The organism is Eikenella corrodens, from assembly GCF_003990355.1.
GTDB lineage: Bacteria > Pseudomonadota > Gammaproteobacteria > Burkholderiales > Neisseriaceae > Eikenella > Eikenella corrodens_B.
Genome location: NZ_CP034670.1, coordinates 804,150 through 915,814, shown reverse-complemented (window position 1 = coordinate 915,814; position 111,665 = coordinate 804,150). Strand labels below are relative to the sequence as shown.

At 57.2% G+C, this 111,665-nt stretch carries 115 protein-coding genes, 2 tRNA genes and 4 pseudogenes (2 of these 121 cut by a window edge); 49 read left to right on the top strand and 72 right to left on the bottom strand.

What is annotated here, in order from left to right; genetic code table 11:
• From ELB75_RS04680 to ELB75_RS04670, 3 genes are all read left to right on the top strand, one after another.
• On the top strand, positions 1–536 hold the 3' portion of the coding sequence (locus tag ELB75_RS04680; RefSeq protein ID WP_126982929.1) for a MetQ/NlpA family ABC transporter substrate-binding protein. It extends 385 nt beyond the left edge of the window; only the last 536 of its 921 coding nucleotides appear in the window; its start codon lies off the left edge, out of view; it ends in the stop codon at positions 534–536.
• A 412-nt stretch (positions 537–948) separates the two neighbouring features.
• Positions 949–1,728, top strand: coding sequence for an acetoin reductase (locus tag ELB75_RS04675; protein ID WP_064086170.1), 780 nt, complete (start codon positions 949–951; stop codon positions 1,726–1,728).
• A 141-nt stretch (positions 1,729–1,869) separates the two neighbouring features.
• Positions 1,870–2,286, top strand: coding sequence for a YidB family protein (locus ELB75_RS04670; protein ID WP_126982928.1), 417 nt, complete (start codon positions 1,870–1,872; stop codon positions 2,284–2,286).
• A 256-nt stretch (positions 2,287–2,542) separates the two neighbouring features.
• On the opposite strand, the gene ELB75_RS04665 is transcribed toward ELB75_RS04670, so the two are convergent.
• Positions 2,543–2,908, bottom strand: coding sequence for a dihydroneopterin aldolase (locus tag ELB75_RS04665; RefSeq protein ID WP_126982927.1), 366 nt, complete (start codon positions 2,906–2,908; stop codon positions 2,543–2,545).
• A 57-nt stretch (positions 2,909–2,965) separates the two neighbouring features.
• Here ELB75_RS04665 and plsY point away from each other — a divergent pair, with 57 nt between their 5' ends.
• Complete coding sequence (gene plsY, locus ELB75_RS04660) at positions 2,966–3,586, top strand: glycerol-3-phosphate 1-O-acyltransferase PlsY (protein WP_431306051.1); 621 nt, start codon at positions 2,966–2,968, stop codon at positions 3,584–3,586.
• Positions 3,587–3,655: 69 nt separating this feature from the next.
• Here plsY and hpnE read toward each other — a convergent pair whose 3' ends face one another.
• From hpnE to ELB75_RS04640, 4 genes are all read right to left on the bottom strand, one after another.
• Positions 3,656–4,960, bottom strand: coding sequence for a hydroxysqualene dehydroxylase HpnE (hpnE, locus tag ELB75_RS04655; RefSeq protein ID WP_126982926.1), 1,305 nt, complete (start codon positions 4,958–4,960; stop codon positions 3,656–3,658).
• On the bottom strand, positions 4,957–5,808 hold the full coding sequence (gene hpnD, locus ELB75_RS04650) for a presqualene diphosphate synthase HpnD (RefSeq protein WP_126982925.1): 852 nt from the start codon (positions 5,806–5,808) through the stop codon (positions 4,957–4,959). Before hpnD ends, hpnE begins: the two co-directional genes overlap by 4 nt.
• Positions 5,809–5,844: 36 nt before the next feature.
• Entirely contained in the window at positions 5,845–6,294 is a 450-nt protein-coding gene (locus ELB75_RS04645) for a hypothetical protein (protein WP_126982924.1), read from the bottom strand.
• Between the two features lie 203 nt (positions 6,295–6,497).
• On the bottom strand, positions 6,498–6,863 hold the full coding sequence (locus tag ELB75_RS04640) for a hypothetical protein (protein WP_126982923.1): 366 nt from the start codon (positions 6,861–6,863) through the stop codon (positions 6,498–6,500).
• Positions 6,864–6,921: 58 nt separating this feature from the next.
• Between ELB75_RS04640 and ELB75_RS12635 the strand changes: the two are divergent.
• Positions 6,922–7,046, top strand: a pseudogene (locus ELB75_RS12635) (IS5/IS1182 family transposase); the annotation flags it as partial.
• Here the strand turns inward: ELB75_RS12635 and ELB75_RS04635 are convergent.
• The 5 genes from ELB75_RS04635 to folC all read right to left on the bottom strand — a co-directional run bounded on the left by ELB75_RS04635 (position 7,040) and on the right by folC (position 12,458).
• Entirely contained in the window at positions 7,040–7,792 is a 753-nt protein-coding gene (locus ELB75_RS04635) for an alpha/beta fold hydrolase (protein ID WP_126982922.1), read from the bottom strand. The pseudogene ELB75_RS12635 and the gene ELB75_RS04635 overlap by 7 nt on opposite strands.
• 226 nt (positions 7,793–8,018) lie before the next feature.
• Positions 8,019–9,542 carry an amidophosphoribosyltransferase gene (gene purF, locus ELB75_RS04630; RefSeq protein ID WP_126982921.1) on the bottom strand — a complete coding sequence of 508 codons (1,524 nt, stop codon included), beginning with the start codon at positions 9,540–9,542 and terminating at the stop codon, positions 8,019–8,021.
• A gap of 4 nt (positions 9,543–9,546) precedes the next feature.
• The gene (locus tag ELB75_RS04625) at positions 9,547–10,053 is read right to left on the bottom strand and encodes a CvpA family protein (RefSeq protein WP_126982920.1); all 507 of its coding nucleotides are present in this window, start codon (positions 10,051–10,053) and stop codon (positions 9,547–9,549) included.
• Positions 10,053–11,144, bottom strand: coding sequence for an SPOR domain-containing protein (locus ELB75_RS04620; RefSeq protein ID WP_126982919.1), 1,092 nt, complete (start codon positions 11,142–11,144; stop codon positions 10,053–10,055). Before ELB75_RS04620 ends, ELB75_RS04625 begins: the two co-directional genes overlap by 1 nt.
• Positions 11,145–11,150: 6 nt before the next feature.
• The gene (gene folC, locus ELB75_RS04615; RefSeq protein ID WP_126982918.1) at positions 11,151–12,458 is read right to left on the bottom strand and encodes a bifunctional tetrahydrofolate synthase/dihydrofolate synthase; all 1,308 of its coding nucleotides are present in this window, start codon (positions 12,456–12,458) and stop codon (positions 11,151–11,153) included.
• A 60-nt stretch (positions 12,459–12,518) separates the two neighbouring features.
• On the opposite strand from folC, the gene ELB75_RS13020 reads away from it, so the two are divergent.
• Positions 12,519–12,644 (top strand): hypothetical protein, encoded by a 126-nt coding sequence (locus tag ELB75_RS13020; RefSeq protein WP_277600830.1) that lies wholly within the window; start codon positions 12,519–12,521, stop codon positions 12,642–12,644.
• 166 nt (positions 12,645–12,810) lie between these two features.
• Here ELB75_RS13020 and ELB75_RS12465 read toward each other — a convergent pair whose 3' ends face one another.
• The 11 genes from ELB75_RS12465 to ELB75_RS04565 all read right to left on the bottom strand — a co-directional run bounded on the left by ELB75_RS12465 (position 12,811) and on the right by ELB75_RS04565 (position 20,485).
• On the bottom strand, positions 12,811–13,215 hold the full coding sequence (locus tag ELB75_RS12465) for a DUF302 domain-containing protein (RefSeq protein WP_164726809.1): 405 nt from the start codon (positions 13,213–13,215) through the stop codon (positions 12,811–12,813).
• Positions 13,216–13,276: 61 nt separating this feature from the next.
• Positions 13,277–13,720 carry a YgfX family protein gene (locus ELB75_RS12460; protein ID WP_164726808.1) on the bottom strand — a complete coding sequence of 148 codons (444 nt, stop codon included), beginning with the start codon at positions 13,718–13,720 and terminating at the stop codon, positions 13,277–13,279.
• Between the two features lie 5 nt (positions 13,721–13,725).
• Positions 13,726–14,082 (bottom strand): hypothetical protein, encoded by a 357-nt coding sequence (locus tag ELB75_RS04605; protein ID WP_067440574.1) that lies wholly within the window; start codon positions 14,080–14,082, stop codon positions 13,726–13,728.
• Positions 14,083–14,287: 205 nt separating this feature from the next.
• Positions 14,288–15,061, bottom strand: coding sequence for an exodeoxyribonuclease III (locus tag ELB75_RS04600; protein ID WP_126982916.1), 774 nt, complete (start codon positions 15,059–15,061; stop codon positions 14,288–14,290).
• Positions 15,062–15,120: 59 nt separating this feature from the next.
• Positions 15,121–15,441, bottom strand: coding sequence for a hypothetical protein (locus ELB75_RS04595; protein WP_126982915.1), 321 nt, complete (start codon positions 15,439–15,441; stop codon positions 15,121–15,123).
• A gap of 28 nt (positions 15,442–15,469) precedes the next feature.
• The gene (locus tag ELB75_RS04590; RefSeq protein ID WP_126982914.1) at positions 15,470–15,940 is read right to left on the bottom strand and encodes a type IV pilin protein; all 471 of its coding nucleotides are present in this window, start codon (positions 15,938–15,940) and stop codon (positions 15,470–15,472) included.
• A gap of 75 nt (positions 15,941–16,015) precedes the next feature.
• Entirely contained in the window at positions 16,016–16,417 is a 402-nt protein-coding gene (locus tag ELB75_RS13015; protein WP_126982913.1) for a type IV pilin protein, read from the bottom strand.
• Positions 16,418–16,599: 182 nt separating this feature from the next.
• Positions 16,600–17,331, bottom strand: a complete 732-nt coding sequence (pdxJ, locus tag ELB75_RS04580; protein WP_126982912.1) for a pyridoxine 5'-phosphate synthase — start codon at positions 17,329–17,331, stop codon at positions 16,600–16,602.
• Between the two features lie 97 nt (positions 17,332–17,428).
• Positions 17,429–18,658: a DUF711 family protein gene (locus ELB75_RS04575; RefSeq protein WP_126982911.1), complete on the bottom strand. Its 1,230-nt coding sequence runs from the start codon at positions 18,656–18,658 to the stop codon at positions 17,429–17,431.
• Positions 18,659–18,699: 41 nt separating this feature from the next.
• Positions 18,700–19,440, bottom strand: a complete 741-nt coding sequence (gene recO / locus ELB75_RS04570) for a DNA repair protein RecO (protein ID WP_126982910.1) — start codon at positions 19,438–19,440, stop codon at positions 18,700–18,702.
• A gap of 67 nt (positions 19,441–19,507) precedes the next feature.
• Positions 19,508–20,485, bottom strand: a complete 978-nt coding sequence (locus ELB75_RS04565; protein WP_126982909.1) for a pseudouridine synthase — start codon at positions 20,483–20,485, stop codon at positions 19,508–19,510.
• Between the two features lie 23 nt (positions 20,486–20,508).
• Here ELB75_RS04565 and ELB75_RS13205 point away from each other — a divergent pair.
• Positions 20,509–20,618 (top strand): annotated as a pseudogene (locus ELB75_RS13205) (IS5/IS1182 family transposase); the annotation flags it as partial.
• On the opposite strand, the gene ELB75_RS12455 reads toward ELB75_RS13205, so the two are convergent.
• Entirely contained in the window at positions 20,619–20,777 is a 159-nt protein-coding gene (locus ELB75_RS12455; RefSeq protein WP_164726806.1) for a hypothetical protein, read from the bottom strand.
• 406 nt (positions 20,778–21,183) lie between these two features.
• On the bottom strand, positions 21,184–22,479 hold the full coding sequence (locus ELB75_RS04555; RefSeq protein WP_126982907.1) for a DEAD/DEAH box helicase: 1,296 nt from the start codon (positions 22,477–22,479) through the stop codon (positions 21,184–21,186).
• On the opposite strand from ELB75_RS04555, the gene ELB75_RS04550 reads away from it, so the two are divergent.
• The 3 genes from ELB75_RS04550 (at position 22,450) to ELB75_RS04540 (ending at position 24,652) form a co-directional block, all read left to right on the top strand.
• A complete protein-coding gene (locus ELB75_RS04550) occupies positions 22,450–22,941 on the top strand; it encodes a hypothetical protein (RefSeq protein ID WP_126982906.1) in 492 nt (163 codons plus the stop codon). The two genes, ELB75_RS04555 and ELB75_RS04550, sit on opposite strands and share 30 nt — an antisense overlap.
• 34 nt (positions 22,942–22,975) lie before the next feature.
• Positions 22,976–23,920: a class I SAM-dependent methyltransferase gene (locus tag ELB75_RS04545; protein WP_126982905.1), complete on the top strand. Its 945-nt coding sequence runs from the start codon at positions 22,976–22,978 to the stop codon at positions 23,918–23,920.
• 165 nt (positions 23,921–24,085) lie between these two features.
• Positions 24,086–24,652, top strand: coding sequence for a hypothetical protein (locus ELB75_RS04540; RefSeq protein WP_126982904.1), 567 nt, complete (start codon positions 24,086–24,088; stop codon positions 24,650–24,652).
• Between the two features lie 65 nt (positions 24,653–24,717).
• On the opposite strand, the gene cyaY is transcribed toward ELB75_RS04540, so the two are convergent.
• Positions 24,718–25,041, bottom strand: coding sequence for an iron donor protein CyaY (cyaY, locus tag ELB75_RS04535; protein ID WP_206501502.1), 324 nt, complete (start codon positions 25,039–25,041; stop codon positions 24,718–24,720).
• 84 nt (positions 25,042–25,125) lie between these two features.
• Here cyaY and lptM point away from each other — a divergent pair, with 84 nt between their 5' ends.
• Positions 25,126–25,311, top strand: coding sequence for an LPS translocon maturation chaperone LptM (gene lptM / locus ELB75_RS04530; RefSeq protein ID WP_164726913.1), 186 nt, complete (start codon positions 25,126–25,128; stop codon positions 25,309–25,311).
• 2 nt (positions 25,312–25,313) lie between these two features.
• Complete coding sequence (lysA, locus tag ELB75_RS04525) at positions 25,314–26,534, top strand: diaminopimelate decarboxylase (RefSeq protein WP_126982902.1); 1,221 nt, start codon at positions 25,314–25,316, stop codon at positions 26,532–26,534.
• Between the two features lie 260 nt (positions 26,535–26,794).
• Here the strand turns inward: lysA and ELB75_RS04520 are convergent, their stop codons facing one another.
• The 3 genes from ELB75_RS04520 to ELB75_RS04510 form a co-directional block, all read right to left on the bottom strand.
• Entirely contained in the window at positions 26,795–27,436 is a 642-nt protein-coding gene (locus tag ELB75_RS04520; protein ID WP_126982901.1) for a hypothetical protein, read from the bottom strand.
• 170 nt (positions 27,437–27,606) lie between these two features.
• Complete coding sequence (locus ELB75_RS04515) at positions 27,607–28,848, bottom strand: multifunctional CCA addition/repair protein (protein ID WP_126982900.1); 1,242 nt, start codon at positions 28,846–28,848, stop codon at positions 27,607–27,609.
• A gap of 175 nt (positions 28,849–29,023) precedes the next feature.
• The gene (locus tag ELB75_RS04510) at positions 29,024–29,620 is read right to left on the bottom strand and encodes a phosphatase PAP2 family protein (RefSeq protein WP_126984201.1); all 597 of its coding nucleotides are present in this window, start codon (positions 29,618–29,620) and stop codon (positions 29,024–29,026) included.
• Between the two features lie 79 nt (positions 29,621–29,699).
• Between ELB75_RS04510 and gloB the strand changes: the two genes are divergently transcribed.
• Positions 29,700–30,452, top strand: coding sequence for a hydroxyacylglutathione hydrolase (gene gloB, locus ELB75_RS04505; RefSeq protein WP_126982899.1), 753 nt, complete (start codon positions 29,700–29,702; stop codon positions 30,450–30,452).
• A gap of 291 nt (positions 30,453–30,743) precedes the next feature.
• Here the strand turns inward: gloB and ELB75_RS04500 are convergent, their stop codons facing one another.
• Together ELB75_RS04500 and ELB75_RS04495 are read right to left on the bottom strand one after the other, a co-directional pair.
• Positions 30,744–34,895, bottom strand: a complete 4,152-nt coding sequence (locus tag ELB75_RS04500; RefSeq protein WP_164726804.1) for a hypothetical protein — start codon at positions 34,893–34,895, stop codon at positions 30,744–30,746.
• A gap of 113 nt (positions 34,896–35,008) precedes the next feature.
• Positions 35,009–35,804 (bottom strand): IS5 family transposase gene (locus ELB75_RS04495; RefSeq protein ID WP_126982866.1). Its coding sequence is split into 2 segments (ribosomal slippage): positions 35,009–35,437 and positions 35,439–35,804, totalling 795 coding nucleotides; the frame shifts between segments, so codons are not numbered across the junction.
• A gap of 275 nt (positions 35,805–36,079) precedes the next feature.
• Here ELB75_RS04495 and ELB75_RS04490 point away from each other — a divergent pair.
• From ELB75_RS04490 to ELB75_RS04480, 3 genes are read left to right on the top strand one after another with little or no spacing between them, the layout of a single operon-like run.
• The gene (locus ELB75_RS04490; RefSeq protein ID WP_003824304.1) at positions 36,080–36,370 is read left to right on the top strand and encodes a YciI family protein; all 291 of its coding nucleotides are present in this window, start codon (positions 36,080–36,082) and stop codon (positions 36,368–36,370) included.
• Positions 36,367–36,645: a BolA family protein gene (locus ELB75_RS04485; RefSeq protein ID WP_126982897.1), complete on the top strand. Its 279-nt coding sequence runs from the start codon at positions 36,367–36,369 to the stop codon at positions 36,643–36,645. The genes ELB75_RS04490 and ELB75_RS04485 overlap by 4 nt, the downstream gene beginning before the upstream one ends.
• A gap of 36 nt (positions 36,646–36,681) precedes the next feature.
• Positions 36,682–37,548: a peptidyl-prolyl cis-trans isomerase gene (locus ELB75_RS04480; RefSeq protein WP_126982896.1), complete on the top strand. Its 867-nt coding sequence runs from the start codon at positions 36,682–36,684 to the stop codon at positions 37,546–37,548.
• Between the two features lie 176 nt (positions 37,549–37,724).
• Here ELB75_RS04480 and ELB75_RS04475 read toward each other — a convergent pair.
• From ELB75_RS04475 to aceE, 4 genes and pseudogenes are all read right to left on the bottom strand, one after another.
• Positions 37,725–37,880: pseudogene (locus ELB75_RS04475) on the bottom strand (2-oxo acid dehydrogenase subunit E2); the annotation flags it as partial.
• A gap of 155 nt (positions 37,881–38,035) precedes the next feature.
• Positions 38,036–39,658: a dihydrolipoyllysine-residue acetyltransferase gene (aceF, locus tag ELB75_RS04470; RefSeq protein WP_126982894.1), complete on the bottom strand. Its 1,623-nt coding sequence runs from the start codon at positions 39,656–39,658 to the stop codon at positions 38,036–38,038.
• 35 nt (positions 39,659–39,693) lie between these two features.
• Positions 39,694–40,311, bottom strand: a complete 618-nt coding sequence (locus ELB75_RS04465; RefSeq protein WP_126982893.1) for a hypothetical protein — start codon at positions 40,309–40,311, stop codon at positions 39,694–39,696.
• A 71-nt stretch (positions 40,312–40,382) separates the two neighbouring features.
• A complete protein-coding gene (aceE, locus tag ELB75_RS04460) occupies positions 40,383–43,067 on the bottom strand; it encodes a pyruvate dehydrogenase (acetyl-transferring), homodimeric type (protein WP_126982892.1) in 2,685 nt (894 codons plus the stop codon).
• Positions 43,068–43,151: 84 nt separating this feature from the next.
• Between aceE and ELB75_RS12630 the strand changes: the two genes are divergently transcribed.
• On the top strand, positions 43,152–43,427 hold the full coding sequence (locus ELB75_RS12630) for a hypothetical protein (RefSeq protein ID WP_206501492.1): 276 nt from the start codon (positions 43,152–43,154) through the stop codon (positions 43,425–43,427).
• Here ELB75_RS12630 and ELB75_RS04455 read toward each other — a convergent pair.
• Positions 43,396–43,995: a Smr/MutS family protein gene (locus ELB75_RS04455; RefSeq protein ID WP_126982891.1), complete on the bottom strand. Its 600-nt coding sequence runs from the start codon at positions 43,993–43,995 to the stop codon at positions 43,396–43,398. The genes ELB75_RS12630 and ELB75_RS04455 overlap by 32 nt on opposite strands.
• 100 nt (positions 43,996–44,095) lie before the next feature.
• On the opposite strand from ELB75_RS04455, the gene ELB75_RS04450 reads away from it, so the two are divergent.
• From ELB75_RS04450 to ELB75_RS04425, 6 genes are all read left to right on the top strand, one after another.
• Complete coding sequence (locus ELB75_RS04450; RefSeq protein WP_126982890.1) at positions 44,096–44,284, top strand: hypothetical protein; 189 nt, start codon at positions 44,096–44,098, stop codon at positions 44,282–44,284.
• Positions 44,285–44,403: 119 nt separating this feature from the next.
• Positions 44,404–45,576 carry a 5-demethoxyubiquinol-8 5-hydroxylase UbiM gene (gene ubiM, locus ELB75_RS04445; protein WP_126982889.1) on the top strand — a complete coding sequence of 391 codons (1,173 nt, stop codon included), beginning with the start codon at positions 44,404–44,406 and terminating at the stop codon, positions 45,574–45,576.
• Positions 45,577–45,947: 371 nt separating this feature from the next.
• Entirely contained in the window at positions 45,948–46,586 is a 639-nt protein-coding gene (locus tag ELB75_RS04440; protein WP_126982888.1) for a DedA family protein, read from the top strand.
• Positions 46,587–46,728: 142 nt separating this feature from the next.
• Positions 46,729–47,712 (top strand): DNA polymerase III subunit delta', encoded by a 984-nt coding sequence (gene holB / locus ELB75_RS04435; protein WP_126982887.1) that lies wholly within the window; start codon positions 46,729–46,731, stop codon positions 47,710–47,712.
• A 59-nt stretch (positions 47,713–47,771) separates the two neighbouring features.
• A complete protein-coding gene (locus ELB75_RS04430) occupies positions 47,772–48,131 on the top strand; it encodes a PilZ domain-containing protein (protein ID WP_126982886.1) in 360 nt (119 codons plus the stop codon).
• Between the two features lie 2 nt (positions 48,132–48,133).
• Entirely contained in the window at positions 48,134–48,895 is a 762-nt protein-coding gene (locus ELB75_RS04425) for a TatD family hydrolase (protein WP_126982885.1), read from the top strand.
• Between the two features lie 397 nt (positions 48,896–49,292).
• Here ELB75_RS04425 and ELB75_RS04420 read toward each other — a convergent pair whose 3' ends face one another.
• On the bottom strand, positions 49,293–49,973 hold the full coding sequence (locus tag ELB75_RS04420) for an ACP-like domain-containing protein (protein ID WP_126982884.1): 681 nt from the start codon (positions 49,971–49,973) through the stop codon (positions 49,293–49,295).
• 399 nt (positions 49,974–50,372) lie between these two features.
• Positions 50,373–50,702 carry a cupin domain-containing protein gene (locus ELB75_RS04415; protein ID WP_241236105.1) on the bottom strand — a complete coding sequence of 110 codons (330 nt, stop codon included), beginning with the start codon at positions 50,700–50,702 and terminating at the stop codon, positions 50,373–50,375.
• A 268-nt stretch (positions 50,703–50,970) separates the two neighbouring features.
• Here ELB75_RS04415 and ELB75_RS04410 point away from each other — a divergent pair, with 268 nt between their 5' ends.
• From ELB75_RS04410 to ELB75_RS04390, 5 genes are all read left to right on the top strand, one after another.
• Positions 50,971–51,300 (top strand): LapA family protein, encoded by a 330-nt coding sequence (locus ELB75_RS04410; RefSeq protein WP_126982882.1) that lies wholly within the window; start codon positions 50,971–50,973, stop codon positions 51,298–51,300.
• Between the two features lie 4 nt (positions 51,301–51,304).
• A complete protein-coding gene (lapB, locus tag ELB75_RS04405; RefSeq protein ID WP_126982881.1) occupies positions 51,305–52,483 on the top strand; it encodes a lipopolysaccharide assembly protein LapB in 1,179 nt (392 codons plus the stop codon).
• A gap of 18 nt (positions 52,484–52,501) precedes the next feature.
• Complete coding sequence (locus tag ELB75_RS04400) at positions 52,502–53,011, top strand: DMP19 family protein (RefSeq protein ID WP_126982880.1); 510 nt, start codon at positions 52,502–52,504, stop codon at positions 53,009–53,011.
• 84 nt (positions 53,012–53,095) lie between these two features.
• Positions 53,096–53,833 carry an orotidine-5'-phosphate decarboxylase gene (gene pyrF, locus ELB75_RS04395; RefSeq protein ID WP_126982879.1) on the top strand — a complete coding sequence of 246 codons (738 nt, stop codon included), beginning with the start codon at positions 53,096–53,098 and terminating at the stop codon, positions 53,831–53,833.
• Between the two features lie 228 nt (positions 53,834–54,061).
• The gene (locus ELB75_RS04390; protein ID WP_126982878.1) at positions 54,062–54,841 is read left to right on the top strand and encodes an amino acid ABC transporter permease; all 780 of its coding nucleotides are present in this window, start codon (positions 54,062–54,064) and stop codon (positions 54,839–54,841) included.
• 75 nt (positions 54,842–54,916) lie between these two features.
• On the opposite strand, the gene ELB75_RS04385 is transcribed toward ELB75_RS04390, so the two are convergent.
• The 4 genes from ELB75_RS04385 to ELB75_RS04370 all read right to left on the bottom strand — a co-directional run bounded on the left by ELB75_RS04385 (position 54,917) and on the right by ELB75_RS04370 (position 58,507).
• Positions 54,917–56,494, bottom strand: coding sequence for a glycosyltransferase family 2 protein (locus tag ELB75_RS04385; protein WP_126982877.1), 1,578 nt, complete (start codon positions 56,492–56,494; stop codon positions 54,917–54,919).
• Between the two features lie 166 nt (positions 56,495–56,660).
• Positions 56,661–57,404, bottom strand: coding sequence for an SAM-dependent methyltransferase (locus ELB75_RS04380; protein ID WP_126982876.1), 744 nt, complete (start codon positions 57,402–57,404; stop codon positions 56,661–56,663).
• Positions 57,405–57,556: 152 nt separating this feature from the next.
• Complete coding sequence (locus tag ELB75_RS04375) at positions 57,557–57,850, bottom strand: YciI family protein (RefSeq protein WP_126982875.1); 294 nt, start codon at positions 57,848–57,850, stop codon at positions 57,557–57,559.
• A gap of 66 nt (positions 57,851–57,916) precedes the next feature.
• A complete protein-coding gene (locus ELB75_RS04370; protein WP_126982874.1) occupies positions 57,917–58,507 on the bottom strand; it encodes a Maf family protein in 591 nt (196 codons plus the stop codon).
• A gap of 54 nt (positions 58,508–58,561) precedes the next feature.
• On the opposite strand from ELB75_RS04370, the gene ELB75_RS04365 reads away from it, so the two are divergent.
• The 10 genes and pseudogenes from ELB75_RS04365 (at position 58,562) to ELB75_RS04325 (ending at position 63,975) form a co-directional block, all read left to right on the top strand.
• Positions 58,562–59,065, top strand: a complete 504-nt coding sequence (locus ELB75_RS04365) for a YceD family protein (protein WP_126982873.1) — start codon at positions 58,562–58,564, stop codon at positions 59,063–59,065.
• 36 nt (positions 59,066–59,101) lie between these two features.
• Positions 59,102–59,281 carry a 50S ribosomal protein L32 gene (gene rpmF, locus ELB75_RS04360; protein ID WP_003824258.1) on the top strand — a complete coding sequence of 60 codons (180 nt, stop codon included), beginning with the start codon at positions 59,102–59,104 and terminating at the stop codon, positions 59,279–59,281.
• Between the two features lie 226 nt (positions 59,282–59,507).
• The gene (locus ELB75_RS04355) at positions 59,508–60,041 is read left to right on the top strand and encodes a phosphoribosyltransferase (RefSeq protein ID WP_126982872.1); all 534 of its coding nucleotides are present in this window, start codon (positions 59,508–59,510) and stop codon (positions 60,039–60,041) included.
• A 95-nt stretch (positions 60,042–60,136) separates the two neighbouring features.
• Positions 60,137–61,192 (top strand): phosphate acyltransferase PlsX, encoded by a 1,056-nt coding sequence (gene plsX / locus ELB75_RS04350; RefSeq protein ID WP_126982871.1) that lies wholly within the window; start codon positions 60,137–60,139, stop codon positions 61,190–61,192.
• 36 nt (positions 61,193–61,228) lie between these two features.
• A complete protein-coding gene (tpiA, locus tag ELB75_RS04345) occupies positions 61,229–61,972 on the top strand; it encodes a triose-phosphate isomerase (protein ID WP_126982870.1) in 744 nt (247 codons plus the stop codon).
• Positions 61,973–61,986: 14 nt separating this feature from the next.
• Positions 61,987–62,325, top strand: a complete 339-nt coding sequence (secG, locus tag ELB75_RS04340) for a preprotein translocase subunit SecG (protein ID WP_126982869.1) — start codon at positions 61,987–61,989, stop codon at positions 62,323–62,325.
• 19 nt (positions 62,326–62,344) lie between these two features.
• Positions 62,345–62,430 (top strand) — tRNA-Leu (locus ELB75_RS04335).
• Between the two features lie 223 nt (positions 62,431–62,653).
• Positions 62,654–63,124: a tyrosine-type recombinase/integrase gene (locus ELB75_RS04330; protein WP_126982868.1), complete on the top strand. Its 471-nt coding sequence runs from the start codon at positions 62,654–62,656 to the stop codon at positions 63,122–63,124.
• A pseudogene (locus tag ELB75_RS12625) lies at positions 63,106–63,218 on the top strand (IS5/IS1182 family transposase); the annotation flags it as partial. The gene ELB75_RS04330 and the pseudogene ELB75_RS12625, both read left to right, overlap by 19 nt.
• 82 nt (positions 63,219–63,300) lie before the next feature.
• The gene (locus ELB75_RS04325) at positions 63,301–63,975 is read left to right on the top strand and encodes a tyrosine-type recombinase/integrase (protein WP_126982867.1); all 675 of its coding nucleotides are present in this window, start codon (positions 63,301–63,303) and stop codon (positions 63,973–63,975) included.
• A gap of 121 nt (positions 63,976–64,096) precedes the next feature.
• On the opposite strand, the gene ELB75_RS04320 is transcribed toward ELB75_RS04325, so the two are convergent.
• From ELB75_RS04320 to rpe, 7 genes are all read right to left on the bottom strand, one after another.
• Positions 64,097–64,892, bottom strand: a protein-coding gene (locus ELB75_RS04320) for an IS5 family transposase (RefSeq protein ID WP_126982866.1) whose coding sequence is annotated in 2 segments (ribosomal slippage) — positions 64,097–64,525 and positions 64,527–64,892 — 795 coding nt in all. Because the reading frame shifts where the segments join, the coding sequence is not laid out codon by codon here.
• Positions 64,893–64,931: 39 nt separating this feature from the next.
• Positions 64,932–65,942, bottom strand: coding sequence for a hypothetical protein (locus ELB75_RS04315; protein ID WP_126982865.1), 1,011 nt, complete (start codon positions 65,940–65,942; stop codon positions 64,932–64,934).
• A gap of 111 nt (positions 65,943–66,053) precedes the next feature.
• Entirely contained in the window at positions 66,054–67,043 is a 990-nt protein-coding gene (locus ELB75_RS04310; protein ID WP_206501491.1) for a hypothetical protein, read from the bottom strand.
• Positions 67,044–67,156: 113 nt separating this feature from the next.
• Complete coding sequence (locus tag ELB75_RS04305; protein WP_126982863.1) at positions 67,157–68,092, bottom strand: dihydroorotate oxidase; 936 nt, start codon at positions 68,090–68,092, stop codon at positions 67,157–67,159.
• Positions 68,093–68,446: 354 nt separating this feature from the next.
• Positions 68,447–68,995 (bottom strand): carboxymuconolactone decarboxylase family protein, encoded by a 549-nt coding sequence (locus ELB75_RS04300; protein WP_126982862.1) that lies wholly within the window; start codon positions 68,993–68,995, stop codon positions 68,447–68,449.
• Between the two features lie 327 nt (positions 68,996–69,322).
• Complete coding sequence (locus ELB75_RS04295; protein ID WP_126982861.1) at positions 69,323–71,035, bottom strand: proline--tRNA ligase; 1,713 nt, start codon at positions 71,033–71,035, stop codon at positions 69,323–69,325.
• Positions 71,036–71,292: 257 nt separating this feature from the next.
• A complete protein-coding gene (gene rpe / locus ELB75_RS04290; RefSeq protein WP_126982860.1) occupies positions 71,293–71,976 on the bottom strand; it encodes a ribulose-phosphate 3-epimerase in 684 nt (227 codons plus the stop codon).
• Positions 71,977–72,159: 183 nt separating this feature from the next.
• On the opposite strand from rpe, the gene ELB75_RS04285 reads away from it, so the two are divergent.
• Both ELB75_RS04285 and ELB75_RS04280 read left to right on the top strand, forming a co-directional pair.
• Entirely contained in the window at positions 72,160–72,567 is a 408-nt protein-coding gene (locus ELB75_RS04285; RefSeq protein WP_126982859.1) for a Spy/CpxP family protein refolding chaperone, read from the top strand.
• A 322-nt stretch (positions 72,568–72,889) separates the two neighbouring features.
• On the top strand, positions 72,890–73,252 hold the full coding sequence (locus ELB75_RS04280) for a hypothetical protein (RefSeq protein WP_126984200.1): 363 nt from the start codon (positions 72,890–72,892) through the stop codon (positions 73,250–73,252).
• A gap of 142 nt (positions 73,253–73,394) precedes the next feature.
• Here the strand turns inward: ELB75_RS04280 and ELB75_RS04275 are convergent, their stop codons facing one another.
• A complete protein-coding gene (locus ELB75_RS04275; protein WP_126982858.1) occupies positions 73,395–74,735 on the bottom strand; it encodes a deoxyguanosinetriphosphate triphosphohydrolase in 1,341 nt (446 codons plus the stop codon).
• 79 nt (positions 74,736–74,814) lie between these two features.
• Entirely contained in the window at positions 74,815–76,488 is a 1,674-nt protein-coding gene (gene ettA / locus ELB75_RS04270) for an energy-dependent translational throttle protein EttA (RefSeq protein WP_126982857.1), read from the bottom strand.
• A 498-nt stretch (positions 76,489–76,986) separates the two neighbouring features.
• Here ettA and ELB75_RS04265 point away from each other — a divergent pair.
• A tRNA-Thr gene (locus ELB75_RS04265) sits at positions 76,987–77,062 on the top strand.
• Positions 77,063–77,463: 401 nt separating this feature from the next.
• On the opposite strand, the gene ftsZ is transcribed toward ELB75_RS04265, so the two are convergent.
• From ftsZ to mraY, 12 genes are all read right to left on the bottom strand, one after another.
• The gene (gene ftsZ, locus ELB75_RS04260) at positions 77,464–78,636 is read right to left on the bottom strand and encodes a cell division protein FtsZ (protein WP_126982856.1); all 1,173 of its coding nucleotides are present in this window, start codon (positions 78,634–78,636) and stop codon (positions 77,464–77,466) included.
• Positions 78,637–78,735: 99 nt separating this feature from the next.
• A complete protein-coding gene (ftsA, locus tag ELB75_RS04255; protein WP_126982855.1) occupies positions 78,736–79,977 on the bottom strand; it encodes a cell division protein FtsA in 1,242 nt (413 codons plus the stop codon).
• Between the two features lie 128 nt (positions 79,978–80,105).
• Positions 80,106–80,864 carry a cell division protein FtsQ/DivIB gene (locus ELB75_RS04250; protein WP_126982854.1) on the bottom strand — a complete coding sequence of 253 codons (759 nt, stop codon included), beginning with the start codon at positions 80,862–80,864 and terminating at the stop codon, positions 80,106–80,108.
• On the bottom strand, positions 80,848–81,768 hold the full coding sequence (locus ELB75_RS04245) for a D-alanine--D-alanine ligase (RefSeq protein WP_164726800.1): 921 nt from the start codon (positions 81,766–81,768) through the stop codon (positions 80,848–80,850). Before ELB75_RS04245 ends, ELB75_RS04250 begins: the two co-directional genes overlap by 17 nt.
• A 73-nt stretch (positions 81,769–81,841) precedes the next feature.
• The gene (locus tag ELB75_RS04240) at positions 81,842–82,888 is read right to left on the bottom strand and encodes a hypothetical protein (protein ID WP_126982852.1); all 1,047 of its coding nucleotides are present in this window, start codon (positions 82,886–82,888) and stop codon (positions 81,842–81,844) included.
• Positions 82,889–82,891: 3 nt separating this feature from the next.
• On the bottom strand, positions 82,892–83,938 hold the full coding sequence (locus ELB75_RS04235) for a hypothetical protein (protein ID WP_126982851.1): 1,047 nt from the start codon (positions 83,936–83,938) through the stop codon (positions 82,892–82,894).
• Entirely contained in the window at positions 83,931–85,328 is a 1,398-nt protein-coding gene (murC, locus tag ELB75_RS04230; RefSeq protein WP_241236104.1) for a UDP-N-acetylmuramate--L-alanine ligase, read from the bottom strand. The genes ELB75_RS04235 and murC overlap by 8 nt, the downstream gene beginning before the upstream one ends.
• 304 nt (positions 85,329–85,632) lie before the next feature.
• Positions 85,633–86,703 (bottom strand): undecaprenyldiphospho-muramoylpentapeptide beta-N-acetylglucosaminyltransferase, encoded by a 1,071-nt coding sequence (murG, locus tag ELB75_RS04225; RefSeq protein ID WP_126982849.1) that lies wholly within the window; start codon positions 86,701–86,703, stop codon positions 85,633–85,635.
• 10 nt (positions 86,704–86,713) lie between these two features.
• A complete protein-coding gene (gene ftsW, locus ELB75_RS04220; RefSeq protein WP_126982848.1) occupies positions 86,714–87,868 on the bottom strand; it encodes a putative lipid II flippase FtsW in 1,155 nt (384 codons plus the stop codon).
• 83 nt (positions 87,869–87,951) lie between these two features.
• Positions 87,952–89,295, bottom strand: coding sequence for a UDP-N-acetylmuramoyl-L-alanine--D-glutamate ligase (gene murD / locus ELB75_RS04215; RefSeq protein WP_126982847.1), 1,344 nt, complete (start codon positions 89,293–89,295; stop codon positions 87,952–87,954).
• Positions 89,296–89,396: 101 nt separating this feature from the next.
• Positions 89,397–89,699: a hypothetical protein gene (locus ELB75_RS04210; RefSeq protein ID WP_126982846.1), complete on the bottom strand. Its 303-nt coding sequence runs from the start codon at positions 89,697–89,699 to the stop codon at positions 89,397–89,399.
• Between the two features lie 98 nt (positions 89,700–89,797).
• Positions 89,798–90,880 carry a phospho-N-acetylmuramoyl-pentapeptide-transferase gene (gene mraY, locus ELB75_RS04205; RefSeq protein WP_126982845.1) on the bottom strand — a complete coding sequence of 361 codons (1,083 nt, stop codon included), beginning with the start codon at positions 90,878–90,880 and terminating at the stop codon, positions 89,798–89,800.
• 282 nt (positions 90,881–91,162) lie between these two features.
• Here mraY and ELB75_RS04200 point away from each other — a divergent pair, with 282 nt between their 5' ends.
• Complete coding sequence (locus tag ELB75_RS04200; protein WP_164726798.1) at positions 91,163–91,930, top strand: alpha/beta fold hydrolase; 768 nt, start codon at positions 91,163–91,165, stop codon at positions 91,928–91,930.
• A 93-nt stretch (positions 91,931–92,023) separates the two neighbouring features.
• Here the strand turns inward: ELB75_RS04200 and ELB75_RS04195 are convergent, their stop codons facing one another.
• The 7 genes from ELB75_RS04195 to mraZ form a co-directional block, all read right to left on the bottom strand.
• Positions 92,024–93,106, bottom strand: coding sequence for an MBL fold metallo-hydrolase (locus ELB75_RS04195; protein ID WP_126982844.1), 1,083 nt, complete (start codon positions 93,104–93,106; stop codon positions 92,024–92,026).
• The gene (locus ELB75_RS04190; RefSeq protein ID WP_126982843.1) at positions 93,096–94,478 is read right to left on the bottom strand and encodes a UDP-N-acetylmuramoyl-tripeptide--D-alanyl-D-alanine ligase; all 1,383 of its coding nucleotides are present in this window, start codon (positions 94,476–94,478) and stop codon (positions 93,096–93,098) included. The genes ELB75_RS04195 and ELB75_RS04190 overlap by 11 nt, the downstream gene beginning before the upstream one ends.
• Positions 94,479–94,601: 123 nt before the next feature.
• Entirely contained in the window at positions 94,602–96,083 is a 1,482-nt protein-coding gene (locus ELB75_RS04185) for a UDP-N-acetylmuramoyl-L-alanyl-D-glutamate--2,6-diaminopimelate ligase (protein WP_126982842.1), read from the bottom strand.
• 20 nt (positions 96,084–96,103) lie between these two features.
• Complete coding sequence (locus ELB75_RS04180; protein ID WP_126982841.1) at positions 96,104–97,840, bottom strand: peptidoglycan D,D-transpeptidase FtsI family protein; 1,737 nt, start codon at positions 97,838–97,840, stop codon at positions 96,104–96,106.
• Between the two features lie 39 nt (positions 97,841–97,879).
• Positions 97,880–98,143 (bottom strand): cell division protein FtsL, encoded by a 264-nt coding sequence (gene ftsL / locus ELB75_RS04175; protein ID WP_126982840.1) that lies wholly within the window; start codon positions 98,141–98,143, stop codon positions 97,880–97,882.
• Positions 98,136–99,092 carry a 16S rRNA (cytosine(1402)-N(4))-methyltransferase RsmH gene (rsmH, locus tag ELB75_RS04170; protein ID WP_126982839.1) on the bottom strand — a complete coding sequence of 319 codons (957 nt, stop codon included), beginning with the start codon at positions 99,090–99,092 and terminating at the stop codon, positions 98,136–98,138. The genes ftsL and rsmH overlap by 8 nt, the downstream gene beginning before the upstream one ends.
• Positions 99,089–99,544: a division/cell wall cluster transcriptional repressor MraZ gene (gene mraZ / locus ELB75_RS04165; protein WP_126982838.1), complete on the bottom strand. Its 456-nt coding sequence runs from the start codon at positions 99,542–99,544 to the stop codon at positions 99,089–99,091. Before mraZ ends, rsmH begins: the two co-directional genes overlap by 4 nt.
• Positions 99,545–99,803: 259 nt before the next feature.
• Here mraZ and ELB75_RS04160 point away from each other — a divergent pair, with 259 nt between their 5' ends.
• Positions 99,804–100,955, top strand: a complete 1,152-nt coding sequence (locus tag ELB75_RS04160; RefSeq protein WP_126982837.1) for a class I SAM-dependent methyltransferase — start codon at positions 99,804–99,806, stop codon at positions 100,953–100,955.
• A 364-nt stretch (positions 100,956–101,319) separates the two neighbouring features.
• Here ELB75_RS04160 and ELB75_RS04155 read toward each other — a convergent pair whose 3' ends face one another.
• From ELB75_RS04155 to mnmM, 3 genes are all read right to left on the bottom strand, one after another.
• The gene (locus ELB75_RS04155) at positions 101,320–101,691 is read right to left on the bottom strand and encodes a SirB2 family protein (RefSeq protein ID WP_126982836.1); all 372 of its coding nucleotides are present in this window, start codon (positions 101,689–101,691) and stop codon (positions 101,320–101,322) included.
• 161 nt (positions 101,692–101,852) lie between these two features.
• Complete coding sequence (locus tag ELB75_RS04150) at positions 101,853–102,290, bottom strand: hypothetical protein (protein ID WP_126982835.1); 438 nt, start codon at positions 102,288–102,290, stop codon at positions 101,853–101,855.
• Between the two features lie 5 nt (positions 102,291–102,295).
• Positions 102,296–102,880 (bottom strand): tRNA 5-(aminomethyl)-2-thiouridylate-methyltransferase MnmM, encoded by a 585-nt coding sequence (mnmM, locus tag ELB75_RS04145; protein WP_126984198.1) that lies wholly within the window; start codon positions 102,878–102,880, stop codon positions 102,296–102,298.
• Positions 102,881–102,987: 107 nt separating this feature from the next.
• Here mnmM and gshA point away from each other — a divergent pair, with 107 nt between their 5' ends.
• The 3 genes from gshA to trpS all read left to right on the top strand — a co-directional run bounded on the left by gshA (position 102,988) and on the right by trpS (position 106,159).
• Complete coding sequence (gshA, locus tag ELB75_RS04140) at positions 102,988–104,331, top strand: glutamate--cysteine ligase (protein WP_126982834.1); 1,344 nt, start codon at positions 102,988–102,990, stop codon at positions 104,329–104,331.
• Between the two features lie 381 nt (positions 104,332–104,712).
• Positions 104,713–104,961 carry a type II toxin-antitoxin system RelE/ParE family toxin gene (locus tag ELB75_RS04130; protein WP_126982833.1) on the top strand — a complete coding sequence of 83 codons (249 nt, stop codon included), beginning with the start codon at positions 104,713–104,715 and terminating at the stop codon, positions 104,959–104,961.
• A 190-nt stretch (positions 104,962–105,151) separates the two neighbouring features.
• Positions 105,152–106,159, top strand: a complete 1,008-nt coding sequence (trpS, locus tag ELB75_RS04125) for a tryptophan--tRNA ligase (RefSeq protein ID WP_126982832.1) — start codon at positions 105,152–105,154, stop codon at positions 106,157–106,159.
• A 717-nt stretch (positions 106,160–106,876) separates the two neighbouring features.
• Here trpS and ELB75_RS04120 read toward each other — a convergent pair.
• Positions 106,877–107,452, bottom strand: coding sequence for a TetR/AcrR family transcriptional regulator (locus ELB75_RS04120; protein ID WP_126982831.1), 576 nt, complete (start codon positions 107,450–107,452; stop codon positions 106,877–106,879).
• Between the two features lie 173 nt (positions 107,453–107,625).
• On the opposite strand from ELB75_RS04120, the gene ELB75_RS04115 reads away from it, so the two are divergent.
• The 3 genes in view from ELB75_RS04115 to ELB75_RS04105 are tightly spaced (at most 9 nt apart) and all read left to right on the top strand, a layout consistent with a single transcriptional unit that may run on beyond the window.
• Positions 107,626–108,609 (top strand): HlyD family secretion protein, encoded by a 984-nt coding sequence (locus ELB75_RS04115; protein ID WP_206501490.1) that lies wholly within the window; start codon positions 107,626–107,628, stop codon positions 108,607–108,609.
• Between the two features lie 9 nt (positions 108,610–108,618).
• Positions 108,619–111,369 carry a ribosome-associated ATPase/putative transporter RbbA gene (gene rbbA / locus ELB75_RS04110; RefSeq protein WP_126982830.1) on the top strand — a complete coding sequence of 917 codons (2,751 nt, stop codon included), beginning with the start codon at positions 108,619–108,621 and terminating at the stop codon, positions 111,367–111,369.
• A 1-nt stretch (position 111,370) separates the two neighbouring features.
• Positions 111,371–111,665, top strand: partial view of an ABC transporter permease gene (locus ELB75_RS04105; RefSeq protein ID WP_126982829.1) — the 5' end (the start) only. 827 nt of this gene lie beyond the right edge of the window; only the first 295 of its 1,122 coding nucleotides appear in the window; its start codon is at positions 111,371–111,373; its stop codon lies beyond the right edge, outside the window.

The window sequence follows — 111,665 nt, the reverse complement described above, 5'->3', positions numbered from 1 at the left end:
TGGGCATCTACCCCGGCAAGCTCACCGCGCTGGATCAGGTGAAAAACGGCAGCACCGTTTCCATCCCCAACGATCCGTCTAACCTCGCCCGCGCCTTGGTAATGCTCGACAACCTAGGCTGGATCAAACTGAAAGAGGGCATCGACCCGCTCAAAGCCGCCCGCACCGATATTGCCGAAAACACCAAAAATATCGAATTCGTGGAAATGGAAGCCGCCAACCTGCCGCGTAGCCGCCAAGACGTGGACTTCGCCATCGTAAACGGCAACTACGCCATGTCTTCCGGTATGAAACTGGCCGAAGCCCTGTTCCAAGAGCCCAGCTTCGCCTACATCAACTGGTCTGCCGTGCGCACTGCCGATAAAGACGCGCAATGGGTGAAAGACGTAACCGCCGCCTACAATTCCAAAGAATTCAAAGACTACGCGCACAAACGCTTCGTCGGCTACAAATATCCCGCCGCATGGGGCGAAGGCGCAGCCGCCGCTTCGGCCGCTTCCACAGCAGCCGCCTCCGGCGCATCTGCCGCCAAATAAACAGCGCGGATCAAACCACAGCCGTTTCAGGTAGCCTGAAGCGGCTGTTTTTAATTGAGGAAAAGGCTACCTGAAAAATACCCTTATATCTGGAAACACGCAATAAACTGATTTTATGTATCTTACTCCTTCCTAACGCGTTGCTCCTCCTTACTGCCCGAGCCCCGCCCACAGCCTCACCCGATTTTGCCATCTTCATAAAATTTTCCAAGCAAACCAATCTGTTGTCCTTTTGTTTACATCTGTTATGATTTTTGGTACTTTACTGCCATTGTTCATGCAGATACACACCACACATTTAGATTTCAAATTCCCCCTTTCCGCCATCCGCCCGCTTGTTCGGGCGGCTGGCATCCGCCAGCCGTGCCGCAAAGGCATACGGCTGCATTTCCACCCGAAAAGGAGATCTACCATGACTGATGTGAAAAAAGTAGCCGTAGTTACCGGTTCCGCCGCAGGTTTGGGCAAAGCAATCGCCACCCGTTTGGCCAAAGACGGCTTCCGCGTGGTGCTGCACGACATCAACGCCGACAACCTGAACAAGGTTAAAGCCGAATTCGATGCAGCCGGGTTTGAAAATATCGCCGTAAAGGGTAATTCTGCCAGCCGGGAAGACCAGTTCCGCCTGGTGGCCGAAGCAGTCAAGGCCTTCGGGCGGGTGGACGTGTTTGTCAACAACGCGGGCGTAGAATCGGTCGGCACATTCTTGAGCCTGAACGAAAATGAAATCGACCGGGTGTTGGGCATCAACATCAAGGGCGTGATTTTCGGCACGCAGGCCGCCGCCGAACAAATGAAAAAACAGCAGGGCGTGGGCAAAATCATCAACGCATGCAGCATCGCCGGACACGAATCCTACGAAATGCTGAGCCTGTATTGCGCCACCAAGCACGCGGTACGCTCATTCACCCATTCCACCGCAAAAGAGCTCGCCCCCTACAACATCCGCGTAAATGCCTATTGCCCGGGCGTGGCCGACACCCCCATGTGGGAGCGCATCGACGCCGCATTCGTAGAACACAAGGGCTACCAGCCGAAACAGGCGTGGAATGAATTTACCAAAGGCATCCTCGCCGGCCGGCCGCAACAGCCGGAAGACGTGGCCAACCTGGTATCTTTCCTGGCTTCGGAAGACGCCGACTACATCACCGGCCAAACCATCCTCACCGACGGCGGCATGGTATTCCGTTAAACAACAGGCAAACGGCCGGCGGCAGCCGGCTGTTTTTATGGCCGCCCGCATTTTGCATCCGCTAAATTCGGTTAAACCCGCACCCTGCCACCCGAACTTTGCTACACTGCGCCCCCTTTCACACGAACACAAGGAAAAATCATGGCTTTAATGGATAATCTGATGAACGCGGCCAGCCAGATGCTGGGCGGCAAAGACGGCGGACAAGGCTCGCTCGCCGATATGGCAATGGATTTGGTGAAACAGCACGGCGGCGTGGGCAACCTGATCAGCCAGCTGCAACAAGGCGGCTTGGGTGATGCCATCAGCAGCTGGGTTTCCAACCAGGCAGGCAACCTGCCCGTGTCCGGCAGCCAACTGCAACAAGCGCTGGGCAGCGACACCGTAAACCAGCTGGCGCAGAAATTCGGCGTGGATGCCAACCAGGCAAGCGAGATGCTGGCCAAAATCCTGCCCAATCTGGTAGACCACGCCACCCCCAACGGCAGCGCGCAAGACGCAGACGGCTTCGGCCTGGACGATGTAGCTTCCATGCTGCTGAAAAACTTTATGAAATAAACCAAAAGCCGTCTGAATGTTCAGACGGCTTTTTTATTTGTGAGGCTACCTAAAAACGCAGCTTAGGCAAAGTTTAAACGGCGAGATAGCTGAAACCTGCGCTCCATGCCGCGTTAGCCCGCTTAGCAGAGGGGAAATACTTTGGCTATAGCGGATTAAAATCAGAAGGGGCAAAGTAGCAAGCCGCAGACAGTGCAAGCAGTACGGCAAGGCAAGTCAACGCCGTAACATTCTGATTTTAATCCACTATATCTCTTCAGGTAGCCTCTGTCCTACCCCGCTCCATCACCACGCCCACCGATGCCACGCCGGGCAGGATGCCGGGTTTCACCGCCTTAATCCGCACGCTCTCGCAGGAAGGGAAATGTTTGAGCAGCAGCTGCGCTGTATAGCCTGCCAGCGCTTCCAGCAGGAAAAACTGCTGCCCTGCCAAAGCGGCCGTTACCAGCTCCGCCGCCTCGGCATAGCTGATCGTATCGGCCACATTGTCGCTCTTTTCCGCCGTGCTCAAATCAGCGCGGATGTCGATATCCAGCAGCACGGTTTGCGGCTGGCGGCGTTCCCAGTCGAAAACGCCGATTAGGGTTTGGGCTTTTAGGCCATGCAGAAAAACGGTATCCATGCTGTGCTTGTCCTCGTGATAGAATCCGGCTCGTTTGTTTGAATGTGAAAAAATCTTATGGCTGACATCTTGTCTGTGTGGGGCTTGGCCGCCGTGGTCGCCGCCTACTTAATCGGCTCGCTCTCGTTTGCCGTTATCGTATCCAAATTCTACGGGCTGGACGACCCGCGCAGCTACGGCTCGGGCAACCCGGGCGCCACCAATGTTTTGCGCAGCGGCCGCAAAAAAGCCGCCGCGCTCACGCTCTTGGGCGACGCACTCAAAGGCTTGGTGGCCGTGCTGATCGCCCGATGGCTGCAATCGCATTTCGGCCTGGCCTACGAAGTAGTGGCCGCTGTGGCCATAGCAGTGTTGGCGGGGCATATGTGGCCGCTGTTTTTCGGCTTCAAGGGCGGCAAGGGCGTGGCCACCGCGCTGGGCGTGCTGCTGGCTTTGTCGTGGCCGGTAGCGCTGATTTGCGCGGCGGTGTGGCTGGTGATGGCCTTCGGGCTGAAAATTTCTTCACTGGCCGCACTCACCGCCACCGTAATCAGCCCGCTGGCCGCCATGTTTCTGGTGCAACAGCCTTCCTGGCAAGCCGCCATTGCCGTGATTGCCGCGCTGGTGCTGCTGCGCCACCGCAGCAATATCCAAAACCTGCTCAGCGGCAAGGAAAGTAAAATCGGTTCGGGCAAATAGCAGCATTGGCTGCCCGATAGAGGCTACCTGAAAAGTTTCAGGTAGCCTTTTGTTTAAATAGCATGGTTTTTAGTCAGCTTGCTCCCCCCGCGCATCTTTCAACAACAAAGCTGCAGCCTGCCGACCGCTTTGTACGGCGGCTTCCAGCGTGGCGGGATAGCGCGGGTGCAGATAATCGCCGGCGAGGTAGATATGCTGATGGCGCAGCCAGGCGGCGGGGATGGCGGGGTTGTCGGTGCGGCTGGCGGCGGTGGCGCGTTTTTCGGTGATGACTTGGGCGTCAGCGGGGCGCGGCAGGTGCGGGCAGATGCGCCGCAAATCCTGGTACACGCGCGTTATCCACTCTTCGCGGCCGAGTTTGCCGTATTGGTCGGACAGGGAAATCACGGCGGATACTTCGCCGCGCCCGAAGCCGAGCGCATCGCGGTCGACAAACCATTGCGCCGTGCCTTCGGCCAGGCCGGTAATCGGCGCGGGCAGCTCGGGCGCAACGGGATAACGCAGATACACGGTGGTGATGGCGTGGTAGGCCAAGGCATCCAGCGCGGCGGCAATCTCGGGCGGAGCGGCCTCGGGCAGCAGGGGCGGCACATGATAGGGCGCAACGGCCAACACGGCGGCATCAAAGGCTTCGCCGTCCACCAACAGGCTACCTGAAAGCGTTTGTTCAATCTGCGGCACGCGCGTTTCCAGCCGGATTTGTGCGCCGTATTTTTGCAGGCGGCGGCACACCGGCTCGGCAAACAGCCGCCCCAAATCCTGCTTAGGCAGCAAGAAATCGCTGGCTGCGCGCTCCGCCCACACGCCGTCGCGCAGCACGTTTTGCAGGCGTTGCAGCGAAGCCTGCTCCAAAGCGGTGTTCATCGCGCCCCACACCAAGGGCTGCCAAAACTGCTGCTGCAAACGGTGCGACACCTGCTGCCGCCGCAGCCAAGCAGCCACGGGAATGTCTTCCGTCAAGCGCAGGCTCTGCAAGGCGCGCATCTGGCGCAGCAGCGCCGTTTTCTCGCCCCAACCGATGCCGCGTGCGCCCAGCACGCCGAAAAGCAAATGCAGCGGCGCACTCAGACGGCGGGCGGCAAATTGCAGGCCGTCGGCCAAATGCCATTGCAGCGGCAGACGCAAAAATGCTTCTTCTTCGCGCACGCCGCAGCGCGCCAGCACATCCAGCACCTGCCGATACGCGCCCACCAAAATATGCTGGCCGTTGTCGGCATGGGCAAAACCGCTGCCGCCGCCCAACGCGCGGGCGCGGCCGCCGCACTGCCGCCCGGCCTCAAACAGGGTAATTTGCGCCCGGCCACACAGCGCTTCCGCCGCCGAAAGCCCCGCCCAGCCGCCGCCGATAACCGCCACACGCGGCGCGGTGCTCATGGCTTAAACCCCAAGAGCCAGGTTTTCAGGGCAATCCGTGCCTTGCGCGGCTTCGGAATCGCCAGCTTGTAGCGCAGCACATTGGCCGCGCCGTCGCGCTCGATTTCGTTTAAAAGCGCGTAGTAGATGGCGGCCATCACCAGCCCTGCCTTCTGTCCGCGCCGCTCGGCAGCAGGCAGCAAGGCCACGGCTTCGCGGTAGGTTTGGCGGGCACGGGCTACCTGAAAAGCCATCAGCTCGGCAAACGCTTGGCTGTTTCGGCGTTGCAGCAAATCGGCGGCAGGCACATTGAAGCGCTGCAAATCTTCCACCGGCAGGTAAATCCGCCCGGCCACTGCGTCTTCGCCCACATCGCGGATGATGTTGGTGAGCTGCAGGGCCAAGCCCATTTTGTCGGCATAATCCAGCACGGCGGCATCTTGAAAACCGAGGATGCGAGCAATCAGCCGCCCAACCACCCCGGCCACGCGCTGGCAGTATTGCTGCAAGGCGGCGAAATCGGCATAACGCGCCGGGGTCAAATCCATTTCCACGCCGTCAATCACGGCAGTCAATTCGTTTTCAGGTAGCCCGTAGGCCGGCGCCACTTCGCGCATGGCCTGATTAACCGGATGCTCCGGCAAGGCCGCGCCGTGAAATACCTTGGCCGCATCCTGCCGCCACCAAGCCAGCGTTTGCGCCGCCACGGTCGGATCGTCGCAATCATCCGCCACATCGTCGAGCTCGCGGCAATAGGCATACAGCACAATCATGGCACGGCGTTTTTCCGGCGGCAGAAAGCGGAAACCGGCCAGAAAACTGGAGCCGCTCTCTTCGGCTTTTTGGTGGCAGTAGTCGTAGGGGGTCATGATTTTTGAATTTTGATAATAGTGCGTGGAGCGGTTTCACGGAAATAGGTGTTCGGCACGCGTAAGTAAAGATAGAGGGCTATGGCGATGAAGCAGAGTATCTAGCCATGGAATGAAGAAAGGCCTGTTATCGAAAATCGTAGAGCCGAAAATGTCCCTCTCCACCCAAACGATTAACTGGCTGCAGACCAGCCACCCAAAATGCAGCAGGCCTCCGCACAAAAATACCACACGCGCCCATTTATGGCGATACCACAATCCCGCTGCACATAACAATATCCCAAACGACACCGCAAACGGTTCAATCATCCTGAAGATGAAATGGATGAATACGATTCTCGGGCTGATTCTGTACACTTCAAGCATCTCCCATTCAAATCCCTCCCAACTACCGGCCAAATTGCCCATCACAATAATCATCAGCAGCGGGCACAGGATGGCCAAACCCAAAGGGCGTGGCGAGGGGGTTGGAGAAGCAGTATCCATCTGTCGGGTTCCTAAGTTATTGGGAAATCATCGGCCGCCTGGAAGGCCAAACACTGTAGCGGATTAAACCAGGCGGCAAGCTGCCAAGCGTACAGGCAGTACGTCAAGGCGGGCCAACGCCGTAGCATGGCGATTTTAATCCACTATATTTCCCATTTTGCCGTGGCCGATATTTTTCAGGTAGCCCCAAGGGGGCGGAGAGGCTACCTGAAAATCCTCAGCAGCCCGTAGTAGCACACCATATTCAGCCCGCAAAACAGCAGCAGGCAGGAGGCAAACCGCGCCACCATGCCCCAATTGTCCAACCGGGTATACAGCGCCGCAGCGGGCAGCGCGGACAAAACAATGCAGCCGCAGCGGGCGGCCAGGTAGCGGGGCGCGGCTTTGCCGGCGAAATCGTCTGCCAGCTCCGCCGCCAAACCGCCGAACAGCAGGAAGGAGAAATATGCCTGCCCCAGCAGGTAGGCCGGCAGCCAACTGCTGCGCTCGGCATGCAGCGCCACCCACAGCACGCACAGCAGGCTGAGGCCGCCTGCCGCGCAGTTTATCGCGGTTTCGCATTTGCTCATGGCAACGTGTTTTTCCTTCAGAGTTCGATTTTCAGGTAGCCTTATAGCCATGGAACACAGATATAGTGGATTAAATTTAAATCAGGACAAGGCGGCGAGCCGCAGACAGTACAAATAGTACGGCAAGGCGAGCCAACGCTGTACTGGTTTAAATTTAGTCCACTATACATCTGTATTCAGGCTACCTGAAACGCCCGCACCGCCGCCCAAACGATTTCAGGCTGTTCTTTAATGGCTTCGTGCGCGGCGAACGGAACGTTCATCAAATGCACTTCGGGCAGTTCGGTTTTCAATGCCGCCCAGTCGTCAAATGCAAGCAGAAAATCGGCCTCACCGCGTATCGCCAGCACGGGAGCTTGGATTTGGCGGATGTTTTCGTTGGGATAACCGCTTGCGCCCTCGTCCAGCCACATGGCTTTTAGGGCTGCCGCCCATTTATCCGCGTCAGGCTCGGGGTTGGCTGCCTGATAGGCGGCCAGCTGTTCGGGCAGGTTTTCTTTGACGAAATCGAGGTTGATTGTTTCAAACATGGGTCGCATGCCGTCCAAGTGTTTTTTGTGCCATTCCGCGCCCACGGTGATGATTTTCTCAATATTTTTGTCTGCCGCGCCCAATCGGTAGGCGGTTATTCCGCCATCGCTGAACCCGAATAGGCTGTATTTTTCCACGCCTTCATGCCGCAGGATTTGGCGTGCATCTTCGGCGGCTTGGGCATAGGTCAGCGCGGCTGTGCCGAGCGTGGAGCGTCCGTGTCCGCGCGTATCTGTCGCAATCACGCGGTAGTGTTGCTGTAAACGCGGCAACAGCGGGGCAAAGTCGGCAATCGAGCCAAAACCGCCGTGCAGCAGCACGATAACGGGGGCGGTTTCCGTGCCGCCGATTTGGTAGTGCAGCGTCGCGCCTTGGTATTTGATGAATTTGGATTGCATGGAAGTTCCTTGTCCGGCTTGTCGCAGGCGGAAACCGTCAATATTGCTGCGGCCAGCGTGAGCAGGTTTCTGCGCGAAAGGTTCATGGTTTTCAGGTAGCCTGTCGGGGCGGCAAACTACACGCGGGCCGGTTTTCAGGTAGCCTTTTCACAGTTGGGGCTACCTGAAACCGCCCTACCCCGCCAAACCAAAGAAGCCGGCCTCGAAAGCCGGCTTCCGCCATTTGCTATTCTCGTGGCGAATCCACTCGGATGCTGTGTTCCATCTGTCCGGCAGGGGCTGTGCTGCTGCCTTTTGGGCGATCGGAAAGGCGTTTCAGGTAGCCTTCGTCGATGTCGCCGGTGGCGTAGCAGCCGTTGAAGCAGGAGCTGTCGAAGCCTTCGATGGCGGGGTTGAGCGCGCGCACCACGTTTTCCAAGTCGTCCAAATCTTGGAACACCACGCCGTCGGCAGAAATTTCGGCGGCAATTTGCTCGGCGCTGCGGCCGTTGGCAATCAATTCGGCGCGGGTGGGCATGTCGATGCCGTACACATTGGGGTAGCGCACTTCGGGGGCGGCGGAGGCGAAATACACTTTCCGCGCCCCGGCGGCGCGCACCATTTCCACAATCTCGCGGCTGGTGGTGCCGCGCACGATGGAGTCGTCCACCAGCAGCACGGATTTGCCGGCAAATTCGCTGTCGATGGGGTTGAGCTTCTGGCGCACGGATTTTTTGCGCGTGGCTTGGCCGGGCATGATGAAGGTGCGGCCGATGTAGCGGTTTTTGATGAGGCCTTCGCGGTAGGGTTTGCCTAGGTGCATGGCCAGCTGCAAGGCGCTGGGGCGGCTGGTATCGGGGATGGGCATCACCACGTCGATTTCGTCTGCCTTCAGGCTGCGTTTCACTTTTTCAGCCAGGGTTACGCCCATATCGAGCCGCGCTTGGTACACCGATACGCCGTTCATCACGGAATCGGGGCGGGCAAAATACACGTATTCAAACAGGCAGGGCAAAAGGCGCGGCGCTTCGGCGCATTGGCGGCTGTGGAACTCGCCGTTAAAGCCGATAAACACAGCTTCGCCCGGCGCAATATCGCGCACCAATTCATAGCCCAGGCCGGGGAAAACGATGGATTCGGAAGACACCATATAGGCGGTGCGCCCCGCTTCGTCGGTGTGCTTGCCCAACACCAGCGGGCGGATGCCGTGCGGGTCGCGGAAGGCGAGCATGCCGTAGCCGGCAATCAGCGCCACCACGCCGTATGCGCCGCGCACTTGGCGGTTGAGCGCGGCCACGGCGTCAAACACATCGGCCACTTCCAGCTTGCTGCGGCTGCCGATTACGTGCTGCAACTCGCTGGCCAATACGTTGAGCAGCACTTCGGAATCGGAGCCGGTGTTGATATGGCGCAGGTGGCGGCGGCACAGGTTGGCATTGAGCTCATCGGTGTTGGTGAGGTTGCCGTTGTGCGCCAGCACGATGCCGAAGGGCGAATTCACATAAAAGGGCTGCGCCTCGGCGCTGCTGCCCGCGTTGCCGGCGGTGGGATAGCGCACATGGGCGATGCCGGCGTTGCCCACCAGGTTGCGCATATCGCGCGTGCGGAACACATCGCGCACCATGCCGGTATCTTTGTGCATATGAAACATCTCGCCCTCGGCGGTGACGATGCCCGCCGCATCCTGCCCGCGGTGCTGCAACACCTGCAAGCCGTCATACAGCAACTGATTCACCGGCTCGAAGGCCACCATGCCCAATACGCCACACATAAACTCACTCCCCCGGCGCTTGCCGGTAGTCGACACGATCCGCCATAAACGGCGGCAGATACGGCACGGCCAATTGGGCCAAGCCCTCGAAAACAAATGCGGTTTGCGAATGCCGCCATTCCTCGCTCTTCGGCAAATCGGTAAACGCGTAGGCCAGCACTGCCAGCGTTACCGCCAGCACCCCCTTCACCGCACCGAACACGCCGCCGAGCAGGCGGTTTGCCCCGCCCAGCCCCAACGCGCCGGCGGAAGAGGTAAGCACGGTTTGCAGCAGGCGGAACAGCAGCCGCGCCAGCAGAAACACGCCGATAAACGCTGCCACCACCGCCAGCGCATGCGGCTTGAGGCTACCTGAAAGCCAGTCGCCCACCAATGGAGCAAGCAGCTTGGCCGCCAGCAGCGAGCCCAGCCAAGAAACCAAGCCCACCAATTCGGCCACCACGCCGCGAAACAGCGAAATCAGGGTAAACGCCGCAATCACCAGCAGCGCAAGATAGTCAAACAAAGTCATCAGCGCTCCAGCAGGATGCCGTCCAGCCCCTGCGATTTAATTTTGCCCATTGCCTGGCCGGCGGCCTGGCGGTTGGGATATGAACCGGTGCGCACGCGGTAGAGCGCGTTACCGCCTTTGTTGGCCGGCGGCGCCACATAGGCGCTCACGCCCGCATCGGCCAGCCGTTTTTGCACGGCGCGTGCCTGCTCTTCGGTGGTGTAAGCACCCACCTGAATCACCATGCGCCGCTCCGTCTGGGCAGCTTGATTGTCGGCCGCTTTGCCGTTGCCGGCCACATGGTTGGCAGCGCGGTTATTCAAAATATCTTCCGGCGAGAGGCGGTTGCCGTTTGGCTTACGTTCCTGCCGACGTTCAGCTGGGCGTTCGGCTGGGCGGCGGCGCTCTGCTGGTTTATGTTCGGTCGGCTTCGGTTCGGCCGGTTTGCTTTCGGCACGGCGCTCATTCGGCTGTGAGGCAGGCGTTTGCGGTTTCACGCCCTCGGCGCGGCGCGGGGTTTCCGGCACGGCAGGTTTGGCCTGCGGCTGGGCCGCCGGTTTATTGTTTTCCGCCTGTTGCGCGCGCGGCTCAGCAGGCACCGGCTTGGCTTCTACACGCGGCTGTGGCGCAGGCTTGCTTTCCACTCGCACCGGCGGTGCAGCCGAGCGGCTCGGCGGCGGATTAGCCGCATTGCCGGAGTTGGCCAGCGGATTGGGCAACACCGTGGTGCGCGCCTCCACCGGCTTGGCTGGTTGTACGGGCTGCGACGCAGGCGGAGCAGGTTCCACAACCACGGCTTCCGGCTCAACAACCGGCGCCGACACAGGCTGCGGCTGCATTTCCACCGCAGTGTCGGCACCGGTTGGCACTTCGGCCACCGGCTCGGGCAGCGGATGGGTTTCCACCGCCATGGAAGCGGCGGTTTCGCTGCCGCCGCTCACGGTGATTTCGCCCGGCGCGGCAGTATTTTTGCTGCTGCCCATCACTTTGGCCAGCAGCAGCGCCACCACCGTGGTGAGCAGCAGCGCACCCACCAAGCGGCGGCGGTTTTTGCGCTTAATCTGCTCGTATTCTTCCAGATGGCGCCAATTCGGGTTGGACTGGGGGGGCATAATTCCTTATTCCTGTTGCGGTGCGCCCATCACTTCGGCCACCGTGTGAAACGAACCAAATACGACAATTCTATCATTTTCCCCAGCCTCCGATAAGGCAGTGCGATAGGCCTCGCCCACGCTGGCAAACAGGCGAACATTGGCCGCTCCCGCCGCTTCCAGATGCTGCTGCAATGCTTCCGCCGAGAGGCCGCGCGGCAGCGGCAGCGGGGCAACCAGCCATTCGTCGAACTGGTCTTGCAGCAGGGAAACCACAGCGTCGATATCTTTGTCGGCCAACATGCTGAACACCGCCAGCCGTTTTTCGGCAAACGGCAGCGCCATCAGGCTGCGGCGCAAGGCACGGGCGGCGTGCGGATTGTGGCCGACATCCAATATGGTGAGCGGGCGGCCGGGCAACACCTGGAAACGGCCGGGATGGCTCACCAGCAACAGCCCGCGTTTGATGGCGCCGATATCCACCGGCAGCCGCGCATTCAGGCATTCGAGCACCGCCAGCGCGCAGGCGGCGTTGCCCAGCTGGTAGCCGCCGCGCAGGGCGGGAAAAGGTAACGCGTTGCGGTTGCGGCTACCTGAAAACAGGCGGCTGTGCTCGGGATGAAAGTGAAACGACCATTGCTGCTGCTCCAGCTTGCTGAAGCCGAAATCGCGACCGGCCAGCAAGAGGTCGGCGCCGATGGCTTCGGCGTGTCGGCGCAGCGATTCGGGCGGCGGGTTTTGGGCGCAGATCGCGGGTTTGCCCGTGCGGAACACGCCCGCTTTTTCGAAGGCCACCTGCTCCACCGTGTCGCCCAAAAAGGCTTGGTGGTCCAAATCCACCGACGTTACCACCGATACGTCGCCGTCAAAAATATTCACCGCATCCAGCCGGCCGCCGAGCCCGACTTCCAGAATCATCACATCGGCTTCGGCGCGCTGGAAAATATCCACGGCGGCCAAGGTGTTGAATTCGAAATAAGTGAGTGCGGTATCGCCGCGGGCGGCTTCAATGCGCTCGAAAGAGGCGGCAATGGTTTCGTCGGCAGCGGGCTGGCCGTTCACGCAAATGCGCTCGTTATAGCGCAGAATGTGCGGGCTGGTGAGCATGCCGGTTTTGAACCCGGCGGCGCGGTAGATGCTTTCCAAAAAGGCGCACACCGAGCCTTTGCCGTTGGTGCCGGCCACCACGATCACAGGGCATTGCGGCTGCAAACCCATCCGCTCTTTCACCGCGCGCACGCGCTCCAAGCCCAAATCAATGCTGCCGTGGCTGTGAGCAGTGCCGCCGGTGTAGGTGGTTTCGAGGTGGGCGAGCCATTGGGAGAGTGTTTTCATGTGTTCAACCTTGTTTGATGGGTTACCTGAACATGCCAAACGGGCTTTCAGGTAGCCTGTATGCCGATACGGCCGGCTTGGCAAAGGCTACCTGAAAATGATGGTGTCGGTCACATGATTGTGCCAAGCGCTTGCTGGCCGCATTTCGAGCGGCGTTTTCAGGTAGCCTGCTTTATAGTGGATTAACAAAAATCAGGACAAGGCGGCGAGCCGCAGACAGTACACACGTTACGGCAAGGCGAGACAACGCCGTACTGGTTTTTGTTAATTCACTATAACTGATGAAGGCTACCTGAAAACGGTTAAACCTTTTCAGGTAGCCTTTTGGCGCAGCATTATACTCCAGCGGAATTCAGCCCGGCACGCCATCCAGCGCGGCAGCAATCAGCGCGCCCGTGGCGGCATCGATTTGCGCAGCGGCAGTTTCCGCTTCGCCCAAACCGCGACCCGCCACCAGCGGCAACACGCGGCGGTACAGCACCTGCACGCGGCCGTTTTGCTCGTACACCAACACTTTTAGCGGCAGCTCGGCGGCCAGCAGCAAATCGGCCTGCATCAGCGGCGTGCCTTTGGCCGGGTGGCCGACAATCAGCAGGCTGGCGGGCGCCAGCGGTAGGCCGTGTTCGGCGGCCAGCGCGGAATGCGGGATTTCGGCAAACAGGGTAATCTGCTTGGCGGCAAAAGCCTGTTTCAACACGGCCAGCGTTTCGGCAAAACCCAAGCGGCTGGGTAGGATAAGGTGGTTGGGATTGATCATAGGGTTGAGTCCTGTATGCAATGAAAAGCCAATAAAATATGCCGCGTTGGCACGGCTGTTGTTAGCTGGAATCCTGCCTATCCAACGGTTTGCTCCGTTTCTTCCGCGCCTGCCCCCAACGCGCCCACACCCGCAGGCGGCGCAATCCTTCGGCATCGGCGGAATCCGGCCACACAGCTTGGTAAATCTGCCGGCCGCCGTCGGTTTGCCAGTGCAAGAGTTGCAACCACGGCAACACCACGCCGCCGCGCAGGGTGGCCGCCACGGCAATTTGCTGCAGCTGCAAGAACAGCACGGCCCCGCCGCCGCTGCCCACTGTGAGGCTGCCGATTGGCAACGGCCGGCGCAGGGCATACCAAGCGGCAGGGGCGGTAAGCGCGAGGCCGATCAGGCGCAGCCAACCGGAGAAATACAGCAGCCAGATAACGGCCAGCCACGCCCATGCGGCCAACTGCAGCAGGTGTTGCAGCCGTGAAGGCCGGAAGGCTACCTGAAAAGGTTGCACGGCGGCTACATCATGTTGTCCACCACGGGGCTGACGCGGATATCGTCGTCATCCGTGTCCAGCACCATGTCGTGGAATTCGAGATCGAAAAAGCGGGTAAACAGCTCGGGCGTAAGCTCCGGCCATTGCTCCTGCGGCACTTCCCACGAAGCAATTTCGCCACTGAATACCTCACGCCAGCGTTCGCCAAACAGGCCGGCGCTCTCTTCGGGCGTATCGGCCTGCGCCAACAGATACACGCTGCAGTTGCTGCGGATTTGGGCAAGGGTGAGGTCGGGCAGGTCGTCGCCGGTGCTTTTGAGCCAGGCGAGGAAAGCTTCGGTGGGCTTCACCACCACGGCGCTACGGTCTACAAAATACATGGTGTTTCCTTGGGTTGGTTTTCGCAGTTTCAGGTAGCCTTTTCAACAAAAACTACAGGCTACCTGAAAACGTATAGTTCACAAATATCAAATATTTAATGGAGGCAATCGGCTTTTCAGGCAGCCTGCGGGGCAAGATACAGGCTACCTGAAACAGATTTTCTGAAGTGTCGGCCTTCTGAGAAACCGAAACGGTCGGCATCCGCTACAGCGGATAATCGTAATCCACCACCAGCGGGGCGTGATCGGAGAATTTCTCCTGCTTATAAACATGGGCGGAGCGGGCGCGCCCGGCCAGGGCGGGCGTGGCCATTTGGTAGTCGATGCGCCAGCCCACGTCTTTGGCATAGGCCTGGCCGCGCTGGCTCCACCAGGTGTAGCCGGGCGTTTCGGGATAGAGCGTGCGCCAAATATCCACCCAGCCCAGTTCGGCAATCACTTTGCCGATCCACTCGCGCTCTTCAGGCAAGAAACCGGAGTTTTTCAGATTGCCTTTCCAGTTTTTTAAGTCGATGTTTTGGTGCGCAATATTCCAATCGCCGCAGATCACGATGTCGCGGCCTTGGGTTTGCAGCTCGCGCAACATCGGGTAGAAAGCTTCCAAGAAGCGGAACTTCACCTGCTGGCGTTCTTCCGAACTGCTGCCGGACGGCAAGTAGAGCGAAATCACCGACAAATTGCCAAAATCAGCCTGCACAAAGCGGCCTTCGGCATCGAATTCGGCAATACCCATGCCGGTTTGCACGCGGTCCGGCTCGCGTTTGCTATACAGCGCCACGCCGGAATAGCCGCGCTTTTCAGCATAATGCCAAACGCCGTGCATACCGTGCGGGGCTTTCATGCTGTCATCCAAATCGGCTTCTTGAGCCTTGAGCTCCTGAACACAGACGATATCGGCGCCGCTTGCGGCCAGGTATTCATAGAAGCCTTTTTTATAGGCAGAACGGATGCCGTTTACGTTGGCAGAAATAATGCGCATGGGTATTTCCAAATAAAGTTATTGCTTGATTATACAGGGAAGCAGGCTACCTGAAATGTTCAGGTAGCCTGTTTAGCCAGCGTTTGACGCCACACCAAATAATCACGCAACGGCGGCATAGGCGGGTTGATGCAATGCGGGCAGATGCCGGTTACGTCTTCATCGTCAAACTCTTGGTGGAAGGCATCCGGATCGAAACGGGACTGCTGCATCACCGCCTGCACCAGCGCCTGCTGCTGCACCACATCAAATTCGTAGCCACTCAAAATTTCAGCCAGCAGATCGGTTTCTGCCGGGCTGAAAGGAGCAATATTGCTTTGAATCATGCGTGCGTAATCGACATTCTGAATTTTTTGTTGCAATAAAAGAGTAATGCTCATCAAAATTTGAATTTTAATTAAATAAAAACTAATGCAATAATTCGCATTCTTGGTCGATATTATTACCGCCGGAAAACACTTCTTTATTGTCGCAACGGCTACGGCTGCTTTGGCAAATCCGTACCGTTTGGTCTTGGTTAATCAACAAAACCCGTGGCTCTTTATTCACATCAAAAGCCACGGCTTTAATTGTATATTTATCTCCCAACACCCCGCGCGCATTGCCTTGGAATTTAATACAGAAATGCTGCGTTTGGCTAACCGCCAATGCCGGCCAAGTGGTGGAAGTGGCTTTAAACGTGCGGTTTCGCGCATAAAAACGCTCCATTGCCCGGCTATTTTCCAATAAAGCAGCATTGGCCTCTTCCAAACGAGATTTGCGCACAAACGATTGGTATGAAGGATACGCAATAGCCGCCAAAATCGCCACCACAGCAATAATAATCATCAGCTCCATCAGTGTGAAACCGTGTTGGGTGGAAACAGATAAGCCGTTCATGCTGCCACTCCTTAGTGAAGTAACGGAGTGGACAGTATAAACGGCTTTGTAAATAAAGTGAATAGAATTGAAATATTAAAATTGTTCGCAGTTATCCATACTGGCTTTATCGCAACGACTGAATGTACCAGCAATGCTGCTATAGTAAATAGCCTTAGGCTCGCTATTATTCCTGCTGTTTGGCTTGGCAACAATCTCGTAACTGTTGGCAGTCGGACTGTTTGTGGCAAAATTAATAGTAAAAAATTCAGTATCCGCCGGTTTAGGAGCACCAATAAAACTCCGTTGTTGCGTATAGAGTCGCTCCATATCTCTGGCGGTAGACATAATACTGGCCTTTGCCTGCTCCATCCGTGACCTACGTGTAAATGTGTCATAACTGGGATAGGCAATAACAGCCAAAATCGCCACTATTGTCACAATTATCATTAACTCCATCAATGTAAAACCTTGCATCTTTAATTTATCATTCATCATTTTCCCTTTTACCCCATCCTCCCGACAACACTATATGTTCTTTCAAATCCAACTAAACAAACTAGCTATTAGTTACTCACTCCACAATTAAATAAATCACCTGAAGGCAGGGGTCATATGAAAACAAATTACCAGCAAACTCCTTTTCCCCCTACTTTTCAATAGCTGCTCCATTTAAAACTCTAATCCGGCTGACTCCGAGCCCGATAAATCTCTTCCTTCATTTGCCGTATCGCTTCCGGCAAGCCCAAAAACACGGCTTGCGCAATGAGCGCATGGCCGATATTCAGCTCGCGAATCGGCAAAATCCGTGCCACCGGTGCTACGTTGTGAATCGCCAAACCATGCCCGGCATTGACCACCAAACCCAATTCCGAAGCAAAATATGCCGCTTCTTCCAAACGTAACAATTCGTTTTGCCGAACGGTATGAGAAGTTGCATCGGCATACGCGCCGGTATGCAGCTCAATGGCTTGCGCGCCCACATCACGAGCAGCCTTAATTTGTTGCTCATCCGCATCGATAAACAACGAAACGCGGATGCCGGCAGCATTTAATTGCTGCGTAAACTCCGCTACTGTCTGCTGTTGCGCCAGCACATCCAAGCCGCCTTCGGTGGTGACCTCCTGCCGTTTTTCCGGCACGATGCACACATCTTCCGGCTGCACCTGTAAGGCGTTATCCAGCATTTCTGCCGTCAGCGCCATTTCCAAATTCATGCGGGTGCGGATTGCCTGTTTGATGGCGAACACATCTGCATCTTTGATATGGCGGCGATCTTCGCGCAAATGCAAAGTAATCAAATCCGCGCCGTGGGTTTCGGCAACCAAAGCTGCTTCCAACGGGCTGGGATAGCGCGTACCGCGCGCATTACGCAAAGTGGCAACGTGGTCGATATTAACGCCCAACAGCATCTTCTTTCCTTTCGGGTATCGAATTTTGCAATTTAGCTTCATGACTCACGCCGCAAAGGTAACTAAGCAACCGGCGTGCCATCTGCACGAAGCCGTCCTAAGGTATTGCCAATACCGCGCAATTACACAAATCATCGCTCTCAAATGCCGTAATCTCGCCTGCCTCCAATCCTGGAACGGGGAACAGGCGTACAGTGAGCGGCTTGTTCAGGCGTAAGGCCATGGTGCCGGTGTCGCACATGATGTCGGCAATTTTCTCCGCCGGAGTGCTGCCGGCAATCGGCACGGTATCCAAACCGATACCGCATACGCTGCTGTAAGTGAGCAGGGCGCGGATATCGAACTGTTTCCTGCGGGTGGCCTCGGCCAAACCTTCGTCTTCGGTTACCGCCAGCATCAGGCCGGAAAAACCCACGGCCTGCACCCGCTCCAGCGACTTGAACACACGGGTAAGCAGTGCGGATACTTCCACCGTACCGGCTGCGCCGAAATACGGCACGCGCATCAGCCGATACAGTTCCACCATTGAAGTACAATTCTTTGACGGCGCCGCCGAAGTATCCATGCCGGCATAAGCCCAACCTGCATCCAAAGGCGTGTCGGCCACACATTGCTGCACACGCTCGATGTGGTATTGCAGCGCCTCGCGCATGGCCGAATAGGCTACCTGAAAATATTTGGCATGCTCTGCCGGCTGATTATTTAATCCACGTAAGGCGGCGGCCAGCAAATCCGGCGTTTCCAAGCCCAACACAATACAGTTGCCCTGCTCTGCGCGGTGGTAGCCGGCGGGGAAATACGGAATCAGCGGCCGGCAATTGAAGTTTACCGTGAAATTGAAATTGCCCTCGCCGCGCGGCGTAATGCGGCCGATTTCCTGCATAGTCGCCACGCACAACTCAATGGTTTGCCTGTCTAAAAAACCATTCTCATCCATGCCCACATTCACACAGGCATTGCACAAATCGCCGTAATCGCGAATCAACTCCGGCAGCAGGGCGATTTCGTGCGCACCCACCGCCTCGCCAACAGCAAAACGGATACGCATTGCCTTTCCGTGATTCAATTCCTGCAAAATCTGCTGGATACGGGCCAAACCCTGCTTGGCCGTTTGCACGTTTTCGGTATCCAAATATTCGCCGAATGGGTTTGACACCAGCCGTACCGACTGCACGGTATAGCCCGCCCGGGCAAACGACTCGGCCAAGCGGTCGCATTGGCGTTTGGCTTCCACCAGCACGCCAGCCCATAAATTACTATTTTTATTCAAACTGATAAACGCGGTAATCGCCCGCACGCGGCAAAGTTCTGTGTTGTGTAAATCCACTTCGTTTTTCCTCAAAGCATGATGTGATTGGAGGATAAAGGCTACCTGAAAGCCTGTATCTGCTGCAACACCTGACGCGATTTAATCCCTTCCGGCAGGCGAAAATCCAGCAGCAGGCGGGTAATCCGGCGTGCCTGCTGCAAAGCGGCGGTATCGGTAAATTCACCGTTTTGCAGCTGAATCAACACATCACCGTCTACCGCCACGCCAGGCTGCACTTCTGCCGGCGTCAGGCTATGCCGCTGCTCCAACGGCAGCACCGCATGTTCCGGCCGCAGCCAGTATTGCCGATCGGCTTCCACCGGGCAGCCCGCGCTGTCTTTCTGCAAGTCCGGCGCATAGCCTGCCAGCGTGAGCAATGTCCACTCAAAACGGCGCAGCACGGCGGCGTGGTTCGGCTCGGTGCACAAAGTGCGCATCACCTGCCGCAAAGCCTCATACAACGCGGGCTGCGGGTCTTCCCGGACAGTGAGTTTCTGCACCAATTCATTCACATACAGCCCGCTCAGCAGTGCCCTGCCCTGCGGCTGCGGCCAGCCGCCCAACCATTCGGCTCGGTGCAGCGTTTTCAACTCTTCCTTGCCATACCAGGCTACCTGAACCGGCACAAACGGCACCAACACACCGCGCAATTCGCTCTGCCGTTTGCGCGCGCTGCGCGCCACCACCGCCACCCGCCCGTAATCGCGGCTAAACAGCTCCGCCAGCAGGCTGGTTTCGCGCCACGGCGTGGCCGACAGCAAAAACGCCGGCTGGGAATCGATGCGGTTGGGCTGCTTCATAACTCGTTAAAGAACAATGGGAAAGCGGCTGTTTATTTTTCAGGTAGCCTTTAGTTGGCAACATCCATCAGCCATGCCGACGGCGGCTATCCGGCAGCGGCAAATCCGCCCATTTCATCACTGAAGCCACTTCCGCCGCGTTCAGCTCATAAAACTGCCCACGCTTCAAGCGGTTGGGCAAACCAATCGGCCCGAAGCCGGTTCGCACCAGGCGGCTCACCGTAAGGCCGAAATGCTCGAAAATGCGGCGCACTTCGCGGTTGCGCCCCTCTTTTAGCACCACATTATACCATTTGTTCACGCCTTCCCCGCCCTGGCTGTGGATGCGTTCCACCCGCGCCAGGCCGTCTTCCAGCATCACGCCCTCGCTGGTAAGCAGGCGCATCTCGTCCATGCCCAGCTCGCCCAATACGCGCACCGCGTATTCACGCTCCACTTCGAAGCTCGGGTGGGCAAAACGGTTGGCCAATTCGCCGGAAGTGGTGAGAATCAGCAGGCCGCTGGTATTGATGTCCAAGCGGCCGATGGCTACCCAACGGCTGCTCGCCACCTGCGGCAAGCGGTCGAAAATGCTCACGCGCCCCTGCGGGTCGTCGCGCGACACAATCTCGCCTTCCTGCTTGTAATACAAGATGATACGCGGCAATCGATCAGGCCATTTCAGCTTAATGACGCTGCCTTTCACCAACACCTGGTCTTCCGGCTGCACCTTGTCGCCCAGCTGCGCCACCTTGCCGTTTACCGTTACCCAACCGTTCTGAATCCACTCCTCCATCTCGCGGCGCGAACCCACGCCCGAAGCGGCCAGCGCCTTTTGCAGGCGCACCGGCTCGATGCCGCTCAAATCGGAACGCTGTTCCTGCAAACGGCGCACTTGGCTCTGCACTTTTTGGTTGCCCGGGCGCACCGCCAGCTTTTTTGCCCGTGCCACGCGGGTTTTCGGCGCTTTCTCCGCTTCAGGCCGCTGCTGGCGCTTAGGGCTGGCTGAAACTTTTTCATCAGCGCGGCGCGGATTGCGTTTATTGGAATCGCGTTGGTTTTTCATATAGTTACACTCCTAATCCGTGATATAGTGGATTAAATTTAAATCAGGACAAGGCGGCGAGCCGCAGACAGTACACACGTTACGGCAAGGCGAACCAACGCTGTACTGGTTTAAATTTAATTCACTATATTTATCAACGGTTCTTCTGCGGCACGAAGCGGCAGGGTTGGGGAAAATGATGGAACAGGCTACCTGAAAACGAAGCCTCAATAAAGTTAAAACAATAGGGCTGCGGCAAAGCAAACATCAGCAACGCCATCTGTTTTTCAGGTAGCCCAAACAGTATCGTCATTCAAAATAGAAATCAGACCATCCCATGAAATGAGATGTTTTAGCTGCGGTTTACGTTTACGGCACAATGTGCCGTAGATTGGCTGTTTTGCAATCTGCTTGGGAAGCAGCATTTTTGAGTTTGGCTTTAGACGTTTCCCCCCGACACAGTGTTCATGCACAGGGGAAGCGTTCTCGCACACTCAAACAGCCAATTATCTTACTGTAAGCCGAACAAACAAGCCAAGCAAATCGCTCAAGCCAAACTAAAGGCTACCTGAAACCATACGACAATTTTTCATGCCGCTTCCCAAGTTTCAGGTAGCCTTTATTATTTACAGCCAGCTTCTACAAACCGGCCATAACTCAAATGCTTATTTCCCCCTACTGCGTCGGTTCGCCCAGCAGGGGGAAATTGTTCAGCCATATCAGGCGCGACGGCCTTGGGCGGCCGGTTTGCGGGCTTTGCTGCGCGGGTTGCCGGCGGGGCGGCCGAAGGGTTTGCCGCTGCCGTTGGGCTTGCTGCCGCCTTTTTGTTTCCAGCCGCCGCCTTTGGCCTTGCGCGGGGCTTTGCTGCGCTTGCGGGTGGGCTCCATGCCTTCGACGGTGAACTCGGGCAGCTTGCGGCCGAGGTATTTTTCGATTTTGTGCACCGCCACGTATTCGTTCACTTCGGCAAAAGTGAGGGCGAGGCCGTGGCGGCCGGCGCGGCCGGTACGACCGATGCGGTGCACGTAGTCTTCGGCCTGTTTGGGCAGGTCGTAGTTGATCACATGGGTGATGCTGGGCACGTCGATACCGCGCGCGGCCACATCGGTGGCCACCAGCACTTTGATACGCCCTTTGCGCAAATCCATCAGCGTGCGGTTGCGCCAGTTTTGCGGCATGTCGCCGTGCAGGCAGTTGGCGGCGAAGCCTTTTTCATAAAGTTCGTCGGCCAGCTGTTCGCTCATGGCTTTGGTGCTGGTGAAGATGATGCACTGGTCGATATTGGCATCGCGCAAAATATGGTCGAGCAGGCGGTTTTTATGGTTTTTGTCGTCACAGTAAAAGAGCTGCTCGTCGATTTTGCCCTGGTTGTCTTCACGCTCGATTTCAATCACTTCGGGATTTTTAGTGAGCCGGCGGGCGAGTTTACCTACGGCACCGTCCCAAGTGGCGGAAAAGAGCAGGGTTTGGCGGCTTTCGGGCGTAGCGGCCACGATGGTTTCGATGTCGTCGATAAAGCCCATATCCAGCATGCGGTCGGCTTCGTCGAGCACCAACACTTCGAGGCGGTCGAAATCGATGCGGCCGCTGCGCATATGGTCCATCAGGCGGCCGGGCGTGGCCACCACCAAATCAATCGGTTTGGCCAGCGCTTTGATTTGAAAACCGAAAGACGAGCCGCCCACCAGGGTGACGGTGCGCAGCCATTTCATGTTTTGGGCGTAGATTTTGGCGTTTTTTTCCACCTGCGCCGCCAACTCGCGCGTTGGCGTGAGCACGAGGATACGCGGGCCTTTGCCGGGCTTGTCGCTGCGGCGGGTGATGCGTTGCAGGCTGGGCAGCAGGAAAGCGGCGGTTTTGCCGGAGCCGGTTTGCGCCGAAGCCATGATATCGCGGCCTTCAATGGCGGCGGGCAGGGCTTGGGTTTGGATGGGGGTGGGCTCGATGTAGCCGGCAGAACGCAGGGCGGCGAGCAGGTTTTTATCGTGCAGCAGGTCGCTGAATTGGATGGTCATGTGTTTCCCAAAAGGACAACAATACTTTCCGCCCGCACAAAACGGGCAGCCGCGAAGCAAAAGGATGCGCTAACAGAAAGAGGCGGGACTCATTCGCTTTCCATACTAGGACAGGCCGCAAACAGTACAGGCAGTACGGCAAGACGGGCTAACGCAGTAAAGAAAGTGAAGGCAACCGCCGGAGGGGTTACGCAAAAGATTGTCGCAAGCAAAACGCTTGGAATGGCATCGGCGACAACCTGCGAAGCAGAGAAGGATTGCACGCAAAATGCGGCAAACAGACGCAGCTGTAAAACTGCGGGGGCTGAAGACGATGGCTTCGAACAAAAAAGAGGCGGCATCTTAGGCGTTTATCCGAGTTCGGTCAAGCAAAATCTTTGGATTGACACCTATCTGCCGAAAAGGCTACCTGAAAGCCACAGTGGCCCGTTTGGAGCGATGGGGCAATTAACCGTAAAATAGCCGCATTCCTTTTCCACTTTTCAGGTAGCCTCACATGAGCGAAATCACCGCCTTTGCCAACCGGCTGGGCAAAAACGCCAAACACCTCATCAAATGGGCGCGCCGGCAAAACATCGAAGCCTGGCGGCTCTACGACCGCGACATCCCGCAATACCCCTTCGCCATCGACATCTACGCCAACCACGCCCACCTGCAGGAATACGACACCGGCTGGATTATGCAGCACGCCGAATACGAAGCCTGGCTGGCCGAAGTGGTGGAAGCCGTGCAATTCATCACCGGCTTTCCCGCCGAACACATCCACCTCAAACAGCGCAGCCGCCAGCGCGGCAGCAGCCAATACGAAAAAACCGGCCGCAGCGGCGAAGATTTTATCGTGCACGAAAACGGCCGCGCCTTCTGGGTAAACCTCAACAAATACCTCGACACCGGCCTCTTCCTCGACCACCGCAACACCCGCGCCCTCGTGGGCAGCGAAGCCCGAGGCAAACGCTTCCTCAACCTCTTTTCCTACACCGGCAGCTTCAGCGTATATGCCGCCACCGGCGGTGCTACCGGCAGCGAAACCGTAGATTTGTCCAACACCTATCTCGATTGGGCGCGGCGCAACTTCGAGCTCAACCGAATCAACCCCGAGCAGCACCGCATCATCCGCGCCGACGTATTCCAATACCTGCAAAACGCCGCTGCCGAAGGCAAACGCTTCGACCTCATCGTGATGGACCCGCCCAGCTTTTCCAACAGCAAAAAAATGCTCGATATCCTCGACATCCAACGCGACCACCCCCGCCTCATCCGCGAAGCCATGCAGCTGCTCGAGCCCGGCGGCACGCTTTATTTCTCCAACAACCTGCGCAGCTTCGAGCTCGAACCTGCCGTGGCCGAACGCCATGCCGTGGCCGAAATCAGCCGCCAATCCGTACCCGAAGACTTCCGCAACCGCAAAATCCACCGCTGCTGGACAATCAAACACCGCTAAAGCAAAGGCTACCTGAAAGCATCCAAACCGTTTTCAGGTAGCCTTTTATAGTGGATTAACAAAAACCAGTACAGCGTTGTCTCGCCTTGCCGTAACGTGTGTACTGTCTGCGGCTCGCCGCCTTGTCCTGATTTTTGTTAATCCACTATATATTAAACGTCCCCTATGAACCAATCCGCCATCGATCGCGCAGCCGCCATCCTATTCGCCCTGCTCAGCGCCGCCCTGATTGCCGCTTTTTTTGCCGACAGCCGTTTTTTCCATTGGGCATTCGCCCGGCATCATAACCCCCTGAGCTGGTACATCCGCCCGTTGTTCCTCATCCCCTTCTGCCTCGCAGCCTACCGCCGCAGCCACGCCGGTATTTGGGCTACCTTGTTGCTGCTGCTCAGCAGTATGTTTTGGTTTCCCCCGCCCGACTATCCAAACGAACGTATCCGGCAGTTCTTGGCCATGGAGCAAAACTTCCTGCTCGGCGGCTGGAATACGGCCAAAGTCTTGGCATCGGGCATGGTTGCTCTGAGCCTGATGCTGATTGCCGCCGCCTTCTGGCAGCGCAAACCGCGCCTCGGGCTGTTCTGCCTAGCCGCAGCCGCCGCAGGCAAAATCCTGTGGAGCATCCGTTACGGCCGGGCGGCAGGCTACGCCGTTATCCTACCCGCAGTCTTCGGCCTGCTGCTCTGCGCCATCGTTATCGGCATGGTATTGCATAAAATCAAGCGGCGGCCTTAATGGGTAAAGGCTACCTGAAAATCTACAATCGATTTTCAGGTAGCCTTTACAAGCAGCAGCCCCAACTACAACGGCTCGATTTCCACCGCTTCGCCCGCCGCCTCGCCCAGCACTTCGTTCAACATGGCGAAAAAACTGCTGCCGTCGCGGGTGGAGCGCCATTCGCCCTCGCGCAGGGCGAAGTGGTAGCCGCCGCTTTTGGCAGCAATCCACAGTTCCTGGTTCGGCGTGTGGCGGTTGACGATAATCTGCGTGCCGTTGTCGGCCTCAATGGTGAGCACATTGCCGTTGTGTTCGCAGTCGAAATCGGCACCGCATTGGTCGAGCTGGTCTTCGATGTGGGCAAACAACTGGTCGGAATAGCGCAAAAATTCGGTTTCGTTCATGATGGTTTGTGCACCGCGGCTTTTTTGTTTAAGATGCGCCATCTTGCCACAGCCGCCTGTTTCAGGCAATTTCGAGTTGATGTGATGATGCGAACCCTGCTCCCCGCCCTCGCCGCCGCCCTGCTTTTGAGCGCCTGCGGCTATAAAGGCGACCTCTACCTGCCCAAAGAAAGCGACCGCGCCCGCTTCGCCCCCGTGCAAACCGGCCTGCAATTCAGCCCCATCGCGCCGATGCCCGATGTGGCGCCGCAACCGCTGCCTTCGAGTGAATAACCATGTCTTTATATTGCGAAAACGTCTCCCTCAACGCATTGGCCGAGGAGTTTGGCACCCCGTTGTATGTGTATAGCCAGGCTGCGCTTACTGCAGCCTATGAAAACTATGCCTCCGCCTTTGACGGGCTTAGTCCTTTGCTGTGTTACGCAGTGAAGGCTAATGGGAATCTGAGTATTTTGCGCCATTTTGCCGGTTTGGGCTGTGGATTCGACATCGTATCCGGCGGGGAACTGGCTCGTGTGCTGGCCGCCGGCGGCCGTGCCGACCAAACCATTTTCTCCGGCGTGGGCAAAAGCCGCGCTGAAATGATGTATGCGCTGGAGGCCGGCATCAAGTGCTTCAATGTGGAAAGTCTGCCCGAGCTAGGCCAACTCAACGCCGCTGCAGCCGAATGCGGCATTGTGGCGCCCGTTTCTCTGCGCATCAACCCCGATGTGGACGCGCAAACCCACCCCTATATTTCCACCGGTTTGAAAGCCAACAAATTCGGTATTGCCATGGAAGATGCAGAAGCTGCCTACTACCACGCCGCCACCCTGCCGCACCTGCGCATTACCGGTATCGACTGCCACATCGGCTCTCAGCTCACCAACCTCTCACCGCTGGTGGAAGCCTGCGGGCGCTTGCTGGATCTGGCAGACCGCCTGGCTGCACAGGGCATTGAATTAGAACACATCGACCTAGGCGGCGGCGTTGGCATTGTTTATCACGATGAAACTGTGCCCGACCTATCTGCTTACGCCCAAGCCGTTCGTCATCTGCTTGGCAATCGGGCACTCTCACTCATCCTCGAGCCCGGGCGCAGCCTGGTTGGCAACGCCGGCCTGCTACTTACCCGCGTGGAGCGCGTAAAACGCAACGGCGACAAATATTTCGTGGTTGTCGATGCCGCTATGAACGACCTGATGCGCCCGGCGCTCTATCAGGCCTACCATCACATCGACAACACCAACCCCCAACCCGGCAACACTTTTACCGCCGATGTAGTCGGCCCCGTGTGCGAAACCGGCGACTTTCTCGCTCAAAACCGCCGCATCGCCGCCCAAACCGGTGATCTTTTGGTGATACGCAGCGCCGGCGCCTACGCCGCCAGCATGGCCAGCAACTACAACACCCGCCCGCGCGCCGCCGAAGTATTGGTAAACGGCAGCGAATTCCGGCTTATCCGCCCACGCGAGCAGATTACCGAAATGCTGGAGCGGGAGCTGGCCTGTTTATAACTCCGTGATCGCTACCGGCAGATATATAGTGGATTAAATTTAAACCAGTACAGCGTTGTCTCGCCTTGCCGTAACGTGTGTACTGTCTGCGGCTCGCCGCCTTGTCCTGATTTTTGTTAATCCACTATACAAACAAAACGCCGCTGTTTATTTAGAATGGAGACGGCGGCGTTATTTTTCAGGTAGCCTCTTTCCTGCCGGAGGCTACCTGAAAATATACACTGCGGCGCTATTGCCTATCCCGCCGCTCCTGCCCGGCTTTACTTCTTCGGCGGCAGGATGCTGCCGGTTTCGGCAGCGCGTTCTTTCCAGATGGGCAGCCATTGGGCTACGCGCTCGCGACGTTTCTCGCTAATGGGACGAATCGTAGGAAAATCATCTTTAATAAACCGTTCCACATAATCAAAGTCCAGCAGGATGGCGCGGGCAATACAGTTGCCCAAGCCTTCGTAGGCATCATCCGTAGAGGGTGCGGGGAATTCGCCATAAATCGGATAACCGGCCAGAAACTCCTTTTCGTCCGGATTACTGAAATAACACTCCACCAAATCCAAACCCCGTTCAAAAAAATCGCGGATATAGGCTTCGGCATCAGGTAGGGTGTGCACCAGCTTTTGATAAATCATGCAATGGTTATGGGCATCCGGGCTAAGAATTAGCATACGGGCAGTCCATTTTGGTATATATGGATCTTGAAATCCTTCTTTTAAGATCTTGGTAACAGATTTATTAAAAACACGGACATTAGGCATTGCCGAAAGGTGCAATACCCAAGAAGGATCAATCCAAATCTCCGAATGTTTCAACGTTTTATTCTTAAAAACACTCGCCTTATATTCCCAGCCGGGATACTCCCCCGCCAAGCGAACGCAAAATTCTTTCACATCTGATTTATTCAACATACTGTCCCTTTCCGTTTTATAGTGGATTAACAAAAACCAGTACAGCGTTGGCTCGCCTTGCCGTAACGTGTGTACTGTCTGCGGCTCGCCGCCTTGTCCTGATTTTTGTTAATCCACTATATCCCATTGGTCTGCCCGCGTATTTTCCGCTGCGCTGAAGCCTGCGCTTTTCAGGTAGCCTTTCCCTGTTCCCGCCGATACGCTTCCTGCAAGGGCTTAATCCGCGCCAGCCTGTCGGCGGCGATGGCTTCGGCGATGCGTTGCGGTTGCTCGGCATGGGCGGCGGCGATGGCGGCGGTGTCGGTTTGCTGCGCGGCGGCGAGCAGGGCGAGCCAGTGTTCGCGTTGCGGGTAGGCGACGTGTTCGAAGCCGAGGCGGCCTTGCGCGTCGGCGCGGCACACGTTGAGCATGGCGGCGAAGCGTTCGGGGCGACGGTAGGCATCGGTTTGCTGCAAAATTTTGGCGGCGGTTTGCGGGCGCAATTCGGCCGCCTTGTGCAGCTGCCCGTGCCAGCGGCACACTTGCAAAGCCAAGTCGGCGCAGGCTTTGGGCACTTTCCAGCGCTGATTAACGGCCTGCACCAGCGGCACGCCGGCTTCCTCGTGGCCGTGGTGTGCGGGCAGGATTTCGGGCGCGGTGACGGCTTTGCCCAAATCGTGCAGCAGCGCGGCGTAGCGTTCGGGCAGGCTCAGGCCGGCATCGGCGGCGCTTTGCAGGGTGAGCAGGGTGTGGATGCCGCTGTCGATTTCGGGGTGGTAGTCTGCGCGCTGCGACACGCCGAACAAGGCTTCCACTTCGGGCAGCAGCACGGCGAGCGCGCCGCATTGGCGCAGCACTTCAATCATGCGCACCGGCCGCGCTTCCATCAGCCCGTGCGCAAACTCCTGCCACACTCGCTCGGCCACCAGCGCATCGGCTTCGCCGCTCTGCACCATATCCGCCATCAGGCGCAGGGTTTCGGGGGCTACCTGAAAACCGTAGCGGGCGGCAAACCGCGCGGTGCGCAAAATCCGCACCGGGTCTTCGGCGAAGGCGGGGGAAACGTGGCGCAATATGCCCGCGGCCAAATCGGCCTGCCCGCCGAAGGGGTCGATAATCTGCCCGGCCGCATCCTGCGCCATGGCGTTGATGGTGAGGTCGCGCCGTTGCAGGTCTTGCTCCAGGGTAACGTCCGGCTCGGCGTGGAAAGTGAAGCCGGCATAGCCGCGCCCGGTTTTGCGCTCGGTGCGCGCCAGGGCGTATTCCTCATGCGTTTCGGGGTGCAGGAACACCGGAAAATCCTTGCCCACCGGCTGATAGCCCGCCGCGAGCATGGCCGGCGCATCAGCGCCCACCACCACCCAATCGCGGTCTTTCACTTCCCGCCCCAACAAGGCATCGCGCACCGCGCCGCCCACCAGATAGGTTTCCATAATCGCTTTCTTGAATCGGCAAATATAGTGGATTAACAAAAATCAGGACAAGGCGGCGAGCCGCAGACAGTACACACTGTTACGGCAAGGCGAGCCAACGCCGTACTGGTTTTTGTTAATTCACTATACCCAAACAGGCAATAAAGGCTACCTGAATATTCAGGCAGCCTCCCGTTTACCCCAGCATCAGCCAGCCATACAGCTTAAACACCAGCCAGCCCAAAAACGCGCCGGCGGGCAAATCCATCAGATAATGCTGCTTGGTAAACATACAGGAAAGCGCAATCAACACCGGAAAGGCAAACGCCACCGCGCCCATTCTCGGGTAGGCATACATGGCCGTGAGCATCGCCACCGAAACGTGCATACTCGGGAAGCAGTTGGTGGATTGGTCGAACTTCTGCACAAACAGCAAAAACTTCTCCGAAGCCGTTTTGCCCGTGTTCACACTGCGCCAGTGCGGCGGCGTGGACACCGGCCACAGCCAGAAAAACATCATTTGCACAAACAGCAAAATCAAAAAGCTAAACGCCGTCATCACAAACTGGCGCGAATCCGCCATCAGCCAGTTTAAATACAAAATTGCCGGATAATACAAAAAGCTATACACCCACGACCACCAAGCCACAAACGGAATCTTCTCATCCAGCGGCGAATGCAGCACCTGCGCCGGCCGCAGCGGGTGGCGCTGGGTGAAAAAATAAAACTGATACGCCCCCACAATCAAAATCCCGCTCAATACCAAATTCACTACATAATCCACAGCAGTCATCTGCCGCCCCCTTATCGTGTAAAATGCTGTGAAGGCTAGCAATCGGCCACCCTTTTGTCAATTTATTAACATCGCCATCATGTTCAAAATCACTCCTATCCAAGCCCTTGCCGACAACTACATCTGGCTGCTCCAACAAGGCAACGAAGCCGTCTGCATCGACCCCGGCGATGCCGCCCCCGTAATAGGCTACCTGAAAGCCCACGGCCTGGCGCTGCAACAAATCTGGATTACCCACCACCACGCCGACCACACCGCCGGCCTGCCCGAGCTCATCCGCCAGTTCCCCGACTGCCACGTTTACGCCAACCACGACATCCCACACGCCACCCACACCGTAGGCGAAGGCAGTAGCTGGCCGCTCTGGCAAAGCCAAGTGAACGTTTGGCACACCCCCGGCCACACCCAAACCCACCTCAGCTACCTGTTGCAAGCAGGCGGGCAAGCCCGGCTCTTCTGCGGCGACACCCTCTTTTCCGCAGGCTGCGGCCGCGTTTTCGACGGCACCCCCACCCAACTCTTCGCCTCCCTGCAACGCATCAACAGGCTACCTGAAAAAACCCTGCTCTACCCTGCTCACGAATACACCGCCGCCAACCTGCGTTTTGCCGCGCACATCGAGCCGCACAATCCCCACATCGCCCCCAGCCTGGCCACCGCCGCGCACACGCCCACTCTGCCCGTCTCCCTCGCCCACGAGCGGCAAATCAACCCCTTCCTGCGCACCGCCGATTTTCAGGTAGCCGCCCGCACCGCCGAACTCGCCGGCCAAAGCCTGCATAGCGAAGAACAAGTCTTCACCGCCCTGCGCGAATTAAAAAACCATTTTTAACCCCGCGGCAGCTTGGCTGCGGAGATAAAAAGGCTACCTGAAAACGAGCTAGCGAGTTTCTGCGAAGCTAAATTTTTCAGGTAGCCTTTTAGCGGCAATCTTTCACCATCGCCATCTTATAGTGGATTAACAAAAATCAGGACAAGGCGGCGAGCCGCAGACAGTACACACGTTACGGCAAGGCGAGCATTTAAATTTAATTCACTATAATCAAGCTACATAGGCATGTTGGCGAAGAAGGCAGACGCAAACAAAGCCGCCCGTTGGATGACTTTGTATACACAACACCGACTACACGGAAGGCGTGGTCAGGATGGCTGCCGGATTAGGGGGAGCCGAAACAGTACCGCTTGCGGCACTGCCTTGGCCGTTGCCGAAAGCGGCCATGGCATGGGTCAGTGCCACCGCCTGTTGCGGAATGTGGGCAAATGCTGCCGATGTGCCCACGGAAGCGGCCGCCCTGCGGTGCCGCTTGAAGGGGCTATGGGAAGGCGGGAGTATGGTTGCGGGCTGTTGCGGCTGGAGGGGTGCCGTTGCAGCTTTTTTCGCGGCCCGGCGGCGTTTCCAGGAGAGGATGCCGGAAGAAACCTTATCTTCAGCCTTTTGTTTCCAAGAAGAATAGCTGTTTACCACTTGCTCCTTCCGTCTGCTGAAAACAGACAGGCGCCGTTTGGCCTTAACCGGCTTGGGCGGCACAACCGGAGCGGGGGCAACGGAGTAGGCGGGATTGTCGGGCAACATCGGCGGGATCTGTCCGCCGGTATTGCTCGGGTTTGTCGGCAAAACCGGCGTTTCCGTAGGAATCGGATGGTTTGGCTCGGCCGGAGGCGTTGCCGGTGCGGCATTGGCGGGTGGGTTGCCCGGATTGTTAGGCGGCAGCGGTGTTAGAGGCTGCTCCGTATTGCTCGGGTTGGTGGGCAAAATCGGGGTTTCCGGCAGATCCGGATTAACGGAAGGCTCCTGCGGTTTGGTTTCGGCCGGAAGGTCTGGCAAGGCAGGGGTTTCAGGTAGCCTTGGATTCGGGGTTTCCGGCTTGGGTTGGGCGGCGGGCGGTTCGGGTTGTTGGGCAGGAAGGTTCAATCCGAGCGTGCCATTGGCAAAATTGCGCACGGTAATGCCGTTTTGCCAGCCGTCTACGGCAACATGCAGTTCGCTGCCGGTTTGGCTCAGGCTGAAACGGCCGCTGCGCCAGCCGCCATCCTGCCGCTGCCAAGTTAGGCCGTCCAATGCCGTGCCGTCAATCACAATGCGGCCTTGGCCGTCCGCATCGTCAATCGTATCGAGATCGCCGCCATATTTCAGGTCGGCTTCATTGAAAAGGTAAGTGTCGAAGCCGGTGCCGCCATACAGCGTATCGCTGCCCCGGCCGCCGATCAGCGTGTCTGCTCCGCCGCCGCCATACAGGGTATCGTTATCGTCGCCGCCGTCCAGGTAATCGTCTCCGGCAACAGACAGATCCCGGTTGTCGTCTCCCCACAAGATATCGTTACCGGATTCACCGTAAAGGAAATCGTTGCCGTCTTGGCCGATAATCAGGTCGTTACCGTATCCGCCGTATAAATAGTCGGCACCGCCGCCTGCAGCCAGCCGGTGGTCTTCATTGATGGCAGGGATGGGCGAAGAGAAGGCATAGTCGCCCTTTTCGTGGTCGATGGAAACCGTCCATTTGTCCATATCCGGATGAGAGCGGGAGGCGGCATTGGACACCCGGTGTTCCCATTTGCCATTCGAATAATTATGTTCCATGCCCACCCGGGGGGTATGGTAAGAAGGCGGGGCAACATGACCGATACCGCCGATGCCGGAGCCCGGGCCGTATTCGGGGCCGGTGATCGTGCCTTCCTGGTAAACAGTCAGGCTGCGGCTGGCAAGGCGGTAGAGCGCATCGCCGAGGATAACGTCATCGCCCGCACCGCCGTAAACGGTATCGCCGCCCTCGCTGCCGGCCAAAAGATCATTGGCTATGCTGCCGTAGATTTTATCGTCGCCCAAACCGCCGCTGGCCAAATCGCCCGCTTCGCCGCTGCCGGCAGTGAGCAGGTGCTCGCCCACCTCGCCGGTGTGGATGATGTCGTCGCCGGCCATACCCACCACCACGTCGCGGCCTGCGCCGCCCACCAGGAAATCGCGGTCTTCCGCCTGCTGTTCGGCGGTGCGGCCGGTGCCGGCGATTACGCCCGGGCTGCCGTTGATGTAGTCGGAGCCTGAGCCGCCGTAGATGGTGTCCGCGCCATAGCTGCCGTAGATGCGGTCGTTACCCGCACCGGCATCAATGCGGGCGGCTTGGGCGCCGTTAGCAAACACCAAATCGTCCCTACTGCCGCCGATGATGCTGAAGCGCTGTTGCCCGGAGAGGTTGAAGGTGTTGTAGAGATTGGCTTCGCCGGCATAGGCAACGGTATCGAGGAAAGGCCGCTCTTCGGTGGGGACGGCATCGGCCAGGGTGATGCCTAGAAGGGAGAGGCTGCCGTCGGTACCGGCTGCAGCTTGGGTAAAGAAGTTTTGAATGGTGGCGCTGTCGCCATCGGCACTGACTTTCAAATCATTGCCTTGCCTGATGGCTTGCATGCCCTCGCTGCGCCAAACACCGTCTTGGTCGGCGATGCGTTCAAAATGGCCGGCGGTTTTGCTGTTTTTAAAGACCAATTTGCCTTTTCCGTCGCTGTCGAACACAGTGTCTTCGTCTTCGATATGGTAGGTATCGAAGCCGATGCCACCTTCCATGTGGTCGCTGCCGCCCAGACCTTTGAGTGTATCGTCGCCGGCCAGGCCGTAGAGGCGGTCGTTTTTACTGCCTCCGGTCAATTCTCCCTTATCATCGTTTTGATTGGTACCAAAGGAGATATGCTGCTTCGCCGATTCGGGCATATTTTTATAGTTAATGTCGAGCTGTAATCCCTTGCCGCCGTTGGCGGAGAAATCTTCATACAGCACATCATCCATATTTCTCAGAGCATGTGCCATTTCAGGCGAATTGATTAAGCCGAATGCGCCGAAACGCTTGCCGTAGGCAGTCTTTTCAGAGTCGAATTCGTTCATTAGGCCGAGCATATTGCTACGGTCTTTCAGGTAGCCTTCTGTCATGCCGTTCGGATTATTGGCAGAGTACAGATCTAATTCTCGATTAGTATTGTATGCTTGGTAATCGATACTACCGAATACAGCAAACGGGTTCAGGTTCAACAGTGCATAGCGATAGGCCATTCCCTCTTCATTATTAAGGAGCGCTCTATGATCTAATGGATCGGATTTTTTCACGGTAATACTCTCCAATACGGGTTTGGAGCCGTCTTTACCGGTAAAGATTTGGTAATGCTGCTGCATATGTGCGGCCATTTGTGCAGCATCGGTCAAACCGTCGGCATCGTGCGAGCCGCTGAACAGCGCATACAGCTTTTTATACACAGACAGCACCCTGCCGAAATTCATTTCCTGATAATCGTTGCTGCCGAACAAGGTGCCGATGGTTTCATCGTCCAAGGTCTTGCTGCCGGTGCTGCGGAAACGGGTGCCCAGGATGTGGATGAAGCCGATAGCGGTATCCAGTTCGTTACCGCTGAGGTGGCCGAGTACGGCGGGGATTGTTTTGTCTGCTGCGTTGACAAACCAATCCATTTCGTAAAGTTCTTTGCCGAATAGCTGCTTAGAAACATCAGAGAATACCCATTTTGAAAAATGATAAACCGCTTCATATTCCAAACTGAGAATAATCCCTGTCACTCCTCCTCTTACTGCACCGCCCAGCAGTGAGGCGGTCGGACGAGCAATTGTGGCATTCAGCAGGGTTCGTAATCCTTGGAAATAACCCTTGGCGGCGGGCGGATTGGCAAAGGGCTCCAGCAACCCCAGCCAGTTGCCCACCGAAGCTTGCAGCTCCTGCTCGGTGCGGTGGGTTTTGCCGCTGAATAGGTCGTCATGCAGCAGTTTGACAAATAAAGCACCATTGAAAAAATGGTTCATTGCCCCGGAAAAGTTGCTGCCATAGGAAGACAAATCATATTCCAAGGTGCTGACCAGATTGTTCAGAATGCGGCTGCCGTCTTTGCTGGCCATTGTACTGCGCAATTGGGAATGATGCTCGGTATATTCGAGAAGAGTGCGGTAAGCGTCGCCCGCACCGCTTTGCAGCTTCTGTCTGGTTTGCAGCAAGCGTTCGCGCAGGGCTGGCGATAACTCGGTGCCGCTGTTGATCATTTTATCCCACTCCGGCAGCATGTCGTTCAAGGTTTTATAACGCACGGCGGCATCGATGGCGGCCGTATAATCATCGGTTAATCCCTTGGTTAGAACGGAGGAAAGTTGTTTGCCTTTCAACAGGGCGCTGCGGATCATGCCTTCGCCGAGTATCTGCGGCCCCAGCCGGAATACATTGCTGAGCAGGTATTGATCGACGGTAGGGGTGGTATTGGGGTCGGACGGGTTCCACAGTGTATCGTTTCCCAAAGTGCGCTGGGCGACTTTTTCTTTAAGAATATCGAAAACCCCACGGGTTGAAGCCTCATTCGTAGAACGGTTCTTTACATCTTCAGACATTATTAGACCTCTTGCGAAAATATTCATCCCATCGCATTAACCAGTCCTGCAATCAGATTTGCCCTTAACCCGAACCGTTTCCGCCTGTTGCGGTAAGGCAGCGACAATATTTTGAATATCTTCAGTTTCCTGTTGATGTGCTCGATGACGGTTCTGAGTTTGCCTAACCGCCTGTTCGCCTCTTTATCCTGTTTGTCCGGCGGATGACGTTTGGATTTCTTTTTCGGGGTCTGTAATCCGGTTTTGGCCAATCCTTGATAACCCTTATCCGCAATGACTATTTTGTAGGGATAAAGCTCTGCAAGGTGCCTCTTGGCTAAACGCATGTCATGCCGGGCACCCATCCCCGTCCGGATGCTGATGATTTTTTCCGTTTCCCTGCCGTATATGACCCGGATTTTAACCGTGTGCCGCCTTTTCTTGCCGCTGTAATACTGCCGCTGTTTTTTTGGGACGTTCAATCGGGCTTTCGGTAACGTCAATGATGACCGTTTGGTCGCCCGGATTCTTGTGCTTTGGCAGGGAGAAGCGTTTGCAACGGATGAGGGCGTCCTCGGTTTTACGGATGGTGCGGCAGACATTACTTTCGGAAAGGCCGTAGATGGCGGCCAATTCGAGTTGGGTATGGTAATGGCGCAGATAGCTTAGGGTAAGCAGCAGTTGGTCTGCCAAACCGAGCGTATGCGGCCTGCCCGACTTGACCTTCCGGCTTTCTGCTTCTGTGGTGACTTGCAGCATTTCGTGAAAAAGGACGGGCGTTACACCTGTGAGCCGTTTGAATTCCCTGTCGCTTCTTTGGATGAGGTTTTCGTATTTCATTTGGGAATTGTAAATCTTCAGGATACTTTCGCAAGAGGTCTATTCTGGCGTATTTACACTGTTGCCAATACATACTCCCAATCCTCGGCTTTTCGATATTTGAGTGCAGAATTTCCATATTTGCTTTAAGATAAACACCCAATCTCGCACTTGCCAATGACCGGATTACAGAATGATGCAAGGCGCGGGTAGCCAGGCAAAATTATCTACAGATTAAACGGCGGCAAACGCCTTTGCCTAATTTTCCGAATTTATTGATCGAGAGGATACCGAATATGTTGTTCATGCTGATGGCCTCCGATGTGGCCGACTCCACTGAAGCCAGATTAGCTGCCCGCAGCGCTCACTTGGCCAGACTGGAAAAGCTGGCCGAAGCCGGCCGGCTGGTTTTGGCCGGCCCCTGCCCCTTACCCGAGGGCGAAACCGGCTTTTCAGGTAGCCTTATCGTGGCAGACTTTGCCTCTTTAGACGAAGCTGAAGAATGGGCGGGGCAAGACCCCTATGTGGAAGCAGGCGTATATGCCGAAATCCTCATTCGCCCGTTTAAGAAAGTGTTGCCTGCATGAGCGCGCAAACCATCCGTCAGCGTTTGGAAGCCGCCTTTTCTCCCAGCTTGCTCGAACTGGCCGATGAGAGTCATTTGCACATCGGCCACGCCGGCAACCAAGGCGGCGGACATTACCGGGTTCATATCGTCAGCCCCAAATTTGCCGGCATGAACCGCGTTGCCCGCCAACGTACCATCCAACAGGCACTGCACGATTTATACCCCTCCCAAATCCACGCACTGAGCATCCGTGCGCAAACACCGGAAGAATACCAGCCGGGAAATCCTTTATAATCCGACTATAACCATTTTGAACTTGAGGACGACAACATGAAACAAACTTCACTCGCACTACTGCTGGCCACTGCTTTGGCTGCCGCCCCGCTGGCTGCTCAAACTGTTGTAACCGTAAACAATACCCGCATCGACAGCTCCGCAATCGACCAGCAGGTGAAGATTATTAACGAACAGAGCAACGGTCAGGTGGCCGATACGCCGGAACTGCGTGAAAACATCGCCCGCCGCCTCGTTACCCGCGAACTGATGATTCAAGAATCACGCCGCCTGCGCCTAAACGAAAGCCCCGAATTCAAACAAATCATCGAACGTGCCCGCACCGATGCCCGCACCAGTGGCGAAGACCGCAAACCCACCTTCCGCCAAGATTGGGAAACCTTTGAAGGCAACGTAACCGCCCAAGCCCTGGTGGCGCACATCCTGCGCTCTAATCCTGTAACCGAAGCCCAAGTTCAGCAGGCTTATCAGGAAATCACCAACCGCTATCGCGGCACGCAGGAAGTAAAACTTGGCGAAATCATCCTCAACAACCGCGATAACGCCCAAAAAGCCGTGGCCGACCTCCGACGCGGCCGCCGCTTTACCGATGTGGCCCGCCAATACACCATCGACACGCCAAGTCGCGCCAATGGCGGCATCAGCCCTACTTTCACTCCGCTGAAAGATTTGGAAGAAGGCGCGCCTATGGTGTATAACGCCGTGAAATCGCTTGGCCAGGGCAAATTCACCGAAACCCCGGTGGAAAGCAACGGCATTTTCGCCATCTTCTATATGGAAGCCAAACGCCCCGTGCGCGTGCCTCCGTTTGCCCAACTGAAACCGCAAATCCAACAAGATTTGCAAAACCTGCTAATCGAGCAAGAAATTGCCCGCCTCTATCAGCAGGCCAATATCCACTAAACACTTAAGCATTATAGTGGATTAACAAAAATCAGGACAAGGCGGCGAGTCGCAGACAGTACACACGTTACGGCAAGGCGAGCCAACGCTGTACTGGTTTAAATTTAATTCACTATATCTGGATTAGAGAAGGCTACCTGAAATAATCAGGTAGCCTTTTAATCATGTCCGAACGCTTACAGGAAAATGCGGCAAAAGTCTTTGAGCAGGTTGGCCAGAAACACAGTGAAGCGTATACCCGCTACGCCGTCGATCACGCGGTGGTCGAACGATAGGCTCAAGAGGCACATCAGGCACGGCTTGCAGAAAGAACCGTCCCACACTGATTCCATCTATAGTGGATTAACAAAAATCAGGACAGCGTTGTCTCGCCTTGCCGTAACGTGTGTACTGTCTGCGACTCGCCGCCTTGTCCTGATTTTTGTTAATCCACTATAGAAAAGGCTACCTGAAATAATCAGGTAGCCTTTTAATCATGCCCAAACGCTTACAGGGAAATGCGGCGGAAGTCTTTGAGCAGGTTGGCTAGGAACACGGTGAAGCGCATGCCGGCTGCGCCGTCGATCACGCGGTGGTCGAACGACAGGGAGAGCGGGCACATCAGGCGGGCTTCGAAATCGGAGCCGTTCCATACCGGTTTCATCTGTGATTTGCACACGCCCAAGATGGCTACTTCGGGGGCATTCACAATCGGGGTGAAGCCGGTGCCGCCGATGCCGCCCAAGCTGGAAATGGTGAAGCAGGCGCCCTGCATTTCCTGCGGTTTGAGCTTGCCTTCGCGGGCTTTTTTGCTCAATTCGCCCAGCTCGATGCTGATTTCTTTAAGGCCTTTTTTGTCCACATCTTTAATCACAGGCACCACCAAGCCGTTGGGGGTGTCGGCGGCAAAGCCGATATGGAAGTATTTTTTCAACACCAGGTTGTCGCCGTCGAGCGAAGAGTTGAACTCGGGGAAGGCTTTGAGCGCGGCCACGCTGGCTTTGATGATGAAGGCCAGGGGCGAGAGTTTCACGCCTTCGCGCTCCCACTCTTTGTTGAGCTGTTTGCGGAAGCTTTCCAGCTCGGTCATGTCGGCTTCGTCGTGTACGGTAACGTGCGGAATCATTACCCAGTTGCGCGACAGGTTTTGGCCGGAAATCTTCTTGATGCGGCTGAGCTCTTTCACTTCGACTTCGCCGAATTTGGCGAAATCCACTTTCGGCCACGGCAACAAATCCAAACCGCCGCCCAAAGAAGCACCGGCAGCTGCAGGTTTGCCTGCACCGCCCTGCATGGCGGCTTTAACGAAGGCTTTGATGTCGTCTTTGGTGATGCGGCCTTTGTTGCCACTGCCTTTCACCAGGCTCAAATCCACGCCCAGCTCGCGCGCCAGTTTGCGGGCTGAGGGGCCGGCGTGGGCTTTGGCAAAACCGGCTTCGTTCACGGGTGCGCTGCCATAGGCGGCGGTAGCCGGAGCGGCAGGTGCAGCGGGGGCTGGAGCCGGGGCGGCAGCAGGTGCGGGAGCGGCTTTGGGCGCTTCGGCGGCAGCAGGAGCAGCAGCGGCAGGTGCGCCGGCAGCGGCCACGTCGATAATGATGCTGCCTTCAGACACCTTGTCGCCCACTTTGATGTGCACAGCGGTAACGATGCCGGCAGCGGTGCTGGGCACGTCCATGGTGGCTTTGTCGGTTTCCAGAGTAATCAGGGTGTCGTCCACAGCTACGGTGTCGCCCACTTTCACTTCTACGGCAATCACGTCCACATCGGTGTGGCCGCCGATATCGGGCACGGCTACCTGAACATTGGCGGCAGCAGCCGGGGCAGCGGGCGCAGCAGGTGCGGAAGCGGCTTCGGCTTTGGGCGCAGCAGCCGGAGCGGCAGCGGCGCCTGCACCGGCAGCTTCCACCAGCACAATCACATCACCTTCGGAAACTTTGTCGCCGACTTTCACTTTCACTTCTTTCACCACACCGGCGGCATCGGCCGGCACATCCATGGTGGCTTTGTCGGTTTCCAGGGTAATCAGGGTGTCGTCCAGCGCGATGGTGTCGCCCACTTTGACTTCCACGGCAATAATATCTACATTTTCGTGTCCGCCAATATCGGGGACTTTGATTTCTACAATACTCATAAGAGTTCCTTTTGGTATTCGGTTGGATTGGTTAATTAACGCCTTCTTCGGCAGCTGACCGCATCTTGCAATTCCACCGGCTTCAGTTCGCCCTGCGTGCCGACTTCATATACGGCCACGGCACAACGTCCGCCTTGCAGGCCGATCACTTCGTAATCATGCCCGGCTTGGGGCACGAATGAAGCCATGCGGGTGTTGCACGAGCCTTCGTGTTGGATGACGGTTACGCTTGGGCTCGTCATCGCATTCCGCAAGTCGATATAGGCAGCCTGCACGTTCACGGCTTTGCCGGCCGGCACGGCAAATTCGCGGAAAAATGCCCGCGAGAGAACGCCGTTCATTTGTCCGATGTTTTTGCTGTGTTCGGTTTCGGCTATGCCCAAACTATGGCTTCTGGCCGTACCGGCAAGCGAACCGAACGCATCGCCCAAACTGCCGCCCACATTCACTTTGTGGCCGCGGCGGGCTTGACGATCGTCGGCTTCGCAGTCGATGCCGCTCACCATGATGGTGGGCTTTTGGTTTTGGCCGTAAAGGCGCACGCGTGCTTGGGTGCTGCTGTCGTAGCTGGTGCTGTCTTCCTGCACCACCGGCGCATTGGAAGCGCAGGCGGCCAGTAAGGCAACGGAGCATGCAACGAATAAGGGTTTCATTTTCTTCCTTTTCTGCTTTTTCAGGTAGCCTCTGCCGCAGGGCAGGGCTACCTGAAAACTTCAGGCTGGGATTAGCGTTTCCAGCTGGGGGCAACTTCGGTTTGAACGCCGTATTTTTTGATGGCTTTCTGTACCACGTCTTTGCCTACTTTGCCCTGTTTGGCCAAAGCATCCAGCGCGGCCACAGCCACATGGTAGCGGTCTACTTCGAAGAAGCTGCGCAGGTTGGCGCGGCTGTCGGAGCGGCCGAAACCGTCGGTGCCGAGTACCACATAGTCGCCGTTTTCTTTAGGGATATAGGCGCGGATGCGGTCGGCAAAGCTGCGGATGTAGTCGGTAGCGGCGACAACCGGGCCGGCATGGCCTTGCAGCTGCTGGGTAACGAAAGGCAGTTTTTGCTCGGCAGCCGGATGCAGGCGGTTCCAACGGTCGGTTTCGATGGCTTCGCGGTGCAGCAGGTTGAATGAAGGGCAAGACCAGATGTCGGCTTCCACGCCGAAATCGTTTTTCAGCAAATCGGCAGCGTGGATTACCTCCTGCAAGATGGTGCCGGAGCCCATCAACTGAACGCGTTTGTCGCCTTTGCCGCCTTCGCGGAACAAGTACATGCCTTTGAGGATTTCCTGCTCGATGCCTTTGCGTTGCGGCATGGCTGGGTGGGTGTAGTTTTCGTTCATCAGGGTGATGTAGAAGAATACGTCCTCATTATTCACATACATGCGTTCCAAGCCGCTGTGTACGATTACGGCCACTTCGTATTGGAAGGTGGGGTCGTAGCTGACGCAGTTCGGAATCAGGTCGGCTTGCAGTTGGCTGTGGCCGTCTTCGTGTTGCAGGCCTTCGCCGTTCAGGGTAGTGCGGCCTGCGGTGCCGCCCAAGAGGAAGCCGCGTGCGTGCATATCGCCGGCAGCCCAAGCCAAATCGCCGACACGTTGGAAACCGAACATGGAGTAGTAAATGTAGAACGGAATCATGGCGTAACGGTTGTTGGCATAGCTGGTGGAGGCAGCAATCCAGTCTGCCATCGCGCCGGGTTCGTTAATGCCTTCTTGCAGGATTTGACCATCTACGCTCTCTTTATAGAACATCAGTTGGTCTTTGTCTTGCGGGGTATACTGCTGGCCTTTCGGGTTCCAAATGCCGTATTGGCGGAACATGCCTTCCATGCCGAAGGTGCGGCTTTCATCAGGCACAATCGGCACGATGCGGCGGCCGATTTGTTTGTCTTTCAGCAAGGCAGCCAAAATGCGTACGAAGGCCATGGTGGTGGAGAATTCGCGCTCGCCGCTGGATTGCAGCTGGGTATCGAAGGTTTCCAATGGTGGAATCGGCAGGGCCTCGTTGTTCGGATGGCGTGCAGGCAGGTAGCCGCCCAAAGCATTGCGGCGTTCGCGCAGGTATTGCATTTCCGGGCTGTCTTCGGCAAAGCGGAAGTAAGGCAGGTCACCGCTGTCGATTTGCTCGTCGGTTACCTGAATACCGAAGCGGTCGCGGAATTGTTTGAGCGACTTCACGTCCATTTTCTTGGCTTGGTGGGCAACGTTTTGGCCTTCGCCGGACTGACCCATGCCGTAACCTTTGATGGTTTTGGCCAAGATTACAGTTGGGCGGCCGTCGGCGTTGTTTACGGCTTCATAATAAGCGGCATAAACTTTGTGCGGGTCGTGGCCACCACGGTTCAAGGCCCAGATTTCGTCGTCCGACATATCGGCCACGAGGGCTTTCAGTTCGGGCGTGTTGAAGAAGTGTTCGCGAACGTATGCACCGTCTTTGGATTTGAAGGTTTGGTAGTCGCCGTCCAGGCATTCTTCCATGCGTTGTTTCAGGGCGTTGTTGGTGTCACGTGCCAAGAGGCCGTCCCAGCGGCTGCCCCAAATCACTTTCAACACATTCCAGCCCGCACCGCGGAAGTTGCCTTCCAATTCTTGGATAATTTTGCCATTACCGCGTACCGGGCCGTCCAAACGCTGCAGGTTGCAGTTGATTACAAAGATCAGGTTATCCAAGCCTTCGCGGGCGGCCAGCGCAATGGCGCCTTGGCTTTCCGGCTCGTCCATCTCGCCGTCGCCGCAGAAGCACCATACTTTGCGGCCTTTGGTTTTGGCCAGGCCGCGAGATTCCAAGTATTTCAGGAAGCGCGCTTGGTAAATCGCCATCAGCGGACCCAAGCCCATGGATACGGTGGGGAACTGCCAGAAATCAGACAGCAGGTGGGGGTGCGGGTAAGACGGCAGGCCGTTGCCGCCGACTTCTTGGCGGAAATTGTTCAGTTGGTCTTCGCTCAGGCGGCCTTCCACGAATGCACGGGAGTAGAAGCCGGGAGCGGAGTGGCCTTGAACATAAATCAAATCGCCTTCTTCGCCGGCAGCTTCGTTTTTGGCGCGCCAAAAGTGGTTGAAGCCCACGTCATACAAAGTGGCGGAAGATTGGAAGGAAGCGATGTGGCCGCCCAATTCCAAGTTTTTCTTGCCGGCACGCAGCACCATGGCAGCGGCGTTCCAGCGGATGGCGGCGCGGATGCGGTGTTCCAGCTCGTGGTTGCCGGGTGATTTCTGCTCTTTGCCGACCGGAATGGTGTTCAGATACGCGGTGGTGGCGCTAAACGGCAGGTACACGCCGCGGCGGCGGGTATAGCGCACTAGGTTTTCCAATATAAAATGCGCCCGCTCCGAGCCTTCGTTTTCCAGCACGGAACTGAGCGCATCCAACCACTCTTGAGTTTCAATCGGGTCGATATCATGTTTTTCAGCAGACATAAATTCCTATCCTCTTTACTTGGGTTAAACAATGAGCTTCGCTTTTTCGTTTGGCAACACAGTAGAAATCAGCCATAAAAGCATATGCTTAAACAGCCGAACCGGGAAGCTGTTGTTTTCCGAAAATTTCCACAGCGCCAACAATGCCGCAACACTCTGTATTTCCGTGAAATATTAACAGCCTTACGCCTGATTGGCAACGTTTTTTTTCAGGCTTTTAAAGCCTTTATCCTTCAAGGCACAAGCCCCATCCCGGCATCCCGCCGCCTAAAAAACCATCCGAAACAGCCCGAATCGGCACATACACAAAACAACAAAACAGAACCTTCTACCCCGCGCGCCGTTTGCGCAACAAAATGAGCACCGCCCCATCGTTCGCACCATGCGGCTCGGCATAAGCCAGCACTTCCGGATGCGCCATCAGCCAGCGGCGCACCAAACTTTTCAACACCGGCACAAAGCCCTGCGAACCCAGCCCGCTGCCGTGAACGATTTCCGCGCACACCCCGCGGCGCAACACTTCCTCAATAAACTCGCTCAACTCCCGCTGCGCCTCTTCGCGCGTGCAGCCGTGCAAATCCAAACGCCCCACGCACGGCCAATGCCCGGCCACCAGGCGGCGGATGTCGTCTTGCCCGCGGCCGTTTTTGCAAAACGAACGCGGCGGTTCGTGTTCGCTGTCGGTGCTCACATAGAAATATGCCTCCTCATCCCATTCTTCATCATGAAACCGCCGTTTCAAAGGCTTATCATCTTTCGGCGCAGCCACCCGATTACTGTTTTTCAGCGGCGTAACCTTGCCCACCGCCGCCGCGAAATCCGGCTCGTCCCGGCGCTGCCGCTGAGCCTGAGCAGCAGCTTCTTCCTGCCGCCGTTTTGCCTCCTTACCCAATTGCTTTAACAGCTTTTGCGTATCCTGTTTATCCATTATCCGGCTCCATATCTGATTTCATCTTTATCATCATCCGGCTATTTTATAACCGAAGCGGCACAAGCGAATACCACCACATAATTTTCAGGTAGCCCGATTGCCAATAGGCTACCTGAAAAACTTGAAGCCTCATGCTGCAATATGGCAATGCCAATCTATCTACTTTTCAGGTAGCCTTGGCCGTACAGAAAGGCTACCTGAAAAACTCTCCACCCTCTCCACACTTACCCCGAGCAAACACAAAGAGTTTGTACACAATCCCAATCTGCCGCCATTTTTCAGATAGCCCACCCCCGCGTAAAGGCTACCTGAAAACCAGTTTCGCCACACTGCCCCGCAGCCGCCCGCATACTTGCGGTATAATCCGGCACAACCATTTCCCTGCCACCCAAGAGGAGCCCCACCATGCAGCACACTTGCGATATCGTCGTTATCGGCGCCGGCCCGGCCGGCCTCAGCTTCGCCGCCGCAGCCGCCCCCAGCGGCCTGAACATCCTGCTCATCGAACAAAGCAGCCAAGAAACCCTGGCCAACCCGCCCTACGACGGCCGCGAAATCGCCCTCACCCACCCCTCGCGCGGCATCATGGAAAGACTCGGCATCTGGCAAAACCTCCCCGCCGAAGGCATCTACCCGCTCAAAGCCGCCAAAGTCATCAACGGCAGCTCCCCCTACACCCTCAACTTCCCCGCGCCCACCGACGGCAAAGGCCAGCTCGGCTTCCTTGTTTCCAACCACGACATCCGCCGCGCCGCCTACCAAGCCGCCAGCCAACATGAAAACGTCCATTTCCTCGCCGGCCATAAAGTGCAGGAAGCCGTAAACGGCGAAGAGAGCGTGAGCATCCTGCTCGACAACGGCGACACCGTATCCGCCCGCCTGCTCATCGCCGCCGACAGCCGCTTCTCGCAAACCCGCCGCCAGGCCGGCATTTCCGCCGACATGCACGACTTCGGCCGTACCGTGCTCGTGGCCCGTTTCTCGCACACCACCTCCAACGAAAACACTGCCTACGAATGCTTCAGCTACGGCCGCACCATCGCCCTGCTGCCGCTTGGCGAACACATGACCAACTGCGTCATCACCATCGACAACCGCCGCCTGTATGAAATCACCGAGCTCAGCCCCGAAGCGCTGGCCGCCGACCTTGAGCAACACCTGCAAGGCCAACTCGGCAAGATGACCCCGGCCGGCAGCATCCACACCTATCCCTTGGTCGGCGTACACGCCCGCCGCTTCTCCGCCCGCCGCACCGCCCTCATCGGCGACGCCGCCGTGGGCATGCACCCCGTCACCGCCCACGGCTTCAACCTCGGCCTCGCCAGCGCCGACATCCTGGCCGGCCTCATCGTACAGGCCGCCACTTCCGGCCAAGACATCGCCGACACCAAGCTTTTGGAAAAATACGAAGCCAAACACATCCTGCACACCCGTGCGCTGTATCACGGCACCAATTTCGTGGTGAAACTCTTCACCAACGAAACACCGCCCGCCAAATTCCTGCGCAACACCGTACTGCGCCTGAGCAACCACCTGCCGCCAGTGAAAAAACTGATCACCAAGCAGCTCACCGGTTAGCCTGCAGCCGCCTCCCAAATATTCTCAGGTTCCGTTACCGCCTAGATTGGCAACCACATTGGCCTCGATATATAACATCCTGAGAATGAGAGGGAAAAGTGCAAAACACTTTTATTTTTCGTATTCAGAAGTTACTGTCCATCCCGCTGCCGATATTCGGGCATCCGCCCGATTCGGCAGCCACTATTTTATAGTGGATTAACAAAAATCAGGACAAGGCGGCGAGCCGCAGACAGTACACACTTTACGGCAAGGCGAGCCAACGCCGTACTGGTTTAAATCTAATTCACTATAATCATTGCCAAGCGGTTCGCACGCCGCCCATTCAACCTACCCTGCCCTACTGCCTGTCTTTTCATTTGAGTTTTCCCATGCTTGCCAGCCTGATTGATTTCATCCTACATATCGACCAACGCCTCATCGAGCTCACCCAAACCTACGGCCTGTGGATTTACGCCATCCTGTTCCTCATCGTGTTTTGCGAAACCGGGCTGGTGGTTACGCCCTTCCTGCCGGGCGATTCGCTCTTGTTTGCCACCGGCGCGGTAGCGGCGCTGGGCGGGATGAATGTGCATATGGCGGCCGTGCTGCTGTTGGCGGCGGCGGTAATCGGCGATGCGGCCAACTTCGCCATCGGCAAGTATTTTGGCGAAAAGCTGTTTGCCAAACCGGATTCGCGCGTGTTCAAACGCGAGTATCTGGATAAAACCCATGCCTTCTACGAAAAATACGGCGGCAAAACGATTATCCTGGCGCGGTTCGTGCCGATTGTGCGCACCTTCGCGCCCTTTGTGGCAGGCATGGGCGATATGCATTACGGCCGCTTTATCCGCTACAATATCATCGGCGCGCTGATGTGGGTGGGGCTGCTCACTTATGCGGGCTACTTCTTCGGCGAGCTGCCGGTGGTGAAAAATAATTTCGGCTTGGTGGTGATCGGCATTATCGTGGTGTCCGTGCTACCGATGGCGGTGGAAATCGCCAAGGCTAAGTGGGGGAAGAAAGCTTAGTCTGCCGCTCCTGCTTCATTTTCAGGTAGCCTCTTACCATAGCGAATTAAAATAGTGACAAGCCAACGCAGTAGCAGTCTTATTGTCATCCACTCTATTTTTAAACGGCTGATCTCTTTTCAGGTAGCCTTCACGTTTTCCTATGATTTATCCTTGGCATGAATCCGCCTGGCGGCAATTGGCTGCCCAATGGGACAACCGCCCCAACGCCTGGCTGCTCACCGGCCGGCGCGACACCGGCAAAACAGCGTTTGCCCGCCATCTGGCGCAGGCGCTGTTGTGCGAACAGCCGCAGGCCGAACACCAGCCTTGCGGCAACTGTCCTTCCTGCCATCTGTTCGCTCAAGGCAGCCATCCAGACTACTATGAACTCACGCCCGAGCTGCCTGCCGAAGGTGAAAGCGCGCGCAAGCTGCTGCAAATCAAAATCGACGCCGTGCGCGCCGTGCTATCGCCACTGCTGCAAAGCTCCGTGCGCGGCGGACTGCGCGTGGTGCTGGTGCAGCCGGCGGAAACCATGAATACCCAAGCCGCCAACGCGCTGTTGAAAATGCTGGAAGAGCCGCCCGCATCGGTGGTGTTCCTTTTGGTGACCCACAACAAAGACCGCCTGCTGCCCACCATTAAAAGCCGCTGCCGCCCCTTCCTGCTGCCCGCCCCAAGCGCCGAAGAAGCCTTAGGCTACCTGAAAACGCAAAACACCCCGCAAGCCGAAGCCCTGCTTGCCTTCCACAGCGGCGCCCCGCTGTTTGCAGCCGAGCCGGAGCAAGACGCGATGCGCGAAGAGCTGTGCCAACTGCTGGCCAAACCGCGCCTGTTGGCCATGCTGGATTACGCCGCCGCCTTCGACAAACAAAAATGGCCGCTGGCCGTGTTTCTCGACTGGCTGCACAAATGGCTGGCCGACACCGCACTCGCCCAACAAAACCTGCCCCCGCTCTACTACCCGCAACACCAAGCCGCCATTTTTCAGGTAGCCTCACGCACCCAGGGGACAACCTTATTCCAACTGGTACACACCCTAAACCGCCTCAGCCCTTACGGCAGGCATACCTTAAGTGTTAGAATGCAGGTTGAAAATTTGTTAACCGGCTATCTTGCCTTCTGGCAAAACAAACCGCTTTAAGAAAACAAACCCGTTATTTATTTTGCATAAACGTTACTTACTCAAACAAGGAAATACCCATGAGCACACCCGCCGACAACGCCCCCGGCCGCATGATGAGCGTCAGCCTCAAAGACAAACCCATCGCCTACTACAGCTACATGCCGTTTCTGGAGCACGGCGGCATTTTCGTGCCCACCAACGACGAATTCAAAATGGGCGAAGAAGTGCTGCTGGTATTGGAACTGTTTGACAATCCGGAAAAATTCTTCCTGCGCACCCGCGTAGTGTGGATCAACCTCAGCCGCACCACCAACGGCCAGCCGCAAGGCGTAGGCCTCGCTTTTGGCGACGACGAAACCGGCATCAAATGTAAAAACTACATCGAAGACCAACTGCCCGGCCTACTGCACACCGACCGCGCCACCTACACCATGTAGCCATGCTGATCGATTCGCACTGCCACCTCAACTTCCCCGACCTCGCCCAAAGGCTACCTGAAGTCCTCGCCAACATGGCCGAGGCCGGCGTGGACAAAGCCATCGCCATCAGCGTGAGCCGGCAGAGCTTCGAAGAAGTGCACGCCATTGCCCAAAATCACCCCAACATCTACGCCACAGTCGGCATCCACCCCGACGACCCGGAAGCCGAAGAATTCAGCTTGGAAGAACTGCTGGAACGCGCCGACCGGCCCAAAGTGGTGGGCATCGGCGAAACCGGCTTGGATTATCATTGGTGCAAAGGCGATCTGGCCTGGCAGCACCAACGCTTCGCCCTGCACATCGAAGCCGCCAACCGCAGCGGCCTGCCGCTTGTCGTCCACACCCGCGACGCAGCCGAAGACACCATGCGGCTGCTGCGCGAACACCAAGCCCACGCAGGCGTTATCCACTGCTTCACCGAAGACGTGCATATTGCCAAATCAGCGCTGGACTTAGGCTTCTACATCTCCTTCTCCGGCATCGTTACCTTCAAAAACGCCACCGCCATCCAAGAAGCCGCCCGCTACGTGCCGCTCGACAGGCTGCTGGTGGAAACCGACTCCCCCTACCTCGCGCCCGTTCCCAAGCGCGGCAAGCCCAACGAACCGGCCTACGTCCGCCACACCGCCGCCTTCGTTGCCCAGCTGCGCGGCGACAGCTTGGAAACCATCGCCCAAGCCACCACCGCCAACTGTCTGCGCTTATTCAATTTAGCGGATTAACATCAAGATGCTGCGCCTTGGCGTACTGCTTCGATACAACCAGTGCTGAAACTCCAATCCTCCCCCTAGCTAGCGCATTCGAAAGAAATAAGGCTACCTGAAAATTTTCAGGTAGCCTTTTGTGTACAGATATCCACATACAGCAAGCCAAATCGTCTTTCCATATCAATCAGTGAGCTGCACACTGCGCAGCAACATGGCAAGGCGAACCAACGCTGCAGCGGAAGTCCGGTTGGTTTGCCATAGCCGATAACGCTTTTCCGATACAGCAGATTAACGGAAATCCGCCGCTGCGAAATTAAGACGTTGGCGCAAGCTCCAGGCTACCTGAACACCACAGCCAAACAAAACAGGCACAACCGCGAAGTTGTGCCTGTTTGCTTATCCGCCACTGCGATTAGCGGGCGGGCGAACAATCTTTATACAGCATCTGGCCGTTGGGCGCGCTCACGATGATGTCTTGGCTGCGGTAGTTGGCCGAATCCATGGCATTAGTGGTCAGGCGGTAGCCGTTGGCGCTGAATACAGTGTCCACATTGTCGGAAGCCGACAGGTTGTACGGCAGGCGCAGGTTGCGGTTGTTCACTCGCAGTTCGGCGCTGGTGGGCACACCGGCAGAGTTGAAGTGATAATTCACGTTCACGCGGCGGCCTTGCTGGCAAACATAGGCCACGCTGCCGCTGCGAGCTGAAGCTGGCGGAGCTTGGCGGGCAGGCTCGTTTTGGCGCGGATTACAGTCTTTATACAGGAATTCGCTGCGCGGCGAGAGAATGCTGATGCCTTCTTCAGTGCGGTAGTTACGGGCGGTGAGCGCCGGGCCGGTCAGGTTGTAGCCGGCGCGGTCTTTAAACGCTGTGCCCGTGCTGTCGGAGCGGCGCGCGTCGAAAGCCATGTTGCGGTTGCTGCCGTTGAGGCGGGCGCGGGCAGACACGGGTTTGCCGCGGCTGTTGAACTGATAGCTCACATCCACCTGTTTGCCTTGTTGGCAGACATAAGACACGGTGCCGCCGGCGGCGAATGCCGGGGCAGCGATACCTACGGCCAAAGCAGCTAATGCAGTTGATTGCCAAAATTTCATTTTCAAACTCCCTTCACGTTGGAATGTCATTGGCGTTCTCTAGTCGGATCGGCCTTTTGCGCGACCAAAACCCAATGCAGAACAATGAGTGCATTGTAACAGACCGTTTTCTTAAGCTACGGTTAGCCCTAGGTTAAAGTTTGTAGCGGCTGTATGGGCAAATCATGTTTCAGGTAGCCTGCAATCAGAAGTAAAGGCTACCTGAAAACAGCCTTATCCAGCCGCCATTTTATAGAGGATTAAATTTAAATCAGGACAAGGCGGCGAGCCGCAGACAGTACACACGTTACGGCAAGGCGAGTTAACGCTGTACTGGTTTTTGTTAATTCACTATATTTTCAGGTAGCCTCAACAAAACAGGCGCGGTTCGGCACACCGCGCCTGCTGCTTTATCCAAACTCAATCCACGTTCACCATCACCAGCTGCATCCGGCAAGCACTTACGGCGCTCAGCGCATGGCGCTCGTTCGGGGCGAGATACACCACATCGCCCGCATGCAGGATTTCGTGGCGCGCGCCGATGGAGAAATCCATCTCGCCTTCCAGCAAGGTAACCACCACGGCTTTGGTGGAGGTGTGCTCGGTGAGCACTTGGCCTGCATCCAGCGTGAAAGCCACCACGCGCAGCAAATCGTTGTTCAGCACGGTGCGCGAAGTGGTGGCCTGCTCGCTCACAGGCAGCGCCTGGTTCAGGCCGAGTTTGAATAGGGATTCGGATATAGGGGTCACAGCAGTTGCAGACATCAGATTGCTCCTTATTTGTTAACGGGTGGGAGAAAAATCCGGCCGGCAGGGTTTGATTGGATATTTTATTATTGTTTGAAATGGTTAGCCGCCTAATGCAGGCTAGATGGCGGCAAACTTAATAAGCTGAAACCATCATAACATATTTTCAGGTAGCCTTCCCGCTGCCCGGCAGGCTACCTGAAACCCCCCAAATAGTTTACACTTCGCCATTGATATCCATTCCCGCCCGCAAGACGAAAGGCCCAGCCTCATGAAACTGTTTTCGCTCATCATCAAACTGCTGCTTTTGGCGGTTTTTATCATTTTAGCCGCATTCAACACCCATATCGTCAGCTTCAGCTACCTGCCCGGCAGCGAAATCAGCCTGCCGCTGATCCTGCTGCTCTTGGCGTTTTTCGTTATCGGCGCGGTGTTCGGCGTATTTTCCATGTTCGGCCGCCTGCTCTCCTTGCGCCATGAAAACAACCGCCTGCGCAACGAAGTGCGCAAAAACGCCCGCATCGCGCAGGAGCAGCTGCAAACGCCCGCGCCCGCCGATGCCGCCCAGCCTGTGCCCGACGCCGCACCGGTGAAGGAATAGGCGCATGGACGGCAATATTTGGTGGTGGCTCACCCCGATTATCCTGCTGCCCGTCTTCTTTGCCATGGGCTGGTTTGCCGCCCGGGTAGACATGAAAGCCGTGCTCAAGCAGGCCAAATCCGTGCCCGCCGCGTTTTACGCCAGCCTGGATGCCCTGGTAGACCGCAATCTCGGCAGCGCCGCCCGCCACCTGGCCGATATGACCGAGCTGCTGCCCGCCGGCGACAACGCCCACGAGCTGCACCTCACCCTGGGCAAACTCTACCGCCAGCGCGGCGAAAACGACAAAGCCATCCGCCTGCACCAAGCCCTGCTCGAAGCGCCCGAAACCATAGGTGGAAAGCGCAACCAAGTGCTGTTCGAGCTCGGGCAAGACTACCAAAGCGCAGGTTTGGTAGACCGCGCCGAGCAGATTTTCCTCGGCCTGCAGCAAGGCAATATGGCCGCCCAAGCCCGCCAGGTGCTGCTGAATATCTACCAGCAAGACCGCGACTGGGCCAAAGCCATCGACACTGCCCAGCTGCTCAGCCACGACGAACAAACCTACCGCTTCGAAATCGCCCAATTCTACTGCGAGCTGGCGCAAGCCGCCCTGTTTAAATCCGACTTCGAGCAAGCCCGTGCCAATATTGCCAAAGCGCTGGACGCCAACCGCAAATGCGCCCGCGCCAACATGATTCTCGGCGATTTGGAGCAAAAGCTGGGCAACTACCCCGCCGCCGTGGCCGCCTACACCGCCATCGAAAAACAAAACCATGCCTACTTGAGCATGGTGGGCGAAAAACTGTATGACGCCTACGATGCCCAAGGCGAAGCCGCCGCCGGCCTCGCCGTGCTCACAGGCTACCTGAAAACCTTTCCCCAGCTTGATTTGATCAACGTGGTTTACGAAAAATCGCTGCTGCTCTACGGCGAAGAAAAAGCGGCCGAAACCGCCGTCGAACTCGTGCGCCAAAAGCCCGACCTCGGCGGCGTATACCGCCTGCTCGGCTTGCGCCTGAGCAACCTCGATCCTGCTTGGAAAAGCGATGCCGACATGATGCGCGGCGTAATCGGGCGCACCCTGCAGAAAAACGTGATGTACCGCTGCCGCCACTGCCACTTCAAATCGCAAGTATTCTTCTGGCACTGCCCCGCCTGCAACAAATGGGAAACCTTCACCCCCAACAAAATCGAAGTTTAGCCCCGAACGGAAAACAAAATGCCCGATAACATGATGACCATCAACCAAATGTACCGCATGCTCAATGTATGGACACACCGCATCCGCCACAGCGACCATTTCATCGAACGCTACAGCGGCGCCCAACGCGCCCTGCTCGCCTACCTCAGCCTCGACCTCCTGATGGAAGACGACGGCTTCGTGTTGCTGATTGCCGATGGCCGGGGCGAACATGCCCTCGCCCCTGAAACCGCCGAATACCTGCGCCAATGGGGCGTTCGCGACACCCCCGATATCATCGACCGCGCCCGTACCCTCTATCAGCAGCACGGCGCTGCCATCCAGGCCGCCGCTCAAAACGGCAGCAGCATTGAAGAGCTGCGCAAGCAATTCCCCCAGTTCGACGAACTCGACGCCGACTACTGCCTCGTATGCGAAGACGACTTCTGCACCGTCTGCCCCTATATCCGCCGCCACCCCGCAGAATTTGCCGAGCTCACCGCCGCCGCAGGCGAAATCGGCAGCCCCATGCCCCCGCTTGATGCTTAAATTAAAGGCTACCTGAAACCCATTCCTTAGCAACACGGCTTTCAGGTAGCCTTTTCCCATTTCAACCCCATCCGCTCTCATCCCATGAATCCCCTCATCCTCGACTCCGCCGCACCCGCCCGCCGAACCCCCGTTATCGTTGCCCTCGATTTTGCCAACGAAGCCGACACCCTCGCCTTCGTGCGTCGCTTAAGCCCCGATTTGTGCCGCCTCAAAATCGGCAAAGAGCTGTTTACCGCCACCGGCCGCCGTCTGGCCGAAGCCCTGATCAACCAAGGCTTCCAGCTCTTCCTCGACCTCAAATACCACGACATCCCCAACACCGTCGCCGCCGCCTGCCGCGTGGCTGCCGATATGGGTGTGTGGATGGTGGATATGCACACCGTCGGCGGCCGCCGCATGATGGAAGCCGCCGCCGAAGCCGTGGCCAACCACCGCCAACGCCCCCTGCTCATCGGCGTCACCATCCTCACCAGCATGGAGCAGGCCGACCTCAACGAACTCGGCCTCACTGCCCCCATTGCCGATTGGGCATCCCGCTGGGCCGCCCTGGCGCAGCAATCCGGCCTCGACGGCGTAGTTTGTTCTCCGCACGAAGCTGCCACCCTGCGCCAGCAACGCGGCAGTGAATTTGTGCTGGTTACGCCCGGCATCCGCCCCAATCCCAGCGGCAACCAAGACGACCAACGCCGCATCATGACCCCCGCCCAAGCCCTCGAGGCCGGCAGCAGCTACCTCGTGATGGGCCGCCCCATCACCCAAGCACCCGACCCCGCAGCCGTGCTGGCCGAAATCAACCGCCTGGCCAACCCTGCCGGTTAAGCAGCCAATATAATTAGGCTACCTGAAAGCAGAGGCTATCTGAAACCCCGCTTCATTCGTTTTAACTGCGTTGAAGCTTCGCTTTCAGGTAGCCTTTGTTCATTTCGCCGCCAACCATCCCCTTCCCGGCCTCTTGCTGCCAACTGACAAGCCAGCCGTTTTCTTGTACAATCCGCCCCTTATTTCGTCAAAATCCGTAAACAATTCTGCAACTGAGCTAAGATTTCCATGAATAGCGAAACCGGCCTTATTCAACTGTTTTCCCAACATTTTCCGATTATCTACGAATATCGCCAAATGTTCTTCTTCGGCGTGCTAGCCACCATCGGCATCGCCGCCATCGCCACATTTTTCGGCGTTATCCTAGGCCTATGTAATGCACTGATCCGCGTAATTAAAATCGAAAAAGGCAATGCAGTTACCCGTGGCATATTGTGGCTGCTGCAGCAATGTTCACGCCTATACGTGACATTTTTCCGGGGTACTCCGCTGTTTGTACAGATTCTCGTGTGGTATTTCGTTTGGTCGCCGATACTGGTGCACCCGCAGCACGGCCTTCTTATTGATGGGGAACTGGCAAGGCAATTGCGACAAAATTACGGCGCATTGATTGCCGGTGTACTTGCCTTATCAGTCAACTCCGGCGCATACATTACCGAAATCTTCCGCTCCGGCATCAAATCCATCGACCGCGGCCAAATGGAAGCCGCCCGCTCGCTCGGTTTGAGCTATGGGCAAGCCATGCGCTACATCATCCTGCCGCAAACCGTCCGGCGTATGCTCGGCCCTTTGGGCAACGAATTCATCACCCTGCTCAAAGACAGCTCACTCTTGGCCGTCATCGCCGTACCCGAACTGGCTTATGCCGCCAAAAGTGCGGCCGGACGCTTCTCGACAATGGAAGAGCCGTATTACTTTATCTCCCTGATATACCTACTGCTGACTATAGTATTGGCCTGGTTCTTCGCCCGCTTGGAGAAAAAATACAATACCGACGGCAACCGCTAACCGCGCTAACCGCCTGTTTCCAGCAACCAAAAGGCTACCTGATTGTTCAGGTAGCCTTTTTATCATCTGCAGTGCTTACTCTGCGGGCAAAAACCGATCCACGCCATTTTCACACCACACCAGCTTCTGCTCCTGAGCAGCGGCCAGCAGGCGGTCGTTTTCCGGCAGGGCGGCGCGTTCGGCTTCGGGGTGGTAGAGGTGGTAGGCCACGGCGGCGAATTTCAGGTTGGCGCGTTGGCCGCCGTTGTTGAAAAAGCGGGCGACAAATTCGCTATCTTCGCGCCCCCAGCCGACAAAATCGCTGTTGAAGCCATTGATTTTCAGTGCGTCTTCGCGGAAGAAAGCCATATTACAGCCGCGGATGCCGTGAAAATCATTGCGGGTTTCGCGGCGCAGGATGCGCTTGGACAGCCACGGCAGGCGGCAAGCGGAGAAGCGTTTTTCAAAGCGTTTTTCCAAACCCTTTTCATACCATTTCAATACTCGGTAGCTTGAAGGATTGGCCAGCAGCTCGTTGGTTTTCTCCGGCGTGAGAATCACGCGGCTGCCCTGCACAAACAGGCCTTTTTTCGCGGCGTGTTTGTGGTCGGCGATAAATTCGGGATGCAGCACCATATCGCCGTCAATAATCACAATATAGTCGCTGCCCGCCTGTGCCAAGGCGCGGTTGCGCGATTCGGCCAGGCGGAAGCCGTCGTCGGGCTGCCAGGCATGCAACAGCGGCACGGGAAACTGCGCCCGATAGCGTTCGACCACGGCGCGGGTATCGTCGCGCGAGCCGTCGTCGGCCACAATCACTTCCTGCGGCAGCACGTGCTGCGCCAACACTGAGCGCAACACGGCTTCCAGCGCGTCGGGGCGGTTATACGTGGTGATGATGAGCGACACGGTGAGCCGCTGGTTGGCCTCGTGCAGCTTGATGTATTTATAGTAGGCGCCACTGGCGTTGGCAAAGGCAATCGTCCAGCCGTCACTGCCGTCAAACATGCCGCGTTTCAAAATATAGTTTTTGAAAAACGCCGCCGCGCCGTGCCCTACTGCGCCGAGCACCGAAGCGCGCCGTTTGAATTGCTGCTGTGCGGCAAACAAATCGGTGTAGTGCTGCATTTTGCTGATGAGGGCGGCGGCGCCGTCGAACGAGTAATGCAGGAGCGGATGTTTTTCAGGTAGCCTCACCACGCTGCTGCCGGCCGGTTCGATTAGGGATTCGTGCACTTGGTTGTCGTTGAAGCGCACGGTTTGGCGCTGATAGAGGCGTTTCACCCAATCCGGATACCAGCCGCAGCTTTTGATGGGGCGGCCGCGATAATGGTTCAGGCGCGGCAGGGCATAGATTTTGCCGCTGTCGCTCCAATCCAGCGCGCGGATGGCTTCCACTTGCTCGGGCGGCAGGATTTCGTCGCTGTCGATATTGAGCACCCAATCGTTGCGCGCCAAACCGGCGGCCAGGTTTTTCATCGGGCCGAAGCCGATAAAATCATGATGGTGCACAGCCACATTGGGGAAGCGGCGGGCAATGTCGAGCGTGCGGTCGGTGGAGCCGTTGTCGAGCACGATGATTTCGTCAAACGCGGCCAGCGCGGCCAGGCAGGCTTCCAAGTGCCGCTCGGCGTTTTTCACCAGCATGGTGATGCTCACGGGAATGGGGGTCATAAGGTCTCTTCTATTGAATACGATTGGATGGCAAAGGCTACCTGAAAGCGAAGCTTCAACGCCGTTAAAACAAACGAAGCGGGGTTCTGCGAAGCCAAAACAAGCAAAGCGGGGTTCGCCAAAACAAGGCTTCCGAAAACAGCCGAGCCAAGGTTTCAGGTAGCCTCTAACGCCGTTTGCGGGCAGGCGCAGGCGTTTGACCGGCAGCATACACCACAAATACGGTCGGCTGCTTGTGCAGGTCGGGCAGTTGCGGCTGCTTGCGCCACTCGCCCGCCATCATGCTGATGATGCGCTGTTCGGGCAGGGTGAGGTTGCTGGCGGCGCACAACAGGGTATCGGCTTGCAACGTGGCTACGGCATCGGCCAGCAAGGCGTTGTTGCGATATGGGGTTTCGATGAAAATTTGGCTTTCGTTGCGGCGCTGCGAATCCTGCTCGATGGTTTTCAGGTAGCCTGCCCGCCCGGCAGAATCGGCAGGCAGATAGCCGCGAAAGGCAAACTGCTGGCCGTTGGCGCCGGAAGCCATCAGGGCGAGCATCAGGCTGGACGGCCCCACCAGCGGCCACACGGCAAATCCGGCGCGATGCGCCAGTGCCACCAGCGCCGCGCCGGGGTCGGCCACCGCGGGGCAGCCGGCTTCGCTGAGCAAACCCATGCTGCGGCCTTGGTGCAGCGGTTGCAGCAAATCGGGCAATTCGGCAGGTTCGGTGTGCTTGTTTAACGTACGCAGGCTAAGCTCTTGCAGCGGAGCGTTCAAACCGAAATGGCGCAGGCAGGCGCGGGCGGTTTTCTCGCCTTCAACCACAAAGTCGGTGAGCCCGGCCAGCAGCTTTTGCTCGTGCGGCAGAAGGCAGGGGGTATCCGGGCTGCCTAGCGGAGTGGGGATAAGGAATAAAGTGGGTTGCATAGTTTTGTTGCTGGCTTAGAAAAGGCTACCTGAAAATTTGGTGGGCTATCTCTCACTATTCGGAAACTTGCTGGTGCGTTTTAGCTTCGGAGAAACTCGCCTCACTCATTTTAACTGCGTTGAAGCTTCGCTTTCAGGTAACCTATGCCGTATCAAAGCGTTTCACGGTAGGCATCCAAATCGGCGGCGGTTTTGGTGGGGATAAATTGGGTGATTTGGTATTCGGCCAGTTTGGCTTGGTAAAACGGGTCTTCGGCAATCACGGCCTCGACCTGCGCCCGGCTGTCGGCACGCACGATAATCACGCCGCCGGTGCGCGGTTCTTTGCGGCCGGAAAGCAAAAACGTGCCGGCGGCATAGTGGCGGTCGAGATAGTCGATGTGGGCGGGCAGATAAGCCTCAATCTCGGATAATGGTTTGATATAGTTTAGGGAAACGATAAACATAACTTGCCTTCTTGATTCATTCAAACATTTTAATGAGGCTACCTGAAATTTCAGGTAGCCTCAAGCTCACAAAACCGCCACCCCTTCAGCCTGCAAAAAATCAATCAGCCGAAAAATCGGCAGGCCGATGAGGGCATTGGGATCACTACTGTCGATGCGTTCAATCAGTGCGCCGCCCAAACCTTCACTTTTCGCGCCGCCGGCGCAATAAACTGCGTCCGGTTCACGCTCCAGATAACGGGCGATTTGCTGCGCGATAAGCGGGCGCATCTTCACCGTGGTGGTATCCACATGGCGGTGCAGGCTGCCTGAAAACGTATTGAGCACACACAATGCGCTGTAAAAATGCAGCTCTTGCCCGGCGGTTTCAGCCAGCATTTGTTGTGCTTTCGCCACGTCCATCGGCTTGCCCAACTGCTGCCCGTTGCAGCAGGCCACTTGGTCGGCACCGATAATCAAATGCTGCTGGAAACGTGCAGCCAGTGCGCGGGCTTTGGCCTCGGCCAAACGTTGGGCAGTTTGGCGGGGGGCTTCTCCGGGCAGCGGCGTTTCATCGCAATCAGGCGAGGCGGTTTCAAATTGCAGGCCGAGCTTGGCCAGCTGTTGCCGTCGGAACAGCGAAGAAGAAGCGAGGACAATCGGCAGGACTGTGTTCATAAACCGTATTAAAATATTGACGTTTCAGGCGGCTGATTATATCATGACGCGTTTATGTCAGACCCTATTTTGATTGATCCGAAAGCGCTGGCCGAACAGGCGCAGCATCTGGCCGGCGAAATCCGGCTAAGCGAGATGGATGAGCGCGTGAGCCGGCACGAGTTTTTGGCCGAACGGCAAACGCCGGTGTCTTTTGCCTTACAGGGCGGCTGCGACAAACGGCAGCGCCTGTATTTGGATTTGTCGGTTTCAGCACAGTTGTCGCTGGTTTGCCAACGCTGCATGCAGCCGCTGCCCTTTGCTTTAAACGAACAGGCGCGTATCGTTTTGTTTGACAGCGAAGAGGCGCTGGATGAAGCCATGGCGGCCGAAGAAGAGCTCGAAGGCATGTTGCCGGAGGCGCAGTTGGATGTCGGCACGCTGGTGGAAGAGCAAATTTTGATGGCGCTGCCGTATGCCCCCTGCCACGAAAGCTGCCATTCTGATAAGCTCGATGCCGTCAATCAAGATCGCCCCAATCCGTTTGCTGCTTTGGCGGCGTTGAAAAGTGGTCGTTAATTTTTTTATTCAGGTTTATCCTCAGGAGTTTGCAACATGGCTGTTCAACAAAACAAAAAATCCCCCTCCCGCCGCGGCATGCACCGCGCCCACGACGCGCTGACCGCTCCCGCTCTGTCTGTAGACAGCGCTACCGGTGAAGTACACCGCCCGCACCACATTTCCGCCAACGGCATGTACCGTGGCCGCAAAGTGGTGAAGGCCAAAGACGAGTAAATCAGCCATAGGCCGATTCCAAGCCAGCAGATTGCCCTTAGCAATTACTGGCTTTTTTGCATTACAAGCATAGGGCAGCAAATCAAGCTGAAGTTTCAGGTAGCCTGAAACTGCTTCAGCCTTGCCGATGAGTTGCCCTCCATTCAGCAGCTGTTTACAATCTGTCGTTACGCATACGCCCCAACAACGACAACCCGCGCTGCGCCGACTCAACAAAGGATTGAAAATGTCGGAAAAAATTTGGTATACCTACGACGAAATTCATCAAGCCATTCGCCAATTGGCACAAAAAATCCAAGCGTCCGGCACCCGCTACGATGCGATGATCGCCATCGGCGGCGGCGGTTTTATCCCCGCACGGATACTGCGCAGCTTCCTGAATATTCCAATCTACGCCATCACCACCGCCTATTACTGCAACGACCAGAGCCACACCACTCGTGATTCCGTGCAGAAAGTTCAATGGCTCGACCCCATGCCGGAAAGCCTGAAAGGCAAACACGTTTTGGTGGTGGACGAAGTGGACGACAGCCGCGTTACCCTGCAATTCTGCCTCGAGCAGCTGCAAAAAGAAGACTTTGCCTCGATGAGTGTGGCTGTATTGCACGAAAAAATCAAAGCAAAAAAAGGTATCCTCCCGCCCGATATCGCCTATTTCAGCGGCCTGGTTACGCCCGATTGGTGGATCAACTACCCCTGGGATGCCGACGACATCACCGAACACAACGCTCTAGCCGCTCAAAAACCGCAACTGCCCTAAGGGCTACCTGAAACCATCCGTCCGCCGCTACTCTATTCTATTTTTCAGGTAGCCTCATGGCACGGCAACGGAACACAACGGAAGCACAGAATCAAATGATCACTTTAGCCATAGACGCCATGGGCGGCGATGCCGGCCTCACGGTTACCATTCCGGCAGCCTTGGCCTTCCTACAAGAAAAAACCGATGTCAAACTCATTCTAGTAGGCAATGCAGAAGCCATCCGCAGCGCTCTGGGCGAACACGCTTCACACGAGCGGCTGCAAATCATACATGCCAGCGAAGTGGTGGGCATGGACGAAGCCCCGCAGTCAGCCTTGAAAAACAAAAAAGACTCCTCTATGCGTGTGGCCATCAGCCAGGTGAAAGAAGGGGCAGCGCAGGCCGCCGTATCGGCTGGCAATACTGGCGCCCTCATGGCTACCGCTCGCTTCGTGCTCAAAACCCTGCCCGGCATCGATCGGCCGGCGATTGCCAAATTCATGCCCTCCAAAGGCGGCGGTCTCGCCCTGATGCTGGATTTGGGTGCCAACGTGGATTGCTCTGCCGCCCAGCTGCTGCAATTTGCCGTGATGGGTGGCGAACTGTTCGGCGCCATGTATCCGCGCAACAGCCAACCGCGTATCGGCCTGCTTAATGTCGGCACTGAAGACATCAAAGGCGGCAGCGTGATTAAAGAAGCACACCAGCTGTTGCAACAAAGCCCGCTGAATTTTGTCGGCAACGTAGAAGGCAACGCCGTGTTCAGCGGCGAAGTCGATGTTGTGGTGGCCGACGGCTTTACCGGCAATGCCGTACTAAAAGCCATTGAAGGAGCAGTTAAATTCATCGGCGGCATTATCCGCGAAGAATTCAACCGCAACTGGCTGAACAAACTGGCGGCCCTGCTGGCACTGCCCACCCTGCGCGGCTTCAAAAACCGCCTCGACCCGCGCAAATTCAACGGCGCCATCTTCCTCGGCCTGCGCGGCATCGTGATCAAAAGCCACGGCGGCGCAGACGTAGAAGCCTTCAAATATGCCCTACTCGAGGCCTACCACGAAGTCGAATCCGGCTCCATGGCCAAAATCGAACAAGGCATCGCCACCCAAATGGCACGCCTGACTGCCGCAGCAGAACAAACCCAAACCGCAACTGCCCCTGCAGAGTAAGCCCAGACCATCCCGCAACCGAAAGGACGGCACAGCATGAATTGGCAACAACCCTGGATTATCGGCAACTGGAAAATGAACGGCCGCCGCAGCTCGACAGCGGCATTCGCCCAAGCATGGGCGGCACAAAGGCTACCTGAAAACGTCAGCACCGGCATTGCCGCCCCCCTGCCCTATCTGCCCGATTTGAAACAAGCCGCCCCCGCCCTGCCCGTCGGCGCACAAGATGTCAGCCGCTTCGATAAAGACGGCGCGTTTACCGGCGAAACCTCCGCTGCCATGCTGGCCGACCTGGGCGCACAATTCGTGCTGCTCGGCCACTCCGAACGCCGCCAGTATTTCGGTGAAAACAACGAAGCACTCTCCGCCAAATTAGACAACACCTTAGCCGCCAGACTCATCCCGATTCTGTGCGTGGGTGAAACCCTAACCCAACGCCAAGCTGCGCAGGAACAGGCCGTAGTGGCCGAGCAACTCTCCGTATTGCGCGGTAAAGCCATGCCCCACATCGCCGTCGCCTACGAGCCGGTGTGGGCCATCGGCACCGGCCAAGTGGCCTCAGCCGGACAAATTGCCGATATGCACGCTTTTATTTACGCAGAACTCTTGTCTTTCGCCAACAAGAGTGCTAATATCCGCGCTCTTTACGGCGGCAGTGTCAATGCACAAAATGCACAAACCATCCTGACCCTGCCAAATGTAGACGGTGCCTTAGTCGGCGGCGCATCCTTGCAGGCCGACAGTTTTGCCGCCATCGTTCAAGCCGCAGCAAAACAATAAATAGCGAAACAAACATGGAAGCTTTCAAAACCCTTATTATGATTATCGGCGGCTTTGCCTCGATTGCCGTCATCGGCCTGGTGCTGGTGCAGCAAGGCAAGGGTGCTGATGCCGGTGCCGCTTTTGGCACGGGTAGCGCGCAAGGCGTATTCGGTTCTGGCGGCAGCGCCAACTTCCTCAGCCGCAGCACCGCTATTGCCGCTACTGTATTTTTCTGCTGCTGCTTGACACTCAGCATTATTTCATCCAAGCAGGGCAGCAGCAAACTTGGTTTGGATGCACCCGCTGCACAATATCACGCTCCGGCTACTTCCCAACCTACAGCAGCCAGTCAGCCGGTTATTCCGGAGTAAAAACGAATTCTGATTTTCAGCCGACATGGTGGAATTGGTAGACACGCTATCTTGAGGGGGTAGTGACCGTAGGTCGTATGAGTTCAAGTCTCATTGTCGGCACCATCAAATAGAAACAGCCCAAATTTTCGGGCTGTTTTTTTACGTCTAACGCCATCCAATGCAATCAGCCAAATTCAATACAGGCAAGGGTTTCAGGCTGATTCAAGTTATCCTTTCTCTTTCCTTGCTAAGCTAATCCCGTCTAATGCCGTCTAATTGAATTGCCCCCTTTGTGGGGGTATGATTGGGGGCATCCAGAAAACGCCCTCAAAAATATACCCCCAGAATGCCCCTGAACGACCGCCAAATCAAGAACGCGAAACCTACCGGCACAGGAAAGAAGGCCAAGCTGTTTGACGGCGGCGGCCTGTATCTGGAAGTTACTCCGGCAGGCGGTAAAATCTTCCGCTTGAAATACCGTATCGACGGCAAGGAAAAAACGCTGACTATCGGCAAGTATCCTGCCGTTTCCCTCTCCGAAGCGAGGCAGGAGGCAGAGAACGCCCGCCGCCTGCTTTCAGACGGTCAAGACCCCGCTGCCGCCAAGCAACAGGAAAAACAAGAGCGAAAAGCTGCCGCCCTGAATACCTTCGAAGCCCTAGCGCGCCGATGGCACACCGACAACCTGCACCGCTGGCAGCCCGCCCACGCCGAACGCATCCTTGCCGATATGCAAAAGGACGTGTTTCCCCATATTGGGCAAATACCGCTGGCCGAAGTAAGCGTTTCCGACGTGAAAAACGTTATAGTGGATTAAATTTAAATCAGGACAAGGCGGCGAGCCGCAGACAGTACAAATAGTACGGCAAGGCGAGCCAACGATGTACTGGTTTAAATTTAATTCACTATATTGCCGCCATTGTGGCGCGCGGCGCCAATGTAACCGCCGAGAAAGTGCGGCAATGGATAGGCGCGGTGTAGACCTATGCCGCCATGCTGGAGATAACCAACCGCAATCCAGCCGTACCACTACGCGGCCACTTCGAGAAAAAGACCACCCGCCACATGCCCGCCCTGCCGCGTGAAGAACTGGCCGAGTTTTACCGCCGCCTGATACTGGCCGAGATTGACCCGGCAAACAAAATCGCCCTATTGCTGCTGATGCTGGTGTTTGTACGCAATACCGAACTACGCGGCGGGCAATGGGTGGAAGTGGACTTTCCAGCGGCGCAATGGATTATTCCCGCCGAGCGCATGAAGATGAAACGCAGCCATACCGTACCGCTTTCCGATTGGGCGCTGGAGCTGTTGCAGGAGCTGCATGGCCTAACCGGTAATACCCCCTATCTATTCCCCAGCCGTACCAAACAAAACGGCCATATCAGCGAAAACACCCTAGGCAAAATCATGAACGGCATGGGCTATAAGGGCATTGCCACCCCGCACGGCTTCCGCAGCTTGGCAAGCAGCATACTGAATGAGCAGGGCTACAACCCCGATGCCATAGAACGCCAGTTAGCGCATGAAGAAAGCAACCGGATTAGAGGCGCCTACAACCGCGCCGAGTATCTGGCCGAGCGGCGGGAGATGATGCAATGGTATTCAGACTATCTGCGGGAGCGATACCGCCAAGCCCAAGCCTTGATTGAAACAACCGGGGCTACCTGAAAAACCAGACACCGGCGGGCGGGCTGGTGTTTTATTCTGCTTAGCTTTGTCCTTAACCCCGCGCAATGCCGTATAACGGCGTATTGCGGCCAATAGCACATAAGACCTCTTGCGAAAATATTCATCCCATCGCATTAACCAGTCCTGCAATCAGATTTGCCCTTAACCCGAACCGTTTCCGCCTGTTGCGGTAAGGCAGCGACAATATTTTGAATATCTTCAGTTTCCTGTTGATGTGCTCGATGACGGTTCTGAGTTTGCCTAACCGCCTGTTCGCCTCTTTATCCTGTTTGTCCGGCGGATGACGTTTGGATTTCTTTTTCGGGGTCTGTAATCCGGTTTTGGCCAATCCTTGATAACCCTTATCCGCAATGACTATTTTGTAGGGATAAAGCTCTGCAAGGTGCCTCTTGGCTAAACGCATGTCATGCCGGGCACCCATCCCCGTCCGGATGCTGATGATTTTTTCCGTTTCCCTGCCGTATATGACCCGGATTTTAACCGTGTGCCGCCTTTTCTTGCCGCTGTAATACTGCCGCTGTTTTTTTGGGACGTTCAATCGGGCTTTCGGTAACGTCAATGATGACCGTTTGGTCGCCCGGATTCTTGTGCTTTGGCAGGGAGAAGCGTTTGCAACGGATGAGGGCGTCCTCGGTTTTACGGATGGTGCGGCAGACATTACTTTCGGAAAGGCCGTAGATGGCGGCCAATTCGAGTTGGGTATGGTAATGGCGCAGATAGCTTAGGGTAAGCAGCAGTTGGTCTGCCAAACCGAGCGTATGCGGCCTGCCCGACTTGACCTTCCGGCTTTCTGCTTCTGTGGTGACTTGCAGCATTTCATGAAAAAGGACGGGCGTTACACCTGTGAGCCGTTTGAATTCCCTGTCGCTTCTTTGGATTAGGTTTTCGTATTTCATTTGGGAATTGTAAATCTTCAGGATACTTTCGCAAGAGGTCTATTTAATCCTCCTAATCAAATTGACAAAACAACGCTTCCAAAATACTACCCAGCCGAACAGCATCCACAGTCCGATTGGCAGATGACATAATAGTAAGACGGCATAAATTGTACCATTAATCCAACCCTTAGAGCCGAGTAGCATGGGTAAGGCTAACTCATCAATGGCAAAGATATTCATCCAAGCAGCCCCTACACCTATAAATAGTAATATTATATTAGCCAATCCCAACCAAAGCATGCGTCCGAAACTTATCTTCCGGTTCATATCCAGCGCCGAAGCACCCATCGCATACAGAATCTTCCATAACACCAATGTCAAACATACGATAACCGGCAGGGCAAACAATAGCCGGAAAAACTGCAATAAAAAGGTGGCATCGGCTATCGGCTCGTGCAGCAGCTCTTCCGCCGTATAGTTGGTGAAGATGCTTTCCCACATAAATATGCCATGGTCATTCGGGCTGTACGGCGCCACATCGATATTGGCCCGAAACCAGGCAATCACTGCCTCCGCCCAATCCGGCCGCCACACCAAGTGCCGCTCCACTCCCTTCCCCTGTACCCAGGCGAGGATGAAAAACAGCTCGAACAGCCAGATGCAAAACAGCAGGCAGGCTGCGCCACGGCGCAGGCGGTCGGGCGGCAGGCCGCCGTAGTAGGCGTAATACTGCGCCAATGCTTCGCGGGCTTCGGGGTCTTCGGTGTTGCGGATAACTTGTTCGGGATCGGCTGCGGAATGGGGGAAGAAGCGTTCGCTGACGGCATCGTAGAGCGGGGGGATAAACCAGATCAGGGCGGCCAGCATCAGATACCAGCCGAAATTGGCCAGCAGGTTTTGGGCGGGGGCGAGGCCGCGCACGCGGAAGCCGAAGGTCTCGGCGGCGAGCCACAGCACGGCGGCCATGCAGACGGCGTAGCGGCCGATGTATTGCTCGTAGGTGCTGGTGGTCAGCACCCAAACGGCGGAGGGCATGGGCGGGGGTTTGGGAACGGAACGGCGGGGCATATAGGCTCTATGTTCGGTATTAGTGAAACGGTATTAGTGAAAACGGGGCGGAAGTATAGGGGAAGTGTTGGGTATCGGCATTTTTGCTTAGGTGCGGCTTGGGGCGGAAGGCTACCTGAAAATAAGTTTTAAGACAACACGTTTGAAAAACACCAACCAGCCCGCAAAAAAGCGTACTGGTAGTGCGATAAAAAAATACATAAATGAGAGAACGCCAATTCCTTTTGCAAAGAGAATATACTCTGCAAACCTAGTAATGCCGGCAATTAAAGCGTAGCTTATCAAAACCAGAAAGAATCCCATCACAATAGACCAGGCGCAAGCGCGGATAAAGCCCATGATACTGCGAATATTGGCAGGATCCTTATCCGAATTTCCCATCAGCTGCATCGGCTGCCACAATACATAAGAAAGTGCCGCCACAATGGGGACAAACAATACGCAACGGATAAAGTGATAAAAAAATAGGGTATTGCTGAACGGCGTTTGTATAAACTGAAATTCATCACCGAACTTCGCCTTCAATATGTGGTCTGTTTCCGAGTCTCCAAAATCCAAATAGAATAAATCCCAACCTTCATTAATTGGCGGCATATTTAAATGGCTCTTCACCCAATCGATACATGCCGTTACCCAATCGGGCTGCCATACCAAGGCCAGGTTTTTCATCCAGGCTTTGCAATAAAAAGCATCAAACAGCAGCACCATAAACAGAAAGCCCAGTGCCAAAATCTCGCTGCGCCGCATCAGGCGGCTGCTGCTTTCCTCCAAGTAAGCGGCGGCTTCCTCCCGGCTTTCCTCGTCTTGGATGACATCCAATATATCCTGAAATTTTTCCTCCTCGCGGAACAAGTAGGCGTCTTCCCCCAATATCAGCCGATACCAGAAATCGGGAAAACACACCGCCGCCCACAGGCAGACGCACCACAGGAAGTTGAGCAGCAGGTTGGAGGTGGTGTTGAGCCCGGAAACCTTGAAGCCCAAGGTGGCCACTCCGATAAAATACCAAACCAGATTAATCAGAAAATAGAAGAACAGGTTTTCTTCATACAAGTGGCTGGACGAGATCCAGTCTTGGACGGATTTTGGGGATGAGGGCATAATCGTTTGAAATAGAGTTGTTTGGAGTGAATATACCATATAGAAAAGGCTACCTGAAAATCCTGTTGCCAAGGTTTTCAGGTAGCCTTTATTGTTGGATACGCCGTTTTCGGTTAGTCCAAATATTTCAATTTGCCGCGGACATCGTCCAGCGTTTCATAGCCTTTTTCGGTCATGATGGCTTTCAGCTCTTCGGTGATGCGGGTAAAGGCGGGTACGCCTTCTTTATGCAGGGTGGTGCCCACCTGCACCATGCTGGCACCGCACAGGATGTGTTCGAAGGCATCGCGGCCGGTAAGCACGCCGCCGGTGCCGATGATGCGGATGGAAGGGTTGAGCCGCTGGTAGAAGGCGTGCACATTGGCCAGCGCCGTGGGCTTGATGTATTCGCCGCCGATGCCGCCGAAGCCGTTTTTGGGGCGGATGATCACGGTTTCGTCTTCCACATACAGGCCGTTGCCGACGGAATTGACGCAGTTCACAAATTTGAGCGGGAATTTGTTGAAAATGGTGGCGGCTTGGTCGAAGTGGACGATATCGAAATAGGGCGGCAGCTTGATGCCCAGCGGTTTGCTGAAATAGGCAAAGGCATCGCCGAGGATTTTTTCCGTGGTTTCAAAATCATAGGCAATCTGTGGCTTGCCCGGCACGTTGGGGCAGGAAAGATTGAGCTCGGTGAGGCCGCTAAATCCGCTCTCTTCCACTTTGCGCAGGAGGGTGTGGGTTTCGCTGGGCGACATGCCCACCAGGGAGAGGAAGAAGGTGCGGTTCGGCTCGCGGTTTTGCAGGTCGAGCAGGTAGTCGAGGTAGTAATCGATACCGTGGTTGGGCAGGCCCATGGAGTTGATGCTGCCCAGCGGCACGTTGCGGTAGCGCGGCTCGGGGTTGCCGGCGCGCGGCTCGAGGGTGGCGGTTTTGGTCACGAAGCTGCCGGCGGCGGAGTTTTTCACTTCTTCCAATTCGGCAATGCTCATGCAAGCCACGCCGGCGGCGTTCATGAGGCAGTTGTCAAACGAGAAACCGGCAATCTGGGTTTGGGTGCTGGGCATGGGAGCTCCTGGGTTGATGGTTGAACGGCGGCATTGTACACCGAACAGGAACAGGCCGCTTGCGGCAGGACAAATGAACGCGGCAGGCCGCCCCACAGGTTTTCAGGTAGCCTGCAATGGAACCGGCTGCCTGAAAACCTCAAAGGCTCGAACCGATAGTGGATTAAAAAAACCAGAACAAGGCGGCGGGCCGCAGACAGTATGGGCAATACGGCAAGGCGAGCCAACGCCGTACTGGTTTTTGCTAATCCACTATACCCTGTCGGCAAAGCTCTGCCGCCCCATAACCAAAGGCTACCTGAAATTTCAGGTAGCCTTTCTTTAGTTTCGCTCACCGCAGCAGGCTGCGTGTGTTTAAGCGTAATCGCGCAATTCGGGGTTGATGTCGGTTTGCGCCAGGTTGTTGGTGTAGTTGCACAGGGTGGCCAGTGCCACACCCATTACCACTTCGACCGATTGCTGTTTGTTGTAGCCCGCGTCTAGAAAGGCTTGCAGCTCGGCATCGGACACCGCGCCTTTTTTCGCCATCACGGCTTGGGTGAAGGCGGCCAGGGCAGCCAGTTTGGCATCGTCGAATTCGACGGGGTTCAGATGGCGCGAGGCTTGGATGGCTTTTTCGGAAAGCAGTTTTTTCAGCGTGGCGATTTTGGTGTGCCCGGCCACGCAGAAGCCGCACTCGTTGGTTTTGGCAGCAATAATCTGCACCACTTCCACCTCACCGGGAGTGAGGCTGTTGGCGGCATTGAGCTTGCCCACTTCCTGATAAAACGCCAGGGCTTCGGGCGCATTGGCCAACACGCCGATGAGGTTGGGGATAAAGCCGTTGGCCTTGAGCGCGGCTTCCACGCGCGGCTTGGCGGCTTCGGGAGCGGTTTCTACGGTGTGGACGGGAAGACGTGCCATGATTGGGTTCCTTTATGTGTGGTTGGGAAAGGCAGGATTGTAGCGGAAAGCGGGCTCTCGGCTAAATAACGGTTTGTGCGGATCGATAGAACTCAGAGGTATAAAGGCTACCTGAAAGCCGGGCTAACGTTTTATCTGCGTTGACGCTTCGCTTTCAGGTAGCCTTTTGCACATCTTGCCCGGGCTTAAAATGAGCGCAGGCGCGGGGAGAGCCAACTGTATGAATAGCAACAGAACCCGCCTGCGGCAACATAAAAGGCTACCTGAAAACAAACGCAGCTTCTATCCAGCCAAGTTTTTCAGGTAACCCCTAATCCGGCGCAATGCTTAAGCCAGCAAACCTTTCAGCTTGGCGGCAATTTCGCCTGCCGCCACCAGTTCGGTTTCGCCGCTGCGCCGCCCGGTGTATTCCACTTTGCCTTCTTTCAGGCCGCGGTCGCCGATGGCGATGCGGTGCGGGATGCCCAATAGTTCGCTGTCGGCCAGCAGCACGCCGGCGCGTTCGTCGCGGTCGTCGAGCAGCACGTCCACTCCGGCGGCGGTGAGTTCGGCGTAGATTTTATCGGCGGCCTCGCGCACGGCTTCGGATTTTTTGTAGTTCATTGGCACGATCACGGCTTGGAACGGCGCCATGGCGTTGGTCCAGATGATGCCGCGCTCATCATTGTTTTGCTCGATGGCGGCGGCCACGATGCGGGTGATGCCGATGCCGTAGCAGCCCATTTCCATGATTTGCGATTTGCCGTTGTTGTCCAAGAACGAGGCGTTCAGGGCGGCGGAATATTTGTCGCGCAGCTGGAACACGTGGCCGACTTCGATGCCGCGTGCGAGTTTCAGGTAGCCTTTGCCGTCTGGGCTGGGGTCGCCGTTGATCACGTTGCGGATGTCGGCAAATTCGGGCTCGGGGCAGTCGCGGCCGAAGTTGAAGCCGGTGTAGTGGTGGTCGTCTTCGTTGGCGCCGATCACGGTGTCGGCCAGTTTTTCCACGGCGAAGTCGGCATACACTTTGCCTTTGAAGCCCACCGGGCCGAGCGAGCCGCCGTTTGCGCCGAATTTTTCTTTAATGGCTTCGGGCGCAGCCATGGCCAACGGGCTTTTCACGCCGGGCAGTTTCTCGGCTTTGATGTCGTTGAATTCGTGGTCGCCGCGCAGCAGCAGCAATACGAGTTCGCCCTCTTCTTCGCCTTCCACCACGATGGATTTGAGCGTGCGCTCAATCGGAATCTGCAAAAATTCCACCAGCGCGGGAATGGTTTTCACGCCCGGGGTGTGCACTTTGGCAAGTTTTTCCTGAGCGGGGGCGCGCTCGCCGCTTTGGCGCAGGGTGGGGGCAAGCTCGATATTGGCGGCGAAATCGGATTCGCTGCTGTAGGCAATCACATCTTCGCCGCTTTCGGCCAACACTTGGAATTCGTGCGAGCCGGTGCCGCCGATGCTGCCGGTGTCGGCGGCCACGGGGCGGTAGTCGAGGCCCAGGCGGTCGAACACGCGGCAGTAGGCGTGATACATGGGCTGGTAGCCGTCGCGCACCAGGGATTCGTAGTCGGCGTGGAAGGAATAGGCATCTTTCATCACAAATTCGCGCGCGCGCATCACGCCGAAACGGGGGCGGCGTTCGTCGCGGAATTTGGTTTGGATGTGGTAGAAATTCTTGGGCAGCTGTTTGTAGCTGGTGATTTCTTTGCGCACGATATCGGTGATCAGCTCTTCGCAGGTGGGGCTGAAGCAGAAGGTGTTGTCGTGGCGGTCGGTGATGCGCAGCAGCTCGTCGCCGTAGAAATCCCAACGGCCGGATTCTTTCCACAAATCGGCCGGCTGGATAACGGGCATCAAAAGCTCGATAGCACCGGCGCGGTTCATCTCTTCGCGCACCACGGCCTCCACTTTGCGCAGCACGCGCAAGCCCATGGGCATCCAAGTGTAGAGGCCGGAGGCATTGGCCTTAATTAGCCCGGCGCGCAGCATGAGCTTATGACTGGCCAGCGCGGCTTCGGCAGGGGCTTCTTTGAGGGTGGAAATAAAGAACTGGGAGGCTTTCATGACGGGCTTTCTGCGGGATTAAGAATAAGCGGGGGATTGTATCAATGTTTCAGGCGGGCTGCAGCATGAGGCTACCTGAAAGCTGCGGTTTGGTTTTTCAGGTAGCCTGCAAGATAGGCTACCTGAAAAAGCTTGAGCGGAAGCACTCGGTTTCCCCTGCCTTGCTGCCAGCCATGCCAAGTATGCCAAGGCGGCTCGCGCGGCAGGAAGGAAGCGCTTCCGCTGTATTTGAGAATTTCAGGTAGCCTTTTGCCGTATCAACCGCCGGCCTTTTCCAACTGCCGCCGCATTTCGGCAATCACCGCTGCATAGTCGGGCTGATTGAAAATGGCGGAACCGGCCACGAAAGTATCGGCACCGGCGGCGGCAACTTCGGCGATATTGTCGGCCTTGATGCCGCCGTCCACCTCAATCAGGATGCGGCGGCCGCTTTCGGCGGCGTAGAGGTCGGTGAGCGAGCGCACCTGTTCGATTTTCTCCAGCGTGTGCGGAATAAATTTCTGCCCGCCAAAGCCGGGATTAACCGACATCAGCAGCACCACATCGAGCTTGTCTAACACGTGTTCCAACACATACACCGGCGTGGCGGGGTTGAGCACCAGCCCGGCGCGGCAGCCGCTGTCGCGAATCAGGCTCAGGCTGCGGTCGATATGGCGGCTGGCTTCGGGGTGGAAGGTGATGATATCCGCCCCGGCCTTGGCAAAAGCCTGAATCATTTCGTCCACCGGCTCCACCATCAAATGCACATCCAGCGGCACGGTGGCATAAGGCTTGAGCGCGGCGCACACCATCGACCCGAAAGTGAGGTTGGGCACGTAGTGGTTGTCCATCACATCAAAATGGATCCAGTCGGCCCCGGCGGCAATCACGCGCTGCACTTCTTCGCCCAAACGGGCGAAATCGGCAGATAAAATGCTCGGAGCGATACGGTAGTGGGTCATATTGGTGCTTTCTTCTATAAATGGGGCTATAATCAATCGCACATCGTGCCAAAAACGTAGTGTTTTCCACTACATTGTTGTTTACACAGGTTTACCAAGATTATACCGTGTTTCACGCCGTCATTCGTATACTGGCGGCAATAAATTTACTTGGTTCGATACTGAATCTAAAGAGTTAATCCCATGACTCCTCTCCCCCGCCGCCAAACCCTTTGCCGGATTGTGTTTTCCACCGTCCTGCTCACTGCCGGCAGCCTTGCCTTGGCCGACAGCCCCAACTGCGATATGCGCCAGCTTGCGCTCAGCAGCAGCCAACAAGAGCAGCTGCGCCAAGTGCGTGCCGAATACCGCCAACGGATGGACAACCTCGTGGTGCAATCGCGCAACCTGCGCCAATACACCACGCAGGCTTCCAACCTGGTGCTCTCCGGCCCGGTGTTTGATGAAAACATGGCACGGCATTATGTGAACGAAAAATACACCACGCAAATGCAGCGTGAAGTGGAAAACCTGCGCGCCCAACACGCCCTGCTGCAAATCCTCACGCCGCAGCAGCGGCAGGAATGGCGCAGGCATTGCCTGTATCAATAAAGCACCCTGCCCGATGGAAAGGCTACCTGAAAATTCAGGTAGCCTTTTGCATTTGCCCGCCCAGCCGTTTTTAAGCCCGGCATGGCTGAAATAGTTACTGCTTCATATAGTGGATTAACAAAAATCAGGACAAGGCGGCGAGCCGCAGACAGTACACACGTCATGGCAAGGCGGCGAGCCGCAGACAGTACACACGTCATGGCAAGGCGGGCCAAGGCTGCACTGGTTTTTGTTAATTCACTATAAAATCCCTCCGCCCTATTGCGGCAAGATTATGCCGCCATTAATATGCACACCGTTTTCCCCACCCTTCCAAAAGGACATTCCCATGAAGAAAACTTTACTGTTGGCCGCCATGCTGGCCGGTTTCTCCTCTTTTGCCGCAGCCGATACCCTGCCGCGCGAAATCTACCGCCCGCGCGGTGCGCAGGTGGTGAAGGCAGAAGCGCAAGACGATGGCGAATTTGAAGCCAAATTCCACCTGCGCGGCAACGACGTGCGACAGCTTGCACAACGCGTTATCAGCCATGCCCGCAGCCAAGGCTTCCGCCTGGTGGAATCCGAAATCAAACCCCACGATGCCGACCTTAAATTCCGGCGCGGCGATCAAGAATTGGATGTAGAGATCGAGCGCAAAGGCAACGGCCATATCGAATACAAAGCCGATTTGGATCGCGACCATTAAGCTGGCCGTTTGCCATAAAGGCTACCTGTGGTTTCAGGTAGCCTTTATTTTGCCCGGCGACAAGATTGGCTGTTTCCCCAATGCTTTGCAGCACATATTTCCAAACCGCTTAAAACATTGGCCGCCCCCTGCCCGGCAACGGCTACAGCATCCCGATGCCCGACACTTCACGCGCCAGCCGGGCGGCGGCGTTGTCGGTCATGCCGCCGACGAAATCGAGGATTTTCATGTAGGCGGTGTAAAGCGTGTCCTGCTCGTTCAACGGATCGTCGCGCAGCAGCTCCAAGGCCAGCGACTGGCGGGTGCCGATGTGCGCTTTGGTGAGGTAGGCGAAGGCGGCGGGTACGAGCAGGTTGAGAATCGAGCCGATGCAGGGAAAGGCGGCGATTTCGGTAATCAGCTTGCTTTGGTGGCGGAACACGCGGGTGCGCGCCAGTTCTTTGGCCCGCTCCAGCGAATCGCGCACTTCGGGCGTGCACACGCTGAGCAGGTCTTTGCCTTGGAAGCTGCCGGCGAGCAGGTCGGCATGGTGCAGCATAAAGGTTTGCGCCATGTCGTCGATGGCGCGGCCGATGGCCATGCCGCGCAGCATGGCGCAACGCTGGCGGGCGGATTGCTCCGGCCAGAGTTTGTCGATGTGCACCATGCCCTGCAATACGTTTTCCACTTCGCGGTCATCCAACAAGCCGAGCTCCACCGCGTCTTCCAAATCCAAGAGCGCGTAGCAGATGTCATCTGCCGCCTCCATCAGGTAGGACAGGGGGTGGCGGCTCCAATGGTGCGCGGCGGTTTCAGGTAGCCCCAATTCGGCGGCCACACATTCGATAAACGGCAGCTCGGTTTGATAAATATTGAATTTTTTCAAGCCTTGCGGTGCGGAAGTGGTCCACGGGTATTTGAGCAGTGCGCCGATGGAGGCGGCGGTAAGCCGCATGCCGCCGCGGTGGCGGTACATTTCGAGGTTGGAGAGGATGCGCAGGCTGTGGGCATTGCCTTCGTAGGTTTGCACGTCGCGCCGTTCGGCTTCGGCCAGGTGTTTCAGGTAGCCTGCGTGCTCGGGATTGCGGAACCAATCACGCAATGCCTCTTCGCCGGTGTGGCCGAAAGGCGGGTTGCCCATATCGTGCGCAAGGCAGGCCACCTGCACCACGGCGCCGATATCGGATGGCGTATTCTCCGGCGGCAGGAAACCGCCCTTGGCCAGCATCACGCCCACGCGGTTGCCCAGGCTGCGCCCCACGCTGGCCACTTCCACGCTGTGGGTGAGTCGGTTGTGGGTATGGTCGTGTTCGGCGAAAGGGTGCACCTGCGTTTTGCGCCCCAGCCGCCGGAACGAGCCGGAAAACACCACGCGGTCGTAATCGATGTGGAAATCGGTGCGTAGCGCATCCGCGCCTTCTTGGCTGGAGGGGGTAACGGTGGCCACCAGTTGGCCGTTCTCGGGCTTGAAACGCTTGGTGCTGAGCAGTTGCTGCCAGTTCATATCTGTCCTTTGGTTTGGCTGGATAAATTGAGGCTACCTGAAAACTAAGCCGTCGGTTTTCAGGTAGCCTATTTGCGCTTTAGCGCGTTACCGGTTTGTAACGGATACGTTTCGGTTTCGCGCCTTCTTCGCCGAGTCGGCGTTTCTTGTCGGCTTCGTATTCCTGATAGTTGCCGTCGAAGAACACCCATTTGGAATCGCCTTCGCAAGCCAAGATATGCGTAGCGATGCGGTCGAGGAACCAGCGGTCGTGCGAAATCACCATCACGCTGCCGGCAAATTCCAGCAATGCGTCTTCCAGCGCGCGCAGGGTTTCCACGTCGAGGTCGTTGGACGGTTCGTCCAGCAGCAAGACGTTGCCGCCGCTCAACAAAGTTTTTGCCAAGTGCAGCCTGCTGCGTTCGCCGCCGGAGAGCTGCCCCGCGATTTTGCTTTGGTCACTGCCTTTGAAGTTGAAGCGTCCCAAATATTGGCGGGCGGGGATTTCAAATTGCCCCACCTGCAAAATGTCGCGGCCTTCGGCGATGTTGTCGAACACGGTTTTGTCGTTTTGCAAACCTTCACGGCTTTGGTCAATCAGGCTCATTTTCACGGTTTGCCCGATTTTGACTTCACCGGAATCAGGCTGCTCTTTGCCCGAAATCATTTTAAACAGCGTGGATTTACCTGCGCCGTTCGGACCGATGATGCCGACAATCGCACCCGCAGGCACTTTGAAGCTCAAATCGTCAATCAACACTTTATCGCCGAACGATTTGGAAACGTTCACAAATTCAATCACTTCGTTACCCAAACGCTCGGCGACGGGGATGAAGATTTCCTGCGTTTCATTGCGTTTTTGGTATTCGTACTGGCTCATTTCTTCAAAACGCGCCAAGCGGGCTTTGGATTTGGCTTGGCGACCTTTGGCGTTTTGACGCACCCATTCCAATTCCTGCTTCATCGCTTTTACGCGGGCGGCTTCGGATTTGGCTTCGTTTTCCAAGCGTTTTTCCTTTTGTTCCAGCCACGAAGAATAATTGCCTTTCCACGGAATGCCGTGCCCGCGGTCAAGCTCCAAAATCCATTCGGCGGCGTTATCCAAGAAATAGCGGTCGTGCGTTACGGCGACCACTGTGCCGGGGAAACGCACGAGGAATTGTTCCAGCCACTCCACCGATTCTGCGTCCAAGTGGTTGGTCGGCTCGTCCAGCAGCAGCATATCGGGTTTGCTCAACAGCAGTTTGCACAGGGCGACACGGCGTTTTTCGCCGCCCGAGAGTACGCCGATTTTCGCATCCCAATCGGGCAGGCGCAGCGCGTCGGCGGCGATTTCCAACTCGTGTTCCGCGCCGCCGCCCGTGCTGCTGCCCGCCGCGATAATGGCTTCCAAGCGGCCCTGCTCTTCCGCCAGCGCGTCAAAATCCGCATCGGGATTGGCGTACTCGGCATACACTTCTTCCAAACGTTTCTGCGCCGCCGCCACTTCGCCCAAACCGCTTTCCACTTCCTCGCGCACGGTTTTTTCAGGATCAAGCTCCGGCTCTTGCGGTAGGTAGCCGATTTTGATGCCGCCCATCGGCACGGCTTCGCCCTCAAACTCCTTATCCACACCCGCCATAATCCGCAGAACAGTGGACTTACCCGCGCCGTTCAAACCGAGCAGGCCGATTTTTGCGCCGGGGAAGAAGGAAAGGGAAATATCTTTAATGATGGTTTTCTGCGGCGGCACAACCTTGCTCACGCGCAGCATGGAATAGACGTATTGCGACATAACAACTCCTCGAAAATAGGGGGAAACAGGCAAATAGGTAAATGCCGCCGATTCTAACCGAAAAAAGCATTTCAGGCAGCCGAAAGGCTACCTGAAAATGGTAGAACGGATATAGTGGATTAACAAAAATCAGGACAAGGCAGCGAGCCGCAGACAGTACACACGTTACGGCAAGGCGAGCCAACGCTGTACTGGTTTTTGTTAATTCACTATATTTTCAGGTAGCCTCCTATGTCTGCCTGAGGCTACCTGAATTTGAGACTCGTGGTATGGTTCTAGAGAACTTGGCTTTTATGGCCTAAAATGCGTATTTTTTTATACTGCGTCGACTTCCCCCTTCATACTGTCTTTACCACCCGCCTTGCCTAATTTCGTTAACCAACCATAATTATTTCGCTATAACCCTCATCTCGGTTGCCATAAAACCACGTTGCCACCATATTTTTATCACACCAACTTGCCAAATACACCCAATATAGGCATAATCCACATTCTTTCGCCGGTGTAGCTCAGTTGGTAGAGCACCTGACTTGTAATCAGGGGGTCGCGAGTTCGATTCCTGCCGCCGGCACCAATATTCTAATCGCAAATCAGCTAGTTAAGTTGGTTTGCGATTTTTCTTGTCTATAATATTTTCTTAAACTTTGTGTAAATATCGGGCTATGGCCAACATGGGCTGCCTAATAGGCAAAAATAGATCATAAAATATAGTGGATTAACAAAAATCAGAACAGGGCGGCGAGCCGCAGACAGTACACACGTTACGGCAAGGCGAGACAACGCTGTACTGGTTTTTGTTAATTCGCTATATCAGGGAATCCTCAGCAAAGAATAATCCATCACTCCCACAGCTTGGTGCCCTAATCCATTCCACCAAGAATAGGTTCTTTTTAATCCACTATAACTCACCCATCTGCCCAAGCAAACAAAAATCTGCCTCAAAAGAGGCAGGTTTTACATTGAGAACCAACTAGCTTAATCAGCCTGGCGGCGGATTACTGCCGGAATTTCAAAATCATCCAACACAGATTGGTTGGCAAAATCAGAAGCAGCCAAATTCATGGTACGGGCAGTACGGCCGGAGCGGATAACGCTGTCGATTTCCGGGAATCCGCCGTCTGTTCCGGTGGCTTGGGCAGATTTCACCATACGCAGATTGCTGCTCTGGCTGTTGTCGCCCTGCTCTTTCAGGCCGGTGGCAATAATGGTTACGCGGATTTCGCCTTCCGCCATGGCTGCGTCTTCAGCTGTACCATATTTCAGCTCTGCATCGGGATGAGCATATTCGCTCACTACCGACATGATTTCTTTGTACTCTTTCATGGTCAGGCCATCAGGGGCGGTAGTGATGTTCACCAGCACGCCACGCGCGCCTTCCAGCGTTACATTGTCCAGCAGCGGGCTGGCAATTGCCTGTTCGGTAGCCAAACGGGCACGGTCAATGCCTTGTGCGAAACCGGAACCCATCATGGCCATGCCCATGATGCCCATTACGTTGCGTACGTCGGCGAAGTCCAAGTTGATCATACCGGGGCAGGTAATCACTTCGGCAATGCCGGCTACGGCGTTACGCAACACGTTGTCGGCCGCACGGAATGCTTGGCGCACAGTTACATCTTCGCCCAAGGCGGTCATCAGCTTGTCGTTCGGGATAACGATGAGCGAGTCTACTTGGTTTTTCAGGGTTTCCAAACCGTCTTTGGCGATCTGGATACGCTTGCCTTCGTGCTCGAACGGGCGGGTAACCACAGCCACGGTCAGAATACCCAATTCACGGGCAATCTCGGCCACTACCGGAGCAGCACCAGTGCCAGTACCGCCGCCCATACCGGTGGTAATGAACAGCATATTGGCGCCTTGAATGGCGTCGGCGATGGTTTCACGGTCTTCCAGAGCGGCATTGCGGCCGGTTTCCGGATTGGCGCCGGCACCCAAACCTTTGGTCAAATTAGTACCCAACTGGATACGTTTAGGCGCTTTACTGCCCTGCAAAGATTGGGCATCGGTGTTGGCACTGATAAACTCAACACCTTGAACTGTGTTGTCTATCATATTGTTAATGGCATTACAGCCACCACCGCCAATACCGATAACTTTAATGACTGCCGGACTGGCTGCGGATTCGACAACATCATAAACCAACTGCATTTAACACTCCTTTTGCGCCCCGGAAGGCTACCTGAAAACTGAAATCGCCCGTATTATAAAGGTTTGAACGGATTTTGTGTGCAAGAATAAGCAAAAAGCCTAGAAATTGTTTTTCAGCCACTCTTTGAGGCGGTAGAAAACAGAATCTCCCTCTGCAGCCTGCCGCACAGTGTTATGCGTGCCATGTTGGCTGCTGTATTCGGCAGCGGTTTGCAGCAGGCCGATGGCAGTGGCGTAGCGCGGGTTGCGGATACGCTCTGACAAGCCGCCCATTTCCTTCGGCACACCGACACGGGCAGGCAGGTTGAACACGTCTTCAGCCAGCTCTACCACACCGGAAAGCAACGATGCGCCGCCGGTAAGCACCACGCCGGAGGTGAGCACTTCTTCGGGGAAACCGGAACGGTGCAGTTCATTGCGGGTCAGTTCCAAAATTTCTTCCACGCGCGGGCCGATAACGCTGGCCAACACACGGCGTGAAATCTGGCGCGGGCTGCGGTCGCCCACGCTGGGCACTTCAATCATTTCATCCAAGCCATCGCCGGTAGCCAAGGCCACGCCATGGTTGATTTTGATGTATTCGGCGGCGTTATAGGGGGTGCGCAGGGCTTGTGCCAAATCGCGGGTAATCAAGTCGCCGGCCACCGGGATCACGGCGGTGTGGCGGATCGCGCCGTTGGTGTACACGGCGATATCGGTCGTGCCGCCGCCGATATCGATGACGCATACGCCCAGTTCTTTCTCGTCTTCAGTCAGCACGGCACGACCGCTGGCCAAGGGCTGCAGAATCATGTTGTCGATGTGCAGGCCGCAGCGTTCGATACATTTTTGAATGTTCTGCATGGCGGTTACCGCACCGGTTACGATATGAATGCGCGTATCCAGCCGCACGCCGCTCATGCCAATGGGCTCGCGCACACCGGGCTGGTTATCAATAATATATTCCTGCACCACGGTGTGCAGAATCTGGTGATCCGGCGGAATGTTTACGGCTTTGGCGGTTTCGATGGCACGGTCGATGTCGGCCTGCGTGACTTCACCCTCCTTGATTTTCACCACACCTTGCGAATTCATGCTGCGGATATGGTTGCCGGCAATGCCGGTTACCACGCTGCCGATTTGGCAATCGGCCATCAACTGGGCTTCTTCCATAGCTTGGGTAATGGCTTGGGCGGTGGCATCGATGTTGGTTACCATGCCGGCCTTCAGGCCGTGCGACGGCGCTTGGCCAAAGCCGATGATGTGGATTTCTTTGTCGTCGTCTTGCACTTCGCCGATCAAAACGATGGTTTTCGAGGTACCGATGTCCAGTGCGCCCACCAGTTGTTTGTTGTTTGACATAACTCTGTCTCGCTTATTGTTGAAATGGTTGTTTATAGCTAAAACACTTATTTCTTTTCTACTGCGTTAACCCGCTTTGCGTATGTGCATACCATCTACGGCTCGCCGTCTTGTAGAAAATAATTGCTTCAGTCATGCCCGCCTGATTGCGGTTGTTGCTTGCTGTTGTTGTCTTCATTTGCCGCGCCCTGTTTGTAGCGCACGGCAAAGCCGTCTTTATAGCGCAAATCCACGTATTGTACGTCGGCTGCGCGTTCTTTCAAGATTTCGTGCCATGCCCGCACAAAGCGGCGCAGGCGATCTTGCGCATCAGCACGACCCAGATGCAGCCGGATGCCGTTTTCCAAAGTCAGCTCCCGAGAGGAACGCGAACTGTAGTCCATGCGGCTGATTTTCAGGTTAGTCGGCGCCAAGATGGCTTGGAACTCAATGAATTCCTCCACCATCATTTTACGCATTCCCGGCGTGCCTGCAAATACGGGGAAGTTTTCGTCGGTGGGCGCATCAAATCCTTTGCCTTCGCTATCCACCAGCCCGCCGCCTTCCCAGCGCGCCACCGGCTGCCGCTCTTCCACCCGGATTTGCACCGTATCCGGCCAAATTCGCCGCACCTCCACCTTGTCCACCCAAGGCAGCGTTTCAAACGCCTGCCGTGCTTCGTTCAAATCGGCTTTGAATATATTGCCGCGGATGTGGCGTTGGGCGGTTTGTTGCAGCTGGGCGGCACTTAAGCGGTGCAGGTCGCCATCGATTTTCACCAGTTTCACCGGGAAATACGGCGAATTCATCATCCACATCACCGCCGCCGCAATCAGGCCGACAGCAGCCAGAAGATAGAGGCTGCTGTTGATGCGTTTGAGCGCGCCAGCGTTATCCCAAAGTCGCATGGCTCAATACTTCAACGCATAAATCGGCAAAATCCAGGCCGGTTTGCGCGGCGGCTTTTGGCACCAGGCTGTGGCTGGTCATACCGGGCACAGTGTTGATTTCCAACAAATAAAGTTTTCCGCTTTGGCTGCGCAGGAAATCCACCCTGCCCCAGCCGCGCCCGCCGATGGCTTCAAAGCCCGCTTTGGCCAGACGGCGGATTTCTGCCTCGCCAGCTGCATCCAGATCGCTGGGGCATTGGTATACCGTGTCGTCGCGGAAATACTTGGCGTCGTAATCGTAAAACTCGGTGGCCGGGATGATGCGGATGCTGGGCAGTGCCTGTTGGCCGAGCACGGCGCAAGTGTATTCGCCGCCGTCGATAAAGCGTTCGGCGATGATTTCGCCGTGCAGATGGCGTTCGCGCAACTCGCGGTACACTTTCGGCAGTTCGCCCGCCTGCTTCACTTTCACCACGCCCACGCTGCTGCCTTCAGCTGCGGGCTTCACAAACATCGGCAGGCCGAGCTCCGCTTCCACGGTGGCAAAATCAGTATCATCTTGCAACACGGCAAAATCGGGCACGGGCAGGCCGAGTGCCTGCCAAATCAGTTTGCAGCGGTATTTGTCCATGCCCAGCGCGGAGGCGGCCATGCCGCAGCCGGTATAGGGGATGCCGATGGAATCAAGTAGCGCCTGCACGGTGCCGTCTTCGCCATAAGTGCCGTGCAACACGTTGAAGGCTACCTGAAAACCCTGCGCTTTCAATTGCAGGATGTCTTGTTCTTTCGGGTCGAACCGGTGGGCATCGATGCCCCGGCTCTGCAAGGCGGCCAATACGGCCGCGCCGCTATCGAGCGATACTTCGCGCTCGCTGGAAAATCCGCCGTTCAATACGGCCACTTTGCCAAACTGCTTGTTCATTTGCTTTGCTTCTTTCTTGCTTCTACTTTCAGGCAGCCTCATCAAACGCCCGTCTGGAAGGCTACCTGAAAACTTAAAACCGGTAATGCCGCCAGCTCGGGTCGTATTCGCACACGGCCTGCGGCTTGAGTTCGGCAAACTGCTCGCACAGTGCCTGTGCTTTCTCCATGAGGCGCTCCGGCTCGCCGGTGGCGGCAAATATGGTGCGCTCGCCCCGCGTGAGGTTGGTTACGGCAATTGTGCCGATGCCTTGCTGCCGGTGGCAGGCTTCGGCATCGAATTCGTCTTGCAGCCGGTAGGCCGCCATCAGCGCGTCTTCGCCGTTGATTTCGCAGCGCACGGAAACGCACCAACCCATATCCGCCCGGCCGAGCAGGCCGTTGGCCGACTCGTTGCGCAGCAGCACCAGGCCATCTTGTTCGTTTTCTTCGTCTTCATCGCGCTGATAGGCGGTATACTGCCATTCCGGCTCGGGATAGAGCGCATCGCGCCCCAGGGCTTTCCATACTTCGTCTAATTTTTCAGGTAGCCTGTGCAGCGGCACGGCTTCCGGCGGCGCAGTATCCACAAAATCCAGTACACCCACCTTCACCACCGCATCCCACTCGCCCAACACATGGTCGAGCATAATCAGCGCCAGCCGCTGCGCGGTTTCCAAATCCTCTGCCTTGGGCGGTTTGGCAAAAGCCACCTCCAGCGCGGGCAGGCCTCGCCACTCTTCGCAGCGCACCAAAATATCCGCCGCCTGCATTTCCACGCCGCCCATGCGGATGGCAAACTGCTCGGGCGAGCCCAGCCGTTGGCGGAAACACAGCACCGAACGCTCGGTGGATTCCGCCGCTGTGGCAATCAGCGCCAGCACTTGCGGAAAGTGTTCCAAATCGCCGTTGGCGCTGAACACCAGCGTGCCGTCGGCAGGCTGCCCTTCCAGCTCCACCACCACGCCGGGGCAGTATTCGTGCAGCAGGTTGTTGGCCTCGGTAACGAAGGCCATCGGGTCTTCCAGCGCTGCAAGCCGCGCTTCTTCGCGCCGCCACACCGTCCAGAAACACAGGGCGTTATCTTGCCATTCTCTCAGGCTGTGCCAGCCTGCGGCTTCGTTGGTATCTGATTTCGCCATCTTTTATCCTTGCAGGCGGTAATGCCGCCATGACGGGTCGAACACACAGTTAGCCCGTGCGTCCAGCCGCTCGTAGCGTGCGGTGATTTCCCGCACCTTTTCCCATAATCCTTCCGGCTCGGCCACCATGGCAAAGGCGGTGTATTCGCCTTTTTCCGCATCGGCCAGCATGGCGGTGAGAATACCTTGCTCGTGCTGCCCGACGCAGCCGGAAAATTCGTGCGCCAATTCCCGCGCCAGAGCCTGGCTCATGTCGTCGTACACTTCGCAGCGCACGCTCAAACACCAGGCCAAATCGGCGCGCCCCAGCAGCGAAGCGGCCGATTCGTTGCGCACCAAAATCCTGGCCGGTTCGCCATCATCGTTTTCCGCGCCATACACGCGAAACTCAGCCTCGCCGCTCGGATACACGCCATTGCGCCCCATTCGGGCACGCCACAACTGATCAAAGGCAGCGGGCAGATCGGCCAGCGGCAACGCGCCCTGCGGCGGCTGCTCCACCAGCTCCACATAGCCGGTTTTCACGTTTAAATCCCACTGCCCCAAGGCCTGCGCCAAAAGCAGCCACACCGCCAACCGGCGGTCGTCGGCATCCGTGCCGGCGGGATTATCGTTCACAAACACCTGCAAATGCACCAAACCATCACTACCGGGCGCACAGGCTACCTGAAATTGGCTGCCGCAAAGCTGCGTTTGGCCAAAACCGGCCTTGCGCTGCGGCAGTTCCGCAGCCCGGCAGTGCCGCAGCAAGGCCTGCACGCCGAAAGGCAAACCCGGCGGTGCGGCTTCGGCCAGCAATACCGCGTCGGCCATCGGCTCCAGCCTGCCGCCGCTGCTGAAGGCTACCTGAAACTTCGAACCGGCATCAACAGCATCATCCAAAACGGCCTGCAAAAACACGCCGGGGAAATAATGGTGCAGCAGATAGTTGCCGCTGTTCACCAGCGCCACACCGCCGCCCGCCTGCCAGGGCTGCTCCCACTGCCAGCTCTGCCAAAAAGCGGCGGCGCGCTGCCGCGCCTCTTGGCGGCGTTTCAAGAAATCATCCATGCGCGGCCAAATCCCGCAGAGCCTGCGGCACTTTGTTGATGCTGCCCGCACCCATATTCAGCAGCAAATCGCCGTCTTGCAGCATATTGAGCAGGGTGGCGGGCATATCGGCCACGTCGGCACAGTAAATCGGTTCCAGCTTGCCGGCCACGCGCAGGGCGCGGGTGAGTGCGCGGCTGTCGGCGGCCACAATCGGCTCTTCGCCGGCGGCGTATACATCGGTGAGCACCACCGCATCGGCAGTGTTCAACACGCGCACGAAGTCTTCAAACAAATCGCGGGTGCGGGTGTAGCGGTGCGGCTGGAATGCCAACACCAGGCGGCGTTCGGGATAGGCGCCGCGGGCGGCGGCGAGCGTGGCGGCCATTTCCACCGGGTGGTGGCCGTAGTCGTCAACCACCAAGGCGCTGCCGCCTTGCGGCAGCTTGACTTCGCCGTAGCTTTGGAAGCGCCGTCCCACACCGCCGAAACCGGCCAGGCCGCACTGAATGGCTGCCACGTCCGCGCCGCATTCCAGCGCCACACCGATGGCGGCCAGCGCGTTGAGTACATTGTGCCGCCCCGGCGCGTTCAGCCGCACTTCAAACGGCGCGATCGGGCGTTTGTTCAGGTGCACGGTAAAACACATCTGCGCACCTTCGCTGTGCACATTATCGGCGTAAATATCGGCGGTTTCGTCTAAGCCATAGGTGGCAAACGGCTTCTGAATTTCCGGCAGGATAGCGCGCACATGTTCGCTATCGATACACAAAAATGCCTTGCCGTAGAACGGCATACGGTGCACAAATTCCACAAAGGCCTGGTGCAGCTTGTCCACGCTGTGGTCGTAGGTGTCCATATGGTCGGTGTCGATATTGGTCACCACGGTAATCACGGGCGTGAGATACAGGAAAGAAGCGTCTGATTCGTCGGCCTCGGCCACAATATACTGTCCGCCGCCGAGCTTGGCGTTGGTGCCCGCAGCGGTGAGCTTGCCGCCGATAACGAAGGTCGGATCGAGACCGGCGGCGGTGAGGATGGAGGCAGTGAGGCTGGTGGTGGTGGTTTTGCCGTGCGTGCCGGCAATGGCGATGCCCTGGCCGAAGCGCATAATCTCCGCCAGCATCATGGCGCGCGGAATCACCGGAATGCCTGCCTCGCGGGCGGCCAACACTTCCGGATTATCCGGCTTGATGGCGGTGGAGGTAACCACCACGTCCACGCCTTCGATATGCTCTGCCGCATGGCCGTGGAACACTTTGATGCCCATATCGGCCAGCTGGCGCGTTACCGCGCTTTGCGCCTGATCCGAGCCGGATACGTCGAATTCTTTATACAGCACTTCGGCCAGGCCGCACATGCCCGCGCCGCCGATGCCGACGAAATGGATGCGTTTTACTCGTTGCTTCATATTTATCACTGCTTCCCGGGCAGCCTTTGCAGACAAAACCGCTATTGTATAGCGGATAAACATTTTTCGATACAACGCAAACGGGAAAAGCCGATACTGCTATTGAGGCTACCTGAAAACAGCCGCCGGGAACGCTATCCAAACCATCTGCCGTGCCAATCATTAAACAGGCTTGCCAGCAGCACATTTAATTGCTCGGTTTGGCAGCGGCTTTACGCTTTCCAAACAATCGAGCATCGGGCTTCCTTTGCTGTTTGAGGCTACCTGAAACTTCAAAACCGCTTTTCAGGTAGCCTCACACCAATCATCCGCCCACTGCCGCCAGCGCCGCTTCCGCCACCTTGGCCGCACTATCCGGTTTGGCCATTCGGCGGGCGTTTTGCGCCCATTGGCTGCAGGTAGCGCGGTTGAGGCCGCCCAACACCGAAGCCAGTTTCTCGGCAGTCAATTCGCTCTGCGGCAACAGCAGCCCGGCCTCACCGGCGGCCACGAAACGGGCGTTGGCAGTTTGGTGGTCGTCCACCGCATAGGGGTAAGGCACGAGCAATGCACCCACGCCTGCCGCCGCCAGCTCGGCAATGGTAAGCGCGCCGGAGCGGCACACCACCAAATCTGCCGCGCCGTAGGCCGCTGCCATATCATCAATAAATTCGCTGCATTCAGCCTGCACACCGGATTCAGCATAACGCTGGCGCAAGCCTTCCAGCTTGCCGCGCCCGCTTTGGTGGCGCACTTGGGGGCGTTGCTCGGCAGGCAGCAGAGCCAGCGCTTCGGGCAGCAGGCGGTTGAGAATATCCGCGCCCAAGCTGCCGCCGGTAACCAGCAGCTTCAGGCTACCTGAACGCTCAGCAAACCGCTCTTCGGGCGCGGGCAGTGCGGCAATATCGGCGCGCACGGGGTTGCCCACCAGCCCGTTTTCATCGCCAAAAGCCTTGGGGAAGGCATACAGCACCCGGCTGGCCAATTTGGCCAAAATCCGGTTGGAAAGCCCGGCCACGGCATTTTGCTCGTGGATTACCAGCGGCACGCCGCACAGCTTGGCCGCCACCCCGCCAGGCACGGTAACGAAGCCGCCGAAGCCGATGGCGCCGTCCACCTGATGTTTGCGGATGATGCTTCGCGCCGCACGGATGGTGTGCCATAGCGTGAACGGCAGCATCAGCTTGCGTTTGAGGCCGTTGCCGCGCACGCCTTTGATGGCCAGGGTTTCGATTTCAATGCCGTGCTGCGGCACGATGCGCGTTTCCATTGCGCCCTCGCTGCCCAGCCACACCACCTTATGCCCGTGTTCGCGCAGCGCGGCAGCCACCGCCAGCGCGGGGAAGATATGCCCGCCGGTGCCGCCGGCCATCAGCAAAAAGGTTTTTACGCCCATATTCGGCTCCTTACACTGTAAAACCGCGCATTTTGCGCCGGTTTTCATAATCCACCCGCAGCAGCAGCGCCACGGCTATCAGCATGGCCACCAGCGCCGAGCCGCCGAAGGAAACCAGCGGCAGGGTCAGCCCCTTGGTGGGCAACAGGCCGATGTTCACACCGATATTGAAAAAACTCTGAATACCCAACCAAATACCCACACCGCTGGCCACAAACGCGCCGAAAAACTGCTCCAAATCGCGCGCCATTTTGCCGATAGAAAACGAGCGCCACACCAGCCATAAATAGCAGGCGGTGAGCAGCATCATGCCGAGAAAGCCGAATTCCTCGCCGATAACGGCGGTGATGAAATCGGTATGCGCCTCGGGCAGGTAGAAACGTTTTTCCAAGCCTGCGCCCAAGCCCACGCCCGTCCAGCCGCCGCGCCCGATGGCCATCAGCGCATGGGTGAGCTGGTAACCGCTGCCCAGCGGATCGGCCCACGGATCGAGGAAGGCGGTCACACGCGCCATGCGGTAGGGCGAAATCAACACCAACGTTACCATGCCGCTCAAGCCGGCCAATACCACCACGATAAACCAGCGAAACGGCAGCCCCACCAAAAACAGCAAGCCCACGCTGATCACCGACACCACCACAAACGAGCCGAAATCCGGCTGCAGCATAATCAGCCCCAGCCCGCAGCCCACCGGCAGCGCCACCCAGCACACTTTCTTCAAATGCTGCAACACTTCGGCGCGACGCATGAAAAAGCCGGAAAGATAAAGAATCACCGCCAGCTTGAAAAATTCGCTCGGCTGCAAATTGGCCATGCCCAAAGGAATCCAACGCCGCGCACCGTTCACATCGCGCCCCACCAGCAGCACCGCAATCAGCATCAACAGGCTGATTACCAGCAACACCATCGAATACTTCTGCCAAGTGCGCATCGGCACCCGAAATGCCACCAAAGCCGCCCCGCCGCCCACGGCGATATAGGCCGCCTGGCGGATGAGGAACGCCCATTTATTGCCGCCGCCCTGCCCGGCAAAGGCCACCGAGGCGGAATACACCATCACCAGGCTGAAGCCCAGCATCAGCACCACCAGCCACAGCAGCGATTGATCGATGGTGTGGCCGTGGCGCAGGATTTTGCGGTCGAGGAGTTTGGATTCAGTAATCATTCGGGTACTTCAAGTTACTTCAAAAATCAATGGAACAAGGTTTCAGGTAGCCTTTCGGCTTGGGCAAAGGCTACCTGAAAACATTACAAAGCCTCAAACGCCTCAATAAACACCTGCGAGCGGTGCGCATAGCCTTTAAACATATCGAAGCTGGCGCAGGCTGGGCTGAGCAGCACGATATTGCCGGGTTCGGCCAGGCGGTAGGCGGTTTGCACGGCTTCCTGCAGGGTGGCGCAATCCATCATCTCCACGCCGCAGCCGGCCAGGTCGCGGCGGATTTGCGGCGCGTCTTCGCCGATGAGCAGCACGGCACGGGCTTTGCCGGGCAGCACGTTTTTCAGCGGGGTGAAATCCTGCCCTTTGCCCTGTCCGCCGGCAATCAGGAACAGCGGGCTTTGCAGGCCGGCGATGGCGGCTTCGGTGGCGCCCACATTGGTGCCTTTGCTGTCGTCGATAAACACCACGCCGTTTTTTTCGCCGATTTTTTCCACGCGGTGCGGCAGGCCTTTGAAGGTGCGCACATGGCGCAGCAGCTGCTCGCGCGGCAGGCCGATTGCTTCGCACAAAGCCAGTGCAGCCAGTACGTTGGCGGCGTTGTGCAGGCCTTGCAACGGAATATCGGCGGCGGCAAGCAGCGTTTCCGCGCCGTGTTTCAGGTAGCCTGATGCGGTGTCAAACCAATAATCGGTTGCCTGCTGCAGCGAAAAGCGGCGCACTTCGCGGCCGCTGCGTTTCATGGCACGGCAAAGCGCATCGTCGGCATTGATTACCTGCACGCCGCTGCCACGGAAGATTTTGTCTTTGGCGTGGGCGTAGTCGAGCAGATCGTCGTAGCGGTTGAGGTGGTCTTCGGAAATATTGAGCACGGCGGCGGCGGCGGCGTTCAAATGGTCGGTGTTTTCCAGCTGGAAGCTGGAAAGTTCAAGCACCCACACGTCGGCGCTCTGCTCCTGCCTGCCTTCATAGGCTTCGAGCACGGGCGTACCGATATTGCCGGCCACCACGGTATCCAGCCCGCATTCGCGGCACAAATGGCCGACCAGGCTGGTTGCGGTGGTTTTGCCGTTGCTGCCGGTGATGGCGATGATTTTGTCGCGCTTGCCGGAAAGCTCGTGCGCCAAGATTTCCACATCGCCCAACACACGGCCGCCGGTCTGCTTGAAGGCTTCGATTTCAGGCGTGCGCTCGCTGATGCCGGGGCTGAGTGCCAAAATGCCGAAACCTTCGGCCAATGTGTTTTTCAGGTAGCCTGTGTGGCAGGCCAGGCCGGGGAAACGCTGTTGCAGTTCGGCCTGTTTGGCGGCGGGGAAGTCGGCATCATAAGCGGCTGCCGCCGCGCCTTTGCGGCGCAGGAACTCCAGCATGGAAATGCCGCTGCCGCCCATCCCGGCCACGAGGATTTTTTGGTTTTGCCATTCGCTTTTCATTCTATTCTCCATGCCGCCCGGTTTGCCTGCAGGCAGCTGCTTTCTCAGTTTTTCGCTTTGCTCATTTTGACTGCGTTGAAACTTGTGCTTTCAGGTAGCCTTTACTGCACGGCTGTATTAGCCAGCAGCTTCATCAGCAGCAGCCACGGCAGCATAATCCCGCCGATGCACACCATCAGCCACAAAATCAAACTGTCTACCATCTGCCGCAGCAGGGCGAAATAGCCCCATGAATATAGGCCCCAAATCACAGCAGAAATAGCTGCCGCAATCAGGGGGCCGCCAAACAGGCCGAATAAAAAAGTTACAACGGCAAAAGCCAGCGCCCATTGCCAAGCATATGAATCCTCAGCGAAATCCTGCATTTTGGCAAAGACCAGCAAAATTAGCATGTGTAGCAGCATAACCAGATTCCTTTAAATAAGTTTCGGCTTCACAGCAGCCTACCGTGTCCGCTTTCAGGTAGCCCCTCTTGAGCCGGATAAGGCTACCTGAAAACCGCTTAACGGATTTTCAGCGTGCTCAAGCCCACCAGCACCAGCACGATGGTGATGATCCAAAAGCGCACCACCACCTGCGTTTCCTTCCAGCCCTTCTGCTCGAAATGGTGGTGGATCGGCGCCATCAGGAAGATGCGTTTTTTGGTTTTCTTATACCAGCCCACCTGTAGCATCACCGACAAAGCCTCCACCACAAACAGCCCGCCCATAATCACCAGCACAAATTCCTGCCGCACGATTACGGCCACCGTGCCCAGCGCCGCGCCCAGCGCCAACGCGCCCACGTCGCCCATAAACACCTGCGCCGGTGCCGCGTTGAACCACAAAAAGCCCAAACACGCGCCGCACATGGCCGCGCAGAATACCATTACCTCGTTCGCCCCCGGCACGAAGGGCAGCTGCAAATAGCGTGCAAACTGCCAGTGCCCGGTGGCATAGGCAAACACCGCCATCCCGCCGGCCACCAGCACCACCGGGAAAGCCGCCAGGCCGTCCAAGCCGTCGGTCAGGTTTACCGCATTGGACGTGCCGACAATGGTGAAATACGACAACACCACAAAGCCCAGCACGCCCAAAGGCAGCGCAACCTGTTTGAAAAACGGCACGATTAAAATATTGTTCGCCGAATTGCTCGCCACATAAAACAGCAGCACCCCTGCCGCCAGCGCCACGCTGCTCTGCCACACCATCTTGAATTTGGCCGACACGCCGTGCGGGTCTTTATACACCACCTTGCGCCAGTCGTCGTAGAAGCCCAGCGCGCCCGTGCCCAGCAGCACGCCCAGCAGAATCCAGATATACGGGCGCGAAATATTGCCCCACAACAGCGTGGACACCGTAATCGACACCAAAATCAACACCCCGCCCATGGTGGGCGTGCCCGCCTTGGCCAGATGGGTTTGCGGCCCGTCGCTGCGGATGGCCTGGCCGGCCTTGAGCTCGGTGAGCTTGCGGATGGTCCACGGCCCCAGCATCAGGCTGAACGCCAAAGCCGTAAGCGCCGCCATCACCGAGCGGAAAGTGGTGTATTGGAAAATGTTCAGCGCCGAAATCCAGTTGCTGAGCTTGGCCAACCATAAAAGCATAAAACTTCCTTAAATCATTTCTCGTGAGTTCGATTTAAACCGATATTGCATTAGCCCGCCTTGCCGTACGTGTGCACGATCTGCGGCTCGCCGCCTTGTTCTGATTTAAATTGAATTCGCTTAATTAACCCAGGCAGCCGGAAATAGAAAAGGCTACCTGAAACATCATTATCTGTATTGCACCCACTGTAAAATGGGCAAATGTGGCATTATAAACTAAGCCGCTACCCAAGCGAGGCTACCTGAAAACCGAAATTCCCACTGCCATGCGAGGTACAAACTATGCAAACCATGCACTCCCTCAGCGCACGCTGCCGCATCCGATTTATGGATCTACCAGCCCATGCAGGCAGAAACAGTATCCCTTGCTTATTTATCCACGGCCTAGGCTGCGCTGCCAGCTACGAGTACCCCCGCATCGCTGCCAGCCCGGCCTTGGCAGGCCGCCGCACTATCCTGCTTGACTTGGCAGGTCACGGCTACAGCGAACGCCCACAGGATTTCTCCTATTCCACCAGCGCGCAAGCCGCAATCGTATCCGAACTGGCCAACCATCTTAACTTGCCGCACTTCTATCTCTATGGCCACAGCATGGGTGGCAGCATCGCTATTGAAGCAGCCGAACAGCTCGGCAGCCGTGTGCGCGGACTCATGGTAAGCGAATGCAACCTGATTGCTGGCGGCGGCATATTCAGCCGCAACATTACCGCACAGAATGAAGCGTATTTCATCCACAATGGCTATGCCGAATTGCTAAATAACGAACTCTCGCCGTGGGCGGGCAGCCTACAAAGTGCTGCCCCGTGGGCATTGTGGCGCAGTGCATATCATTTAGTGAACGGTATATCGCCCGATTGGCTGCACCGCCTCTCCTCCCTGCCCCAACGCAAAATTTATTTAGTTGGCGATCGTTCCCTGCCCAACACAGACTACGACCTTATCCTTCAATACGGTATTCCCTGCGCCGTGATTGCCGATGCCGGGCACTCGATGTCTTGGGAAAATCCGGAAGGCTTGGCTACCGCTTTGGCGGAATTTATGTGCGCTTGAGCTTGGGTTACCAACATGGCTGTTTTTGTTTCAGCCCACTTTGAACCAGTAAGGCTACCTGAAAGCAAACGAAGCCGAATTTGTCCAAACCGCTCACACCTCTTCCCACCACAATTCAGTTTCCGTATCCGCATCGAACACCTGCCCGATCAGCGGCGTGAGCACTGGCAGGCCGCGCTCGATGGCCAGCGGGATGCTGCGGCGCACGGATTCGTCCCAATCGTGCATGGCCAGGCTGAACGCGCCCCAGTGAATCGGCATCATGCGGCGCGCGCCCACGTCGATGGCGGCCTGCACGGTTTGCTCGGGGAACATGTGGTTGTCCGGCCAGCGGCGGTCGTATTGGCCGTTTTCCATAAAGGCCAGGTCGAAGCCGCCGAAGTGCCGGCCGATGTCGGCGAAATGGCTGCCGTAGGACGAATCGCCGCTGAAATAAAGCCGCTGGCCGCCGCCTTCGACGGCCCAGCCCGCCCACAGCATGCGGTTGTGGTCGGCCAGGTTGCGCGAGCTGTCGTGGCGGGCGGGAGCGGCGGTGAAGGTTACGCCGCCGACGGTATGGCTCTGATACCAATCCGCCGCCGAAATGTTTTCCGCCTTCACGCCCCAGCGGCGCAACAGCACTTCCATGCCCAGCGGCACCAGGAAATGCACCCCGCTGTCTGCCACGCTGCGCACGAAGGATTCCTCCAAATGGTCGTAGTGGTTGTGGCTGTAGAGGATGATGTCGAGCGGCGGCAATTCGTGCGGCACGGCGGGCGGCGGCTGGAAGCGGCGGAACATTTTGTTGTTCGGCGCGGCGCTCATACCGAACACGGGGTCGGTGAGGATGTTCAGCCCGGCCACGCGCATCAGCAGGGTGGAATGGCCGAACCAAACAAACCGTGCCTTTTGTTCATTTTTGCTGCGCAGAAACTCGCGCTGCTCGTTTTGGCGAAACTCGCGCTGCTCGTTTTCAGGTAGCCCTTCTTGCCGCATGAAGGCGGCAAAATCAGGCTTCTCAAACGGCAGCGGCTGCGCGGGAAAGCGGCCTTGCCGGCTGAGCATTTTGAACGCTCCGCCAAAATCCAGCGGCTGCAAGCGGCGTTTGGGCTCGGGGTTGAAAAAACGGCGGCGGATCGGGTCGTAGTGGTTGCTGGCCGGATAGAGCGGATAACCGCCGTGCAGCCTACGCTTCATGACCCTGCAAGGCGGCCACCACCTCTTCCATCTGCATAAAACGCGAACCCTTTACCAACACCGAAGCCTGCTCCGGCAACTCGTGCACCAGCACCTGCTGCAGCGGGTCTTTAGCGGCAAACCACAGCCCGGCCGCACCGAAAGCCTCGGCAGCCTCCACACTGAAATCGCCCACAAAATAGGCGGCTTCGATGCCCTTATCCCGCGCATAGCGGCCGATTTCGGCATGCAGGGCGGGGGCCTCGCCGTCGCCCAGTTCGCCCATATCGCCCATCACGAAAATGCGCGGCGCAGGCAGCCCGGCCAACACATCCAGCGCGGCCTTCATGCTGTCGGGATTGGCGTTGTAGGTGTCGTCGATAATCGTGCTGCCGCGCAGGCCGGCCTTGCGTTGCAAACGTCCCTTGATATTGGCAAACCCGGCCAGCGCGGCGGCGCTTTCAGGTAGCCCCACGCCGGCCTGCAAAGCCAGCGCGGCCGCAGCCACGGCATTGGCCACGTTGTGCTTGCCCGGCACCGGCAGTTCTACCGTCGCGCGTTGGTCTTGCCACACCAAATCGAAGCGGCAGCCCAGGGGCAGCAGCCGGACGTTTTCGGCATGCACTTCGCCCTTGTCCACGCCGAATTCGATTTGGCGCACATTCAGGGCGCGGCAGGCGGCGCGGAACACTTCGGCGTATTCGTCTTCCGCCGGAATCAGCGCTGTGCCGCTTTCAGGTAGCCCACGGTAGATTTCGCTTTTGGCGCGGGCAATATCGCCCACGCCGTCGAAACCGCAGCCGATATGTGCGCGCAGGGCATTGTTGACCAGCGCGGCATCAGGGCGGGCGATGCGGGTGAGCGCATCAAGCTCGCCGAAATGGTTCATGCCCATTTCGATAACGGCATAACGCTGCTGCGGCCGCAGGGCAAGCAGAGTGAGCGGCAGGCCGATGTGGTTGTTGAAATTGCCGGCGGTAGCCAATACGGCCGCTTCGCCGAATTGGCGGCGCAGGATAGCGGCCAGCATCTCCTTCACCGTGGTTTTGCCGGAAGAACCGGTGATGCCGAGCACCAGCGGGTTTACCGCTTCGCGCCAAGCGGCAGCCAGGGTTTGCAGCGCCGCCAAAGTGTCGGCCACCGGCAGGCTACCTGAAAGCGCGGCGCAGTCTTGGCGCGATACCAGCGCCAAAGCGCCCTGCTCCAACACGGCAGGCACAAAATCGTGGGCATCGTGTTTATCGCCCACCAAGGCAACAAACAAATCAGTGCCGCGCTCATCGGCAGCGGCGGCTTGGCGGCTGTCGGTGATGACGCGGCGGATGGGGAGGTTGTGCTGCGGCGCAGGCAGGTTCAGGGCGCGGCAGACAAAAGCTAAATCGAGTGTGGACATGGGCATTCCATTGAAAATATGACAGGGCGGCAGGCTACCTGAAAAAGTGTTCACGCTTTCAGGTAGCCTGTAGCAAGCTCAAAAGGCTACCTGAACGCACGGGCTCAACCAAATCTAGACTTTTCAGGTAGCCTCATCCAGCGCGGCTTCGGCAATTTCAAAATCGGAGAAATGGTGCTTCTCGCCCTGTACGTCTTGATAGGTTTCGTGGCCTTTGCCGGCAATCAGCACGATATCCTGCGGCGCGGCGCGGTGGATGGCGGTTTGGATGGCCACTCGGCGGTCGGCCTCCACCAGTGCGGGCTGCGGCACGGCGGGCAGGATGTCGGCGATGATGTCTTGCGGCTCTTCCATGCGCGGATTATCGCTGGTGATCACCACTTTATCCGCACCTTGCACGGCGGCGCTGCCCATCAGCGGGCGTTTGCCGCGATCGCGGTTGCCGCCGCAGCCGAACACGCACCACAGGCTCGCATCCTGCGGTTTGATTTCGCGCAGAGTGGCCAGCGCTTTTTCCAGCGCGTCGGGGGTGTGGGCATAGTCCACCACCACCAGCGGGCGGCCTGCGCGGCTGATGCAGTCCATGCGGCCGGTGGCGGGGCGGATTTGCGCGAGCACGCGCAATACGTCGGGCAGCGCATAGCCTTCGGCGCACAAAAGGCCGATGCAGGCGGCGAGGTTTTGCGCATTGAACCGCCCTAAGAGCCGGCTGTGGATTTCGCCGCTGCCCCAAGGCGTGTCGAAGGCTACCTGCATGCCTTGGGCGGAAGCGGTAAAGCGGGTGATGCGGATATCGGCTTGTTCATTGAAGCCGTAGCCGTACACGTTCAGGCTTGGGCGGTCGGCGCGCAGCCTATCGGTCAGCTCGCGGCCGAATTTGTCATCCGTATTGATGATGGCGTGCTGAAGGCTTTGCCAATAGAACAGTTTGGCCTTGCTAGCGCCATAAGCAGCCATGCTGCCGTGGTAATCGAGGTGGTCGCGGGTGAGATTGGTGAAGATGGCGGAGGAGAAAGGTGTGCCGACCACGCGGTTTTGGTCGAGGCCGTGGCTGGATACTTCCATCGCCACAGCTTTCGCACCCTGCTGTTTGAATTGATGCAGCAGGGTTTGCACGCGCACGGGGTTGGGCGTGGTGTGGGTGGTTTCTTCGAGCCGCCCCCAGAAGCCGTTGCCCACCGTGCCGATGATGGCGCAGGGCGTGCCGAGCAAATCGGCGGCTTGGGCAAGCCATTGCGAAATCGAGGTTTTGCCATTGGTACCGGTTACCCCCCAGCAAGAAAGGCTACCTGAAAAATTGCCGTAGAGTTTGGCCGCCAGCAGGCCGGCGTTTTGCTTCAGGTGCGGCACGCCGAGGTTGGCGATTTGCCACTCCGGCCGCCAGGCGAAACCGTCGCCGCTGTCCCAAAACACCATCGCCGCGCCATTGGCAATCGCGGCAGGAATATAGTTGCGGCCGTCGGCATATTCGCCCTGGCAAGCCACGAATACGTCGCCCGGCTGAACCAGGCGGCTGTCCATACGCAAAATGCACCCCGCCGCCACATCGGGCGGCAGGGTGCAGTTGTCGGGCAAGTCAAACTGTTTGTCCTTCAAGCAATACATGGTCGGCTCCAAGCACCGATTTATTTGGCAGCGACTTGCTGCACGGGTTTGGTGGGCGTTACACCCAGAATATTCAGCGAACCGGCCATGATGTCTCTAAACACCGGCCCGGCCACGATACCGCCGTAATAGCCGTTTTGGGTGGGCTCGTCGATGTTCACCGCCACAATCACGCGCGGATGCTCGGCGGGGGCGAAACCGATGAAGGTAGCCATGTGTTTGTTGTCGGCATAGCGGCCGCCCACCAGTTTGCGTGCGGTACCGGTTTTTGCGCCCACGTTGAAACCGGGTACAGCGCCCTGCGTACCGGTGCCGCCGGGCTCGGTAACGGACACCATCATGCGGCGGATGGCGCGCGCGGTTTCAGGTTTGATCACCTGTTCGCCCTGCGGCGCAGTGCTCTGGCGCAGGAAGCTCACCGGCAGGAGTTTGCCGTCGCTGGTAAAGATGGTGTAGCTGTGCGCCAGCTGCAGCAGGCTCATCTGCAGGCCGTAGCCGAACGACATGGTGGCCTGTTCGATGGGCCGCCAGTTGCGCCAATCACGCACCAGGCCGGGCGATTCGCCGGGAAAGCCGGAGTGCATGCGGCGGCCGAAACCGACTGATTTATAAAAATCGTGCATCTCTTCGGGCTTAAACATGGCCGAAAGCTTGCTCACGCCCACGTTGGAAGATTTCTGCATGATGCCGCGCAGGGTGAGCGAAGGGTAGTTGTGCGTATCGCGCACGGTGGCCGGGCCGATATTATAAGTATTGGTGTTGAACACCATATTCTCGTTCACTTTGCCCGAATCCAAGGCTTTGGCAATCGGGAAAGGTTTCATGGCCGAGCCGGGCTCGATCATATCGGTCACCGCACGGTTGCGACGCAGGGCGATTTCGGCGCCACCGGGCTGGTTCGGATCGAAATCCGGCAGGTTTACCAAAGCAAGGATTTCGCCGGTTTGCGCATCCAACACCACAGCAGTGCCGGCTTTGGCCTGATGATAGGCAACAGCCTGCGCCAATTTATCGTGCGCTAGCGATTGAATACGCTGATCCAGTGAGAGCACCATATTGCGCCCGTCCACTGCATCGCGGTTGCGCGGCGAATCCAATTGATCGACATAATTACCTTTATTGTCACGCAACACCACGCGCGCGCCGTCTTGGCCGCGCAGGTCGTCTTCACGCGAAAGCTCCAAACCTTCTTGGCCTTTGCCGTCGATATTGGTAAAGCCGATAACGTGGGAGAACAAATTGCCCATCGGATATTGCCGTTTGGGCTCGGTTTGGAAGGCCAAACCCTCAATTTTCAAAGCGCGCACTTTGGCAGCGGTTTCCGCGCTCATCTGCCGCTTCAGAAACACAAAATCGCTGTTGGTGCGCGCCAGGCGGTCGGCAATGGTTTCCACCGGCACTTCGATGATTTCGGAAAGCTGATCCAACTGGTCTTGGCTGGGCATTTTCTCCATGGCGGAGGGGACGGCATACAGCGAGTCGGTGGGCGCGCTCAAGGCCAGTACCGCGCCGTTGCGGTCGGTAATCGTGCCGCGGTTGGCCTGCTGCACCAAAGTGCGCACGAAGCGCTTGTTGCCTTCGGCCTGCAATTTGTCCTGCTTGACCGTGTGCAGGCGGATGCTCCAGCCGGCCGCTACGGCAAATGCGGCTGCAAACACCATCAGCACAAAAGCAATCCGGCCGTTGGTGCTGACCGGTTTTTTCTGTTTGGAAGGTTTTTGCCGCATCTGCGGTTTGTAGTCGCTCTTAATCAACATAAAGTTTCCCGTTTCCTGCCATCCGGCCGCAGCCGCGCCTTATTCGGACAGGTTGATGACCCTGGTGTTCTGCATGGTAGGCGGCTGCAACTGTTGTTGTTCGGCCGCCGACTTGATGAAATTGTGGTTGGCCAGCTTGGCCTGCTGCCATTGCAATCGGCGGTATTCTTCTTCCAAGTCCGCCCGCCGTTGGTGCTCTTTTTCCAACGCGATAAACGATTCGCGCGAGCTGTCCTGCACCGACACCACCGCCAGCGCGGAGAGCACCGCCAACACAAACAGCACGATATTCAACTTATTCATCTGCAAACTCTCCCGCCGTCCGCTCGGCCACGCGCAATACGGCGGAGCGTGCGCGCGGATTGGCTGCGGTTTCTGCTGCCGAAGCCCGCTGTGCCTTACCGATTTCCCGCAGGGGCGGCTCGGGGCGCTCGCTTTCGCGCACCATCACCCACTTGGGCAGCGGTGCGGGGCGGCTGTGGCGGCGGATAAACTGTTTCACTATCCGGTCTTCCAGCGAATGGAAGGCAATCACCGCCAAGCGCCCGCCGGTTTTCAGGTAGCCTGCGGCCTGCGGCAGCACCGCGCTTATTTCTTCAAGCTCACGGTTGATGAAAATCCGAATGGCTTGAAACGTCCGCGTCGCCGGGTCTTGGCCGCGTTCGCGAGTACGGACGGCTTGTGCCGCCAACTGCGCCAGCTGGCCGGTTGTAAGGATGGGGCGCTCTTGCCGATGCTGCACAATGGCGCGCGCAATCTGGCTGTTAAACCGCTCTTCACCATAATCTCTGATTACCTCGCGAATCTCTTCTTCACCGGCCTCGGCCAGCCATTGCGCGGCGGTTTGGCCGCGCGTGGTGTCCATCCGCATATCCAGCGGCGCATCGTAGCGGAAGCTGAAGCCGCGTTCGGCATCGTCGATCTGCGGCGAAGACACGCCCAAATCAAACAGCGCGCCATCGACCGCTTCAATACCCAATTCTTTTAAGGCTACCTGAAAGCCGGAAAACCCGCCGTGCACCACTTGCACGCGTTTGTCGGCTTCCGCCAGCCGCCGTGCCACGGCAATGGCCTGCGGGTCTTTATCAAACACCACCAATCGGCCGTTTGCGCCCAGCTTCGACAGAATCAGGCGGGAATGCCCGCCGCGGCCGAACGTGCCGTCCACATACATACCGTCCGGCTTTACCGCCAAAGCATCCACCGCCTCGTGCAGCAGCACGGTAACGTGTGCCAATTCCTGCGCGCTCATAGGCGGAACCCGGCTTTGTCGAGCTGTTCGGCCAATTCGTCCGGATCCATATCCAACACCGCGTTCATATTGGCTTCCCAACATTCGCGGTTCCACAGCTCCAGCCGGTCGGCACGGCCCACCAGCGTTACTTCTTTATCAAATTGCACGCGGCGGCGCAGGCTCGGCGGCAGCAAAATTCTGCCCGAAGCATCCAAATCCAATGTTTCAGCGTGATTCAGCATCAAATCGCGGAACATTCTGGCCGCCGGATTGCCCGACACATTCATCGCCTGCAAATTTTCCGCCGTTTTCTGCCACTCCGCTTCCGGATACATCACCAGATGCGTACGCGCCTCCACGGTAACCACCAAAGACGGCGTGTAGTGGCGCGCGAGCAAGTCGCGGAACTTGGCCGGAATCGCCAAGCGCCCCTTGCTGTCGATGCTCAATTCATGTACGCCGCCAAACACTTTTTCCCACCTTCGGTTGATTTTTGGAACTGAAAGGCACTTTGCCCCACAATTCCCCACGAAGCGACACTATACGGCAAAGCAGCGGCATCGGTCAATTGCAAACACAGTAAAAATCCACGATTAACAAACTGTTTTTACATAAGATAGTTAGTCTCAATCATCACGCTTGCCGTTTTCCGCGCAGCCCCGATTTTGCCTCCTAGCAGCAAGCCTTTATAATTGCGCACGTTTTCCAGATTATTCGCATAATTGCTCTATGAACCGCCCTACCCTGCCCGCTCCCGGCTCAGAAGCGCTGACCGCCTCAAAGGCACTGTGTGCCCTGATACAACAACGCATTCAGGCCAACCATGGCTTCCTGCCCTTTGCCGACTTCATGCAACTTGCGCTCTACCAACCGCAATATGGTTACTACACCGGCGGCGCGCACAAAATCGGCGCTGCCGGCGACTTCATCACCGCTCCGGCGCTCACCCCGCTGTTCGGGCAAACCCTCGCCATCCAGCTTCAATCCCTGCTGCCGCAAACCGCCGGCAATATCTACGAATTCGGCGCCGGTACCGGCGAGCTTGCCGCCCAGCTGATCGGCAAGCTTTCAGGTAGCCTCCGGCACTACTACATTATTGAAGTCTCTCCCGATTTAGCCGAACGCCAACGCCAACACCTTGCCGCCGCCCTGCCCCAACACCAGCACCAAATCACATGGCTTACCGGGCTGCCCGCCGAATTCGACGGCATCATCATCGGCAACGAAGTGCTCGATGCTATGCCCTGCGACATCGTGCGTTATCAAAGCGGCCAATGGCAGCTGATGGGCGTAGGGCTGGATGCCAACCAACAATTCCAATGGCAAAGCGTCACCCTGCCGGCCGAGCTGCTGCCCGCCGCCCAAGCGCTGCTGCCCGCCATCGACGGCTACACCAGCGAACTACACCTGCGCCAGCAAGCCTTTATCCGCACCCTCGCCCAACGCCTCACGCGCGGCGCCCTGCTCTTTATCGACTACGGCTTCGACGCCGCCCAGTATTACCACCCCCAGCGCAACGGCGGCACCCTCATCGGCCACTACCGCCACCACGCCGTGCACAACCCCTTCGAGCACATCGGCCTCACCGACCTTACCTGTCATGTGAATTTCACCGCCATCGCCGAAGCCGCCTGCCAAGCCGGGCTCGACCTCATCGGCTACACCACCCAGGCCGCCTTCCTGCTCAATCTCGGCCTCACCGACCTGCTTGCCGCCCAAGGCGAACCGGAAAGCCAAACCTACATCCGCGCTGCCGCTGCCTGCCAAACCCTGCTCGCCCCGCAGGAAATGGGCGAGCTCTTCAAAGTTATCGCCTTCGGCCGCGATATCGACCCCGACTGGCCAGGCTTCGCCCTCGGCGATTTGTGCCACAAGCTGTAACCGTCGGTTGCCAATCAATATTTTCAGGTAGCCCCACAAGCCAAGCCTGCCAATAACAAAACGCTTGCAGAATCATGCTCCGCAAGCGTTTTGTTTTCCTTGTCGCCTTGATGGCATTGCCGAAAGCCTAAAGGCTACCTGAAAAATGAATTTCAGGTAGCCTGCTCATTTGTGGGTGTAGGGTGTATGCGGAACGCACGCACGCGGTTTTGGAATAACGGGCAACGGCATGCCTGCCTGCGGTACGCGCCCTACACACCGCGCAAGCTTTTCTGCAATAAAGGCTACCTGAAACTTTAGCTACGCAGAAACTTCGCTGCGCTACGTTTTCAGGTAGCCTTTTCAATCAGCCAAACGGCCGGTGTTAAAACATCGGTTTGTATGTGGCCAGCCAATAAATGGTGCAGAGGCAGCCGATAGACAGGGCGTAGCCGATCCACCATTTGGCCGAGCGCGGCGGGCTTTTCAGGCAGAACATACCCACCAGCACATACAGCACCACCAAAATCAGTTTCACGCCCAGCCAATCGGCATTGCCGAAAGGCACGTAGCGGGTGATGGTCATCAGCATCATGCCGGTGAAGAGCAGCAGGGTGTCGTTGATGTGCGGCACGATGCGCAGCACTTTGGGCACGGGGCGGCTCGGCAGGATGGTGCGCATCCAAAAGCGCAGGTTGAACAGAACCACGGTAATCACAACGAATACCAGATGGCTGTGTTTCACGATAAGGTACATGGGTGCTCCGAATGTTTTGATTGAGTGTGTGATGGGCGGCAGGCTACCTGAAAGTTGCGCGGCCGCCAATAGCCCGTTCGTGGGATAGCGTAAATTAAACGGTATTGGCTCGCCTCCCTGCCCTATTCCGATTTTAAGCCACGATAGCTTTCAGGTAGCCTTTACCAATCGTGGTCGATACAGCCGCGTTCATCGGCTAGCTGGTAGGCGGCATCGAGCTGCGCCTGCATGGTGGGCGGCAGGGCGCTCCGTTCGCCGCTGCGGTAGCGTTGCCAATAGGGCGAAAGGTTGAAACGGCAGGTTTCGGCCAGCTCGCTCTGAATCATAATGAGGTGGCAGATGGTGTAGCCGAAAGCATCTTGCGCATCGAAGGCCGCCAGTTCGATCACGTCGCCCGGGTAGAAGGTTTGCCCCAAATCGGCGCTCACGTAGCCGTTTTGTTCGCGCACGATTTGCTTGAGCGCGGCGACATGGCGTTCGGCTTCCATGCCGTAATCGAAGCGGCTGATGCGGTGCAGGGTGTCGTCGCTGGCCTGTTGGATGTAGGGAAACAAGGCGGGCGGAAAGGCGGAGATGCTGGGTTTGCGTTTTTTAGCCATCGGTTTCAGGTAGCCTTCGGGTTGGCAGAGACGTTGTGCTTTTCAATCGCCAACAAATAAGGCGGACGGTTGCGGCGGTTGATAAAGCCGTAGTGCAGCACGGCAAACTGTTGCTGCGGCAGGGCAGCCGCCCATTCGGACACAGCCCGGGCTTCGAGCGCGCCCGCCTCGTGGCCGGGATAAAGCACCACGGCCAGCAGCCCGCCGGGGCGCAGGATGTGCACGGCTTGCGCCAAAGCGGAAAGGGTGCTGCCGGTTTCGGTGGTGAGCGCTTTGTTGCCGCCGGGCAGGTAGCCGCAGTTGAACACGATGCTGTGCACGGGTTCGTTTACATATTGCGCCAAATCGGCGTGGCTCTCGGCAATCAGGCGCACTTGCCTTTCTTCTCCGGCCGCCCGCAAACGCGCCTGCGTGGCGGCCAAGGCCTGCGGCTGGATATCGAAGGCATACACGCGCCCACCGCTGCCCACGCATTGCGCCAAAAACAGCGTGTCGTGGCCGTTGCCGGCGGTAGCGTCCACCGCAATGCCGCCTTCGGGCGTGGCTTGGGCGAGCAGGCGGTGGGCGAAAGGAAGGATGTTGTCGAGCATAGAATAAAACGGGATAGCCTGATGGAGTGTAGGGAAATTCGCTGTGGCGGCACGGGCTTGGAGTATAATGCCCGCCATCTGCACACACTTTTTGAAAGGAGCTCAGCATGGGTATTCCGGTTATTTCCCCGCAATACGCGCAATATCTGCTGGATTTTGAAACACTCATCCTGCAAAAGCAAGCCGAAATCGAGGCCTGGTTCCGCAGCCAGTGGAAACGGCACAAGCCGCCGTTTTACGGCTCGGTCGATATCCGCAACAGCGGCTACAAAATGGCCAGCATCGATATGAACCTCTTCCCCGGCGGCTTCAACAACCTCAACCCCCAATTCAGCCCGCTGGCCGCCGCCGCCGCCACCGACGCGGTAGAACGATACTGCGAAACGGCCAAATCCGTGCTGATCGTGCCGGAAAACCACACGCGCAATACGTTCTACTTGGAAAACGTGTATGCCCTGAGCAATATCCTGCAACAGGCCGGCTTTACCGTGCGCCTGGGCAGCCTGAACCCCGAAATTACCGAGCCCACCGAATTCAAAACCGCGCTGGGGCACACCATTTTGCTCGAGCCCCTGCTGCGCACCCGCGAACGCGTGCACCTGGCCGACGGCTTCTCGCCCTGCCTCGTGTTGTTGAACAACGACCTCTCCGGCGGCGTGCCCGAAATCCTGCAAGGCATCCGCCACACCGTGCTGCCGCCCCTGCACGGCGGCTGGACCACGCGCCGCAAAACCGCCCACTTTGCCGCCTACAATCAAGTGGCCGCCGAATTTGCCGAGCTCATCGGCATCGACCAATGGCAGATTAATCCCTATTTCGAGAAAGTGTCCGGCCTCAACTTCCACGAACGCGAAGGCGAAGACACCCTGGCCGCCGCCGTGGAACGCGTGCTGGCCAAAATCCAGGCCAAGTACGATGAAAAAGGCATCACCGACAAACCCTTCGTCATCGTCAAAGCCGACGCCGGCACCTACGGCATGGGCGTGATGAGCGTGAAATCCGCCGACGAAGTGCGTGCGCTCAACCGCAAAAACCGCAACAAAATGGCCACCGTGAAAGAAGGCCTGGCCGTAACCGAAGTGATTGTGCAGGAAGGCATCTACACCTACGAAACCCTCAACGGCGCCGTGGCCGAGCCGGTGGTGTATATGATCGACCGCTTCGTGGTGGGCGGTTTCTTCCGCGTGCACGAAGGGCGCGGTGCCGACGAAAACCTCAACGCCAGCGGTATGCGCTTCGTGCCGCTCAGCCGCAATATGCCGCAAACCGACAGCAGCGGCGACGACCCGGAATTTCTTGTCGGCAGCAAGCGCGTGTTCGAACAATGGCAAACCCTCGGCCTGCCCGACCGCAGCCAAACCTGCGACTGCGCCGGCAACCGCCTGTATGTATACGGCGTGATGGCCCGCCTCTCGCTTTTGGCCGCTTCGATTGAGTTGGATAAGGCTTGATGACACCAGCAAAGGTTACCTGAAACTTTCGCTATGCAGCGTTTTAACTGAGTTGAAGCCCACGCTTTCAGGTAGCCTCTTAGTTTGGCCGACTTGCCCGCGCGGCACTCTGTTTTAGGTTAAAATACAAGAACAACCGCCGACTCCCAAATCAAAGGACGACCCCATGAGCACCATCGAGTTGGACTACCGAATTTAAGAATTCAACACCCAGCAAGAAGCCGATGATTACGATGCCTGGTTGCTGCAAAAAGTGGAAGAAGCCAGAAAATCCAAACTGGTCAGCCATGAAGAAGCAATGGAGCACTTTGCCACCAAACGTGCCGAACGCTTGGAAAGGCTGAAAAATGCCCCCTGCTGATTAGTTGGACGAAAACAGCCATGGCAGACGTGGACGAAATTGTCGACTACATCTTTGCCGACAATCTCGCTGCCGCTCTAGACTTGGAGCAACTTATCCACGACAGCGTAAACCACCTCACCCGGCTGCCCTATATCGGATGGCGTGGGCGGGTAATGAATACGTGGGAGCTCATTTTTCATCCGAACCATTTCATCGTGTACGAACTAGATGAAACACATGTCAAAATTATGCGTATCGTCCATACCCGCCGGAAGTATCCGGCTTAAATAAAACAAACAGCATAGTGATGCCAAGCTATTATAAAAACAGAATTTCCATCTTTCAGGTAGCCCTTATCCAAAAATAAAGAGGCTACCTGAAATTTTCCCGCCTCCCCGCCCTTGCACTATAATCTGCCATTTTTCAGGCAGCCTCTGCGCCGCCTCCCTATTTCCGCCAAACCACAGAAAGCCATCCATGAAAAAACGAGTCCTCACCGGCGTAACCACCACCGGCATCCCGCATTTGGGCAACTACGTCGGCGCCATCCGCCCCGCCATTGCCGCCGCCGCCGACCCCGCCGCCGAATCCTTCCTCTTTTTGGCCGACTACCACGGCATCATCAAATGCCACGACCCCGAAGTCATCCACGCCTCCACCCAAGCCGTGGCCGCCACCTGGCTCGCCTGCGGCCTCGACCCCGAGCGCACCACGTTTTACCGTCAAAGCGACATCCCCGAAGTGCCCGAGCTCAACTGGATACTCACCTGCATCACCGCCAAAGGCCTGATGAACCGCGCCCATGCCTACAAAGCCGCCGTGCAGGCCAACCTCGACGCAGGCCAAACCGACCAAGACCACGGCGTGGAAATGGGCCTCTACAGCTACCCCATCCTCATGAGCGCCGACATCCTCATGTTCAATGCCCACGAAGTGCCGGTAGGCCGCGACCAAATCCAGCACGTGGAAATGACCCGCGACATCGCCCAACGTTTCAACCACCGCTTCAAAGAGCTGTTTGTGCTGCCCGAAGCCAAAGTGGACGACAACGTTGAACTCTTGGTCGGCCTCGACGGGCGCAAAATGAGCAAAAGCTACGGCAACACCATCCCGCTGTTTGAAAGCGAGAAAAAGCTGCAAAAAGCCGTGAACAAAATCATCACCAACCTCAAAGAGCCCGGCGAGCCGAAAACCCCCGATGAGAGCCCGCTGTTCGACATCTACAAAGCCTTCGCCACCCCCGCCGAAACCGCCGAATTCACCCAAATGCTCGCCGACGGCCTGGCCTGGGGCGAAGCCAAAAAACTGCTCGGCGCCAAACTGAACGAAGAGCTTGCCCCCAAACGCGAACGCTTCCACGAGCTCACCGCCCGGCCCGCACAAATCGAAGACATCCTGCAGGCCGGTGCCGCCAAAGCCCGCAAACAAGCCCGCGAACTGCTTGACCAAGTGCGAGACGCCGTAGGCATCCGCCCGCTTCGTTGAACAATATGGCCGTTTCGCAGACACACAAAAGGCTACCTGAAAAACCATCAACCGGCCAAAGGTAACCACAATAAAGGCTACCTGAAATTTCAGGTAGCCTTTCCCTTTGCAGCCATGTAGGGTGTGTGCGGAAGCACGCACGCGGCTTTAGATTATTGGGTAAACAACCGCGTGCGTGAGCAAGCTCACGCACCCTACCTATGCCTTCTCATTGCGGCAGTAGGTTGGGTGAACCGCAGGCGTAACCCAACAAATATAGTGAATTAACAAAAACTAGTACAGCGTTGTCTCGCCTTGCCGTACTATCTGTACTGTCTGCGGCTCGCCGCCTTGTCCTGATTTTTGTTAATCCACTATAAATTGTGAAATGTTGGGTTTATCAACCCAACCTACGCCCTGCCTTATCAACAGGCTACCTGAAAAATGGATTTCAGGTAGCCTGCACATTTGCGGGGTGTAGTGTGCGGAAGCACGCACGCGGCTTTGGAATAACGGGTAATGGCGTGCGTCCCTACGGCATACGCCTCATGCTGAAAGGCTGCCTGAAACAGGATTCAGGCAGCCTTTGGCGTTATGGCGGGTTCTATAGTGAATTAAATTTAAACCAGTACAGCGTTGGCTCGCCTTGCCGTACTATTTGTACTGTCTGCGGCTCGCCGCCTTGTCCTGATTTAAATTTAATCCACTATAGCATCCAACCCGGTATTCCGCTCCGCCTCACGGCAGCAGCAGTTGGCTCATTTCCGTCCAGGCTTGGCGGACTTCGGGCAGGCGCAGCGGCAGGTCGCGGCTGAAGAAGTAGTTCATGCTGCCGAGAATGAGGGTGGCAAGCATGTCGGCTTGGTAGTCCCAATCTTTGCCGGGGGTGGCGTCGGGCAGGGTGTGGGCGAAGCGGAGGAATTGCTGCTTGATCAGCTTGTGCATATCGCGGTAGAGGTGGCGGCGGCGGGTATCCACTTTCCACAGGGCGAGAATCAGGCGGCGGCGGCTGTGTATCCAGTCGGAGGCTTCGGGCATCAGGTTGAGGAACACATCAAGACTGCCGGCCTGGAAACGGGTGATAATGTATCGGCCGTATTCGGCTTTAAAGTCGGCAATCATCTTGCCGGCCAAATCGCTTTTACCGGAGTAGTATTTGTAGAAGGTGGAGCGGTTTACCGGGGCGCGTTCGAGGATATCTTGCACGGTGATTTGGGCGAAGGGCTTTTCGTGCAGCAAATCCACAAAGGCTTCGCGGATGGCGCGGTGGGTTTTGATGATGCGGGGGTCGGTATAGCTTTCGTTTTCGCTCATGTTGGCGCTTCTGTTTTGGGTTTCTGCCGGGCATTTTGCGGTTTTCCGTGTGCTTAAGCAACTTTTTTGCCGGTTTTGTATGCTTAACGGTACGCGGAATTGTTTTTTAACGGTATGCAGCCGCACGCTGCGGCCTTACACTTAAACCATTCTTACTTGCGAGGTATTCTTGAATGAAACGTCTGCCCAAACGCCTGCTTCTCCTGCTGCCGCTGGCCGCTGCCGTCGGCATCGGCTTTTTTGCGTTCCGCCAATATGCCGCGCCCGACCCGCTGGCGGGCATCGCGCATGCCAACGGGCGGCTGGAGTTTGCCCGCATGGACGTGGCCAGCCTGTATGCGGGGCGGGTGGAGGAAATAACGGTGAACGAAGGGCAGTTTGTGGAGGCGGACACGGTGTTGGCGCGGATTTCTTCGCAAACCGCCGAGGCGCAGCTTTCGGAAGCGCAGGCGGGCAAGGCGCAATTGGAGCAGACGGTGCGCCGTGCACAGGCGCAAATCGAGGCGCAACGTCAGCAGCTGAGAACTGCGCAGATGGAGGCAGACAACGCCCGCCAGCTGTTCCGCGACAATTTAATCTCGCAGGCCGAACTCAACACCCGATTGGCGCAGCGCGATGCGGCGCGGGCGGCGGTGCAGGCAGCAGAAGCAGCGCGCAACGAAGCCCAGGCCGGTGTGGGGCAGGCGCGGGCGAAAATGGCGCAGGTGTCTTCCGTTATCGGCGATTTGTCGGTGCGCGCGCCGCAGGCCGGGCGGGTGGAATACCGGCTGGCCGAGCCGGGCAACGTGCTGCCCGCAGGCGGCAAGGTGGTGAGCCTGTTGAACCTGAACGATGCGAGCATCAGCCTGTTCCTGCCCGCGCCCACGGTAAACCAAATCCCGTTGGGCAGCGAAGCGCGGATTAAAATGGACGGGCTGGACGCGGTGTTCCCCGCCAAAGTTACCTATATCGCCTCAGAGGCGCAGTTCACGCCCAAATTTGTGGAAACCGCCGAAGAGCGCACCAAGCTGATGTTTCGGGTGAAATTACAGATTCCGGCCGATGTGGCGGCCAAATACCAAGGCTACCTGAAAGGCGGCATGACAGCCACCGGCTTCGTGCGCACCGACGCCAAGCTCGCCTGGCCGGCCGATTTGCAAACCCGCCTGCCGCAGTAGGATGCAGCCATGCCGAACGCCATTGAAATCAGCCAACTCTCGCACGCCTACGGCAAAGTGCAGGCCTTGCGCGGCGTGTCGATCGCCATTGCGCGCGGCTCCACCGTCGGCTTAATCGGCCCCGACGGCGTGGGCAAATCCACCCTGCTCTCGCTGATTGCCGGTGTGCGCACGCTCCAAAGCGGCGAAGTGCGCGTGCTCGGGCACAATGTGGCGCACAAGTCCGAGCGCGAAGCGCTGCTGCCGCGCATCGCCTTTATGCCGCAAGGCTTGGGCAAAAATCTCTACCCGACGCTTTCCGTGTATGAAAACATCGATTTCCACGCCCGCCTGTTCGGCTTGAACAAACACCAGCGCAAGCAGCACATCGAGCGCCTGATGCTCTCCACCGGCCTGGCACCTTTTGCCGACCGTGCTGCGGGCAAGCTCTCCGGCGGCATGAAGCAGAAGCTAAGCCTGTGCTGCGCCCTGGTGCACAACCCCGACCTGCTGATTCTGGACGAACCCACCACCGGCGTCGATCCGCTTTCCCGCCGCCAATTCTGGACATTGGTGCGCGAGCTGCGCGCCGAAAATCCCGGCATGACCGTGCTGGTGGCCACCGCCTACATCGATGAAGCCGAACAGTTCGACTACCTCCTAGCCATGGACGACGGCCAAATCCTCGCCCACGGCCGCACGCAGGAAATCCTCGCGCAAAGCGGCTGCGCCACGCTGGAGCAGGCCTATATCAAAATGCTGCCTGAAGGCAAGCAAACCCATTGGGACGATTCCCAACTGCCGCCCTTTATCCCCGACGATTCCCTGCCGCCCGCGATGGAAGCGCACAACCTCAGCAAACGCTTCGGCAACTTCACGGCGGTAAATCACGTGAGCTTCCGCATCCGCCAAGGCGAAATTTTCGGCTTCCTCGGCTCCAACGGCTGCGGCAAAAGCACCACCATGAAAATGCTCACCGGCCTCTTGGACGCCAGCGAAGGCGAGGCCACGCTCTTGGGCGAACCAATCGATGCGGGCAGCACCGCCGTGCGCCAGCGCGTGGGCTATATGTCGCAGGCATTTTCGCTGTATGAAGAGCTGAGTGTGCGGCAAAACCTGGTGCTGCACGCAAGGCTGTACCGGCTGGGCGAAAAGAGCAACGCCGCCATCGAAGCCGTGTTGCAACAATTCGAACTGGCCGACCTGGCCGACGCCACCCCCGCCGCCCTGCCCTTGGGCGTACGCCAGCGTCTGCAACTGGCCGCCGCCTGCCTGCACCGCCCGCAAGTGTTGATTTTGGACGAGCCCACCTCCGGCGTCGATCCCGCCGCGCGCGATATGTTTTGGCAATACCTGTTCCGCATGGCGCGGGAAGAGCGTGTAACCATTTTCGTCTCCACCCACTTCATGAACGAAGCCGCCCGCTGCGACCGCATCTCGCTGATGCACCGCGGCCGCGTGCTGGCCGTGGGCGAACCGGAAGAACTGCGCCGCCGCCAACACGCCGATACGCTGGAAGAAGCGTTTATCCGCTATTTGGAGCAAGACGAAGCCGCCGAAGCGGCGGAAAGGCTACCTGAAAACCAAAGGCTACCTGAAAACCAAAGGCTACCTGAAACCAAAGGGCTACCTGAAAACCATGCCGCCCCATCCGGCCTGCTCTATTGGCTTTCCGCCGTATTCACCTTCGCCCGCCGCGAAGGCAAAGAACTGCTGCGCGACCGCATCCGCCTGATGTTTGCCCTGCTGGGCCCCTTGGTGTATCTGATTTCAGGTAGCCTCGGCGTGTCGTTCGACGTAAACGAAATGGACTTCGCCGTGCTCGACCAAGACCAAAGCCACTACAGCCGCGAGCTGACGCAGGAGTTCGACGGCTCGTCCTACTTCCGCCAGCGCGCCAGCCTCGCCGCCCGCAGCGACATCAACGCCGTGCTCACCAACGGCAGCGCGCGCATGGTGATTGAAATCCCGCCCGGCTTCGGCAAAGACCTCACGCTCGGCCGCCGCCCGCAGCTGGCTTTCTATTTCGACGGCTCGTGGCCGTTTGTGGGCGAAAACCTCAGCGGCTACGCCCAAGGCATCCTCAACCGCTATATGGCCGAGCTCTACCGCGAACGTGGCATCCGCATCGACACCGGCGGCGGCCTGCAAACCCGCTTCATCTACAACCCCACCTTCAAAAGCATCAACGCGCTCACGCCCGGCTTTTTAATGCTTTCGCTGATGATGATTCCCGCCATGCTCACCGCCCTGTCCGTGGTGCGCGAAAAAGAAATCGGCTCCATCATGAACCTCTACAGTTCGCCCGCTTCCTCCTTCCAATATCTTTTCGGCAAGCAGCTGCCCTATGTGCTGCTCTCGTTCTTGAGTTATCTGGTGCTGCTCGGCGTGGTGGTGTTCGGGCTGGGCGTACCGCTGAAAGGCTCGTTTATCGCGCTCACGGCAGGCGTGCTGTGCTTCGTGTCCGCCTCCACCGGCTTCGGGCTGTTGGTGTCCACCTTCGTGCACACGCAGGTGGCGGCCATTTTCGCGGCAGCGATTCTGGCCATGATTCCGGCGCTGGATTTCTCCGGCATGATTTATCCGGCATCCACCTTGAGCGGTGCCGGCAAGTGGATCGGCATCTTCAGCCCCACCAGCTGGTTTCAAACCATCAGCCTGGGCGTTATCACCAAAGGCCTGGGCTGGCGCGATGTGGATACGCTGTGCGGCACGCTGCTGCTGTTTTTCGCCGCCTATTGGCTCGCTGCCGGGCTGCTTTTGAAAAAGCAGGAGAAATGATATGCGCCAATGGATAAGCAACGTTTGGCATCTGGGCGGCAAGGAAATCCGCAGTTTCTTCACCGATTACGCGCTGTTTGCGCTGTTGGTGTTTATGTTCAGCTTTTCCGTGTATTCCGTGTCGCAAAACGTGACCACCGAAGTGAAAAACGCCGCGCTGGCCGTCTACGACCAAGACCGCAGCGCACTCACCTACCGCATCCGCGATGCCATGATCGCCCCGCAGTTCAAACAGGTGGACGACATCGACGGCAGCCGCATCGACCGCGCCATGGATTTGGGCGAATACAGCTTCG

Excerpts from the sequence above, each read along its gene's own strand:
- ELB75_RS04645 (WP_126982924.1), bottom strand. The coding sequence starts at position 6,294 with ATGGATACTGCTTCTCCAACCCCCTCGCCACGCCCTTTGGGTTTGGCC.
- ELB75_RS04385 (WP_126982877.1), bottom strand. The coding sequence starts at position 56,494 with ATGACCCCCATTCCCGTGAGCATCACCATGCTGGTGAAAAACGCCGAG.
- trpS (WP_126982832.1), top strand. The coding sequence starts at position 105,152 with ATGAAAAAACGAGTCCTCACCGGCGTAACCACCACCGGCATCCCGCAT.
- gshA (WP_126982834.1), top strand. The coding sequence starts at position 102,988 with ATGGGTATTCCGGTTATTTCCCCGCAATACGCGCAATATCTGCTGGAT.
- ELB75_RS04595 (WP_126982915.1), bottom strand. The coding sequence starts at position 15,441 with ATGAGCATTACTCTTTTATTGCAACAAAAAATTCAGAATGTCGATTAC.
- ELB75_RS04565 (WP_126982909.1), bottom strand. The coding sequence starts at position 20,485 with ATGAAAAACCAACGCGATTCCAATAAACGCAATCCGCGCCGCGCTGAT.
- ELB75_RS04130 (WP_126982833.1), top strand. The coding sequence starts at position 104,713 with ATGGCAGACGTGGACGAAATTGTCGACTACATCTTTGCCGACAATCTC.
- ELB75_RS04315 (WP_126982865.1), bottom strand. The coding sequence starts at position 65,942 with ATGCCCCGCCGTTCCGTTCCCAAACCCCCGCCCATGCCCTCCGCCGTT.
- ELB75_RS04410 (WP_126982882.1), top strand. The coding sequence starts at position 50,971 with ATGAAACTGTTTTCGCTCATCATCAAACTGCTGCTTTTGGCGGTTTTT.
- ELB75_RS04380 (WP_126982876.1), bottom strand. The coding sequence starts at position 57,404 with ATGCAACCCACTTTATTCCTTATCCCCACTCCGCTAGGCAGCCCGGAT.
- ELB75_RS04195 (WP_126982844.1), bottom strand. The coding sequence starts at position 93,106 with ATGAAGCGTAGGCTGCACGGCGGTTATCCGCTCTATCCGGCCAGCAAC.
- ELB75_RS04455 (WP_126982891.1), bottom strand. The coding sequence starts at position 43,995 with ATGGATAAACAGGATACGCAAAAGCTGTTAAAGCAATTGGGTAAGGAG.
- murD (WP_126982847.1), bottom strand. The coding sequence starts at position 89,295 with ATGAAAAGCGAATGGCAAAACCAAAAAATCCTCGTGGCCGGGATGGGC.
- ELB75_RS04210 (WP_126982846.1), bottom strand. The coding sequence starts at position 89,699 with ATGCTGCTACACATGCTAATTTTGCTGGTCTTTGCCAAAATGCAGGAT.
- mnmM (WP_126984198.1), bottom strand. The coding sequence starts at position 102,880 with ATGCTCGACAACATCCTTCCTTTCGCCCACCGCCTGCTCGCCCAAGCC.
- rsmH (WP_126982839.1), bottom strand. The coding sequence starts at position 99,092 with ATGAGCGCGCAGGAATTGGCACACGTTACCGTGCTGCTGCACGAGGCG.
- ELB75_RS12455 (WP_164726806.1), bottom strand. The coding sequence starts at position 20,777 with ATGACGATACTGTTTGGGCTACCTGAAAAACAGATGGCGTTGCTGATG.
- folC (WP_126982918.1), bottom strand. The coding sequence starts at position 12,458 with ATGAAAACACTCTCCCAATGGCTCGCCCACCTCGAAACCACCTACACC.
- purF (WP_126982921.1), bottom strand. The coding sequence starts at position 9,542 with ATGTGTGGCGTATTGGGCATGGTGGCCTTCGAGCCGGTGAATCAGTTG.
- ELB75_RS04520 (WP_126982901.1), bottom strand. The coding sequence starts at position 27,436 with ATGTTGAATAAATCAGATGTGAAAGAATTTTGCGTTCGCTTGGCGGGG.
- secG (WP_126982869.1), top strand. The coding sequence starts at position 61,987 with ATGGAAGCTTTCAAAACCCTTATTATGATTATCGGCGGCTTTGCCTCG.
- hpnE (WP_126982926.1), bottom strand. The coding sequence starts at position 4,960 with ATGAGCACCGCGCCGCGTGTGGCGGTTATCGGCGGCGGCTGGGCGGGG.
- ELB75_RS04365 (WP_126982873.1), top strand. The coding sequence starts at position 58,562 with ATGTCAGACCCTATTTTGATTGATCCGAAAGCGCTGGCCGAACAGGCG.
- rpmF (WP_003824258.1), top strand. The coding sequence starts at position 59,102 with ATGGCTGTTCAACAAAACAAAAAATCCCCCTCCCGCCGCGGCATGCAC.
- ELB75_RS04490 (WP_003824304.1), top strand. The coding sequence starts at position 36,080 with ATGTTGTTCATGCTGATGGCCTCCGATGTGGCCGACTCCACTGAAGCC.
- aceE (WP_126982892.1), bottom strand. The coding sequence starts at position 43,067 with ATGTCTGCTGAAAAACATGATATCGACCCGATTGAAACTCAAGAGTGG.
- ELB75_RS04295 (WP_126982861.1), bottom strand. The coding sequence starts at position 71,035 with ATGAAAGCCTCCCAGTTCTTTATTTCCACCCTCAAAGAAGCCCCTGCC.
- ELB75_RS04420 (WP_126982884.1), bottom strand. The coding sequence starts at position 49,973 with ATGAAATTTTGGCAATCAACTGCATTAGCTGCTTTGGCCGTAGGTATC.
- ELB75_RS04300 (WP_126982862.1), bottom strand. The coding sequence starts at position 68,995 with ATGGCACGTCTTCCCGTCCACACCGTAGAAACCGCTCCCGAAGCCGCC.
- ELB75_RS04355 (WP_126982872.1), top strand. The coding sequence starts at position 59,508 with ATGTCGGAAAAAATTTGGTATACCTACGACGAAATTCATCAAGCCATT.
- ELB75_RS04180 (WP_126982841.1), bottom strand. The coding sequence starts at position 97,840 with ATGTTGATTAAGAGCGACTACAAACCGCAGATGCGGCAAAAACCTTCC.
- ELB75_RS13020 (WP_277600830.1), top strand. The coding sequence starts at position 12,519 with ATGCCGATACGGCCGGCTTGGCAAAGGCTACCTGAAAATGATGGTGTC.
- ELB75_RS04430 (WP_126982886.1), top strand. The coding sequence starts at position 47,772 with ATGAGCACACCCGCCGACAACGCCCCCGGCCGCATGATGAGCGTCAGC.
- ELB75_RS13015 (WP_126982913.1), bottom strand. The coding sequence starts at position 16,417 with ATGATGAATGATAAATTAAAGATGCAAGGTTTTACATTGATGGAGTTA.
- ELB75_RS04600 (WP_126982916.1), bottom strand. The coding sequence starts at position 15,061 with ATGCGCATTATTTCTGCCAACGTAAACGGCATCCGTTCTGCCTATAAA.
- ELB75_RS04285 (WP_126982859.1), top strand. The coding sequence starts at position 72,160 with ATGACTCCTCTCCCCCGCCGCCAAACCCTTTGCCGGATTGTGTTTTCC.
- ELB75_RS04305 (WP_126982863.1), bottom strand. The coding sequence starts at position 68,092 with ATGCCCAGCACCCAAACCCAGATTGCCGGTTTCTCGTTTGACAACTGC.
- ELB75_RS04545 (WP_126982905.1), top strand. The coding sequence starts at position 22,976 with ATGAGCGAAATCACCGCCTTTGCCAACCGGCTGGGCAAAAACGCCAAA.
- ELB75_RS04160 (WP_126982837.1), top strand. The coding sequence starts at position 99,804 with ATGAACCGCCCTACCCTGCCCGCTCCCGGCTCAGAAGCGCTGACCGCC.
- ELB75_RS04515 (WP_126982900.1), bottom strand. The coding sequence starts at position 28,848 with ATGGAAACCTATCTGGTGGGCGGCGCGGTGCGCGATGCCTTGTTGGGG.
- ELB75_RS04155 (WP_126982836.1), bottom strand. The coding sequence starts at position 101,691 with ATGTACCTTATCGTGAAACACAGCCATCTGGTATTCGTTGTGATTACC.
- ELB75_RS04620 (WP_126982919.1), bottom strand. The coding sequence starts at position 11,144 with ATGCCCCCCCAGTCCAACCCGAATTGGCGCCATCTGGAAGAATACGAG.
- rpe (WP_126982860.1), bottom strand. The coding sequence starts at position 71,976 with ATGACCCACTACCGTATCGCTCCGAGCATTTTATCTGCCGATTTCGCC.
- recO (WP_126982910.1), bottom strand. The coding sequence starts at position 19,440 with ATGAAGCAGCCCAACCGCATCGATTCCCAGCCGGCGTTTTTGCTGTCG.
- rbbA (WP_126982830.1), top strand. The coding sequence starts at position 108,619 with ATGCCGAACGCCATTGAAATCAGCCAACTCTCGCACGCCTACGGCAAA.
- ELB75_RS04275 (WP_126982858.1), bottom strand. The coding sequence starts at position 74,735 with ATGAACTGGCAGCAACTGCTCAGCACCAAGCGTTTCAAGCCCGAGAAC.
- ELB75_RS04250 (WP_126982854.1), bottom strand. The coding sequence starts at position 80,864 with ATGCGACTTTGGGATAACGCTGGCGCGCTCAAACGCATCAACAGCAGC.
- ELB75_RS04330 (WP_126982868.1), top strand. The coding sequence starts at position 62,654 with ATGCCCCTGAACGACCGCCAAATCAAGAACGCGAAACCTACCGGCACA.
- murG (WP_126982849.1), bottom strand. The coding sequence starts at position 86,703 with ATGGGCGTAAAAACCTTTTTGCTGATGGCCGGCGGCACCGGCGGGCAT.
- ELB75_RS04465 (WP_126982893.1), bottom strand. The coding sequence starts at position 40,311 with ATGAAACCCTTATTCGTTGCATGCTCCGTTGCCTTACTGGCCGCCTGC.
- gloB (WP_126982899.1), top strand. The coding sequence starts at position 29,700 with ATGTTCAAAATCACTCCTATCCAAGCCCTTGCCGACAACTACATCTGG.
- ELB75_RS04540 (WP_126982904.1), top strand. The coding sequence starts at position 24,086 with ATGAACCAATCCGCCATCGATCGCGCAGCCGCCATCCTATTCGCCCTG.
- ftsW (WP_126982848.1), bottom strand. The coding sequence starts at position 87,868 with ATGATTACTGAATCCAAACTCCTCGACCGCAAAATCCTGCGCCACGGC.
- ELB75_RS04425 (WP_126982885.1), top strand. The coding sequence starts at position 48,134 with ATGCTGATCGATTCGCACTGCCACCTCAACTTCCCCGACCTCGCCCAA.
- ELB75_RS04370 (WP_126982874.1), bottom strand. The coding sequence starts at position 58,507 with ATGAACACAGTCCTGCCGATTGTCCTCGCTTCTTCTTCGCTGTTCCGA.
- pdxJ (WP_126982912.1), bottom strand. The coding sequence starts at position 17,331 with ATGCTGTTGGGCGTTAATATCGACCACGTTGCCACTTTGCGTAATGCG.
- ELB75_RS04485 (WP_126982897.1), top strand. The coding sequence starts at position 36,367 with ATGAGCGCGCAAACCATCCGTCAGCGTTTGGAAGCCGCCTTTTCTCCC.
- plsY (WP_431306051.1), top strand. The coding sequence starts at position 2,966 with ATGGCTGACATCTTGTCTGTGTGGGGCTTGGCCGCCGTGGTCGCCGCC.
- ettA (WP_126982857.1), bottom strand. The coding sequence starts at position 76,488 with ATGTCGCAATACGTCTATTCCATGCTGCGCGTGAGCAAGGTTGTGCCG.
- ELB75_RS04590 (WP_126982914.1), bottom strand. The coding sequence starts at position 15,940 with ATGAACGGCTTATCTGTTTCCACCCAACACGGTTTCACACTGATGGAG.
- ELB75_RS04555 (WP_126982907.1), bottom strand. The coding sequence starts at position 22,479 with ATGACCATCCAATTCAGCGACCTGCTGCACGATAAAAACCTGCTCGCC.
- ELB75_RS04190 (WP_126982843.1), bottom strand. The coding sequence starts at position 94,478 with ATGTCCACACTCGATTTAGCTTTTGTCTGCCGCGCCCTGAACCTGCCT.
- ELB75_RS04120 (WP_126982831.1), bottom strand. The coding sequence starts at position 107,452 with ATGAGCGAAAACGAAAGCTATACCGACCCCCGCATCATCAAAACCCAC.
- murC (WP_241236104.1), bottom strand. The coding sequence starts at position 85,328 with ATGAAGCAACGAGTAAAACGCATCCATTTCGTCGGCATCGGCGGCGCG.
- ELB75_RS04635 (WP_126982922.1), bottom strand. The coding sequence starts at position 7,792 with ATGCAATCCAAATTCATCAAATACCAAGGCGCGACGCTGCACTACCAA.
- lapB (WP_126982881.1), top strand. The coding sequence starts at position 51,305 with ATGGACGGCAATATTTGGTGGTGGCTCACCCCGATTATCCTGCTGCCC.
- hpnD (WP_126982925.1), bottom strand. The coding sequence starts at position 5,808 with ATGACCCCCTACGACTACTGCCACCAAAAAGCCGAAGAGAGCGGCTCC.
- ELB75_RS04245 (WP_164726800.1), bottom strand. The coding sequence starts at position 81,768 with ATGAACAAGCAGTTTGGCAAAGTGGCCGTATTGAACGGCGGATTTTCC.
- pyrF (WP_126982879.1), top strand. The coding sequence starts at position 53,096 with ATGAATCCCCTCATCCTCGACTCCGCCGCACCCGCCCGCCGAACCCCC.
- ELB75_RS04310 (WP_206501491.1), bottom strand. The coding sequence starts at position 67,043 with ATGCCCTCATCCCCAAAATCCGTCCAAGACTGGATCTCGTCCAGCCAC.
- ftsL (WP_126982840.1), bottom strand. The coding sequence starts at position 98,143 with ATGAATAAGTTGAATATCGTGCTGTTTGTGTTGGCGGTGCTCTCCGCG.
- ELB75_RS04325 (WP_126982867.1), top strand. The coding sequence starts at position 63,301 with ATGCTGGAGATAACCAACCGCAATCCAGCCGTACCACTACGCGGCCAC.
- ftsA (WP_126982855.1), bottom strand. The coding sequence starts at position 79,977 with ATGTCAAACAACAAACAACTGGTGGGCGCACTGGACATCGGTACCTCG.
- holB (WP_126982887.1), top strand. The coding sequence starts at position 46,729 with ATGATTTATCCTTGGCATGAATCCGCCTGGCGGCAATTGGCTGCCCAA.
- aceF (WP_126982894.1), bottom strand. The coding sequence starts at position 39,658 with ATGAGTATTGTAGAAATCAAAGTCCCCGATATTGGCGGACACGAAAAT.
- ELB75_RS04115 (WP_206501490.1), top strand. The coding sequence starts at position 107,626 with ATGAAACGTCTGCCCAAACGCCTGCTTCTCCTGCTGCCGCTGGCCGCT.
- ELB75_RS04670 (WP_126982928.1), top strand. The coding sequence starts at position 1,870 with ATGGCTTTAATGGATAATCTGATGAACGCGGCCAGCCAGATGCTGGGC.
- ELB75_RS04375 (WP_126982875.1), bottom strand. The coding sequence starts at position 57,850 with ATGTTTATCGTTTCCCTAAACTATATCAAACCATTATCCGAGATTGAG.
- ELB75_RS12465 (WP_164726809.1), bottom strand. The coding sequence starts at position 13,215 with ATGATCAATCCCAACCACCTTATCCTACCCAGCCGCTTGGGTTTTGCC.
- ELB75_RS04235 (WP_126982851.1), bottom strand. The coding sequence starts at position 83,938 with ATGGATGATTTCTTGAAACGCCGCCAAGAGGCGCGGCAGCGCGCCGCC.
- ELB75_RS04185 (WP_126982842.1), bottom strand. The coding sequence starts at position 96,083 with ATGTATTGCTTGAAGGACAAACAGTTTGACTTGCCCGACAACTGCACC.
- ELB75_RS04510 (WP_126984201.1), bottom strand. The coding sequence starts at position 29,620 with ATGACTGCTGTGGATTATGTAGTGAATTTGGTATTGAGCGGGATTTTG.
- plsX (WP_126982871.1), top strand. The coding sequence starts at position 60,137 with ATGATCACTTTAGCCATAGACGCCATGGGCGGCGATGCCGGCCTCACG.
- ELB75_RS04390 (WP_126982878.1), top strand. The coding sequence starts at position 54,062 with ATGAATAGCGAAACCGGCCTTATTCAACTGTTTTCCCAACATTTTCCG.
- ELB75_RS04675 (WP_064086170.1), top strand. The coding sequence starts at position 949 with ATGACTGATGTGAAAAAAGTAGCCGTAGTTACCGGTTCCGCCGCAGGT.
- ELB75_RS04150 (WP_126982835.1), bottom strand. The coding sequence starts at position 102,290 with ATGGCTAAAAAACGCAAACCCAGCATCTCCGCCTTTCCGCCCGCCTTG.
- ELB75_RS04665 (WP_126982927.1), bottom strand. The coding sequence starts at position 2,908 with ATGGATACCGTTTTTCTGCATGGCCTAAAAGCCCAAACCCTAATCGGC.
- ELB75_RS04400 (WP_126982880.1), top strand. The coding sequence starts at position 52,502 with ATGCCCGATAACATGATGACCATCAACCAAATGTACCGCATGCTCAAT.
- tpiA (WP_126982870.1), top strand. The coding sequence starts at position 61,229 with ATGAATTGGCAACAACCCTGGATTATCGGCAACTGGAAAATGAACGGC.
- lptM (WP_164726913.1), top strand. The coding sequence starts at position 25,126 with ATGCGAACCCTGCTCCCCGCCCTCGCCGCCGCCCTGCTTTTGAGCGCC.
- ELB75_RS04605 (WP_067440574.1), bottom strand. The coding sequence starts at position 14,082 with ATGTATTTTGTAGACCGTAGCGCCGTGGTGGTGAAGCCCACCGAAGCT.
- ELB75_RS04200 (WP_164726798.1), top strand. The coding sequence starts at position 91,163 with ATGCAAACCATGCACTCCCTCAGCGCACGCTGCCGCATCCGATTTATG.
- ELB75_RS04440 (WP_126982888.1), top strand. The coding sequence starts at position 45,948 with ATGCTTGCCAGCCTGATTGATTTCATCCTACATATCGACCAACGCCTC.
- ELB75_RS04240 (WP_126982852.1), bottom strand. The coding sequence starts at position 82,888 with ATGGCGAAATCAGATACCAACGAAGCCGCAGGCTGGCACAGCCTGAGA.
- ELB75_RS04625 (WP_126982920.1), bottom strand. The coding sequence starts at position 10,053 with ATGACTTTGTTTGACTATCTTGCGCTGCTGGTGATTGCGGCGTTTACC.
- ELB75_RS04640 (WP_126982923.1), bottom strand. The coding sequence starts at position 6,863 with ATGAGCAAATGCGAAACCGCGATAAACTGCGCGGCAGGCGGCCTCAGC.
- lysA (WP_126982902.1), top strand. The coding sequence starts at position 25,314 with ATGTCTTTATATTGCGAAAACGTCTCCCTCAACGCATTGGCCGAGGAG.
- ftsZ (WP_126982856.1), bottom strand. The coding sequence starts at position 78,636 with ATGCAGTTGGTTTATGATGTTGTCGAATCCGCAGCCAGTCCGGCAGTC.
- ELB75_RS04480 (WP_126982896.1), top strand. The coding sequence starts at position 36,682 with ATGAAACAAACTTCACTCGCACTACTGCTGGCCACTGCTTTGGCTGCC.
- ELB75_RS12630 (WP_206501492.1), top strand. The coding sequence starts at position 43,152 with ATGCTTAAACAGCCGAACCGGGAAGCTGTTGTTTTCCGAAAATTTCCA.
- mraY (WP_126982845.1), bottom strand. The coding sequence starts at position 90,880 with ATGCTTTTATGGTTGGCCAAGCTCAGCAACTGGATTTCGGCGCTGAAC.
- ubiM (WP_126982889.1), top strand. The coding sequence starts at position 44,404 with ATGCAGCACACTTGCGATATCGTCGTTATCGGCGCCGGCCCGGCCGGC.